Origin of the sequence: Paenibacillus sp. 32O-W, assembly GCF_007679495.1 — a bacterium.
Taxonomy (GTDB): domain Bacteria; phylum Bacillota; class Bacilli; order Paenibacillales; family NBRC-103111; genus Paenibacillus_L; species Paenibacillus_L residui.
Map to the genome: position 1 here is coordinate 1 of NZ_VEGP01000018.1, position 92,754 is coordinate 92,754.

Here is a 92,754-nt window from a genome sequence, read left to right on the forward strand (position 1 = left end):
GTCCCTGCTAGACCACCAAAGAAATCCACAACATACCAAATCAGCAACTCGGGTTAAAAAAAGGTCACGGATTCAGGTAGTAGTGAATATACCATATAATTCCTGATTCCAAAATGATTCTCATACGAATATACCTCGAAAAAATACAGTTAGATCGTCGGCAAACCTAATAGCTTACGAATAACGATAATATGTCTTTAAATTGACGGCTTGTCTTCCAAGTAATACACTCAAACCAAAATACAACTCATATACAAGTACTAAAGGAGGTGTCACCATTGAACGATATAACGAAAGCGCAGTACGAATATGTTGCGCAGCCCTGTAGGAACTTCAACATTCTGGGGCATACCTCGATAATCGATCCATGGGACGGCAGAGAAAAGTATGTTCTTTCGAACTTTGCTTTGGGGGCTACCGGAACTATTGTTTTTATCGATGTTTTGACGGGTGACGGGGAATCGTTTGTTTTGCCTGAAGGCAACGGGGCATGGGGCATTGTAAATTGGCATGATGAGAAGCTTGTGATCGGTACCTGCGTGGACCAAGCTTATTTGCACGTCTTTGATTTAAAAACAAGGCATTGGGCTGAACCGCTGCCGTCCGTCGGAGAATCGTATTTCTGGCAGCTGACAATCGGCTCCGACGACAAAGTATACGGTGGTACTTATCCCGGATGTTCCTTGATGCAGTACGACCCGGCTACCCATACGTTGGTTAACCTTGGCAGAGTATCCGATAACGCGAAAAACTTGTATACTCGTCCCGTTTACGGTGAAGCACCGGGCTATATCATCGTGAACTTCGGATTTGATACGAATGGGTTGAAAGCCTATCATATCGACAGCGGGACTTTTCTGCCATTTAGTACGCCAGGTGCAGCCGTTAGGGAAATTAATGAGAAGTTCATTTGTACGGAAGATAATGGAGTTTTAGCATTTTATGATCCAAAGTCGTTGTTGCCGATCGAAGACAATGGTTATACAGAACAGCTCAGACCGAAGGCCGTCACTTTGCCGAACGTGCAGAAGATTCCCTTTATCCCGTTGAACAATAACAGATTGGCCGGCTTCAGGGGACAGGATTATTTCATCATCGATGCCCCGCCTTCCAAATCCGATTATGAAAAGCCGCTTGACATTAAGTTAAAGCCTATTCCTGTTGAGGCTCCAGAGACGGAAGTGTTTGCGCTTGCGCCCGACAACGGGGGCCATATTTGGGGAGCCAGCGGCTTCGGCCAGACTATCTTTCGCTTCAATCCGACAACGGGGGAGTACTGGAATTCCTCTTCGGTATGCAACCATGGAGGCGAGGTGTACGGCATGGTGTTCGTTGGCGAACGTCTATTCATGACCTCATACGTCGGAGGGGATCATATCGTTTACGATCCGAGCCAGCCCTGGGACCAATTAAACAATGTCAATCCCAAGACGCTGCAATCGGTAGGACCGGATTTGATACGGCCGCACGGTCGAAGTGTCAGAGGTCCTGACGGTGGCATTTGGACGGGCTGGTGGGCCAAATACGGGATGTACGGCGGTGGACTTTCGCGGATAGATCCCGAAACAATGGAGGTCGATAGCTGGTACGACCCGATTCCCGGGCAGGCGATCTCCGGTTTGGCAGCGGACGGCAATTATATTTATTTTACGACAAATGGCCATGCCAACGGACTGGAAGCCCGCCGCGACATATGCTGTCATCTTGCGATATGGAAGCCGGGCTCGGGACTGATTCATACCGAGAAGCTGTCTCAAGGCGATGAACCGAATTCCGGCTTGTGCGCGATTAACGGCAGGGTTGCTGCAAGTATCGGCGGACAAATCCGAATTTACGATACGGACCTTCGCAAATTTGTTCTAGACATACCGGTTTCCGAAGAGTGCGAGTGGATTATAAAATTGGATGATCGGAAGGTCGGCGCCTTCTGCGGAACAACGTTATATGAAATCGATCTGCTAAGCGGGAAATCGTCCGTCCTGTCCGAACTGCCTGGCAAAATCCGGGCAGCGACGATTACAGATGCCGGCGATATCTACTTCTCTGTCCAAACGACTTTGTATGCTTTGAAACATTCGGTTTAAGTGTTAATGCATCAATTGTTCTGATGCCCTTGGATCATCATTAGACATTAGGATAGACATAACTTTATTTAAACACAAAAAAACGGAAAGAAGCGGGAAACCCTACTTTCCGTTTTTATATGGAGCGGCCTCTTCGTTCAATTGCGCCGCTAACTGTGCTCAAACGTCTTCAGGGCATTCTAGGACCACCCGTAGCAATGGGGAGGAGCTTGATCCAGTCTCTTCCCCCCTTCCCGGTTTCAAGATTGCCAACGGGCTAGAAAAAGGGGGACTCCTATTCCCTCTTTCTCCAATACATGCCTTACATTTGACGCGCACGCTGCAATGCCGAAGCCAACAGCCCGGCAAGGAGTCCCCAGATGGCATTGGTGATCAGAACACTGATCACGGCGAACGGGTTCGTTAAGGGGCCTTGCAGTTGACCTGTAAGGATCGGAGACAGAATGGCGCTAATGAGGATCGCGAACACTCCATAGGTAATCCCGGTTAACAGCAATACGACCAATGGCTGCCTGACACGCGTAAAGACAACTACCGAAATCCAAATAAGGGTAATAACGATAGTCACTACAATGCTGGCGGTAGGCTGGCCTATTCGTTCCAGCAACCCCAGCATACTCATGATCGGCCTTATGAGTGCCAAAGCCCCCATAGCGAGAATAAGCAGCCATGGCTTGCGGTATGAGTTTTTCATAAATTCACCTGCTCCTTGCTTTATTTGTACATTTCAACAAGAATTTAATGTTGTTCCCTTTTTCAGACTCATTGTGATTCCTTACGTTTAGCCCGACCGAAGATGATTCGCTTGGCCTGAATCGCCACATGAAGGGCTAACCAAAACATCACGGCGGCGATCACCGTATGAAATGCTCCGGCCCCGGTAAAATTGGCGGTAAAGAACTGGGCAAAGATCATCACAAATAGAGCAGCGCTTATCCAGCGCAATGATTGGGGCAGACGACCGGTAAAAGAGAAAATGAGCATCAAAAGCGGAATAAACTCAAATAAGTGAACAAACACTATATGATTATGCCAGTAGGACGGAGAAGTAAAGACGGCCATCCCGGCGATGAAAATCTGGATCACGACACAGGCAGCCAATAGCCAGGCCAAGCCCAGAAAAAAGAATCTCGATATTTTGCCACGATGTTCATTTGATTTCGTTTCAACAGACATTAGTAACAATCCTCCTCCTGTAGTGTGCGGCAATGAGCGAATGGGAGACCGTATCCGGTGCAGTCCTGAGTAGCCTGCATATAACAGTGCCATGGCTGCCGTTCCGATCAATGGCGGCCAGAAGGTTAACCAAGAAACAGGAAGCATCCCTCCCAAAGCCATCAGATTAATGCTTATCCCGATGCAAAATCCGCTTGGCGTTCCCGTTATGACAGACAGTTCCCTGAACATGACCGGAAGCATAACCAGCAGCGCGAGATAAGTACACCCGGTCCAGACCAAAGGCAGCATTTCTTCCTTTACTAACAATTGCCCGCAGGCCATCACAGCGGAACTGGTGGCCAGGATTAACAAGCTGGTGCATATACTGGTCTGCCACTTTCTCAAGGAACCATATCCTTGAACTCTCTGGTCTAATTGGATTTGCAGTGCGAAACAGCCGCCAAGAAATACATTCAATACCCACACCAGCACAAATACCCCTCCCCTTTCCAACCTGGCCCTCCGACTTTGATGGTGAAGTTTAAGGCTTTTGGTTTGTAGCCGCCGCTTTTTCACTCCTGAATATGGTTTTTATCTTACCAGCACAATGTTGTGAACTTGTGACGAACCTTTACGGGTTTGATGAAATTTGACAAATCTCCCCTAAATGTATAAACGACCTAGTATAATGACAATAAAATATGGTGGAAAAGGAAGTTGAACGGAATGTCATACAAGCTGCTGCTGGTGGACGACGAGGAAAAGGTTCTGGAATTTGTGGAGCCCTTCTTACGGGAGGAGGGGTTTACCATCGTGACAGCAAGAACAGGAAAGGAAGCGATTCATAAAGCCCGGGAAATGCAGCCTTCCTTAGTCGTGCTGGACTGGATGCTTCCGGAGATGAGCGGTCTCGAGGTTTGCCGCGAGCTGTGCAAAATGGGGCCGATGGGAATTATTATGGTTACAGCGAGAACGGAGGAAACCGATAAAATCATCGGGCTGGAGGTCGGAGCGGATGATTATATGACGAAGCCATTTTCCTTACGGGAGCTGGCTGCCCGGATTCGATCCGTCCTGCGGAGAATCGGCGGGCCCGAAATTCCGATGCAGACTCTGGATTATATGGATCTGATGATCTCCGAAGCCCAGTGCCGCGTATGGAAACGGGGGAAGGAAATCTCGCTGACTCCTACCGAATTCAAGCTTCTGCTGACGATCGCGGCGAAGCCGGGAATTGTATACAGCCGCCTTCAATTACTGCAAGCGGCGCTGGAGGACGATATTCTGAACGACGAACGAACCGTGGATGCTCATATCAGCCGTATCCGCAAAAAAATCGAGGATGACCCTTCACATCCTGTATACATTCATACGGTATATGGATTCGGGTATCGGTTCGGTGACCGGTCATGAAGGTCAGCCGCAAGTTATTTCTCGCTATGGCTTCCTTTATCGTCGCCATGAGTGCCGTCTTCGTTCTGGTGACGCATCTGGTCGTTCAGAAATCCACAGAAGCGGCGGTGGCGGCTACCCGGGGCGAGGAAATAGAATCGTTGGCCGAGCCGCTTGTCCGTTATTACCAAAACCACGGTCATTCCTGGGAAGGCGTTCGGCAGCTTGATTTCAACGAGTGGAGCCAAGCCCATAAAGCCAGCTTTCTTGTGCTCTCTACCGATAATAATGTGCTGCTGCGGGGAGGGGACGAAACCGATCCGCTGATCAAGAGACTGGGGATCACCAAGCCTGTTCGTCTGAACGGACAAACGATTGCCGTATTATATTATTACGACCCGCAGGTCGCCTATTTATCCAAAATGCGAATCGGCATTCCGATTTCCGTACTCTTTCTACTCACTGTTAGCGCCATCCTGTTTATCATTATTTCACTTGCGGTAGCTTATTGGCTCTCTAGGCGTTTAACTGCGCCCCTCAATCAATTAATACCGGCCATTGACCGTCTGGGGAGGGGGGAATTCGGCATACAAGCACCTGTTACCACCAAGGATGAATACGGGAAAGTGGCGCAGGCGTTCAACGACATGTCCCGGATGATTCAAAACGCCGAAGACGTCCGTCGCAGTCTCGTGGCCGATGTAGCCCACGAATTGAGAACACCGATTACAATCATTCGCGGCAAACTCGATCTGGCCCAGCAGAGCGGCCAACCGATGGATCAGGAAAGCTTGCTGTCCCTGCAGGATGAGCTGATTCGCCTCACTCGATTGGTGGATGACCTGCATTTGCTTTCATTGGCTGAAGCCAGGAAACTGCCGATGGAGCGTAAAGTAACGAGTCTGCCCACCCTCTTGAACCGGATTATCGATCATGTGACTCCCGATGCCGATCAGAAATCGATCCGGATCTTCTTGACGGGCGAGAGCGATGTCCCTGCTGTTGATGTCGATCCTAACCGGATTACCCAAGTTTTGCTCAATCTGATTGTGAACGCCATCCATTATACGCCTCAGGGAGGCTCAATCACGATCGGGATCGGACAAGAAACCATCGAAGGCAGTACGTCTGGAAATCTTCGCATCACCGTGACAGACACCGGACCGGGAATCCAACCGGAGCATCTGCCCCATCTCTTCGACCGGTTTTACCGGACGGATGAAGCACGCGCCCGGATAAGCGGCGGAATGGGACTCGGGCTTGCCATTGCCAAAGGATTCGTGACTGCACACGAAGGGACTATAGACGTGGAAAGCATTCCTGGAAAAGGAACCACCTTCATTGTCCGATTGCCGATAACCCGGGAACGCTATTATAAACCCTGACTCCATTTTCCTTCGCGAAAAGCCGTTCATTTTAAAATGCTTACATTTATTATGCTCTTGTCTTATAGAAGAGCTAAGGAATTAAGTTCCAATTTGTGATATGCTTAACTCGACTTAGATCGTTAAAGAGGCCAGTGAACTCGCTAAGCAAGGCTGAAAGAAGTCTCTGCTCGCAGATTCAGCTTCCTTCTATAGAAGCGGGGATTTCATCAATTAGAAATTATCGGATAAACAGCGGTCATGAACATGTAACAGGGGGGAGCTATGGTGGGAAATTCACGTTTGTTTTATGTCGATCATCTAAGAGTCCTTCTTACGGTTCTAGTTATCTTTCATCATACGGCGATTACTTATGGAGGAGAAGGCTCATGGTATTACATTGAATCTACAGAAACCGAGCTTACGCCGACTAAAGGGCTGTTGTCATTGTTCACCGGAGTGAACCAGGCTTTCTTCATGGGCTTTTTCTTCCTGATTTCGGGCTATTTCACTCCCCGTTCCTATGATCGAAAGGGAGCCTTACCGTTTCTGAAGGACCGGTTCATTCGGCTAGGTATTCCTCTTGCTGTCTACGTTTTTCTGATCGGTCCTTCCTTGATTTATGCAATGAAGCCGGAGGGGAAAGAACCGTTCTGGAGCTTCTATTCAAACGAAATTTTATCGTTCCGCATCATAAATTGGGGGCCGCTCTGGTTCGTGGAAGCCTTGCTCTATATGGCCATTGCTTATGTTTTGTTCCGCAAGTGGGATAACAGGAGGATAGAAGTCTCCGACGCTTCGCAAGCAGCGGCATTTCCCTCCCATCGGACCATATTCCTATCCGCGCTTCTTATCGGCTCCGCATCGTTCTTGATTCGGCTGGTGATGCCGACGGGTAAGGAAATTCTTGGCTTACAGCTCGGTTATTTCGCTTCGTATATCTTTCTGTTTATTGTAGGCGTTCTCGCATTCCGCCGAAATTGGTTTCAATTGCTTCCGGTCCAAACCGCCCGTACTTGGCTAATAGTTTCCCTCTGTACCCTTCCGGCTCTTCCCATTTCGGCAGTATTCGGCGATGTGTTGGGGCAGCCTGATGCTTCCATCAACGGTGGGCTAAGCTGGTTAGCGTTCATATACGCATTCTGGGAGCCGTTTGTTGCTTTCGGCATTATTATGTATCTTCTCGTTTGGTTCCGGGACCGTTTCAACACTTCCGTCCCTATGTGGCAACGTCTGGCGGCTTCCGCCTATACCGTCTATATCATTCACCCGCCTATCGTCGTCGCAATATGTTATATGTTGCGCGGAGCCGCTTTCCCGAACATCCTGAAATTTATCCTTGCCGGTTTGGCGGCCACGGCATGTTGTTTCGCCATTGCAAGTCTGCTGCGCAAGATTCCATTCGCCGACCGGGTGCTTTAAATGCGACTTGGGCAAGCATAAATTCCTGCGATAATACAGTTTTTTAGAGCGAATGCCGACGTCGGGAAGAAAAGCCTGCGAAAATACACGAATTCTCGTTCCCAACAGCCAAACCGGCGCTTTAACAAGCAAGAAAGATGTACTTTTGCAGGCTTGAACCCGACAGCTACCGAATGAGCCCAAAAAGATGTACTTTTGCAGGCTTTACCTTACCGCTATCGGCTATTGATTACGCTTCATGGACCAATACCCTTCAATTTAATCAGACAGATTTCTAGTTTCGGACTGCGGCAATGAGCAGGAACATAGGCCGGCGGGTTTCATCCCGCATTTCGGGAATCTGCGCCTGCATTTCAGCGGTCGGTTGAGGCTCGGACAGCTTAGTAATACTGAATCCCGATTCTGTTAACGCATTCACATAGGTAGCCACGGTCCGGTGATATTTGACTACGTTATGTTCTAGAAAATGAGTCTGCCGCAATCCTTCCTTCTGATAATCGTCCACCGGCCAATGCAGCCGCTCGCCTTGCGGGCCGTAATACCAATCCTGGGCGGCCAGCGCGGTAAAAATCGGATGTTCAACCGATAGAACGAAAGAACCTCCTGATACAAGACAATGATGAACCTTCCGGCAGACGATGTCGAAACGCTCAACATAATGGAGAGCAAGCGAGCTTATGACTACATCGAATTTCTCTTCAGGAAAGTCGATGTCTTCTATGGCAAGCCGGCGATATTCGATCGCCGAATCATTCGTATCTTCTCTGGCGCGTGCCAGCATTTTCTCGGAGAGATCTATTCCCACCACCGACCGTGCAAGCTCTTCTCGCGCATATCTACAGTGCCAGCCGAAGCCGCAGCCTAGATCAAGCACACGTTTATCGCGCAGTTCGGGAAGCAGCGCGCGGAAGGCATGCCATTCTCCCGCAGCCTTAAGCCCGCCAATCGAACGAGGCATTCGGCTGTATTTTTCGTAGAATTCAAGTTCGTCATATTTGTTCTGTTTCACTATTTCCATCTCCGCTTGGGTATTGTTTTCAAATTCTCACATACGACATACACCGTTTATTTGGAGGTAATTAGGATCATACCTTCACCGGATCAGTGAGTTCAGTCCAATTCATAAGGGGATTACCATCTGAATGGACGGTCATTACTCCAACATAGGATTTCATCGTTTCTCGACCAATCTCAAAGTAATGCTCAAACATTGTTTGAATACTCCACGGCATTTCCAGAGTATTAATCACATCTCTCCGAACCCAGTGTAAATCACCTTCGACTGTATCCATCACTTCTTCTTTATACGTCTTTCCAAAATAAACAAACTGCTCTCTTATCTCCGTGCCTTTCAGGCGTATTAAAATATACCTTAACTTGAGGTCTGCTAATTCCTCTTTTACAATTCCGGTTTCCTCATAAATCTCTCGGATGCAGGCTTGTTCGGGATTATTAATCTCCTCGGGCTCCAGGTGACCGCCTACTCCTGTCCATAACCCTGGGGCAATTTTTCTATTCGCGGCCCGTTTCAGCATCAGGATTCTGCCATCGTTAAAGAGAAATGCCGTGGTCATCAGTCGTGTATTCATTTAGTGCTCCTTCCTCAGCCTGTTATTTCCTTCTCGAAAACCAGTTCATCCTGCAGCCTGTAACCGGATTTTTCATAGGTTCTTATCCCTGCCCGATTGTTATTTCCCGTCAGAACCTTGATATTCGTTACTCCAAGACGGATAAGCTCCTCCTCCAGAAACCGGATCAATAAAGTGGCCAGCCCTTTCCCCCGGGCCTCTTCCTCTACGTACAATTCAGTAATCTCCCCCACAATCTCGGAGTAACAAAACGATTTGAAAAATTGCGCACAAGCAAATCCTGCCGGCGTCTCATCGAGCACGGCAATGGCCACTAATTCATTTGAATTTTGCAAACTTTGCTCAACTTCCGAAGCGGATACTCCCACTCCATTAAACTTATTATTTAAACGGACCAGCGCACTGGAATCCTCCGCCGACGCCCACCGTACATACATGTTATTCATTGTCCGATCTTCCTCCCCGAATACGGATTTTCGGATTTCCGCACTCTGAAATAAGAAAGCCGTACGTCAGATTCACTAAGCCTTCATATATCTGTCGGTATTATTCAGTAATACGTTCTCTCCGCGTTCAACGCTTATTCGAAGCTTCTCGAGTTCATCGACCGCCAACTGGTAATCGTTCTTATCCATTGTTCCTTCTTCCAATGCAGCGGTCAGTTCGTCTTCATCCAGTATGTAATATTCTTTATTCGGCAATACGACCAAATCCAAGTACAAATCCTCAATGACAGGTATTCCTTCATCCGTCAGCTTGATCGATTTCACGATATCGAAATACCACTGCATCACTTTGTTTTGCTCATTTATCATAACCGTCAAGCTATGATGCTCATTGTTCGGAAAAAACATCAGCCAGAAATACCCATCATCCGCTATACAGATCTCTTGACTGCCGTATTTCATTGTTAACGGCTCTTTGACCCTATCCAGAAACAGCCACGAAATATATCCTTCAAAACAATGATCCCGTACATACTTTTGGACATATCTTTTCTTGATAATCCGGGTCCAGTTCGGACGATCCGCGAATTTTAGTTTCATCATGCCTCCTTGTCCTGTTAAATGTCATTTTTCAGATAATAATGCGTGTGCCCGCCGGCGCTTTCATTTAAAATCGTTATTGTCATCTCCTTCCAGTTTACTGTATTCCCCCTGTTCCGGGATAGGACAGAATCAATATATTCTAACTTTTCAGGACAAGACGCCATGTAGATTTGAAGCGGACTCCCGTCTTATATCATTATCCCAACTTCAAATTTGCGTTTTTTAACTCCGCATGCATACCTTGCCACGAATAACGAATCCTATGGGAAAAGCAATTGATCATTATAGGAGCTATGTATGAAAACACGTTGGTTATTTTTGCTTATTCTGACCCTTTTCGCAAACGGTTGCGCTTCACCGGATACAACAAGAACTCAACAAGCAGATCCGCTGCAGCAGCCTGAACAACAAGTACAACCTTTAACCCAAACACCTGATTTGGCGGATGGGCCGGAAAACGGTACCCGAGATCCCCGGCCTCTGTCCCTTGGCGATCTGCGTGCTAAATACAGAAGCACCTTCATTCTTAACGGCCCCTCATCCAAACGGGAAGTGGCTTTAACCTTTGATGACGCGCCCGATGACCGATTTACTCCGCAAGTGCTGGACGTTTTGAAGAAAGAAGGGGTTAAGGCAACCTTTTTTGTAGTGGGCAATCGGGTGGAGAAGCATCCGGATATTGTCCAACGCATGGTCGATGAAGGACATGTGATCGGGAACCATTCGTATGATCACGCGAACCTTCCAAAGCTGACCGATGATAAATTCCGTGAGCAAATCACGAGAACGGACAGCCTTATCCGTAATTTTACCGGCTATACGCCGAGCTTGCTCAGGCCCCCGTACGGAAACATCAACGAGGGACAAATTCAATGGCTGGCCAGCCAGCAGAAAAGAATCATCAATTGGAATGTCGATTCATTGGATTGGAAAGGATTAAGCGCAGAACAAGTGGAGACGAATATTCTTGCCCATGTGTTTCCGGGGTCCATCATCTTGCAGCATTCCGCAGGAGGAACCGGAGAGGACTTGACCGGAACCGTTAACGCCCTGCCCAGAATTATTGCGAAATTAAGGGAGGATGGGGTTAAGCTAGTGACCATACCCGAATTGTTAAACATTTCGGCTGGGCAATAAATCGTGGCGGCACAGCTCGCTGAAACCAAGAAAGCAACCATACCGGGTCAGTATGGTTGCTTTCTAATGGTTAGAGCCGATGTATAGCGGCTCTTTATTTCTGAGCAAGCCAATCACTCGCGATCGTTGTTCTTCATCGTACAGAGGCCGGTAGCTAAACCGCCGGTGGCAATGGTTAGCATGGACAGAAAGAAGGTTTCCGCCGAAACAAGAATTCCGCCAAGAGAAATAACGATCCCATCCAATACAAATATGATTACTCCTACATTAATCATTAATCCTTTGGCAACGAATTGGGCCAGCAGATCGGTCCCTCCCGTGCTGGTTTCATATTTCAGCATGATTCCGATTCCGGTTCCTACCACGAACCCGCCCAGAATAGAGCTGCCTACAGGAGTTATGTCCAAATAATTAGCCATACGGTGTTGTAATGGGGTCGCCAAATCCATGATCAAAGATGAAAGTAACAGCCCGTGCAGGCTGCTGTAAAAATAGCTCCTCTGATAATACCAAGCTAAAATAAAGAGCGGTATGCTGCACAAAATCATTGCAAGCCCTATTGGGGCCCCGAATAAATAATTTACGATGAGAGCAATTCCCAATACTCCGCCGTCCAAAATTTGATTAGGAACAAGAAAACAGTGTGTTCCTGCCGCGATGAGTAAGCTCCCCGTTAGAATAGCTGCGAGCTTTTGGAAGGACAGCAATCGAACCATCTCCCGAACGAAAGGCATGTCTGATTTATATGCCGGTCCGACGCCAAGCATGAAACACGATTAAACATTTTTTGGAACCCGTTCTGAGTTATTGACCATGCCGTTCATTGGTTGCGGGTGTCCGTTTTTTTGCTATGAAAAAGGATTCCTCCATGCCAAAGTACTCATTTCCGATAATTTGGCTTGCTCCGGCAGTGCAAATATGGATATGCGAAGCTTCTGCGGCCAATTTGAGCTCAATGCGGTCTTTTTTGATCACAAGGTTGTAGAACGGCTGGTTCAGGATTTCTATACGGACCTTAGTGTAAGTAAGGAGGTTCTGTTATCGGAATTTTCAAAAAGGCCTACACTTCAACGGTTTAAAGAAGTATTCGCCCGGCTCCTCTCTCCTTTATTTTAAGGGGTATAGATCAGGTATTGTTGGAGCTCGCTTTCCTAATAACGGAAGCATAATAATCCCTCCAAAATTGTTTATATTTAAGATTTAGAATGCTAATGGATTATCCCAGCAAGCTACCAAAGGGGAGGCGTTACCTTTCTCTCCACGAACCGAAAAAAAAGAGGTTGAAGCCCCAGCAGGATTGTGCATCATGCCACGGCTCCAACCTTCTGTATTTTTCCCCCAACCCGCGTTCGACGTACTACTTAACCGAGTTGTAGTATTCCGCGAATACATCAGCGAGCGCTTCCGCCGTATGTAAGCTTTCCTGCAGAGTATTGTTCGTGCCTCCGATTTCCATTAACAAACTGCCGGGAGAGACTGACTGGTTGTATTCCCCGTCTCCCTGATGAGCGCTTTTGGTAAGAACACCCCGTGACAGTCCGGGATACTTCTTCTTCAACAACTTATTCAGTTCCTCGGCGAAGGCTTGATTTTCCTCGTACCCGGAATGCGCCGTGCCGATAACAAACAGAACACGCGCATATGTTTTCCCGTCGATGGTAACAGTAGTTTTCTCACGCGGAACGTCCGCATCCCGATGAATATCGAAGAAATAATAGAGGGAAGGATAAGTCTCCACTGCTTTGTCTACCGCTTGGCGCGATACCGAATAAGATTTGGAGTAGCTCAGCTTTTGCTGCTTCAATCTCTCCGCAATATCTTCCTCTCCGGTTAATGCCGGAATGTCTTTCTCTTGCAGAAGTTGCCCCAAGCGCTTGCCTACAAGCGTAATATTAACTTCCGGGTCATCGACAGAACTTCCTTTAGTATTGCGTGCGATATTTTTCCATGATTCCCGATTATGAGTATGATAAATATACAGGATTGGTGCCGATTCCACGTTGTTCGTGCTCTTCGGCGGATTCAGATTTGCATTGCGCTTCAAGAAATCCGTCTCTACGACCCAGCTTGCCACATAAGCGGTGCTATCGTCCGGCAGCGAAATCATGTACCATTCCCCATCGGTCTCAATGATCGGGAAGGTTTCGCCGGGCATCGCTTTGCCAATAATGTCATTGTCGATGTCCGGTCCACTGCGAAGATTCGTAATATCGATAATCTTGACAACGGTTGGCTCATTCAGACTTGCGGCCCAGACCTCATCGGTTCGTTTCTCTTCTGCCGGCTTGGCTTCGGGTTTGGCCGGTTCTTCCATATTTTCATATTCCGTAAATTCCTTGAATATCCAGCCTTCCCCTTCGTCCGGCAAACGGATTTTCACCCATTCTTCTTGCTCGTCCAAGACTTCATATCGGTTCGTTTGATCTATCTTGCGGATGACGGATGAGTTCAAATCAGGTCCTGTACGAACATTCAGCCGGTCTACTGTACTTCTAATATATTTCTTACCTTTCGTACCGGCTATGATTTGAATCATTTGAACTTCATCGGCTTGAGCAGTATTGCTCTGAACCTGAAGCTTGAACAACGATTCCCCGGATGCCTCCTGACCATGAACGATTTCTGCATTCAGCATCCCGACAAGCAAACATGAACTAACGGCCACTCCGATAATTTTGTAACGTAACAATTTTTTCACTCCTATGCCGAATATACAATCTAGTAAATTCGACATAGACTGGCAAATTCCTCCATCAACCCTTGGTTTTTTTCATAATGTCCTATAAAAATCGTTGAAACCCTTCAGGACCAAGGATAAACGGCGATCGCTGTCCTTAGGACAGGCGCGTTTACCGATGAAATATAACTATAAGGTGAACTTATACTTTCTATATTTTAAAAAAGTTGACTTCTCTGCTCGCATCCTTTATTGTTGTAGTAACTAAATACGGAAGGGTGAGCCAACGACAATGAAGTACTAATCCTATTTTTCGAAAGCTATCAATATGAAGGCAGTACAGGCAGATTTCTTCTGCTTTATTTCATAATGCCTTCGATTGACGTTTTCAGAATAGGATTGGTATTCCTAGTGTTGGGCCCTAAAGAGCGGTCTCTTCTTTGGCGTTCACCTATTGCCTCCTGTTCTGAATTCAGACGGGAGGCATTTTTTGTCTCCAGATCATAAAGAAATGGGGATGATAATATGTTGTTGGAAGCCAATCACTTGAAGCTCTATATTAAGGACCGTTTATTAATTGATGCCCGTCAATTGCAAATTCACAAACACGACAGGATCGGCTTAGTTGGTAAGAACGGAAGCGGAAAAACAACCTTACTGCAGGTTCTGGCCGGGAAGAAAGTTCCAGACGAAGGTACAGTAACGACTCGAGTCAAATGTGAACTTTTGCCGCAGCTTAAGAGAACGGACACAACGAAGAGCGGCGGAGAAGTAACTCAGCAATATATTAATGAAGCACTCGGGAAAGATCCGGAAATTTTATTTGCAGACGAACCGACAACGAACCTCGATGCCGCTCATCTCGATTGGCTGGAAAAGAAGCTGGTTCATTGGCAAGGCGCATTCGTCATAGTTTCCCATGACCGTGCATTTCTGGATGCCCTCTGTACAACGATATGGGAAATCCATGAAGGCCATGTGAAAGCATATAAAGGGAACTATTCCGATTACGCGGAACAGAAGAAATTGGAACGTCATCAACACGAAGCAGCCTACGAAACGTATGAGAAAAAGAAAAAGCAGCTGGAGGAGGCCTTGATCTTAAAGGAGCAAAAAGCGGCAAGAGCAACGAAAAAGCCCAAACAAACCAGCTTGTCGGAAGCCAAGATTACCGGCGCCAAGCCCTACTTTGCCAAGAAACAAAAAAAGCTGCAAAAAACAGCCAAAGCCATTGAAACGAGACTGGAGAAGTTGGATAAGGTGGAAAAACCAAGAGAAGACGCCCCCCTTAAAATGAATTTGCCTAATGAGGAAATGTTCATCGGGCGGATCGTTCTTCGTGCAGAAAATGTTCAGGGCACCGCGGGTCAACGAGTTCTGTGGAAATCGGCAAGCTTTAATGTTCGCGGCGGAGATAAGCTGGCCATCATCGGACCGAACGGGAGCGGGAAAACGACCCTTGTAAAAAAAATTATTAACCGGGAAGAGGGTATATCCATTTCTCCATCGATGAAGATCGGCTACTTTAGTCAAAATTTAAATATCCTGAATCCCGAACAGACGATTTTGGAAAACGTCAGCATTACCTCCAAGCAGAATGAAACCTTCATTCGCACCGTGCTTGCGAGACTTCACTTTTTCCGGGAGGACGTATATAAACGCATAGAAGTGTTGAGCGGCGGCGAACGGGTTAAGGTTGCCCTGGCCAAACTGTTTGTTAGTGATATTAATACGCTAGTGCTGGATGAACCGACGAACTTTCTGGATATTCAAGCGGTTGAGGCGCTGGAATCGCTTCTGGAAGAGTATGAGGGCACGATTATTTTTGTCTCGCATGACCGGCGCTTTATCGAAAAAATCGCCACCCGAATTTTATCGATAGAGCATGGGGAAATCCGACTATTTGAAGGACCCTACCATAAATATATCGAGCATGTTCCGAAGGAAGAGCGGGATCAGAAAGAAGATCAGCGTCTCATCCTGGAAACGAAAATAACGGAAGTGCTCAGCCGCCTCAGTATGGAGCCGTCCGAAGAGCTGGAAATGGAATTTCGCAGGCTCCTGGCGGAAAAGAGAAACTTGGACTCTCCGTAAGCTCCGTTACTTCGATGCGTCCCGCAGGAATCAAGCATACACTTAAGGAGGGTGCTTCGGGCATCCTCCTTTCCATTATGATCGTAGAGATGAATTAACGAATTCACATTTGACCTTTATAATGCAAACCGAAACTCAACCTTCTATCTTCGCCTCTATGTCCAGCTCCATAAAAATTTCAGCATGTTCATTATCGTTATACCTTTGTATTTCATAGAATCCATACTTCCTGAATATAGATAATGCCTTAATCGCTTGTCTCCCTGTATCAAGACGTATCTTTTTGAGGTTTCTCTCCCGGGCAAAGTTAATAGCAGTCCCCATTAATTCCCTGCCTAACCCTCTGCCATGATATTCACTCAAAACAAAGAATCGCTTGATCTCCCCTATTCTTTCATGGGAATCTAGTATTTTGACACCTACCGTACCAATTACCGCATCGTTATCAGCAATGATCCAAAATTGACCTCCTGGTTCTTGATACGTGCTTGGAATTCTTCTTAAATCAAGGTGTAAATGATCAGGATCAAATGTCAATCCTCTGAAAGCATACATAACCTCCATGAATTTCTCGAGTGCTTCTTGATCGGAATCATTGTATTGCCGAATTTTCATAGGTACCTCCTTCGAAAAATCAATGAGCTGCTGCTCTTTTAAAGTGAATTAATTGTTAAGCGGCTCCTTTGGAACGAATCTCTCTGTTGTTTTCTCACAAACGTGTTGCACCTTAGACTCGTTCAGCCAAAGCGGCTTCCAATAATTATGCATCCGTCTTTCCCGGTTGCCAGCCTACTTCCATGGACCAGGTATGGGCCTTCTGCAGGATGCTCCAGACTACAGGCCCTTTCCCCTCGACATATTTCGGACGATCATTTATATAGAGGGCCATCAATCGATGCTTCTCTTCCGCATACCTCAAACAATCTTCCGGATGCTCCCGCAAATAGTCTCTAAACAACAGTGTCATTTGTTCGGAAAAGCTTCCCGCTCTTCTGACATGAATATGAGTCCTTCTATTTCCGGGCACTTCACGAAAATATATTTTCGTTTTGTCCGAATTGTCACTGCGCCATTGGAATCCAAGACTTTCAATTTTGCCTTTATAATTGGATACATTTTCAAGGTCCACCACCGAAATTTGGATATCAATGATAGGCTTGGCATCTAGTCCGGGAACAGAAGTAGATCCTACATGATCAATCCGTACCACCAGTTCACCTAACGCTTCTCTTAACTTTATTCCCAGATCGAGAAACCTATCCCTCCACTCCGGATCATGAGGGGCTATCCTCCACTGATTCTCCATCCTAACACCTTCCGATTTTTATATGCCATCTATATGATTCTACACATCTACCTCACCGAGTGTTCAGAGCTATGCCTCTCAATGAATTGGCGCCTTAGGTTCTTAGCTTGCTGAAGATGTTTGCTTCCTATAGTTTTATAATAGTTTCTATTAATTCTACTCTCCGGAAATTCTTCCGCCATCAACGGCCAGAGATTGCCCCGTTACAAACGATGACTTATCCGAACAGAGCCAAATAATGGCTTCGGCCACTTCCTCCGGTTGAGCAAGTCTTCCCGTCAAATTCTCTCTTCATTCGATTCCTCCTAGGGTTCTCTGCTTGTTCTGCAACTGAACAAAATGAACCGGAACACGCTGGTTCCAACTCTCGTTTCCTGGAGATGACTCTAGGTTCTTAGCTTCCTTTCTTTACCTTCGAACAAATCGAAGCGTGCCGAAACGGGACGGGATATGATGCTTCTCTCAGTCATCCTCAACACTCCTATCCGGCATCGTTTCGCCCTCCATCCTTACAATCCGTCAGGGCAATTAGTACTCCTATTATCACTGAAAACCGCTATGGCGTCGACGGTCATTTGGATGGTCACACGAAGGACTCCATCTGATCCATCCCCGCCTTAACCTCTTCCAGCACCTCATCAAACCAGCGGCAGGCCTGCTCCATATGGATACTGAGATCGGAAACGGAGCAGTACTCATCTGACTCCGAATCCTTTACTGGGGCGGATGACATATGGATCATGGGCCGAAGCCCGAATCACTTCCCAGAAATAATCATATGCCAGAACTTCCGGATAGACCTCGGGTTGTTTCTTGATTTCTTCCTTACTCATATACTCCACATGTAATATGATTTGTTCATTTGCCTCCAACTCCGGGTCGATCCCGGTCACTTTCTCTCCACCTGTCCTTTCTCCTAAAAAATAATGAATATAGTCGACCTCGCCTTTATCATTTTTACTTTCCTCTACCCAAACCAGTCTCCTAATGGAGATGTCCAAACCGGTTTCTTCTTTCACTTCGCGGATGGCCGCCTCCCGGCTGTATTCGCCTTTCTCAATCATTCCGCCCGGGGCAATCCAGTAATAACCGCCCGTTTTTTTGTGGCGTGTTTTCACAAGCAGCACACGTTCTTCCGAATCCAACACAAATACTCTGACGACCGGCATCCGCACCATCCTTTTTCATATAGATTCGATTTCCAGGCTAATGGGCAGTTATCTCCTCCTTTAAATCGTTTGTTTTCGCTCCATAACGGTCCATTTCAGTTTTCTGCCCTCAGCGAACCACTTTACTTGAGCATTCAAAAATTCATTCTCATTCAGCATGATGCGCAAAAAATCTCTATGATAGGCGGGAACCTGTTGATTATCGTGACACCGGGGTTGTGCATAGTCCGCTGTTTTCGATTTCGAGCTTCAATAACATCCGCATAGACATTCCTGTAAGATTATGGTTACAATAAACCTATAGTCTTAACAGGAGGTACATTTTCTATGAATTTCTTCGAGCACGAAATATAACTTGGTCATTTATATATTAGGGGACCTCCAGAAGCTGCAGACAAATCTGCGAAAGACATACAGATAACAGGAGGTCGACAGATGACAATGGATAAGCAATTTCATGAAATTTTATCAGACACGCGACAAGATTTTTCCGGCTGGGACTTCTCATACATTACCAGAACCGGCCGAATGGGGAGCCAACTGCTCTCGTGGTCCTACGGCAGCATGGCCATCCCCCTTATTCGGAAAGCGAAGTCCATGCTGGATATGGGCACCGGCGGCGGGGAGTTCCTGTCCTTACTGTCCCCATTTCCCAAAGAGGCCTTCGCCACGGAAGGGTATCTTCCCAACGTTCCAATCGCCAGAAAGAGGCTGGAACCTCTGGGCGTAAAGGTCGTACAGATTGAGGATGATTTCAATCTGCCTTTTCAAAACCGTCAATTCGACTTGATTCTAAATCAGCACGAATCCTACTCTCCGGAAGAAGTAAGGAGGATTATTGCGGATGACGGGATTTTCCTTACCCAACAAGCCGGCGGACTCGATTGCCGCGAGATCAACGAAATGATGGGCGTTCCGTTAAATGAAGAGTTCGCGCATTGGAATCTGGAAACGGCGGTGATGGAGCTTGAAGCGAATGGCTTTGAGATTTCGACCCGCAAGGAAGAATTCCCTATTCAGCGATTCTATGATACGGCCAGCTTGATTTACTATTTACAAGCGATACCCTGGCAAATTCCCGACTTCGATCCGGAAAAATACGCCGATCCCTTGTATGAAATTCACCAAATCATCCGGGAGAACGGGTACTTCGATGTCAGTCAGCATCGCTTCATCATCCAATCGCGTCCTAAATAGAATTATAGGAGCCTTCTGCTGCGGGAGGCTCCTTTTTATCATGACGGATGCGGTTATGGATAGTGTAATAAATTCGTGCCCCGGTTCTATTACTAAACCTATTGGTCAGGTTGTTCTGATATGTTTAACATGACTGATGAAGTCCCTTTCCTGCTCCAGCAGCAGCTCTAACAAGCCGTCCGGCACCAGCTTTTCTTCTTGGTTATTTAGAAATCCTTCGAGCGGTTTCCAAACGGCTTTATATGGATTGTTTCCTTCCATTCCCTCTATTTCATCCTTGAAATATAAGGAATTGTCTACCAATTCCGCCCCATAAATAAAATCCACTTCATGCCCTACCTGATCCAGATACGGAAATATATTTTCAATGATAAAAAGCAATTTCGGCTCCGTAATGTCCGCATGAATTTCTTCCTTAACTTCCCTGATCACCGTCTGTTTGCTGTTCTCCCCGTATTCCACCGTCCCCCCAACCGGCCTGTAGAACGTCTTCTTCACGGCATCATCCCGCATCTCCTCAACCAGAATAAGATTGTCTTTTCTTATAATACATAGAGAAACCGTTCTTATGTTCAACGTTTTGCTCCCCCCAGCCCTAATTTGTTCGCCAACGCAAAAATGCCTTATCCATTCTTCGGATAAAATCCTAAGTCAGGGGGCTGCGGATAATGAGCCCGGTTGGTGAAAACTTTTAACGCATCTATTACTCATTCATCTAAAGATGAACAAGAATATTGACAAGCTTCCCGAAAGGATCTCTTACAAAAAAACGCCGTACCTCCCACGGTTCATCAACTGGTCCATACTCAATAGGAATCCCTGCCTTTTGTATACGAGTTAAAACATCGTCCAGGTCATCAACTTCAATGGACAAATCAGGCACAGGCGTCCCAGAACCTCCCTCCGAGAGAAAACTGATTTGAGTGTCCATTTTTTCATGTGAACCGTAGGTCGCAATAAATCCCATATCCATCAATTGATCAAGTCCAAGTATTTCTCCATAAAAGCACTTAGCTTTGGCAATATCCTGTGTCTCAATGTTGGCAATAATTCTCTTGACTTTCATTTTCACATTCTCCTCAAATTAAGCTGCCGAAACGTTTCGTTTAAATAGCAGACTATTATGACATTGCAATTGCAAAGATTGAACTTTAATCTTTAATCGGAATTAGAATTTCCACATCTTCTTCCTCTACATTATCCTCGAAATAATAGATTTCGATGGGGCATGAATTATCCAGAAACTTCTGTTTATATCCGTTAGCCCCCATCCATTCAAAAATTTTCGTATAGGCCTCTCCAATAGTTTTATTGGTACAATTAATCTTGGCGTAGTTCATAAGAGGAAGCTGAAAGCCGATCATCCCCTCGGGGATATGGGTCATTTCCCTAACTTCCAAACAAGCAAAGTAGGTAGCGAAAATTTCATTGCACATATAAGGCGAAATCATGACTTCAGGATCTACGACATTCGCTACTTCATGTCTTCTCCCTGCAAATTCTCTTTGGATCTTCACTGCCGCGTCCGGAAAACCGCTAGGAAAATTGGCTGTGATGCTTTGTCCGATCAGCTTGTATTCTCTGGTCGTGATCTCACATTTAAATTTCTCCAATCTCTGTCTCGTGGCCATAATCATTTCCTCCTCCAATGAAATCGTTTGCATTTTTGACACCGGTTACATGTTTAAATGTACGCCCCTTCAGAACTGTATGTCCCGGGCATGATGCGGTGGAGACAGGATGGTCTGACTAACCCTCTTTTTCAAAATAAGCGGTAAAATCGAGGGGCTCAACACAATCTATTATACGACAGCCTTCTCCCCCCACTCTACCTTATTTACAAAAATTTTCCAACTACTTTATCATCCCATATTTGGACTTCTATATATCGTTCAGGTCCTTTATTTCCGTCTCTGTTCCATTCCTGCGGCCATCCGAATTGTTCGATCAATTCCTTGATTTCGTCTTGTAAATAGATTTTTGGATCACCTGGCGCGCGGTGCGAATTTCCCTTCTTTTTGCTTATCCTAGAGAAGGCTCTTCCTTATAATGGCTAATATCTCCATGCAAAATGATTTTCGATTGGTCCCCATCTATCTCAACCTTGCATAAACAGGCCGGATGAATATACGGCGGATTCCAAAGCTCTTTCATCGGCCGTCCTTCAAAATAGGCCATGATTAATTTGACCACGACCGTATGAGTCACAATTAGTATAGACTTGCCTTGGTTGTCGTTGACCGTTTGGCGCATCATGTTTATTGCCCGGTCGGAAACCTGCCGGAAGGTTTCGCTGTTCTCTACTTTAAATTTCTCCGGGTTATCCCAAAAATCATTGAAGGCCTCCAGATAGAGCTCCTTAACCTCATCCTGGGTTCTGCCTTCCCAAATTCCCAGATTGATTTCTCTTAAATCATCACTTTCGATGATATCGATTTCCCGCGTGCCTCTTATGATCTCTGCCGTTCGACGGGCTCTCAAGCTTGAGCTTGAATAAATCATATCTATCTGCTCATTCCGAATAGCTTCCTCTAACCACTGGGCTTGCTTAATGCCCATATCTGTCAGCGGAGAATCCTGGTGGCCTTGGAACTTATGCTTGACATTCCATTCGGTCTGTCCGTGTCTGACTAAATAAATTTTCGTTTTGTTATCCATCATCGCACCCCTTTGTTTAAATCCGGCCTCCTTGCAATCCAGCTGCAGACTATTCCGTAGACGTACCTTCGGCCGTGGAATAGTTCATCGCTACGAATTCTATCTCTTGATCGCCTACCTTGCTCATGAAGCAAGGCCCTTTAATAAATCCGGCACGCTCATATACTTTCATTGCCCTTTCATTGAAGGCTGCAACAACCAGTTGAAAATGTTGAACTTTATAGCTTTTCTTAAGAAAGCCGATACCCTGAGTCAAAAATTCAAGCCCATTACCCTTGCCCGTAAAATCAGGCTTGAGGCCTAAACCAATGTCCAGATACTTGTTGTTGTTATAGAGGTTGATGGCATATCCCCCTGGAACACGGGCAGCATTCCCGCAGCAGAGATATCCTGTTAACTCTCCCCGGTCATCCAACGCATAAAAGTACTCTTCGTTCATGAGTTCCGAAATACATTCCTCACTGCCATCCATACTATAAATAGAATAGGGATGATCATACTTCCAACTGCAAATCATGGAAGCATACTCTTCAGTCATAGGATGAAAAGAATAAGTGGGCATAACGTTAAATCCTTTCTCTCAACCGATGACCATTACAACGTTTCCTTCGGTATCGGTAATATTCGTTTTTACAATTTGAAAGGCGACCCCTTGCAAAGAAGGGACTTCAAATTTACTTTCCTTCGGAATCAGCCTCTCGCTGAGCTCGGCGGCCGCCCGCTCATCCAGCACTATCCGGACTTCGCCCTCGCCCGAGGACCATCCCGGCTTCTCCCCCGGCTCCAAAGTCACCCGCAAATCCGGCCCAACGAGGAGCAGCCTATTGCCTTTGAGAATACGGCCACGAAGCAGCTTCGCGATGACTTCAGCTTGCTTAGCCCCGAGCTGGAGTATGGATGGGGTCTTATTTAACCAGCCATTCTTGCCCTGTTCCCAGCCTAACTGACTTACAAATAAAAAACCGGTGCTGGAGCCGTCTTGTTCCATCCCTCTATGGACGGCTTCGGATACGGCAGGAATGCGAAGAAGCGAGTCCCGTTCCAGGTCCGTTATGTAATACGGCATATACGGTAAACCGGTGGAGAGCACTCCCAGCGTATTCCATGCCTGCGTCGCTTCCAGTTCATCCCCCGTCATTCCGACCATCTGCAAAAATTCAACCCGCCCATTCGGAGTATCGATGGCGGGAAGCTCCGGATCTTCGACGAAAGCCAGTGCGGTCAATAGAGTATCGGCCCCCAGGCAAATGGGACCGTTCGCATCCAAATGATCACCCGCTCTGAACACATTGCCGCTGTTAAAAACGTATCTCCCCATGTTTTGCAGCAAATTCAATGCCCACGCCGGCGGTTCTTCCTCTTCTTCCTTGCGGGCCAGCCGGAAGGTCAATTCAAACCCGAAACCACTCTCCTCCGCATTGTCGGATTCCTTATCTTCAATTCCGAGAAACCATAGGTGACAAAATGCCAATGCGGCTCTGGCGTTTCCGCCTTGTAGGCGCTTATGCCATCCAACGGGTCCGGTCCACCCAACGCATAAGAAATGATCGTTCCGTAATGCTTCGGCTCCTGATCCCCGTAAATTCTCGACATCTTCCGATCGATGGCATCCCAGCCGCTAGAAGTTATCTCTTCACTCATTTACTGCGCCTCCTATGATTTACTTTTGTTTAAACAGATCCATATTACCCGTTGATAGATACTCGTAGCATAAGGGCCTAATGGCTTAGAACAAGTATAAAGAATGGGTGTCCTAATTATCAATTGTGATCATCCTAAATCTGTCAAAACACCTCTTTAGTCCTAATTTGATATGGAATTTCCTTGCCTCGTCCTTGTTAAGCTGCTTGCCCCCCTTCAGGCGTTAATACCGATAGCGCATACAGCAGAAACAGGCTTCATGTTTTTAGTTTCTAGACGAATTGGGTTGAACCCCGCCTCTTGGAGATACTGCACTAATTTTTCACCTTCCATGTGTGCCATTTCATCTGTAGCCCCTTTGGATCGGGGTTGGAGTGTAATGGCTATTCTTCCGTTCGGCTTCAACCAACTCCGTAACTCTTTTAACCGTTCGACGGGTTGTTCCCAGAATATAATTGAATTAATGGTATAGATTTTATCAAATGGGTGGTCAAATACGGGGAGATTCTCCACGGCCGTAAGTATGAGCTTCACCCGTCCTTCCTGTATGGCAGCTGCATTTCTTCTTTGGGCTTGGCTTAGCATGACCTCCGAAATGTCGACTCCCACCAACACTTCATCCTTAATGATCTTACTTGTCATCTCCACCGCTACCCCAGGACCAAATCCAACTTCCAGTACTCTATCATCAGGCTGTACTCCCAATAAGGATACAGTCCATTGGTTGATTTCTTTATTGGCTGATGCCAAAATCTTTCCACCGATGCTTCCTAACAAACCATTGGGCTGGCCGAATAAGTTCATTAAGAATTGCTTCGCTTTATTCCTCCCCTCTAGTTACTATCTATCTCGTATTCGTAAGTATTTTGATACAGGCGAATAAGCAAGGGAAACAGCAGAGCCCGTTCTTCCTGCGATAAACCCGAAAGCAGCTTTTCTTCCAATTCGTTAAAGATGGGCCGCATTTCCTCTTCGAGAAATTGAGTTCCTGATGGACTAAGGTAAATACGCTTTGTCCGTCCATCCTGCGAATCCGGCCGGCGCTCTATAAGAGCTTTTTTCTCAAGCTGGTCAAGTAAAGTAGTTAACGAGGGCGCCTTAATCTGGAGATGCTTCAACAGCTCGTTTTGCGACAGACCGTCTTCGCTGGAAAGGCAGAGCATCACAAACACCTGGGCATTCGTAATACCGTGCCGATCCAATTGCTTTTGCAGCATATTCATCAAAGACTGAGTAATCCGTTTCAAAAAATAACTTGCAGGCCATTGTTCTTTCCTTTGCAAACTGTTCCCATCCTTTCGCTTACTTGTCTGAATAATATTAGTTAGTCTAACTAAATAAAATATACAAAATCCTCCTGCCTCATTCAAGCGATATATCCACTATTTGTTTACCTTTTAAAAAAATACGTCATCAACTCCTCGTCATACCCTTGATGATTATAGATTAATGCATTTTTCTCCACACCGTAAGTTACAAATCCAACTTTCTTGTAAAGTTCAGCAGCCGGCCGGTTTGCCGTTACAACACTTAAATTGATTTGCTGCAACCCTTCTATTTCTCTTCCTCTATCCAATATTTCCTGAATAAGGGCTTTAGCAACCCCTTGTCCACGGTACTCGGGCGAGACATAAACTCCCCAAATCATTCCTTTATGGTTAAGTTTAATTCCTTGTTCCCTTCTGAATCCCGCCATGCCTGCCAGTTGTTCATCTTCCGTAAAAGCTCCCAGGATATAGTTATCCTTATCATTCTTTATTTTTTTCTTCACTTCGGCCAATGGGGTATGCACCGAGTCTTCATAAGAACTACCGAATGCTTCGGGATGCATTTTCAAGGCTTCCAGTCTTATTTTCCAAAATGCCTCAGTATGTTCTTGCTCTATGTTTTTGAAGGCTATCATCTTCCAAGCTCCCCTCTGCTGTTCCGCTCTGCATAGCTTTGACGAGACCGCTGTAATACCGGAAGGAGACATAGCATGTCTCTCCGTTGATCATATGCACCACCCGCTTAAGCTTGTCAATCTCCCGTATATTGTCCACATTGACGATATATGCCTTATGGCAGCGATAGAAGCGATCATCGAGCTGCTTCTCGAGTTCCTTCAAAGTCCCATAGAACTCGATCTGCCGGTTTCGCTCATGCAGCTTGATTTTATGCGGTGAGGACGAAGTTTCGAAGAAAAGCACATCCTCATATTTGACATTGATAATGGCTTCATCGGTCTCGATGGTCATTCTGCAGGAATCTCCGCCCTTCTTCAAATGGCGTTCATAAGCCTTACGAAGACACTCCTCCACCCGCATATGAAATTGCTCCGGATTGTCCTTGATAATAAAGTCGAAGGCTTCAACCTTGTACTGGAAGGTCAGATAGCTCAGCTCCGAATGAGTGGTTACGAACACAATGAAGCAATCCGGGTACCTGTCCCGCAGTATCCCGCCAAGCTGGATTCCGTTGATGTCCGCTTTGAGATCGATATCCAGCAAAAAAAGGGACGGAAGGCCGTCACACCGGGGCTGCTCCAAAATATCGAGATAGTCGCCGGAGGACAACGCCACCTTCATATCCAGCCTCTGTCTGATGATCGAATGCGTTACGATTCGTTCGAGCTGTTCCCGCTGCTGTTTATTATCCTCGCAAATGTAGACATTAAGCATCAGATAATCCCCTTCTCCTCCGAATTCCTATTTCCCGAATGAACATTCTTGACCACAAGCTGCTGCATAAATGTCCTTGCGGCAGTGTCCAGCTCCGTGTTCAGCATCGCATCGGGATATTTGCGGTCGAGCAGCTCCCTTACCGAGGACAAGCCGATTCCCCGGTTGTCTCCTTTGGTGGAAAATCCATACTCGAACATTTTATATATCGGCGGCGTCTGTTCGGAGCAGCTATTTTTAACAATGAAGAGGGTAGCCCCCTTCTTCGAGACGATGCCAAGCTCCACCTTCGGTTCCGGCGTCTCCAGCGCAGCCTCGATCGCATTGTCCAGGAGGATTCCCATTATTCGGCACAGGTCGAGCGGGGTCATCTCCACTTCATGAACATCCTCCGTAATATCGATAAAGACGTCGATTTGCTTCGCCATAGCCCTCAGCATTTTCGAGGAGACAATCCCTTTGAGCGGTGCAAGCTGGATATGTCCAAGCAAGGACAGTCTCGTATTCATCTGAAGCAGCTTCTCGGAATATGCACAAACTTCATCGTAGAAGTAACGCTTCAGTTCGGGAAATTTTTCTTCCTCCATGAACCCTTGAAGAGTGGACAAAATGTTGGCATAGTCATGCTTGAATGTCCTCATATCCTGCAGAACGTGTTCCAGGGAAGCCGCGTATTTCTCCAACTGCCCCAGCTCCTGCTCCAACTGCCGCTTCTCCATCTCCTTCCTGAAGGTGTATGTATATAACCGGTGGCTGACTACAATCACCGCGATATATACCGCGAGCAGCAGGGTGTGCAGGATTTTGTCCTGCATACCGGATGTCCCCCTGTAGAAAAGGAGGGAAAGATAGATCCCCCCCATAATCATGCACATATTGCCGAACGAGATGAAAATGCGCTGCCGCAAAGAAAATACCTGCTTCGCTTCAGGGCCGTCCCTTTTCGTTCTACCCGAAAACAAGTTTCCGATCAGGTATGCGACAATCCCGATGAAAACGAACAAAAATACCTGCTCGGCCGCCGGGTTCCGGATGTTCAGAATTTCCGCCCATACGATGTGGCTGATCTGCAGGGCAAACAGAAAATTCACATAGTTCAGTAGACCAAATAATAAGGAGGCCACCGCGTCTTTCGTCCGCATATATAAGAGCAGGAAAAATAATATGATTATCCACGCTGTGCTTAGCTCCATGTTACACCACCGGCTTCCGCATTTTTAAAATCGGTTGACTGCGGCGCCTCCCCTTCTTATGGCGTACAGGAAGCACCAAGTCACTACCCATTGCGCAGCGATTATTCCCAGTATAGCCACATATGAGTATAACATCCACGGCGCGGATACGGCTATGGACATGGCCCACAGCTTATACTTCCGCTTGTGCTCGAACATTTGGCGGGTATGACTCCATTCGAAGTTCGGCCGCTTAAAATCGTAATACAGCTTGATAAAGACGGTCAATCCAAGCGAGCACAGCATGAGTACGAGCAGCCCCGGCGTCCCGATAGCGGGTTGGTATATATGCACGATCGCGTAGGCCGACAGATATAGAGGCAATGTAATCGCGATACTGAATAAATATTTATTTACAAACAAGGTCTTCCCCGACACCGGCAGCGAAAGCAGCAGTGAACGGTAGGGCTTCTCGTAGGAAAATAACACACCGGGAGTCGAGGCTGTTGAGAGCAAAGTCAGCAGGAAAAGGACAAAACGGCTATCCACATGGGATACGGCAATGGCGTTAAAGAGAAAAAAGATCATAAACAGCGAATACCCGAGGTGATTCAGGAAGAGCACCTTATCGCTTGCGAACCGGACGAACTCCCTCTTCATCCAGTTGAACTTCATCGTCGACCGTCCTGTCCGGAACCGCAGGAGCCCTCGCTCATAAGCGAAGATGACGGCGCCCGTGCCGCATAAAGAAGTGGCCAATCCGGATACGGCACATCCCGCCCCTGTTAGAACTAATTGCAGGAGCGTCAGCTTTCCGTCATTAACGCTCACGGCAAGCACGGACATGACAACGGGCATCATCCGGAGTCCATAATTTTTTACCCATAGCACAAGAGCATAGAGGAATACGAACCTTCTTTTGTCCATCGGCATAGACAGCAGCAGTGTGTATTTAGGATCCCTTGCCTTGGAGATGGCTGACAGGACGGACAAATATAAGCCGGCGGCAATTGTCCCCTTAAGCAGATGGCCGAGCGATTGAACGCCGAGAGCTGTGTAGGAAGAAGGGATAATGAACAGGATGATTCCCATTATGACCGCAATGGCAGTTAATTCCCTGATCCATCGTTTACCCTTGGTCTCATCTAGCAGGAGGACTTGGAACACAGATGGAGCGCTACTCATGGCCAATCACCCGGAAGAAGGTTTCTTGCACTGAGTGATTCCTGCTAACCGTTACCGATTCTTGAATGGTTCCCCCATGAAGAATGAAGGCTTCATCGCATATCCGGTCCACGATCGGGAACAGATGGGTAGACAGCAGGACGGCATTCCCTTGCGTCACATAGGTTCGCAGCTCCCGGTAGAAGCTTTCGATGGCTACCGCGTCCAGACCGACCAACGGCTCGTCCAGAATGAGCAGCGGGCATCGCAGCAGCAGCGCATTGATCAATGCCGTCTTCTGTCTGTTGCCCAGCGACAAGGAACCGATTTTCTGATGAAGAAACTGGTCGAAGGAGAAGGTCCCGCAAAGCTCCGCCAGCCGGGCCGAATCCGGAGTTGTGCCATATAACCGATGCACAAATTCGATAAAACCAAGCGGCGACATCTCATCGAATAAATCGGGATGATCCGGGATAAAGCATCGATAACGCTTCAGCCGCATCTCATTGCCGGACGTCAGCTTCTCGCCGCAATAACGGATTTCCCCGCTGTATTGGCCGTGTATGGAGGTAAGGATGTGGAGCAGGGTCGTTTTGCCCGCACCGTTGGCGCCGAGCAAGGCATAAACCTTCCCTCCCTCAATCTGTAGATGTACTTCGTTGATAACCGGCTTATTTTTCGTATACCAGCCGGTCAGGCGATGGGTTTCCAGTATCATATGCATTCACCCGGCCTTACTTCTCCGATTTTTTCATTGTGCTATAGAGCTTGACCCCCATTCCTAGCACAACCGCAAACGCTGCGACAGACAACCATGGATTGCCCTTGGCTGCATAAACGACGCCTCCAGTCCCCCATATAATAATCATGATGACGGCGAATATGATTTTTTTGTTCTTCGTATCCAGCAGCATGGCTGCAGCCCCCTTCATAGTTGTTACTATTATTGTAACGGACTGCTGGGAGCATATAGCTTTATTGTCTTCAAAGGCCGCATATCCGTAGTGACTGCGGTTATGCGGCAGCCCGTAATGACGGTCAGGACCGGATCGGGCACGGTCAGGATGCGCCAAGGGGGCTTCGGGAGCTGATTGTTATCCGCCTAAACGGCGACACACCAGTGACATGGATGACTAACTGTCCTGAAAATTGCACGGCCAACCACTCACCTTGTCCTGATTGTTATCCCCCTGACGGCGACACACTAGTGACATGGATGACTAACTGTATTTTATACAGGCAAATTCCGGGCTTGCTTCAAAAGTGACTGAATTAACTGGAGAAACTACACTTAGATTTGAGGTTTTTGGCTGATATCGCCTTTTCTCCCCAAAATACCTGTAGTTTTTCCAGTTAGTATTTCTCTTTTCGCCTTAAGGGGGCAAAATAACTGTAGAAAATCCATTTAGACCCCCATGCCGCTGACCGCGACACCATCAGATGATGAAAATGGATGGATTATCAAGGTAGAATAGAGTTGAATTGCTTCAATAGTGTGAAATTTGAAAACTAAATGGATTTCATCCAGTAAGATTTCTATATTCGGAAGAAATATGGAAACTAACTGGAAAACCTACAGCTAGTTTGCGCCAAAACAGCCGTTTCGCCCAAAGTTGCCCATTTTAACTGTAGTTTATCCAGTTAGTTTGATCATTTTCGCCCATTCGCTTGAATCTACCTGTACAAAATACAGTTAGACGTGCCGCTCCGCTTGTAACGATGCCTGCAGACGGTAAATAGACGGATTTTCAAGGTAGTTAACCATACCCACGTTTGGTGAGCTGCCAGGCGATAGTTTATACCCCCTTCGAAGCAGCCGCCAGGCGAAGATAGCAAATATTTCGAGGTCGGTGCACGAAGGGGCCGTCTCAAAAATGAAGCAAAAAGGACCCTGAATCCCACTATGAGTAGGAACGGGGTCCTTCACGTGAAAAATTATAACCGACTTAGGGGACAGCCCTTCATTCACGCATGCAGATATTGAGCCTGATGAAGTCTGCTGTATATGCCGCCGGAAGCGACAAGCTCGGAATGCCGGCCCTGCTCTGCGATGCCGCTCTCGTCGATGACGATGATCCGGTCCGCGTTCTTGATCGTTGCCAGCCGGTGCGCGATGACCAGCGTCGTTCTTCCGACGGACAGCTCGGCCAGCGATTGCTGAATCGCCGCTTCGGTCTCGGTGTCAAGCGCCGACGTCGCTTCATCCAGAATCAGGATCGGAGGATTCTTCAAGAACATTCTGGCGATCGCCAGCCGCTGCTTCTGTCCTCCGGACAGCTTGACGCCCCGCTCCCCGATGACCGTATCCATTCCATCCGGCAATTGGCGGATCATCTCTTCCAACGACGCCCGCCTGGCCGCCTCCCAGATTTGCTCCTCCGTAGCTTTCAGATCTCCGTATGCGATGTTCTCCCGGATCGTTCCCGAGAAGAGGAATACATCCTGCTGAACAATGCCGATATTTCTCCGCAATGATTGCAGCGTCATGTCCCGGATATCCAGACCGTCTATCGTAATCCGGCCTCCGGTCACGTCATAGAACCTTGGAAGCAGGCTGCAAATCGTCGTTTTACCGGCACCGGAAGGGCCCACGAACGCAACCGTTTCTCCTGCGCGAATCGACAGGTGGATGCCGTTCAGAATACTCCGATCCGGCTCATAGCCGAACGTCACGTTCTCGAAGCGGATATCTCCCCGCAGCGAGTCAACGGCCACGGCATCCTTCGCATCGGCGATATCCGGTTCGGTGTCGATAATCTCCACATATCGCTTAAACCCTGCGATCCCTTTCGGATAACTCTCGATCACGGCGTTGATCTTCTCAATCGGACGGAAGAAGATATTCGACAGCAGAAGGAAAGCCATGAATTCTCCCAGCTCGATTCTGCCCTTGATATAAAACCACGCTCCGCACACCATCACAAAAATGGTGATCAACCGCATCAGCATGTAGCTGACGGAGATGCTCCGGGCCATTGTCTTGTAAGCCATCAGCTTCGTCTCGCGGAAGTTTCGGTTGTCGACCGCGAACAGCTCCTTCTCATGCTCTTCGTTAGCGAACGATTGCACGACGCGAATCCCGCCCACGTTCTCCTCGATCCGGGCGTTAAAGTTGCCGACGTTGGAGAACAACCGGCGGTAAGTGGTGGTCATTCTTCCCCCGAACAAAATAATTAGCCACGCCATAATCGGTACGATAATGAACGTCAGCAGGGCAAGCTCCAGATTAATGTAAGCCATCAGTGTAAAAGAGCCCGCGAGCGTCATGACGGCAATGAACACGTCTTCCGGCCCGTGATGGGCGAGCTCCCCGATTTCGTTCAGGTCGTTCGTCACCCTGCCTACCAGATGACCCGTCTTGTGATTGTCGAAGAACCGGAACGACAGCTTCTGGATGTGCTCGAACATTTTCCGCCGCATGTCCGTCTCGATATTGATGCCCAGCATATGCCCCCAATAGGTGACGATATAGTTCAGGACGGTATTAAGCGCGTAGACGCATAACAGCCCTAATGAAGCCAGCACGATCATCCCCCAGTTCCCCACCGGGAGCAGATCGTCGATAAATTTGCTAATCGCAAGCGGGAAAGCAAGCTCCAGGAGACCCGCGATGACCGCGCATCCAAAATCCAGCATAAACAAACCTTTATAAGGCCGGTAATACGAAAAAAATCGTCGCAACAACTGCCACATTGCCGTTATTTCTCCTCTCTGCCATCTGGGGGATCGCCATTATCCGGTTGGGGATCCTCCTCCTGTAGATCAAATAAGCGAATATATTCTTCTATAACGTGGTCGAGCGCCTTGAGCTCACCGGATATGACCGGTTTGATCGTTTCATATTCAGGCTCGCCAAGCTGTTTGGCCACCGTGGCACGCCTGGACTGCAAATGCTCCAGGAAAGCCAATATTCGCCCTCTTCTGAACGTTTGCGGGCCAGGCATCCCATAGCGAGAGCCATGCCGTCCGTGACGGTCTCCTCGATGTTCGCGACTTTCCACGCTTTCGCCACGATACCTTCCTTCAATTCGTTCTCGATATCCACCTCTCATTTTGCACCCTCCTTTTCGTATACATACGTATACACTATCATTTTGTATACAAATGTATACTAAAAGATGCGCCATGTCAATAGTTCAGCAGGGATTTTTTTACAAAAGGTTGCATCCTCCCTCCTTAAAATTCAGCCATGCTGCTGTGTAACGCAAAGAACCACTCCTTCTGTCCAGGTGTGGTTCTCTTAAGTTCATGATTATCTTACACAGGCTGTACTCCAACTAACGACGGTTCCTTTGATGTGTACTTTATTATTTATCTTGTAGTGCTCTAGTACTTTTTTACCGTTTGGGGCATTTCAATCTTTCCAGTCAGACGACCCACTTAAGACATCTCCGCTGCAGCTTTTAATCGCTGAATTAAGGTTGCTTTCAGCTTGGGATTTGACTCTAGATGGATATAAGATTGCGGCGCCGTAAAGCGATAGGTCTTTCTAAGCTCTTCTAGAGTTAGTGGTTCTATCTCACGAATCGATATGATGGGTATGGCAAATCCGGTTTCCAATCCGTTCATATACCTAGATATTCCTTCCATACTTCCGGACCCTTCCAGTTCGGCGATACGGCCAATATTCTCAACTTTATCAATAATCGGCTTGCCAAATTCGATGTAAGCTGTGATTTCTTTTATTGGAGAACTGACATAAATGAAAGCATTAACGGATGTACTAAGGAACTTTCTGCGAAATTCATGTTTTTTGGATCCTTCCAAAATCTCACGATAGGGATCAGGTTGTAGGCTCAAGATAATTATTCGTTTGTCTTCAGGGATTTCAAATTCCAACTGCTGCATACTGCCTGGCCTCCCATCTATTGTAAAAAGTCATAATGCAAAGCGGTTTCTTGCCGTCCATGCTCCAATTGTCACGTGCTGTTCCAATGATCCGTCCGCTTCATTTCCGTCGGCCCCAACCAGGGGTAAGGAATGAACAACTTCCGCATCCTCCTTCTCCCTACCTAAAAACCGCCCTGCCGCAAACAGTCGCCCCCCCTGTAACGTGAGAGGCTGCATTTTTCCATGCAGCCTCATCCCGAGTTCGAGAGGATTCCCGCATCAGCAAGCTCAAAATCCTCCATGTTCCTTCCGAAACGTCACCCGCATCAAAGTCACAGCAGCGAATCCAGAAATTCGGCAAAACTGTCTGAAATCAGGCGACGCTCGCCTGCGTCATGGTCAAGCACCCTCTTGCTTCCTGACTATGCATTTTTAGATGCCTATTATTCTATCAAATCCTTTTTCGTTCTTCCAAAGAAATATCTTGCAATCCCGCGGGCAAACCTTACAATTACCCTCCCCTTCCAGCACAGCAGCGGCGCCTCTTGCGGCGCGCGCTGCTCTGGTTATGGGCCGGATGGCCGTACGAGCGATCGACGACCGCCGTCATGCAGTGTAATATCCCGCATTGGGTGCTGCGCATCCTTACCTCCAAGCTCTTTTGCAAATCTTTCCTGCTCACTGAATGCGGTGAACCCCGATATAGTCATAAATCGATCCAATAATTCGGATGGGAACCTCCTCCTCCTTCACCACTCCATTGTCATATATAATCTTAAATCGGATGTGATGAAACCCCTTGGGAAGCCCTCCCTCCAAGGAACCGAGCCGCTCGTCATACAGCTCGCCATGGAAGAGCACGCCGCTTTCATCGGGTTCCAGACGGGCCGTAATGGAGATGGGGCTGCCGTCTCTGCCGTTGGCCTGCAAGGAAGCAGACGCTTCACGAACCGGAGCCGGCGAGCTTTCCGTCTGCACGACGAACACTTCCCCCGAGTAAAAATCTTTAGGCGGAACGGTCGTATTATGCTCCTTCTCCTCATGCCTGACCAGCCATTCAGGAGTATGATGAACCTCGGAGCGGATCGTCAGCTCCTGAACCTGGATCGTCTTGGTAATGGAATCCGAGGCCAGACCGTCGGATACGGTCAGCTTCACAACCACCCGCCCGGGCTGCAGCCAACGCTGGTTAAAGCGGGGGGTATCGAAGGTGCTTCGCTTCCCGTCAGGCCCTTCCACCTGCCATAGATAGGTCAGTGTATCGCCATCGGGATCGGTTGCCAAGGAAAACACTTCGGCCGGATCTCCTTCCCACACCGGTTTGGGCGACCAATCGAAATCCGCAACCGGCGGGCGGTTAATCATCATCCAGGCGACGGGAGACCAAGGCGACCAGATATGTCCATCATGAACACGAACATGCACCTGAAGCTTTTGCCTTGGCGGCAAATCCCTATCTACTGTCCATGAAGCTGATGTATTGGACGTATTTTGGCTCTTCTCGCCTGTATCCAGAATTACTTTCCCGGCTTCGTCCATAATCTGTAGCTGGTACGCTTTAAACACGGTTCCCGGATCCGGATCTGTCTGCTTCCATTGTAGTGTCGGCCGCAGCGTATCCATCATCGTCGGTTTTTCCTTCGTTCCGTTCGGCACCGTCATCTCTGCAGCAGGAGGACGATTCGTGATCATCCAGCCGACGTTGGACCATGGAGAATAGTCTTGGCCATCCGTGACTCTCACCTGCACCTCATACTTCTGCCCCTGCTCCAGAGGAACATCGAGCGTCCACTGATTAGAAGTAGCTGTCGTACTCTGAACTAATCCGGTCCTTTTGAGGAAAATTCGTCCCCATTCATCTTTAATTTGAACGTCAAACAGTTCAAAGACCGTGCCGGGATCCGGATCGCTTTGGTTCCATTTAATCGTTGGTGTCAACGTAGACACATAGGTCGGGTTTGCCTTGCTTCCGTTCGGATAGGTCAAGGTCACGCTGGGAGGACGGTTGGCCGCGACAGGCTGCTTTACAACGATATCCTGCTCGTACCAGTCGCTCCATGCCCGGTATTCATCCGCTACGGCCAACCCAAGGGTATAGACTCCTTCTTCCGTTGGCCTTTGCAGCTTTCCTTGGATAGTTTGGCCGCTAGGTGTGACGTAATAGTATTTCTTCTGGTAAATCCCGTTATTGCCTGCATAAGCCGCCTGACAGTTTCCGAAGCTGTAGCAGCGGTCCGGATCATAGCTGCGCTCATTCCAAACCACCAGGTTGTTATTGTTGATGCTGGCCGTGAAATTCGCTATCGGCCTCCGATGGACAATAAGCGTTTTGATATCAAAATCCGAGTACTTCCGGTATTGGCCGAACACGTTGCTCGGATAACGATAATTGGGATGCGGATCGTCCATTTCCCGATACGAAATCCGGTACATTCCCACCTTATCGAAAACCGGAACCGGCGTCTTCCTCACGGAATTATGAAACGCGGACAATCCACTCTTGCCATCCCCGATATTCAAGAACATTGTTGTATTAATATGTTCTGTCTTCCATTCCGTTTTGTCCGGAATTTTCGGGTCATTTTCAAAATCGCTGTAGGTCGTATCATAAGTCACTTGCGTATCGACAATGGCATAACCATTGACTTCGCTTTCGGATCCGGCAGGCATCATCCGGGAGGAAATCCCCTTAAAAGCAACCGTATCATGGACGGAATATGGTCCGAATGTGCCTCGGGTGAATGTGCTATCCGTGACTTCAATGACCGGAACCCCGTTTTCATACACCTTCAGACTGCTGCCGCGCATATCGACTTTGTAGCCGGTCCAAGTATTGTCCGGAATGAAATGAGTGACTTCCCGCAGCACCTGTTTCCTTCCATTGACGATTTTGATTAACTTTATCTTAGAGCTGGTCACTTCCACACGGTACATATTTTTATGGTCCTGTATCCGGAAGCTCATGCCGGTAGGTAGATAACCTTTTTCTTGATACGCGACCTTCTGGCTCCAAGCAATCGTGCCATTCGTCATCGGCGCCATTTGCGTGTGGATTAGCTGCCCATTGGTATGCCATTCGTTATGATCCGGCGGCTGCTCTCCTTCGTAGTTGTAAGTAAAGATTTTACTGTCATCAGCAAAGTAGATTTCTCCACCGATCAATTGAGCATACCCGTCTTCGTACCTTCCAGACCTAAATGGCAGCTCCCCTAAGGACCTTTTGGACTTGTTGTCGGCAAGCTCAAACGTATATCCCATCAGCTCGTCATCATAAGGGTCTCGGATTTCTTTCCGGAGAATACCGATACCGTTTACGGAGTTTCGATACAACCCAGGTGTATAAGGGATTCTTCGATCCCCTTTCAGCACATTTCCGGAAACTGCGTCGTAATACCAGTACTCCTTATTCCAAGAAGGGCCTACAGCTAGGTTTATATAACGACTGTCAGACTCGAACTCAATTTTTACCCAGTCATGATAATCCCCCATAAAAGTGTGAACAATTTCAGGTTTTCCGGTATTCCCATCCCAGCGAACCAAATAATCCGCATACTTGTTCGTAGACTGTAAATACTCCTCTATAATCTGATACTTGTTCCCTTTAAAATCCATACGGGACAGATCAGATGCTTTCAAATACTTCGGTCCGTAGTCAGGGTGATTGTCATAACCTTCCATCTCTCGGCTCTTCGCAGGGATCCCCGTGTAACTTTCCACTTTGTAAGGAGTTGTTAAATTGTCGTAACGGTAAGAATAAACTTTTCGATTGGTAAGGTCGATTTCTTTAATATCCGTATTGAATTTGACGAGCCGGGTATTTTTCCTGGGGTCAGACCCATCGGAGAAAGTTAAAGCCCGTCCGCTCACCGTATACTTCCAATCGTACCATCTGATGTCTTGCGTGGATGCATCTAAAGGTGTCGTATAGCCTCGTGCCAAATCGGAAATCTTATGAAGTTGATAAAAACGCCAATATAAATTTTCTCCGGTGGAAAGGTTCAGAAGCTGTTCGTAGTAAAACATCAGCTCTCCCAAATCTTCCCTGACATATAAGGCTACTCCCTCATTTTCGAAAAGCAATTCCGGTTTACTGCCGTTAGTGTCTACCAGATAGTATCGATAAGTTCTACCCGAACTTATATTACGGCCGATATACTTACCTCCACCCAAGGGATATTCCAAGCTAAAAGTATTTCCTGCCGGTTTTCGGAGGTCTTTGGACCCGGTTACTTTATTCGGTGAAACAGGCAGCGTTTCATAAGGATAATCAGGATAACGATCATAAATCGTATTTGGCGTGTTCCGTATCATAGGGACTGTAACCAAGGTTCCGTCAGGAGCTGCCGACCAATATTTCAGAAGGTTATTTTGGTCTAAAGAAGTATTCACCCATTTATTCGTCATAAAATCGCTTGCCGGATAAACGGTGGATTCAATTGGCTCCGGTTCCGTCGAAATGCCAACCGGCGTAAAACTGACCTCGGGTGCCTGGTTCACGATTTCAAAGGAAAAGTACCCGGTCGCATGTTTACCCCAATCTTCCTCGGCATACACCTTCAGACAATATTTCCCTACTTTATCTGCGGTGTAATTCACTACCCCACCGCCAGAGCCTATTTTCCGGAAGTCCGCTTCGTTACACTTGCCGTCATTGTTGGAATCATAGGCCACATACAGATCATTGACAACGATAGCGTCGCCATCCGGACTATATGTTTCGTTCTTAATCGGCAGCGGTGTATTCCGGAGTCCGATAGAGTTATAGGCCAGCTTGGGAACCGGCGGCAAATCTTCCTTCACCACAAGCTTATGAATGGCTTTATTTTCGGGTAAAGAACGCAATCCGGTATTGTCTTCCACTTCCAAGGTGATCGTTTCAATTCCCGGCTTCGGGTACACATCCCGTCTATTTTCCCAAAAGTGCTTGGATATGGTTCGCCCGGGAACATACGTAAAACTGTTCTCCCCATGGATCGGTGGCTTCACGGGACGTCCCTCCACCACGGAATCAGGTGCAGTTATGATGGGGATCGGGTTAGGCTCGACCACCGTAATCATCGCCTTACTGGTTGAAGAGGCTCCTTGGGGATCCGTTGCGGTCGCCATGATTTCATGCGTTCCCAGCTCTGTAGCTTTTAGATTGTTGAACTCCGTATTTCCGGGCCAGAGCCGGTAATAATCCGGCAATCCGCGAATCCATGAACTCTTACTATCTTCGAAGTGGAAATAGTATTCGATTGGGTCCCCGTCCGGATCATAAGGCTCGGGTGGATGGGTTGTCGGATTTTGGATAACCCGCAGGTTCACATAGGAATCCTTGACGACAATGGTGGCTGAAGGAATAAAACCATAATAATCCCCTTGCTGAAACCAACCGATACTGAACACAGGCGGCCGGTTATCCGGATTCGTTTCAATCTCCAACGGCTTCGGCCCGATCCAGTCGGAATTTCCGCAGGTCGTTTGTATCTGCATGTACACTTGAACCGTACCTACCTGAAGATTGTAAGGATAATTTTGCTTGAAGTCCTGGGTTTTCGAGAATACTTTAGGGGTGTCTCCTACACTCCATCCATTCTGGTAGTACCGGAATCGATGGCTGACATATTCACAGCCGGTTCCCTTCACCACAATATTTTTCGGTTTGAGTGTAAAGGAATCTCGGAACTGAATTTTGCCCGGAATAATATCGAAATCGCCGGTAATCTCTTTTTCTTCAATCGGATTGTCGTCACAATGCCGGCTGGCCGCATACAGTTTCTTGATCTCATTATTAGACTTCGTTTCTTCGACGATGCGGTTATCCGGATCGAGCTTGATGACAAATTCAGTGGACCGTTCATTCGTAAACTTGTACGTGAACTGCTCCTTAATCGTCTGATTGGATCCCATCTTCGAATAATTAAAAGTCTTATGGAGCTGGCCGGCGACCCACACTTCGACCGTAAATGGCGTATCGATGGCTTTTCCGCGATTGCTAAACGAGAATTCAAACGGCGTATCTACGTTCAAACCGATACAGTCCACCAAGGTTTTGAAGTCAAGGCTGCCTAAGTCGGGTTTGGCCAGATCATAAATGATTTCAATTTTCCCTTTGTAGAAATAGGAAGTCCCTTCCCACTCCGTATTTACGGCCATAAGGTAATTTCTCAGTTCCTGTTTTCCATCACGATAGTCTACAAGATAGTCATATCCTTCTTGTAACGTACTATCAAGCATCAAACGAATCTTTACCGCCCCATAACCCGGAATATGCGATTTCCCCCAGTAAAAGGGCTCTGCTGTTGGGTGTTTTTCTGACGGTCTTGCCTTCTTAATTTCAATGGAACTAGGCTCTATTTTTTCTTTTGTTATCATGAACGATTTTTTGTTATCTTTTTGAGAGTAAAATTCATCTGGAGGATCGGATTCCACTGAAAACGTAACCGCTGCGCCGACCATGTTATAGTTGGGTGCATAATCAGGGAGTCCATCATCCGTATAGTTGTACTGATATCTTAAGTTCGTTGGATATTTGTCGATCGGTTTCCCGTTGTCCTGCCAAACTCCAGTCGGAGGTATGATTCCGGGGTATTGAGAAACGCCGTTTTTAATGGTACTTTGATCCGGCTGGAATAAAATTGCCCGTTCGATTCCATGCCCCCACTGGATGCCATTCGGGTCCCGATAAATTTTATGGCCGGGGTTATTATCCCGATCCCCATAGAAGGTTTTTGCTACTCCTTTGGCATTAAAAGTAAGAACATCACCATTCCGGTTGACCTGAGAAGTGATTTCTACCTCTTTTCCGGTTCCGTCATCCATCCATACCTTAAAGCCTTTAATCGGAAGATCGCTCTTCAAATTCAGTTTCATCTCTCGCTCTTTAAACGGGAGATAGTATGCTTCTTCTGTGCCGACGATACTCCCTCGTTCAAAATCGATAAACATCGTTTCGGCATAGGTCGTTGAGGGACGATACAGGAAGGTCGTGACAAGAACAGTGATGAGCAGTAAGACGGAAAGTCCAACAACCGTTCTTTTCTTGTTCAAGAGAATTTGGTCCCCCTACTCTATTTTACTCGTTAATACAAATCCGCTCGTTCCCTTAGTGTAAAGACGCATGTGTAAATAATTATGACTCGATATGATGCCTTCCGATAATTCTTTATCTCTACTGAAACTGAGTGTTCCGTCCGTCGTGCCTGTCTGATCAAGGCTTACAGTTAATAAATTATCTTCCGAACGCACCACATGAAAATCATCCAAATCTATTAGAAACAATAATCCTTCGTTTCTATTTTCTCTAGCGACTTCATTAATAATGTCAAAATGAAATGTGAATACATAGTCGTCTGCAATCAGTTCACGATTAAGTTTACTTAAACCTTTATATTTCTCATAGAGAGGGCTGGTCGGATCGGTCATATCGGTGACAATAATTTCTTTTATCTTCATACGCAGACCGTTTCCAATCGGGATTTCATAAGGCAAGGGGACTGTAGCGGTTTGCAGCAGCGTCCTTGTATTGGCTCCATACAAGGCAATTTCGGCCGCACTTGCCGCATGTTTATCCACTTCGTTCGTCCCTCCTGCCAGGGCGTTTAGCACCCGTTGGATAATGGTGACGGCCTGAGCCCTTGTTGTGACGCCATCCAAGGCTAACTCTCCCGGGGCGACTCCGGTAATGAGTCCAGCCTTCGTGCTTTCGAAAATTAATTCAGCGTCCTTGACCTCACTATTCCCCCTATAGCTGTTCTCAACCGCCCGAATGGCCAACTTGGCCATCTCCAGCCGGGAAATGGGCTGGCCCAAATCTTCGGTGATATCTCCTTCGGTAACGATTCCAGACGTTTGAGCCGAAAGCATATAGGGAGCATACCATGGATTTCCGGAGTCGCTTTGATCAACTTTCTCCTTCATGGAGCTGATCAGCATTTTCACAAACTCCGCCCGCGTAACCTCCTTTTCCGGCCTAAACGTCCCATCCTCATAGCCGTCCACATAACCGGCTTCTATCGCTTGCTGAATCGACTGCTCCCCCCAGTGGCCTTTGATATCCGACAAAGATACTTGAACGGACGTCTTAGCCTTTACAGTGTCTGTCCTCTCTTCCTTCGGCTCCTCTTTGCCTGCGGCAAGCAAGGACGAGTGATTCGTGCACCCCGTCATCATTAATGCTGCGGCTACGCCAACGGTAATGAATTTGTTTTTGAATGGAATTGTTTTCATGGTTTAAACCTCCAAATATTATTGTTGAATGCTATAATACGGCCTAAAATAGGCTTCCAATAGAACCGCATAAAGGGCAGCCTGAGGCCTATTAGGCTTTTATACCTATACTTGTTTCTGCAAATAACTAGTTCATTCCTCCTAATTTTACAAAATTAACTAGTTAACCCGTCGAAGGAAATCCTCTATCAAAGAATTAGGCGGCCAAAAAAAACAACAAACCGCCCCTATGCTCGCATTCGAGAATAAGGGCGGTTCTTCCGCACGATCTATTGGGTTTGTCTCTACTATAAGCGATATTCCAATCTATGGCAAGACCTACTTTGACTTCACGTATCAAGTATTCCTTGCCAGATATACGCCCAATCCCCGGCTGGTTCCAGTAATTAATATGCTTTCCATTGCATCCCCATAATGTCGGCTCTAATTTTTAATTATAGTCCGCCATTAACCAATTATAATCGTTGCTTCTGCTATAATCAGTCTTTCTGACTAGTACCTATTCAACGGTGAACTCATAGAACTCGCTGGTTAGTGTTTGTTCATAAATTTCCTGGTTATGCTCGATCCGGAACTCTACATTTGTCCTGACTTTGTACCGCCCGGGTTTATCTATGACGAATGTATAATATTCTTCGCTTCTTTGTTCTTCTCCGTTGTTTTGCAGAACCTCATTCGGTTTTAGTTGCGTCAGATAGCCTATAGCGTTTTGAATAAGCAAGCCAGTGTTCCGGGTAACACGATTTCCCTCCATATCCACAATCTCATAGGTAAACATTCCGGCTCCGTGAGAGATCTCCCAAGAATGTTTCGAGTTGTTTTTCAGGTAACCGGTTATTATAAATGGCTCATTCGCTCGGATACCCTGTAGTTCCTCAATCCCCACCTCAAACATACTTGCATCGGGTTTAACGCTATTGGAACAGCCTATCAGTATGCTCATGAACATGAACGCAACTACTACTGCATTCGCAACCGCCTTCATAGCTTATCCTCCTGCTTTGCAATGATTTCCGAACAGTAATTCATTGCTCCTTGTTCTTCATGAAAAAACCGATCCCTACTAAAATGAATCCAAACACCCCTATGAAAAGCTCGCTTCCATAGAATTTAATTCCAGGCTCACCTTGTATGTATATACAAACTAGCATTAATTCTAATCCAAGTAACATGAATTAAATCGATCTTGTGTTCATCGTTATCAATCTAAGGTGAACGATTTCACCCTCAACATTGTTGCCCAAGGATACGAATAACCTCTGGAGGAAAAGCGTTTGATCTGAGACGCCATTCAAACCGATTAACCCGAAGCAAGCAGTTCGCAGTTCAAGACAACTACGAATAGGCCTGCCCCGGGCCAACGTCTACTATATATTTACAATTTTAACACAGATTCCGGCCGTTTACCGTTCCAAATTTAAAACGCGCCGTCAAAGGCACGTTCCATCAGATCAGCCTCGCGGGAGACCGCAAAAAGAATAAAAGGACCTCTCGTTTTCAAGACATGCTTTTCGATAAGATAGTATTCGTCCGGCCGATAGTCTTTGAATTTTACCGTTTGCGCTTCGATTCTTTGCCTTATTTTCTCTTTGACGCTTTCCACTTGATTCTCATCCTTTACTTTAATAACGGCCAGTTCGTCCGCCTTCACATTGGATGAGGCCGTATAAAGAATATAATCCTCCACCTCCGCGGCATCGATATGGTACAGCTTTTGCAGCTTGCTGTCGTCCCCCTGCTTCATATCATCAAAATTCACCGCCTGCCGGATTCGTTCCCCTACTTCAGCGGCCGATAGAGCTTCGGCGGTGCCGTTCTCCTTGCCGGAACATCCGGCCATAACGCCGACAGCCACAGCGAACGCCAGGATAGCGGCTAAAATTTTCCCAATCTCTTTCTTATCTCTTCTCATTCGATCCCCTCCGATAGCTTCTTAATAGATGGGTCTTCCAAAAAGGTTTGGATATTATAGAGCAGCAGCATGTCATGGATACCTTGTTCCTGCACGAGCTTCACCAAGTCTTCCTCGTAATACCGCAGGTCTGCGACGTATATCTCACTGAAGTGCTCCGTTAAGAAAGGAATCAGGCTGTTGGCGTACGAATCTTTGACCACCAGCAGCTTCTTTTCCCCCGGATGGCCCGTTGTTATATGGATAAGCGCGTGATTGCCGTTAAGAAACACCGTATACTTATCCTTCTTGTTGAGATTTTCCATCTCGTACAAGGAGTCCGACGTTTGTTGTTCTTCGACATACTCGACAGTGTAGCTCTGATCCTCCTTCGGCACATAAAGCTCGATGCTGTCCGGCTGCAGACGTCTGAACCCGCTCTTCGAATAGAGCGAACCGTAGAATTCATTCGTAACCTGGCGGATATGGAAATCTTCCTCCTCCTGCGGAATGATCCCCATTTGCCTGCAAAGCTCCCGATAGGCGTAATAGGCGCCCCGGGTCGTCCAATGATGGTCCGTTTTGTAGAAAACTGGATTCTCCCGCTCGGCATATAACGCAGGATAGACGTCAACAAATCGAATATCGCTATGGAGCGATTGCCGGACTTGGTCCAAATACTTCGGTTCATCGCCGGCCGGAGCATAAGCCGGGAGTTTATCCTTAAGCAGGGTGACCGCCGTGGGCACAAGCATCACATACTTCTGAAGGCCGGGCGTGACGCTGTCCAACGAATGAATGGCTGCTACCTTGTCTTCCAAATCTCCGGCCGTCAGCGCAGTGAATTTTTGAATGAGATATCCGTCAGCGCCCAAGTAAACTCCGTTGCTCTCCTTCTTCCCCATGAGCCGATCCGCATCGGATTTCACGCCGATCCATACATCCCTGAAAGCAAACTGGTCGGATACATACTTTTCGTAATTGGAAGCAAACCTTCCGGATACGAGAGCTTGCAGCGAAAAATGTGGAAGCCGCTCCAGCACCCGATTTTCCGATTCCGAGAAGGCTCTGTCGGGCGTCAGAAGATGAAGAGCGGCAATCATACCAATAAACAGCAGCAGCAGGGTGGCCATTAGATTTCTGTACATTTTGTCATACCTGTTCAGAGCCGCGGCCTCCTTCAAAATCGAAAGTATAAGAAAGGATTGTAGGTTTCATTGACCAAATAAGCCGTAGATAGAAACATAAATAGGAAATAAATAACCGGGACAGCGATTGCACCCGCCATGTTTCCTTTTTCTCTAAGGGAAGATAACACTCTCCGGGGAAGCGGCGTCGCGCATAACGCCAGCACGGTCAACAGGATGAAATTGGCCGACAGATCATAAAGGGCTTGATGATCCGCAAATCCGTGCACCCCGTATCCGAGCATCGTTCCGATGAACTGCCAAGCGGATGCCGGATTGTCGAATTCGAAGAATACCCATCCGATGATGACGATCAGAAGCGTGTAGACGTGTCCCATAAAGCCGGGGCAGCGCTGCAGCCATTTCAGCAGAAACAGCTTCTCGACCGTCACGAAGAAACCGAAGTACAAGCCCCATATAATAAAATTCCAGCTCGCCCCATGCCATAGACCGGTTAAAAACCATACCGCCAACAGATTGCGAAGCTGTTTGGGAAGACCTGATCGATTGCCGCCGAGCGGGATATAGACGTACTCCCGGAACCAGGAGCCCAACGAAATATGCCACCTGCGCCAAAACTCCGTAATGCTTTTGGAGATATAGGGATAATTGAAGTTTTCCATAAAATCGAACCCGAACATTTTACCCAGCCCCCGCGCCATATCCGAATACCCGCTAAAATCGAAATAGATCTGCAGGGTAAAAGCGATGATGCCAAGCCAGGCGGAAAGAACGCTCAGCTCTCCCATCGGCGTCGCCTTCACGCTCGCCCACAGCAATCCGATATTGTTGGCCAGCAGCACTTTCTTGGCCAGTCCCCGGATGAACCATTCCGCCCCTTCGCCGAACCGGTCCAGCGTCATCGTACGAGAAGCCAACTGCTCAGCGATATCGCCGTATTTAACGATTGGGCCCGCAACGAGCTGCGGAAACATCGTCACGTAAGCGCCGAAGGAGATCATATTTCTCTGCACGGGCACTTTGTTCCGGTATACATCCACCACATAGGACATCGTTTGGAACGTATAGAAGGATATGCCGATCGGCAGCGGAAGCTCCGCCGCCTGGAGCTGGAGATGGAATAGCTGATTGAGATTGTCTACTACAAACCCGGCATATTTGAAAAAACCGAGAATGCCCAAACTGCCGGCGATAGAGCCGATGAGAACCGCTTTGGCCACCGGCTGACGATGTCTATATCTTTCGATTAGCAGCCCGTTCGCATAGTCAAACAGGGTCGAGAAAATCATGATCAAGATATACAGCGGCTCGCCCCATGCATAGAAGATCAGGCTTGCAACTAGCAAGACGGCATTTCTCAGCTTCTTTGGCGATAAGTAGTAAACAAGAATGGTTACCGGCAGAAAGAGGAACAGAAAAATCAGGCTGCTAAAGACCAATTGCCGTCACCTCCGGTTACAGACCCGTTCGGCATATTACTTCACTTGATCCTTCAGCAAATCCAGCATCAACGGATAGAACTCGGCTTTAAAATGAATGCCGTCCGCATCGTACAGGTTGGGATGGTCTGCAATGATGGGTGCCAAATCGACAAATCCGGCTCGTTCCTTGGCGGCCAGTTCCTTCAACCCCTGATTGTAATCCGCGATATTGCGATAACGGGGCTCCTCTTTCTCCGCTTCCTCTGTTACCGGAGTAACCGATAGAATCGTTATGGCGGCGTCCGGCAGCTTTTCCTTGATCGTGTCGACCAATTGGGCGTAGTGCATCAGAGAGTATTCCTTCGGATTGTCGGTAGGCCACAGGATATCGTCCGATCCCAATTGAATAAAGATATGTTTCGGCCGGCGCTTAACCAAATCGTCGATATCTTCGAGCGCGAACTGGGCGGTTTTCCCGGCACCAGCAAGTACATTCGCCTCATCCAGCACATCGTGGAACGACAGCCCTTCCGTAATCGAATCCCCCAGAAATACGCTCTTTTGAAACAGGGTTGCGTATGACGCTTGTTCTGAAGCTGCGGGGTTCGCCCCTTTTTGTTGAGTCACAGCCCCGGGCTTCTGCCCGCCTTCCGGGTTCCCGCACGCCGCCAACGAGATTGCGACGATTCCGATCAGCAGGGTGATCATTCTTTTTTTGGTCATATTCATGGTCATGTTCATGTTCATGTATGTTCCTCTCCCGTTCTTAGTTTATTTTTAAATATTCCTTCATCCCGTCCAGAATGGAGGCGGCAATCCGATATTGAAAATCGTCCGTAAACATCTGAGCCTCGTCCTGCGGATTCGTGACATAACCGACTTCCAGCAGCACCGCCGGCATCTTCGTATCTTTCACAACGAAAAAGTCCTCTTTCTTCACCCCGCGGTCGCGAAATCCGGTCGCCCCAGCCACATGCTTGTGTATGATTTTAGCCAGCTTAAGCGATTCTTTGCGGTAATAATAAGTTTCCGTACCCGAAACATCGGGATCGGTATACGTGTTGCCATGAATGGATATAAATAAGTCCGCACCGATCTGATTGGCAAATTCGGGTCTAGCCCGATCTATGGAAGAAAGAAATCGGTCATCGGTTCGGGTCAAATAGACCTCGATTCGCGGTTCTTGCTGCGCCAGTTCCTTCACCTTCTGTGATAGCTGCAGCGTAAAATCCTTCTCGTCTTTGCCGCTGACGCCGGTAGCTCCCCGGTCCTTGCCCCCGTGTCCCGGGTCAATGACCACTTTATATACCGGGGCATCGTCGATATTCGCAGCCCCGCTCTCGCTCGCGCGGATTTCGCCGTCATAAAGCTTGTACACGGCAAAAATAAGAATGGCGGCCGCAAGCCATTTTAAGTACGGTCTCCTTCGCTTCATCGGTCTCCCCCCTTCCGTTAACCTTACATGCGATGAACTTGCTCCCGAAATTCAGGCGGATAGTTGGGCGTCCGTAAGACTTCTGCACCGCGGTCTCGCTCAAGACAGCTTTTACGGTCACGTGCCTTCCTCGCAAAATAGAATAATAGAGAGAGATAAAGATAAGATGCAGAAGATATAAAAGTAATTTAAAGAATACTAGAAGAAACGGCTGTCGCCGCCCTTGTCCAAGGACATACTATTTCTTGATGTAGGTAGATTGAAGCAATTACTCCATCGGCGGCTAGCGAGTACTCTAGGGGGATTTAGAAGAGGCCATGCAGCGATTTCAAGCTGTAAGAAATACTAAAAAGGCCGCCCCCAATAGTCGTTGCCTATTTTCAGCCCCGCTCAGCGCCGATTTTTTGCAATAAAAAGGACCTCACCATCCACCTTTACAGTGGAATGCGAGGTCGTTCTTTCGTACATATCGGGAGGTACTCGTTTTATACGATATTCTTCGGGACAGCTCCAATTCCCCCCCGGATAGTGTAAAAGACGGTCGTGGAGGATAGTATGGTTATTTTAGAAAAAGGGCTGCCACGTACCTGATTCTAAAGCGATACTGCAGGTCTTTTGGGGAAAAGGTGCCGGCATGCCTGATTCTAAAGCAATAATGCAGGTCTTTTCCGGGAAATGGTGCGACATGCCTGATTCTAAAGCAATAATGCAGGTCTTTTCCGGGAAATGGTGCGACATGCCCGATTCTAAAGCAATAATGCAGGTCTTTTTCGGGAAATGGTGCGACACGCCCGATTCTAAAGCAATAATGCAGGTCTTTCGAGGGATTTTTGCGAAATCGGCCCATTTTGCCAAAAAGACCTGCACATTTGATCGTCTTTCGCACTATTTGTGAAAAACGGCCGAATTTTAATGTATTTTTGCTTGTCTTTGCGTCGAACGTGCAGGAGCAGAGGGGCCGAATTTCTCCTTTGACGTCCTTGATGTCCCTGACTCCCTTGTTCATGGCGGAATAATGTATTTTTGCTCGTCCTTGCGTCGAACTTGCAGGAGCAGAGGGGCCGAACTTCTCCTTTGACGTCCTTGATGTCCCTGACTCCCTTGCCCATGGCGGAGCATTTCGTGCAGGCCGTTACTCAGTCGTTTGGAGCATTACGCACCACGTGCGAGACTCCCAGCGCGCGGTGTTTGGCGTTGCATGACGGGATCAACCACAGGCTACTTTGGAGAGTGGAGACAGCCCGCCTACACTTTTTTATTCAGATCGAAATAAAACATTACGCCTTCCGCTGTATTGGTGACGCCGTACCGCACCCCGTGCAGCTCCAAAATCTTCCTGGAAATCGCCAATCCGAGTCCGGTTCCTCCGGCCTTCCGATGGCGGGAACTATCGCCGCGATAGAAACGGTCCCATATCTTCTCCAGCTGCTCCGCCGGAATATGGGTTCCTTTATTTTCGATACTCACCCGGACGGTCTCCTGCTCTTCGACGGCCGAAAGGATGATCGATTCTTGTTCCGGCGTATAGCGGATAGCATTGGTGAGGAAATTGACCAGCACCTGCTCGATCCGATGCTGATTGCCTACAACCTCGACCGGGGCGAGACGGGTATACAGATGCAATGACTTGCTCTCCAAGTCCGAAGAGAATTTCGCACAAACCCGCTCTATAAGTGTATCGATATGGAACGAATCCATCTTCATCTTGTATGTGCCTGATTCGTATTTCGCCAGCTCCAACATATCCCCGATGAGCAGATCCATTCTCCTCACTTCATCTTCCATCGCCGCAAAATAATGATCCCGCTTATGGCTGGCAACCCCGTCCTTAAGAATGGACAGGCAGCTTTGAATGACGCTTAACGGAGTTTTTAATTCATGCGACACTCCGGATATAAACTCTTTTCGCGTATTTTCCAGCTGCTTCTCTTTCTCAATGTCCTGCCCCAGCCGGGTTATATGGGAATGCAGCCGTTCGGACAGCTCGTTAATATTGCGGGACAAGTCCCCGATCTCATCCTTGGTCGTTACCGGAATTTTCTCGGTGAAGTCTAGCCCGGCCATTCTCTGCGCCGTACGGTTGATACGCAGCAGCGGACGGGCAATCCGGCGGGAATAATAGAAGGAGGCGAGCAGTACGAGCAGAAGTGTGGCGATGACGATGTATACATAGTAATCCTGTATCACATCCGCGGCTTCACTCACCGGCTGCAGCGACACCATCGCGAACAGGTAGGCGGGATTCCCGTTCCGGTCATCGATGTGCTCCACGAACAATTTGTAATTCACCTGGTTTTCTTCAAAATCTATGATCTGGCTCTCATTCGTACCGCCATCATAATCTCCAAACAGAAGATCCGCTTGAAAGCTTTTGACCCGGTCCAGAAATAGATGGTTCGTATAGCGTGACACCTCCGTCCCTTCCGGAGTCCGGACTTTTATGATCGTTCCTTTGACAAAAAACGACGGATACAGATCACGATATCGGTTCAGATCCTCAAACCTGGTGACGACCTCATATTCCTTGTTTACCATCTGCTGATTTTCCAGACGGCCTTCCTCCCTCAGACGGCCTGGTTCCCTTGCCATCCGCTGCGGAACCGGCTGATGGTTCATCAGCAAGCCTTCTATAGCGATCCGCTCTCCCTCTTGAATCCATGTAGTGAGGAACGGATTGTCCTGACTGAAATCCTCCACATTCATGACGCTGTAAAGCGGGATGGTCATCGTTTGGCCGGAAAGGCCATCGTCAGAAAGCTCCACCCGAACCTCCATATAAAAATCGCCGAAATAATTAAGATTTCCCATGGCGTCCAATGTCGTGACCCAGGTGTTATGTCTTTGATAAAAGTCCTGCTCCAGCTTGGCTACGGCCTGCGGGTCCCCTGCACTATTGAAGTAGTCCTGTTTGTAAGCTTGAAGGGCCGCCTGCACCTTCTCTACCTTCTGATGCACATAAAATTGCTTGAAGAATACGGTCTGCCCGACAAAAAGAATCGCGAGAATGAACAGGCATAATGCGGTCGTTAATAGAAAAAGCTTGAGTACGATGCCTCTTCTCATGGCTGATCCTCGAATTTATATCCCGAACGGACGACGGTGACGATGCATCGGGCATGCTCCCCCAGCTTGGAGCGCAAATTGCGGATATGACTGTTGACTGTACGATCGTCGCCAACGAAATCATATCCCCACACTTTAGTAATTAACTGCTCCCTGGTAATGATCATCCCCTTGTTCTTCATAAGGCAGGCCAGGATTTCAAATTCCGTATGCGTCAAGCTGCAGTTCGTCCCGTCCAATGTAACGGTGCGAGAAGGAAAATGAATCGTAATCCCGCGGCCGGATAAAGTATCGCTCTCCTGCGCGTCAACCCGCCGGTTCTCAAGAAGCCGTTTGGCCCGTGCCAGCAAAATGGGAGGGCTGTACGGTTTGGTGACGTAATCGTCCGCACCCAGCTCGAAGCCGAGCAGCGTATCGTCCTCGTCCGAGCGGGCCGTCAGCATAATAATCGGAACGTCCGACGACTTCCGAATGCGCCGGCATACCGCCCACCCGTCCAATTCCGGGAGCATGATGTCCAATATGATTAAGTCCACTTCATGCTCCTGAAATAACGCCAGCGCCTGTTTTCCGTCCTCCGCTTCCAGCACTTCATAGCCATCCTCGAGCAAATAATCCTTCACGATTTCCCGCAGAATAGGTTCGTCTTCTACGATCAGTATTGTTTTAGACATAAGTTATGACCTCTCAAAACGTTTGTCGAAGCAGGCTCCTGCATTCGCCTTGCATGTGCCCTTGGCCAGGACACCTTGTCCCGTTGTCAATGCTTATTATTTCCTGCTATTGCGTTCAAATTCTGCCCGCCAACACCGCTGTATTAAGGGATTGTACACCGGCCTCTGACCCTTCAGGCTTCCGGAAAATTACAAATACCGGGCGATGATCCGAACCAATTTCGCAGGAAACTGTTGTAAATCTGTAATATCCAAAAACCTCTCCTACCCATAGATTTGGCTTATGACATCCTTATCCTGGCCGATGGCAGCGGCGAGGAAGGCAATTCCTTTCCGTTCATATTCGGCTATCGTCTGCTGCATGTCCAATGCCGCATAATTTCCGGTATAATCCTCCATCGCCTTGGGCTGCCCGTCACTTATGCTGATCAACAGCTTGGTCCGCTGCGGTGCGGCCGCTAACCGCTCCGCAATGATTCGGAGAGCCATGCCATCCCGATTATTGCTTCTCGCGCGAATCCCCATCAGCCTGAATCGGTCATCGGCATCGACCTGATCCAAATCGGTATAGGCATATACGGACATTTGCTCCAGCTTGGAAATATCGGCCGTATCGCCGTATATCAATATAGGAATATGGCAAATCCGGCAAAATTCATATACCGCAAGTACGGCGCGTTTGGCAGCCTCCAATCTTCCGAAAGCCGACATCGACGCGGATTCGTCCACTCGCAGAGCAACTGCAAGGGAGGGGGACTCCGTTGGAGGAAGCTTCTTCGCAAAATATCTGAAATCACGATAAGCGGTACGGTCCGCTTGAAATTTGCCGCCATAATAGTGATTCCCCGCAAATTCCAAAGAGACCTCATGCTCCAACAGCGGCATTACCTTACGCGCCGTTTCCCGCACGACAGGCATAAGCTCTTTGCTCAGACGGAAGTATTCCTGCTGAAGATCCCTATCGAATTCCGGACGATGTACAATGAGCCGGATTCCTTTATGAACAGAATCGGATATGGTCTTTCTTGCGTCTTGATTCAGCTTCTTTCGAAATTCCCGATTTTTACGCTTTGCATCGTCCGTCGACCTGTCATGATCGGTCTGATGATACACCGGAGGGCAGTCTTCTTCCAGCTCTGACCTCTCCGTAGAGGTCGGCTCATCCGACAGCGAAATTTCGGAGCTGCGATCGTCACTATCGGCGGCCTTTTTCAAAATAATTCCGTCTTCCGCCTGGCTGTCATGGTCAGCACCGTCATCGTCTGCTGTTCCTTCCGTCCTTATTTCTATTGCTTCAACATTTCGTTTTTTTTACTTCCAGCTCCACTTCCTCCAGGCTGGCCAACAAACCTTGGCTCGTCAGCGCTTCCTCCAACAGCCGGATTTCTTCGGAATCGGTAGTAATTTTGTAGATGACTTTATGATATAAGGATTCTCTTGCAGAAGCACCGGCAGCTACCGCATCCGCCCAATAAAAAAAGGAGCGCATACCCGCCACCCCTTTGATGGCGTTGGCCCGGGCCGTTTTGTCCAATACGATAATAATTTCCGCCAGAACGTCCAGCACCTCGCGATTGCGATAACCGGTTTTGGCAGCGGCACGCTCCATCATGACTTCTTTAGGCGGCAAATCCATCTTCTCCGTATGCTGAATCCTGTCGCGCAAAGCCTCGTTAAGCGGTCTGCAGCCCGCATAATTCCGGTTGGTGGTAATGACCGCTATGAAGTCCGGATGTCTGCGGATGATTTCCGTAGGCAGATTGATGCTGCCATCCAGCTCCAAGGCCGAGTTAAGCGCCATTAATACCGCGGCATCCCGAATGACGGTCGGTTCCTGTATTTCCAGAATGTATCCTTTCTGATAGGCCCTGACTATTTCCGAAGGGTAGAAACGATACTCCACGGCTTCTCCCTCCGTGTTCTCCGCAGCCAGCTTCAGCAATTTTTTCATTCTCAAGGCAGCCTGTTCCTGCGAAACCCCCAGCACATCCATCAATATTTCAGCCGCGCTTTGGAAACCGTCACTTTCATAGAGAGCTTTCAGCAGCTTCTGCTCCTCCGGCTCCATCTTCTCCAGGCTCTCCCGGGAAACAACCGGCAAAATGGCACCGATGACATCGGTTTTGTCCATGTCGGCAAAGCAGGTCACTTTTGTATACGGGAGGCCCAAGCGCGCCGATAAGGCTTTGGCAAGCTGCGTCTTGCCGGAACCGGCATCCCCCTCTAACAAAATGTTGGCAATCTTCATCTCTCCGCGGTTCCAGTTGCGTTTTATTTCTCTACAAATACGCAGTTCTTCCTCGCTTGCCTTATGAGACGGCGGCCTTCTCCAAATGAGCTCTTTCTCCGCATCGGTCAGTTGTCTGGCCGGGGACAATATAAATTGTTCTTCCATATTCATGGCTTTCTCCTTAAAATAGGTTGCTTAATACCCCATATCCTTCAAAATTCTCGATAAAGTGCGCAGCCGTTCCCCGATCATCTCATCGTCGTTACTCAGAGCCTGATTGAACAGCTTGATATCTTCGTTGATTTTCTCGTTGTCCGTGCAAACCGCTACCGTCATGGCATCACCCTGCAGGCCGACCCGGTCGATGACCGGATTCTCCGTATCGTACAAATGCTCATATCGGTAAGCTTCGCGAAAATGCGCGATCGTCCGGCAAATAAGAATGGATAGGTCAAGCACACGATGTAGCGGCATTTCCTCCGACTGTCTGGACCATTTCTCCCCCGTATATCTCCATACTTTGGCCGAAATATCGACGTTGCCCCTGTCATTCCACTGGGCCAATCCCAGGGACAGGCCCTTGGCATCCGTATTTCGGGCATACCGTCCGTCGATCTGCTCGTAATTTTCCGACACGACAACGGGTTTATGCTTTAGTGTAGTTGGTATTTTCATATGTGTACCTCTTTTCGTTTTAAATTATTTCGTTTCACCCAGTATAAGGATAACGAATATTTCATTTTACTGAATTACTGATTTACTAAATTACTGAATATTATATTTTTGAATTGAACCAAAGTCAACCGTCTCTAGCCAAAAATGGGCGCTGCTTTTATCGATGTGGTTTTTCCATAGTGACAAGCATAGCTGATCTTGATGCGAACGATGCGTTCTATATAATAAATCGAATAATCATACAATCGGCCGTATGTATGGCACGAAAGGTCCGCTTTTGTTATGAATAATCGTTCAAATGGACAGAACTAAAGCACTTCGCCCATTGTCCGCTTATATAAAGAAGCCCTTGCATCGCAAGGGCTTCTTCGCGTTATTCCCATTTGTTTTATGCTGCAGCTGCTTCTACAGGTCTGGCTGCTTCTTCTGCGACTGCCTCTACACAGGGCGGCCTTTCCGCAGGCTATCCGTAACCTGCTCATTCAAGCTTAACCGTTGATCCCGGTCGGGACAATGGTCGAATCCTTCTTCTTCCGGCGAAAGACTCGCTTGAACCAGCCGGCCATATCGTCAAACAAAGTATACATGACCGGGACCAGGAACAAAGTGAAGCAGGAGGATACCATCAATCCGAAGATGATGACAACCGCCAGCGGAGCCTGAGACTCGGCGCCTTCGCCTATTCCTAAAGCAAGCGGGACCATGGCGAGCACGGTGGTCAGCGTAGTCATCCAAATCGGACGAAGCCTTGTCGTACCCGCCTGCATAATAGCCTCGGTACGATCCACTCCCCGCCCGCGCAGCAGGTTGATGTAGTCAATGAGCACAATGGCATTGTTGACCACAATCCCCGCCAGCATAATGATTCCGATCAAGGCTGGGACGCTAAGCGGCTTGCCGGTTACGAACAGCCCCAGCATAACCCCTACGAACATGGTCGGCATGGCAAACATAATCACCAGCGGATGAAGCACCGACTCGAACTGGACGGCCATGACGATATATACAAGGAAGATGGAGAACACCAGTGCCATAGCCAAATCCTGGAACGACTCCATCATATCCTCCGCCTGGCCTCCCATGGAATAGGAGTAGCCTTCCGGAAAATTCATACTGCTTAGAGCGAGGTTAATGTCGGTAATGACTCCGCCAAGATCACGGCCAACGATATCGCTCGTCACATTAACCTGGCGCTCCTGATTCTGCCGCTGGATTTCCGAAGGTCCTTGGATCTGCTGCAAATCAGCCACTGCGGACAGCGGAATGAGCTGTCCGGTCGCCGTAGGCAGCATCATCATTTCCAGGTCGCTGATCGTCTTCCGTTCGCCTTCCGGCAGAAGAATTCGGACATCATACTCGTAGCCGTCTTCCCGATAGCGGGTAGCCACCCGGCCATTGAAGCCGGTCTCCGCCTCCTGAAGCACCTGCTGGTAGCTCAAGCCGTATTGAGCCGCCGCTTCGCGGTTGACGTGCACTTGGATTTCCGGACGCCCTGCAGAGATCGAGCTCTGGGCATTATGAATGCCGTCAATTTGGGAAATCGTCCAGACTACTTGGTCCGCCAGCTCGGAGAGAACGGCGTAATCCGGCCCGTTAATCTGAATCTGCACAGGGTTACCGGTTCCCAGTCCCGCCGATGCTTCGGTTACTACGATCTCGGCGCCGGGAATTGAAGCCGTCTTCTCCTGCAGTTCTACCATCATCTGACTGGTGGTCATGCTTCGTTCATTGGCGGGTATCAGTTGAATATTAAATGACGCGGTATTCGTCCCCGAGCCGCCGAAGCCGCCCCCGCTGCCTATCGATAAATAATTGGTTTCAATCAAATCCGCATAAGGCTTCAGCATTTCAGACACCTGGTCCGCTGCCTTCTCGGTTTCGTGCAGGTTCGATCCGGTATCGGTCTCAATATTGATCGTGATCTGTCCTTGATCCGAGGCAGGGAAGAACTCCATACCGATGAATGGAACTAGGGCCAGGCTGCCTACCAATATAACGATCGTCAGGGTAACGGTCGTTTTGCGATGAGAGATCGCCCATTTAAGCAACTTTTTATATACCTTTATTATTCCGCCAAACCAGGCAGTAAAGCGGCTGAACAATCCTTTTCCAACCTGCTTGCCGCCATTGCCGTTGCGAACTTCCTCATGCGTCTTGAGCTTGAGCATTTTCGAGGACAGCATCGGAACCAGAGTCAACGAAACGACCAGGGATGCGATCAGCGAGAAGGAAACGGTCAAGGCTAACGGAACAAACAGGTCCGAAGCGATTCCCTTAACGAAGACAATCGGCAGGAAAACTACCAGACTGGTAGTAGTGGATGCGATAACCGCCGATCCCAGCTCGGACGCTCCCTGCTTGGCCGCCTCGATTAACGTAGCACCGTTGCGGCGGTGCCTCGTAATATTTTCCAGAATAATAATCGAACAGTCGACCATCATCCCGATCCCGAGTGCCAATCCCCCCATGGACAATACATTGACCGTCTGTCCGGTGAAATACATCAATGAAAATGTGGAGATTACCGCAATCGGAATAGAGATCCCGATAACAAGCGTCGCCCGCAGGCTTCGCAGGAACAGCAGCAGGATGAAGACCGAGATGGCCCCTCCTAAAATCATGTTGTTAATAACCGAAGATATCGATTCTTTGATAAAAATCGAGGTATCCATGACGACGGACAATTTGGCCCGGTCGCCAAGCTCCTGATTGATCTTCACAATCGCCTTGTTCAATCCGTCCGCAACCTTGACGGTATTGGCATTGGAACGCTTCTGTACGGATAAGACAAGGGCTGATTCTCCATTGACCTTGGTCAACGAGTTTTGCTCCTTGTAAGTATCCTTCATCTCGGCTACATCCGATATCCGGATATATCCGCCTTGCGGAAGCATCAGCAAGGTGTTCGCAATATCGTCAAGGCTCGTATATTCTCCCTGGACCCTTATCTGCAGATCCTTATCCCCCTTGGCAATGACACCGGCCGACGCCGAGCGGTTCTCGCCGCTAAGCGCCTGAACAATCTGCCCGCTCGAGATTCCGTAACGTTTCATCTCCGCGCGGTTGAGCTCGAGTTGGATTTCCCGGGTCTTTCCTCCCTGCACCGACACGGAGCCCACCCCGTTCACCCGCTCCAGCATAGGAACGATCTGGTTCTCCGCGATATCCTGCAGCACCTCCGGCTTATCCCCGTTCAGGCCGATGGACATAACCGGAATTTGTTGAGGGTCGAAGCGCAGCACGGAGGGATCATTCGCATTGTCCGGCAAGAAGCTCTTCATCTGGTCGACCTTCTCCCGGACTTCGGCAACGGCCGTATCCAGATTGACGCCGGAATCGAACATCAGCACAACCAACGAGGAGTTAGGCTGGGAGGTCGACTGAATGGTGTTGACCCCCTGAACGGAGCTGACGGCGGATTCCACCGGCCGGCTGACCAAATTTTCCACTTCTTGCGGGCCTGCGCCCTGATAACTGGTTGCTACGACGACGATCGGCAAGTTGATGTTGGGAAACAGATCGACCGCCAAATTTTTAAGCGATACGAAGCCGAGCGCCAGGATGGCCAGAACGACCATGACGACACCGACGGGACGTTTGACCGATACGTCTACAAGCTTCAATTAACGTCCCCCTCCCCCATCACCTTCACTTTGCTGCCATCTGTCAAAGTAAACTGGCCTTTCGTTACGACTCGTTCCCCTGCGGTGATTTCTCCCTGTACCGCTGTTTCATTCGTTTGCGATTGAACTATCTGTACTTCCTGTTTGACCGCTTGGTCCCCACGGATAACATATACATAGGACTTTCCATTCTCCTCCAGAATGGAGGATGTAGGCAGGATGAGCACATTCTCGGCAAGGGTTTGCGGAACCAGAAGCTTGGTTGTCATTCCCGGCTTGATGCTGCCGTCCGCATTTCCTACCTTAACCTCTACAGTAAACAGCCCGGAATCCAGGGCTGCGGGAGACACATATTCCACCGTTCCGGTTACCGGCCCGCTATCCGAGTTTAACGCCAGTTCAACATTTTGCCCTTGCTGGAACAGCGGCAGCTGCTTCGGGCTGACGTTGGCCACTACCTTGATCGGATCCAGCGACACAATCACCATGAGAGGAGATTGTCCCACGAGCTCTCCAACTTCATTCTGAATGGACAGCACTTCACCGGAGATAGGCGAATAAATGACCGAGTCGGATAATCTTTGCTCCGCCTGCTTAATCCGCAGATTAGCCTGCTTTACTCCGATTTCCGCCTGTTCGACGGCCAATTGTGCCTGCCGCAAGTTTTCAGCCGCCTGCTCCTTCGCCACTTCGTCTCTCAGCGAATTTTTGGAAGCATCCAATCCTTGGCGCTCTCTCGACTTAGCGAGCTCAAGCTGGTTCAATGCATTGGCCAGCCCGGCTTTCTCCAGCTCCAGGGCCGTTACAAGATCACGATTATCCACAGTGGCCAGGGGGTCTCCCTGCTTGACGGCTTGTCCTTTGCTGACATGCAGCTCCGCCAGCGTCCCGGATACTTTAGGCACCACGGTAACTTGGCGAGATGCTTGCACTGTACCGGCTATTTCCAGATTAAGTGCCATATCCCCCTCGCGAACCGTCTCTACCTGGACAGGAGTCTGTTTCTCCTCTGCTTCCTGGCTCCCTCCAGTCGGATTCCCACTGCATCCCGCAGCGATCAGGACAAGAACAAGCAGCAGGACTATACTACTAGATCGGGTCCAATTTCTTCCGAGCATTCTCATTTCCCCTCTTCGCTAGTGTCTTTTTCTTTTCTAATGGTACTATTTACTGACTCATTGGTCAAAACAATTCGCTAAACATTTATTCCATATTCCCTGAGAAATAAAGGGGAATAATATTTTTTCAAAAGATTGTCACTTTTCGAAATGACCAACTGGTCAATTGGATAGTCTATCCACATATTGACAGGTTTTAGTGTTATGGCAGATAATGCAGGAGTTAACTTCTTCTTATCGAATTTGAACTCTATTGAGGTGATGATCATGGTGTTTGTTAATTGGGGGTTAATAGCTATTCTGGGAGGAGCGCTGCTGCTCCTCGTCATTATCGCCATCCTAATTGTCGTCCTGCTGAAGAAATAACGGAGTTCTGAACATCTGCCAATCATCTTGGTCCGTGAAGGCACAGGCCACATATCCGCGTCAAAATCCCCCGGCCATTGCTCAAGCACACCGGGGGATTCCTATAGTATTATTTAAAATTTGACGACAAGACTCAGGAAGGACTTCGTCAGGGAATCCCCGGCGACCCATAGATAGAAACACAGGACAAAGAAAACGGCAAACAGGCTGTATAACGGGTCGGCGCCAGTTCCTTCAGATTCCTTGTTGAAAGAATATATAGTAACGAGGACCGCAGCTATCCATCCCAACAAAATAAATATAAGCAAAAATAAAGCCAGCGATCTCAATCCGATCAGCGACATGAGAAAGAAGACAATTGTCAATCCGACGGGTACTACGGTCAGGGCGCTATAACGGGATAGTACTTCCGTAAATCCCTTGGATAACTTCATCAGATATTTGACCGCCACCCACAGCATACCTGTGGTAAGAAGCACCAGAACCGAGATGTGAAAGAAACTGACCATGAACGTTTTGAACACCGGAACCTGTGTGCCGATGCTTAAAATCCCCATCTTCAAGCTTCGCAATTGAATGACATTCGACAGGCTGAAGAATAACACGAACAGCCCGAGCGTGATCCAGCCGTTAATCCATTGGGACGGGGCAACCGCCACACCGTTGGTCAACGGGGATTTCAGCTTATCCGCCGCGTAGCTCCAATAGCCCTTGGCCACGAGCTTCCCCTTCTCCGCATAAGGCTCCCATTTCTCCCGGGACGAAGCGGATGCGGTCTGGTCATCCTTCCCTTCCGCCGTTTTCTCTCCCCTGCCCGTCAGCTCTGCGGCCGCGGCCGATTCCTCCTCTAGAAAGTACCCGCATTCGGTACACATTTTTTGATCATCTTTGTTCGGTTGATAACAGTTAGGGCAATGAATCATATCCTCTTCTCCTTCTGCTTAGCATTTGTTCTTGAAACTTCTGACTGGTGCCTTGTATTCGCAGGCCTCTCTATGTTCCGGATCCCGTCGCCTTCTAATACTTTATAGTAGTGAACCTCCCCCACTTATTTCGCTATCGCGAGTTGAAGTCGGGGCTTCTTACCACGGACAACTTCATGTACCTATTGTAGATAGGGATTTGCCCGATCTACTCCATATCCAAGTACGGGGTATCTGTGAAGTTGTCTTAGTAAGCAACCGATGTCTCTTGTAGACATCGGGGGCGGAACAGCCCATCTACTACTTCTTGCCTAAGCAATCCGTAGATACTTCCTCTTGCTTTCTACATCAAAATGCAGGAACTCGCCATATAAGGCTTGGCTCAGTATATTCCTGGCCCCGTGTAGATCTCGATGCTCCTTGTACCCGCACATACAGCGATAATTCCTGGAAGCTGGTTGATTGCGCTTCCTGCAGACAGGACATGTCTGACTCGTATACGATTCATCGACGAGATGGAGGGCGATCCCTTCTCGCTCCAGTTTATACGTCAAATACTGCTTCACCTTGCCCATCGACCAATTTGACAGCTTTTGTGCCTGCTTGCGGCTCACGCGGTTTTTCTTACGCGTATTCCGCTGCACCCCTTCGACATCGCCAAGATGAACATCCGATACCGACTGCTGTATACACCAATCCACAAACTGCTTTGTGGTCTTGTGTAGGGCATCTCTCAACTGCCGCTTCGACTTGGAACGTATGTATTGTTTCGCACGCTGATATTTCTTCCATTGCCGCGTGCCTTTCTTGCACTTGGACTGCAGCCGATGAATTTCTGCCAGCTTCTTATTGCGGAATCGATGGATCGAACGTACTTTCCTGCCCGTGATGATCAGGCTCTCTCCGTCCTCACGAAAGGCGGCAAGCGTATGAATTTCACCGGGGTCTACCCCGATCGCTTGTTGTTTCCGATAGCTCTTGTTCTTCCTCCCATCCTCGTAGGAGATGGCGAGGTATAGGCCGTGATCATAGCCGAGTTCTATTTCTTTGATCTGACCTGCCGGAAGAGACGCCACATGGACTACAATCGGCTTCTCTCTTTTCCGTTCGTGAATCCCCATCGACAATGCAATCTTGCCGTTATCGAACACCTTGAACCCGTCTTTGACCCATTTCGTGTTGTAGTGCTTCTTGATCTTATAGGGATATTTCGCAGATTTAATTCCCTTTCGTACCGCTTGGTGGGCAGCCTCTCGTGCGAACAAATACTTATGACAGACGGCCTGAATCGATTGACTGTGCAAGTGGAATTGGCGTTTGGTTTGCTTCTGAAGCGCTGACTGCGAAATCCATTTCCGATGCTCCGAATGGTAGTTCTTAGCGAGCTGCAAGCACATATTCCAAACCCGGGCAGATTCGCGATTACAGGCATACAGTCGCTCGATATCTCGTTTCGAGGCATGGAAACGTACAATTTGAGCACGAATCATGGAAACACCCCCTTACCAGAACACTTGTTCCAAATTCCCATTATATCACACATACGTTCCTTTTCGGGCATCAAAGTGACTAGAACAAACACATGCTTTTTCCAACATATCTCCAGCGAAGATGTTCGAGAAAGGCGTCATTCATCTCCCACCTGCTTCGCTGAGGAAGGAGACTTTTGACGCAAGTTGTTAAATAATACGAGGCTGAAAGGCTCCGGTTTCTCAATTTTTGTAAAGTTTTAATCTAATATATTCCATTCCTCTGAAGGGTAGTCCTTATTAAACCGCTTTTTGCAGCCGAAAATATCCTGGTTTGCTGTCTTCCTGCAATCCCCGTTTATAGTTGCATTCCTTTTTACAAAAATACCCAATCCAACAAAAAGGCACTTGCCTGTACTTCTCGCAAGTGCCTTTCAAATGAAGCATATGATGCGCAGAATCTCTGTCGGCATTTACCGTAAAGCGACCGGGTCTATCTTCGGTACCAGCCCTTCTTCCGCAGCCCGGCCAAGGAGGGCGTTGATTGCCGCATACCCGTCCTCGCCCAGCTCAGCGGTGAACTCGTTCACATACAAGTCAATATGCGCCTTGGCAACTTCGGGATCCATCTCTTGAGCATGGCTCAAGACATAATTCTGTGATGCCTCCGGGTGCGCCCAGGCATACTCCACCGACTCGCGCGTCCACTTGGCAATGGAAGCCAGGTTCAGAGAGCGCTTGGCGATGATCGCTCCCAGCGGAATGGGCAGGCCGGTATCCTCCTCCCACCACGATCCGAGATCGGCCAGCAGATTTAATCCATACGACGGATACGTGAAACGGGCCTCATGAATCACCAGGCCGGCATCGATCTTGCCGTCGCGCACCGCGGGCATAATCTCGTGAAACGGCATAATCACGATCTCGCCTACGCCGCCGGGCACGTTGCGTGCCGCCCACAGCCGAAACAGCAGATAAGCCGTGGAACGCTCACTCGGCACCGCCACCCGCCGGCCCGCCAATGCCGCAGCGTCCGCTCCCTCTGCAGAAGGGGCGGTCAGCACTAACGGGCCGCAGCCTCGGCCCAGCGCTCCCCCGCAGGGCAGCAAGGCATAATCGTTCAGTACCCACGGCAGAGCGGCGTACGAGATTTTCAGCACGTCCGGCCCATTGGCGGCAACCGCCAAATGGTTGGTCACATCAATATCGGCATAAGTGACATCGAGCTTCGGCGCTCCCGGAATAAGTCCGTGCACCCATGCATGGAAAACAAATGTATCGTTAGGACAAGGGGAAAAAGCTATCTTCATTCCAGCACCTCCTGCAGTACTGCGCCGGCGGCGGCCAGCGCGTCCAAGGCTTCTCCGATCCGCCATGCGGCCCGGTCTCGCGGCCCTACCGGATTGGAGATCGCGCGGAGCTCCAGCACTGGTAGGCCGAACTGGCGGGCGGCTGTCGCTACGCCGAAGCCTTCCATGCCTTCAGCCGCCGCCCCGGGCACCCGCGCAGCCAGCCGCGCGGCGGTCTCGGCCGTGCCTGTCACGGTTGAGACCGTGACGGCCGGGCCCACCGCGACCGCCAAGCCGGCTTCGCGCAGCGCCGCGGCCAGCCGGGCCGCCAAGCCGGCAGCGGCCGGGATGCGGGCAGCGCCGAAGCCCAGCTCGTCCACGCTACGGAAGCCCTCCGGGGTCTCGGCTCCCAGGTCGGCGGCGACGATCTCGTCCGCCACGACCAGCGAGCCGACCTCCGCCCGGCCGGTGAAGCCGCCGCCGATTCCGGCGCTGATCACCAGGCCGTACCCGGAGGCGGCCAGAGCCGCGGCCGTGCCCGCAGCGGCGGCAGCCGGCCCTACGCCCGCAGCTAAGACATCGAACCTGCCGGCGTCCTGCAGCCCGCGCAGCACGGCCTCCCGCTCGGCGGCAACGGCGGTTACGACGAGGATTCGCCCTCCGCGTCTATTCGATCCGGAACCCGAAGTCCCGGATAAATCTGTCTTCTGTTCAGCAACCATGTCCATTCTCCTCTAGCTGTAGTTACTATTAAGTGTAGCACATCACGAAAATATTGAAAAATGGACAGGTATGGTATAATAACTGATATCTATTTAATTGGGAATGTCTGGGATTCGTAAAAGATAGATTTCAGCTAATAAGCACAAGGAGGCTTGGAGCATGACCCTTACTTTTCGTGCAGAGCAGGAGTTCTTTACATTTCTCGATCCGGCCGGAAAACCGCTGGAGCGCAAAACGGAAGTCCGCTTCGATCCCCTGACCGGGGAAACCTCGCGACTGATTTATGATCCCGGGGCCGGAGCCCCCTTTACTCCTCCGAGCTACGAGGAGGCTGCCAAGGCCACCGAAGGAAGCAAGTGCCCCTTCTGCCCGGATAATGTTCACACGATGACCCCCACATTTTCTAACGAGATTGTAGAAGGCGGAAGGTTAGTCAAGGGAGAAGCGGTCGCCTTTCCCAACTTATTTCCTTACGGCAAGCATAACGCTGTCGTGCGAATGACCGATTCGCATTATGTCCGTCTGGAGGAGTTCAGCATTCCGGTCCTCGCAGACACACTGTCCGTCGCTCATGCCTATCTGTCCAAAGTGCTGCAGACCGACCCGAAGGCGACTCATGCGTCCATCAACTGGAATTACCTCCCCCCTTCGGGCGGAAGTATACTGCATCCGCATATTCATGTGCTTGCTTCCGAGCAGCAGACCCGTTATCAGGCGACGGTTTCCGAATACGGCCAGGCCTTCTATGAAAAATATAAACAACCCTACTATCAAGCATTGTTGGAAGAGGAAAGACGGCTTCAGCAGCGCTGGGTCGGGCAGCAGGACACCCTCGGATGGGTGCATGCCTATGCTCCAAGAAGCCATTATGACTTTGTTGGAATTTATGAGGACGCCCCTTCGTTCGCGGAGCTGGACGAGCGGCATTGGCTGGCCTTGGCCGAGAGCCTGCTGCGGTTCTTCCGTTTCTTCCGGGAGGCGGGCATCGCAAGCTTTAACCTGGCGGCCTTCATTCCCGTCCGTCGGACTGAGGCCAGCGGGGTGCATATCCGGTTAATCCCCCGTTTGACTACGGGACTATTGGCCACGAGCGATATGAACGTGTTCAACTTTGTACACGGCGAATACTTAAGCCTCCGGACTCCGGAGACCACCTCCAAGGAAGCGGCCGCCTTTTTCCTATAACTCCGTTTCCGGACATTCGTGCAAAATTCTCTATACCGCATAATACAAGGAGATCAGGTATGCAAGGATATAATGTTCTTATGGTATACAGCAAGGATATGGACCGGCTGCTTATGTGCAAACGATTAAAGGACCCTTATAAAGGATTAAGCAATCTGGTCGGCGGCAAAATCGAAAACGGAGAGTCCGGGCTCGACGCTGCTTATAGAGAGCTATATGAAGAAACAAACATCTCTAGAGAACATATTACTTTGCATCATCTAATGGATTTCAAATATTATTTTCAGAATTGCTATGTTGAAGTCTATGCCGGCAGATTGAAGGAAGATGTAGAGATCTCGGGGGATGAAAATGAATTGTACTGGTCTGATTTGAACCGGGATTTTTTTGACATGACCCTATTTGCAGGTGAAGGAAACATCGGGCATATGATTGAACAAGTGAAAATGAGTAAAAATCGATTTCTAGCGGATTAATCCATCCCATTCAACGAAAAACAGGATCGTCCCAAAATGAAGCCGAAAAGGACCTCAACTCCCACTATGGAGTGGAGACGGGGTCCTTTTTTACGACATCCGATTTATTCCGCTTGCCTCTCAACGGCCGGCCAGCGGAAGATAAACCGCCGTACAGTAGGCCGCTATCAGCAGCCCTGCCATCATCCCCGCGAACCATAAGTCGATTCGGGAATAACGGGTGGTATAATAATAGGTTCGCGACGCTCCCATCTGAAACCGCTTGGCCTCCATGGCCACGGCGATTCTCTGTGCCCGGCGGATGCTCTGGGCGAGCAGCGGCACCGCATAAGCGCTCAATCGCTCATACATCCCGCGAAAGCCCCGGGCAAACCGCGTCCCTCGCACCTTCAAGGCGTCCGTGCGAACCCGGTAATCATCCCAGACGGCAGGCAGCATCCGGATCGAAGCGATGAAGCTGTAGGCATACTTACCCGGCAGCCGAAACTGCTGCATTAACGCGTAGAAGAAAAGAATCGGCTTCGATGTCAACGCGAAGATCATTCCGAGCGCGCCGAAGCTTATCGTTTTGCATCCGATAAGCAGGCCGTGGTAGAAGCTCTCCTTCGAGATGCGGATCAGCCCCCACTGCCACCAAACCTCTTCCCCTTTGCCGAACAGAATCATCGTGGACGAGGAGGAGACAAAGATGAATAAGAACGGAGCCGTGAACAGCAGAAGCTTCCTTCCCGTGTAGCCGCTGAACAGCAGAAGCGGCAGCAGGTAGGCGATCATCTGATAAACCGCGAAATCGAACCGGCGATTGATCAAGGCGATAACCAACAGTACGAAGAACACGGCAAATTTCAAAGCCGGATTCACCCGGTAAAGCCAGGTTTCTCTATGGGGTGTGAACAAATTCATGCCTGACGCACCTCCACAGCTCCGGCGATTCCACGGCAACCAGCCGCCCCCGCTCTATTCGCCATATTTGGTCGGAGAAGTAACCGGCAATATTCGGGTCATGTGTCACCATAATAATCGTCGTTCCCTTCACACGCAGTTCTTCGAGCTTCTCCAATATGGCGAATGTGTTCCTCGCATCCTGACCGAAGGTCGGCTCATCCAGCAGCAGCACGGGCTTCTCTCCGATGACGGCGGAGGCGACGCTGAGCCGTCTCTTCTGACCGATCGATAACTGGTAAGGATGACGCCTCTCACTCATGTATAAGCCGAATGCCTCCAACGTCTGCCTAACCTTCTTATCCGCTTCCTCCTCGGAAAGCTTCAACGGCCGGAGTGAATATGCCAGTTCATCATATAACGAGTTCGTAATAAATTGCATCTCCGGATTTTGAAAGACAAAAGCGAGCTCCGGGGGAGGCGGAGATTTGACGCTTCGTTTCCTGCGTCCTCTGACCGTCTGCCGGACTTCTTCCCCGCACAGCCTGTACGTGCCGCTGGTCGGGAGAAGCTGCATGATGGACTGCAGCAGCGTGCTTTTGCCCGCGCCGTTCTCCCCTACGATGCAAATCCATTCACCGGGTTGTCCTTCCGCCTGCGGAACCTCAATCCTGACTTCCTCCTGACGGTAACCGGCGAAATCCCTCAGCTCCAGAACAGGACCCGGGCGGCCTTCGAGAGCTTGGCGCTCCTTCCGCCTCTGCTGCTCTATCTCCTGATACGCATCCGACCGGATATAATCCTCCCAGACCTGCGGATACCATATGCCGAAGCGGACAAGCTCTTCTTTATGACTGCGGAAAATTTCGTCCGGCGTGCCGTCGGCGAGGATGGCCCCTTCCGCATCGAACAGCACTATACGATCGACCCAGTCAATAACCTGCTCGATCTTATGCTCTACGATGACCAGAGTCTTGTTAGCGGATATTTCCTTGACCGCCGCCCATATCTGCTCTGTCCCTTCCGGATCGAGCATCGCCGAAGGCTCATCCAGATAAAGCACCTCCGGCTGAAGCAGCAGAACCGAAGCGAGGGCGAGCCTCTGCTTCATTCCTTGGGATAGGGTCTGAATGGGAGTATGGATATCCTCGAAGACGAGTCCGACCTTGCGCAAAACCCGCCCGATCTCTTCCTCCATCCGCTCCCTTGGAACGGACAGATTTTCCAGCACAAAGGCCAGCTCTTCATCAACGTACGGCATACAGAATTGGGTGTCCGGGTCTTGAAACACGAAGCCCCAGGAGTCCGGACGCCGAACCGAATCGCAGGTCAGAGGGACCTCGACGGAACCGGGAATAATTCCGCTAAGCACCTGCAGCAGCGTCGATTTGCCGCAGCCGCTCGGTCCGAGCAGCAGAACCTTCTGGCCTTGTGGAACAGCAAAGGAGAGGTCCTTGAACACCAAGGACGGCTCTCCCGGAAATTTCAGTCTCAAGTTCGAGACAGATAAAAATGATGCCGGATTGTCCTGCATTTGACCACCTCATTACCGGGCTCAACGGCCCGCTTGGGCTTCCCCTTGCTCCTCGTCCGACCACAGCCGTCCGATCGGGGAAGAATGTTCTTCCTGTTGTTGTCCCGGCAGGCTTTTAGAACTTACGTGTAGTTAGTAGAGATATCATGTCACTTCTGCAGCGACTCGTACTCTTCCCTCGCCACCGGCTGAATCTGCCGGGTCACGCCGGTTTTTTCCAGCGCACGGACGAGCCAATAAGCGAACACGCCGCAAAATACAAATGCGCTAACGGCACGTAAACCGTATTTAAGCGCCAGCATCCATGCTTCATAATTGGCGTAGCCGAGGAAGAGATCCACGATGAAGGAACCGAGTCCCGCCATTATGCCGGCCACACCGGCCGCAACCAGTCCCGCCTTGCGATAACGCAGACCTGCGAAGACCAATTCCGCACCCAGTCCTTGTACGAATCCGTAAAGAATCGTTTCCAGTCCCCATGCGGAGCCCAGCAATGAAGATACATTGGCCGCCGCCAGATTGGCGAGCAGCGCTACCCCCGGCTTGCGAACGATCAGATACGCGAAGGGTCCCGCCATAAACCACATGCCGTAAGTTAACTGGCCCGCCTGCAGAAATAACGGCTTAACCACTCCGTATACGCCGTCCCACAGCTTGAAAATGACTCCAAACACTAAAGAAATCATCACCGTGACCAAAATATCGGTAAACTTCAATCCTTTACTGCCGCTTGCTTGTTGTTTCAAGTGCTCCCTCTCCTTCAATCCATTATTTTCCAAACAAAAAAAACCGCCTGGATGCACAGACGGAGAAAGGGTCCCTAATCAACATATGTTCTCTACGCTGGCATTATCCAGTTCAGATTAACGGTCAGTAGCGGTATAACGGCTACACTCTCAGCCTGACTCCTCAAGCCCCCGGGATTATTCAATTGGAATCGCCCATATCATACACCATTCCCGCTATTCTGGCAATAGTGAAATCGATATTTAACCCTATGGATGATTACATCTTGAGGGGGTGTATACTCAACAATATGGTTGACCAAAATAGAGAAAATCCCGACTCTATTTTTCATGCTAAGGCTGCGAGATGACCTCACCCAACCATCGTCATGCCTCATGAAGATGGCTGCACCCGGTAAGACGTTGAGCAAACACTGACAGAATACAGGAGCGAATCGGATACGGCCGAGGATTAATGTTCAATGAGCTGAAAGAAAACATGGGAACTGCAAAATGAAGGAGGTTGATAACATGCAAAAAGTGACTCCATTTCTAATGTTCGAAGGACAGGCTGAAGAAGCTATGAATTTCTATACTTCTTTATTTGACCAGTCGGAAATTTTGAGCATTGCCCGTTACGGCCCGAACGAAGCCGGACGGGAAGGAAGCGTGTTTCAGGCAACATTCTCCCTGAAGGGACAGCAGTTCATGTGCATCGACAGCAGTGTCAAGCATAATTTCACTTTCACCCCTTCCATCTCCCTATTTATTAACTGCGAGACGGAAGAAGAGGTCGATCGACTCTTTAAGGAGCTCTCTCAGGGCGGCGCGGTTCTGATGCCCTTGGAAGCCTATCCGTTCAGTCCCAGGTTTGCCTGGGTTGCAGATAAATTCGGAGTTTCCTGGCAGCTCAACCTGGTCAGCTAAGGCTAAGGCTGGGAGAAAAAACACGTACAATCCCTTTATTGTGCGTGTTTTTTCTATGTTGAGTTAATGATTCTGTCATTACCTGCTCTCTCAACGTAATCCCTCACATTCAAGACGACCATTCTGCTCGATATGCTTGAGGTCCGCCCGGGTGAACTCGGCAGCTTCAACACACGTTCTGTCAGCAGCCAGCTTTGCAAAAACGATAATGTCATGGTTCCATGTAAAATCCCCTCGATTTTCTGTCGACTTTTCCCGGGAAATAATCGCAAAACTATGTATCAAATGACTGAGCAGGTATCTCGTCTTATATTGACGTATTTCAGCATAAACATTTATTAATACTAACAATTTCCAATTATGGTAGAATGGGTTGGATTGGAAATCTATTACTACTGCGAGGAGGGTTTGAATGAGCGGTTCAGCAGCAGGGATGTTGGCCATATGGCCTTTATTGGTGTTTTTAATTTACCTGGTTTTACTTGTGCTGGGGGTCTATTGCCTTATTTTATTTATCCAGCTTGCAAAGAGAGCAATTAAGGCTCTTGACCTGTATATTCAAGAAAAGTCCAACCAAGATTAGATAAAAATCGAGCCGGGTATTATCTAATGAGCGGATTTCTTAGTCGTCTCGTCTACCGTCAGCCTGATAGGCACACCCCCGGTTGTCAAATGGATGTACTGGTGGAAGATATTTGTCGGGCGCACCATGTTTTCAGCATCGCAACGCGCTCCGGGAGAGGGCACGTTGCGATGCGGTCAATCGACATCCTTCTCAATCAGAAGAACCCAGACTTGCGCATCCGAATGCAGGCCAACCATTGCTGACCGACTTCCATCGGATTCGGTCTGCCCGATCTTACCTGCGGTAAGAGGGCGCCTGCGATTCAACAGCACAACAGTAGGAACGGGCCTGAATGACCCCATCGTTGACTTTTGCCCAACGAGGAAATTCGCGCGATCATTACCGCCCTGGGACGGGAATTCAAGCTGATTTCCGGAGCCGGTCCTATGGCAAGTCCGCTAGTTTATTATCTTCGTTGTTCCTGTGTAGCCCTCCGGCAATTTCACTTCAATCTGCTATCCTTGCGGCACGCGAACCTCGATCTCCATCTGCCTGCGTTCTTCATCGGCCCTCCAGGAGACATCGACCCGGCCTGCTTCAGGAAGCGGAACACTTCCCCGGGCCCAGGATAATCCGCATGGATTCGGCTCCACCAGCACCTTCTCCCAACCGGGAGCCTGCGGTCTCACCCCAAGAATATAGGCCCCCAGGAAATAAGCCGGCGCAGCCGACCAAGCGTGGCAGTGGCTTCGGGTCAGAAAGTTCGGATTCGTCCGATTCTCCTTAAATCTCGGATACATCTCCCAGCAGGTTGTCGCTTCATACTCGATCATTTGTCCATAATTGCGGCGAATGTCGTCAAGCATATGTGTTAGCTTCCCGATCCGCGCCAAGGCCTCGTAATAGAAAAATGACATGAACGGACTGCCGATTTGCACAAAAGAACCCGGAGGATTAAGCAAATATCGTTCCAGCGTTTCCTTCCTCGGCCCATCCGCGATATCGCACAGAAAGGCGGCCACTTGCGTCTGCATGCTGAAAATCCCCGAACGGCGTCCATCTGCATGAATGCAGTCCAGATAGGCTTCTTTATCTTCTGACCACAGATGCTTGTTCATCGCCGTTTTCAGACGGTCTGCCCAATGCTTGAACGAATCCGCCTCTTCCGCATGACCGGCAATCTGAGCCAATTCCGCCGCGCTGTTCAGCGCCTTGACCAGAAAAGCATTCTGGTGGGTGACCACACCGCCATTCGGCTGATCGATCGGCGCCCAGTCGAGCAAATTCCACGCCTGGATATTGAAAAGCCCGTTATCGTCGATATGCTGCACGTAGTGATTAAGCGTATAGCGTATGGAAGGCCACATTTCCTTAGCAAATTTTGTTTGCCCGGTTTGCTCATAATGCTCCTTGCAGGCAATGACCCAGAAAAACGTCCAGTTCGGAATGACACTGTTCCAGCCGCTTGGCACCTGATCGGCATACAAGGGGGTCTGGTTCCGGGATCCGGGCACCAGACGCAAGCATCTTTCCGTTAGTGCCGGAGCGGAAAATAAATAATTCCCAATTAACGCTTCATTGCGGCTGTCCCCCACCCAAAACGCCTGCTCATATGCGGGACAATCGACGAACGTATCCTCCATGCAAAGCTTGGTCGTATCCCGGCTAATCTGCCAAATATCATTCAACAGGGCATCCGAACAGTGAAAACGGCCGATTTCCGCTACCGGGTAGATATTCTGAACAAGGCGAACGCTGTAGAAGTGAACGGGATACCGGGCATTCCTGACGGTGAGCATAAGATAGCGAAACCCCCGCCTAACCGGCGATTTATAGGTCTGCCTGCCTTTTTTCGCCACGTATCTTAAGGTGTTATCCAGACCGTACGTATGTTGAATGTACTCATCGCGCATATATTCATATCCGTAAAAATCAACTATCGTTCCTTCCCACAATCCAGCTCAAACTCAATATATCCGACTGTTTCCTTACCGAAATCAATGATTATCTCCGTATCGGCCCCTTCGTAAAAGGGCACGCGGACAGGAACCCCGTCAGCTGTCACCAGGTGTTGGAGCGCATGCGGAACCGCTTGCGATTCGCTTGCCTTCTTCCATACGTGATGGCCAAACACATCATCATCGCGATACAAGCCGAGAGGCACAGGGCTTAAACGATCGGCATACGGCGTTAATTCTGCCGCCTGCGAAACGGAACGAACCGCCAAATATTCCTCATGTTCCATATTTAATCGCCTGCCGGGCTGATGATCTATCACCTCTATCGTATCGAACGGTCCAATTCCGACGAACGGAGAGTACTTCGTCCCATCGATTCCGGACAATGGAGAAATTAGCTCTATCGGAGCCTCTCCATCGACGCCGATGCGGAATCCATGCCCGTGATCGATTCCACTTACATCGACCATTAATAAATGATCGCCCGCCTCAAGCTCAATATCCGCATATCTCTCCGGGGCTTCTCCGTAGAAGCGCTCCGCAGCCACCGCCTTGCCGTCCAGGATGACCGTGCCCACATTCACAAATGCCGCAGGAAAGCCTATCGTGAAATTCCCGCCGGCGGAGACCCGGACAACGGTCGCCAAATAACCGACAAAACCGACCGGATTCGCATGCTCCCGGCTATCGGGCACCATCTGGCTGCGAACATCTATGTAAGCATTCCAGGAAATCCGGCGTACCTTCTTCAATGCTTCTACCCTGATCGGATAGACCGTTTCCTCTGTCAGCGGAGGAATATCCCTGGGAACTAGAGAGGTCCATGGCTCCATCCCCGGAGCGCCCAATTCTTCGGCTAGCGGCCAGGCTTCATCGGAGTAGGATCGATCCTTCCATGCGTAGTCGAATAATCGGGCATCTATCCGTTCTGCGAAAGCCTGCTGGCAGGACATTCGAGGGGCTCTTCCGTCCTGGCCGGGATGCCGCAGCGTTCGCCAGCTTCCATCAGTAACGAGACAGCCCAAGCTTGTTCCCGTTTCGTCGGCCATACGAAGCTGGGCCAACAATCCTCCCCTCCCCTTCAAGTAGTAAAAGGTAGACAAACCGAAGTGCATCACCATAACGGCAATGGTATTGTCCTCACCCGGACGAATATAGGGGGATACGTCATACGTATCATAGGCCTGCTCTGCCGGCCACGATCTTACCGGCCCTCGACCCGCCTCCTGCCCATTGACGAACAGAACATATCGCGAATCGGCGGTAATATCAAGCCAGGCTTGTGTGTATTCCTTCTCTTGGATTGGGAACGTTTGGCGGAACAAACGCCATTCATTGCGGGGACTGCTTTCGTTACCTCCCCATATCCACTTCGCCCGCTCAGACCATACATTTGTCATGATTCTTCCCTCCTCGTTTCCTTCATTGTAGCGATAACGGCACAGAAGAAAGGGGTTGATCACGACATCCTTCAGGGGTAAAATGTCATCTAATCCAATTTATATTTTGAGATAACCGTTCGTAGAATGAAACATACAATTTCCTTTCTAAATGACGGTTCGTTATTGGGATATCATAGGAAAATCCATAAGAAACGAGGAGTAAAGCAACAAGCCGTCAGCAAGGGAAGTAAAATTTGGCCGTGGAGTGAGGGTAAAAGGGAGAGCACGAATGACTGTGAAGAAATAAACGAATCGACGAAATGAGAGCCAAGAGGCAAACCAAGGGAAAAGGAGCCAACGAAATGGCTGACCAAGCAAGGGATAAGAAAACCGGCGGAATGGCGGTCAAACGAACGGTGGAGCTGACCAGCGGCGAACTGTTCTTCCGGGAATCGCTGCCCATATATGTCAATCGGGTAAGCGAATCCTTTCAATTGGCGGAACATTTTCATGATTTCGCGGAAATTTGCTATGTCGCGGAAGGGCAGGGCTTTCATTACATCGACAACAAGACATTGTCGGTCACGGCCGGCGACGTCTTTTTTATCCCTATCGGTACCGCCCATGTCTTTCGACCCGTCAGCTTGCAGCAGGACCGTTCCTTGGTAGTCTACAACTGTATTTTTCAAACTGAACGGCTCCAACAATTAACCGTCTATCCGTTGGAAGAGGAAATCGTCGCCTTGTTAAGCGGGAATCTGCAGAACGGGAAACGATGGCTGCATATTCGTGAACAGGATGGAGAATTCAAATATGTAATGCATCGTCTGCTCACGGAATACGATACGAAGAAGCCCGGCTACCGCTCTCAAATGCTTGCTTGCCTTCTCGAGCTTCTGGTTCTTCTCCAGCGCCTGCAGCAGCCGGCCGGTAAGGCCACTTCTCCCGATATTATCGACAAAATTACGGCCATGAAACAATATATCTACCTACATTTTCAGCAGCCTATCACCATTTCAGATGTAGCTGCCGCTGCCAACATCAGCCCCCGCCAAGGACAACGCTTGTTCAAGCAGATCATGGGGACGACCATCCTGAGTTACATACAAGAACAGCGTATTCGTCATGCCTGCGAACTCTTAAGCCGCCCCAAAACGACGGTTCTGGAAGCGGCACTTCATTGCGGCTATGAAGATTTAAAGCATTTCGGCCAATTGTTTAAAAAGCACACCGGAGTCACCCCCCGCCAATACCGCTTGCTAAGGCAAAAGGATCGGGGTTCGTTCTCTCTTTAGGACTGATAGAGATAGCCTATCTCCGAACTATGATCTGCCGGACGCAATAAGATGCATAGGTTAAACCGCATGGTCACTTGTACAGCGTTACAAAAGAAACACTATGCAGCGTTTCAACACATGTCGGAGGGAGGGAACGATTGGCGAAACACTGTGTAGCTTGGCTAGGCATGCAACGGACACCAGCGCCGTTATTTTTGCCGATTGAGGCATTTTCCCCGTATAACGGACTGAGGGAGACTGTCGATTAATGGTATGCAACCAAAGATCATGCGAAAATCCTGCACGGTTTGGTTTTAACGGAACCAGATGACCTTATTCGCTCCAAAAGGGCCTTATGGTCATTTTAACGGAACCAGATGACCTTATTCCCAAGAAAAGCTCGCGAAAGTATGAGAATTCAATGAAATAAACGCGTATGGTTCCGTTAGCCTAAAAAAACCGCCTATTTTGACGAATTAGAGACTCCCAAGTCCGTTACGTTTTCGTGTTGGACTTATTTGCTAGAACAACATCCTGTTGAACGCCTATCCCACAATGAATCGACTACCACCTCATTACCGTTAGAATGCCAAAAGGGAGCAAATCGAGCCATTAACGGCTTCCATTTCCGTTACACCTGCGCATCGCATCCGCTTCTCGGAAGCCGCAAGGAAAATCGGACAGATAGCTAAAGTCCGCCCATTCTCATCCGACAGAACGACCATGAACCGCTTGACTTACTTGGAACAACGCCTTCAAAACACTCATGGTTTCTTATGCACGTTACATTGTAATAAGCCCAGCTAAGCCAGCGAGTCAGCAGGGAAGACCAGGCCGACTTGCCTTCTGGCCTCATCAGTAATCTCCATGACGGACAAAGAATTGGCATGCGAATTGACGGAGGATTCGAGCTCGCCGCTTTTTATCAAATGGACAAACTCCTGAACCTCGTACTTCATCGTGTTCCCTGTCTGCTCGCGGGTAATTTCCTCAACCGTCCCGTCCTTGTAGCGAATTTCCACTTTCCCCGGCTGATTGATCCGATCGATAACCATCGTCCCGTTTTCTCCCTGAATTTCGGCGGGCAGATACGAATTCGTTATTTTCGAATACATGATGACCGCGTCCATCTCTTTATATTTCAACAGCAAACTCCCTTCTCCGTCCACCCCCGACTCGAGCATGACGGCGTTCGCCCGGATCAGCTCGGGCCTTCCGAACAGAACGACCATCGGGTAAATGCAGTAGACCCCCAGGTCCATTAAAGAACCATTGGAAAACGCAGGGTTAAACGCATTGAGCACCGTTCCTTGTTTAAACGCATCATAGCGCGAAGAGTATTGGCAATAGCTTGCAAAATATCGCCGAATGGGCCCAAGCTTATGGAGATTGTCCTGAATGGCGCGAAAATTGGGGAGCAGGGTGGACTTTAAAGCCTCCATCAGGAGTACGTTATGTTTTGCCGCCGTCTCTATCATTTTTTTCATTTCCCGGGCGTGGGAGGCTATCGGTTTTTCGCACAAAACATGCTTGCCGTGTTCCATGCAAAGAATGGCCTGTTCCGCGTGACAAGAGGTCGGGCTCGCGATATAGACAGCGTCGAATTCATCGCTGGCGGCCATTTTTTCTAAATCGGTAAATCGATTCGGGATGCCGTGCTTGGCGGCATACTCTCGGGCCCGCTCTTCCGTCCGTGAATAGACGGCAGTCAAGTCCACCAGACCGGTCTCACGGGCGGCTTGGATGAAGCTGTCGGTAATCCAGTTGGTTCCAATCACTGCAAATCGGATCATAGCTATGTTGCCTCCTTAGAGCGTAAATCGAGAAAATGTATGAGCTGTAAACAAGGCAATACGTATATGGACAGCCCAAATTAAGAACGCGATGCCTCCCATTATTCAAAAAAATAGAGCGGGACAAACCGGCAAACGATCCGGGAGGATCCTGCCCATATGTCCCTTCCCCTTGTGAAAACAGATCGATTGGGTATCCTTATCCCCAGCGTCAATATGGACCCTTTCCCCGGACCAAGGACTACTCGCCGCTCTTCTCCTTCTTCGGTCAGCGTTATCAAGCGTGCCGGGGGGGGGAAGCGCATCCCGAATATTCGCTAATTCCCCTGATTCCGGGGGCGGGTGCGGTTAGTCGGGACGGCGCTGCGCGGGTCGTCGGGCCAATAGTGCTTCGGATAGCGGCCTTTGAGGTCTTTTTTCACCTCGAAGTATGCGTTTTGCCAGAAGCTGGCCAGATCCTGCGTCACCTGTACCGGGCGCTGAGCCGGCGATAACAGATGCAGCGTCAATGCGATTCTTCCCCGCATGATGCGAGGCGTCTCCGCAAGCCCGAACAGCTCCTGAAGCCGGACGGCCAGCACGGGGGAAGCGGGATCGCTGTAATCGACGGGAATGCGCGAACCGCTGGGAACGACGATATGGGTCGGGGCCAGCTCGTCCAATTCCCGGCGCCGCTCCCAGGAGAGCATCGCCTCCAGGATGGCCGCCAGGTCGAGCCGCTGCAGCTCCTCCCGGCTCTTCAGGCCGTACAAATGCGGGCCGAGCCAGCCGGCCAGGTCAGCGCCGAGCGCCGCGTCGCATACGTCCGGCCAGCCCGGGTCATGGCGCTGCACGAAGCACAGACGCTGCTGGAGCCGCCGGGCCGCCCTGGACCACGGCAGGATCGCCAGCCCTTCCGCGGCGATTCCCTGCAGCAGAGCCTGCAAGGCGGCCTCCGGGTCCGGGTCGGCCAGCGGCGTATCCTGCAGCACCAGCGCGCCCAGCCGCTCGCGCCGCCTCGCCCGCACCGCCTGCGCCGAACGGTCCCAAGCGACCGTTTCCTCCACAACGATCCGCTCGGCGAATCGTTGCTTCAGGTCGCTTGGCTCCACCGGCGCTGCCAGGCCGATGCGGCCATCCGCCCCCTGGTCGTCCAGCTCGGCCACGACCAGCCAGGGCTCCTGGCCGAGCGGCTGCGGGGCGGCAAAAGCGGCTCCGCGGCCGCTGGCGAGCAGGAAGCGGCCGCCTGCCTTCCGCTGCGCGATGCGGTCGGGATAGGCGAACGCCAGCAGCAAGCCGCTGGCATCGATATCGCTTCCCCGACCCGGCTCCGCAGCGTGTGGCCCGCCGGCGCTGCCTTCGCGCCCGGGCAGGCCGAGCGTGCGCTTCCAGCGGCCGGCCTCGGCGGCGATCCGCCGGCAAGCGGCCGGGTCCGCGCCGTAGCCGTGCGCCTGAGCGGCGCCTCGGCCATGCACCGCGGCCGCTTGGCCCGGTCGCCCGGGCCCGCCGGAGGCGTCGGCGGCGCGCAGCGCCTCCACCCTGAGGCGCACGTCCGCATCGGCCGCGGCTTGACGGCCGCGCAGCGGATCGCGCTCGCTCAGCAGCGCCGCCAGCTCGCAGGCCAGGTCCCCCAGGCCGAGCGGAATCGCTTGGAGGACCATATGCGCGAGCCGCGGGTGGAGCCCAAGCTCGGCCATTCGCTTCCCGTGCGGGGTGACGGCCCCGTCTTCGCTCAGCGCTCCAAGCTGGCCGAGCAGCTCCCGCGCCTGAGCCAGAGCCCCGGCGGGCGGGGCGTCCAGCCAGCGCAGCTCCTGCGGGTCGGCGCCCCACACGGCGAGCTCGAGCGCCAGCGGGGCGAGGTCCGCCTCGAGCATCTCCGGCAGGCTCTGCGGTGCCAGCCGCCGGTTGTTCTCTTCCGTCCACAGACGGTAGCACACTCCCGGCCCCTGACGGCCCGCACGCCCCCGGCGCTGGTCGGCGGACGCCCTCGACACCGGCACGGTCTCGAGCCTCGTCATTCCCGTGCGCGGCGAGAAGCGGGGAACGCGCATCAGCCCGCTGTCCACGACAACGCGCACTCCCTCGACCGTCAGACTGGTCTCGGCAATGGACGTCGCCAGCACGACCTTGCGCTCTCCCGGCGGACAAGGGGCGATCGCCCGGTCCTGCTCCTCCGCCGACAGCCCTCCGTATAGCGGAGCAATGCGGACAGTTCGCGCCATACCTTGCTCTTCCAGCCTCTCCGCCACTCGCCGAATTTCGCCGGCCCCCGGCAGAAACACAAGCAGATCGCCCGGTTCGTCCTGCAGCGCCTTAACTATACTTCTCGTCACAGCCGCTTCTATCGATCCTTCCGGCCGTTGCGGCAAATAACGGGTTTCCACGGGATAGGCCCTTCCTTCACTGGCCACTACCGGCGCATCCTCCAGCAGCCGGGCTATCGCTTCGGCATCCAGAGTTGCCGACATGACCAATATTTTCAAATCTTCGCGAAGGATCGCCTGCGATTGCAAACAGAGCGCGAGCCCCAAATCAGCGTGCAGGCTGCGCTCATGAAATTCATCGAAGATGACCAGCCCCACATCCTCCAGAGACGGATCTTCCTGGAGAAGACGGGTCAGAACCCCTTCCGTTATAACCTCTATCCTCGTCTCCGGGCCTACCCGCGTATCCAGTCTGACCCGATACCCTACCGTCAGGCCCACCGGCTCTCCAAGAGTGGCCGACATATATTGTGCAGCCGCCCGGGCAGCCAAGCGGCGCGGTTCCAGCATAAGAATACGGCGCCCCTTGAGCCAAGGCTCGTCCAATAAAGCCAAGGGAACGCGAGTCGTCTTCCCGGCCCCCGGATCGGCCAGGAGGACGGCATTGGGACCAAGCCGCAGCTTCTCCTTCAGCTCCGGCAGCACTTGTTCGATAGGCAATGATGATGTCGTCATGGCAGGCTACCTTTCCATGGTAATGATTGAATTCTACAATAAAAGATTAACGGAAGGTTGTCCAGCCGTCACCCGAAAGCCTTTGATCCTGGCCGCAGAACGGAATTTTTGGGAAGCCCGGCGCTCGAAAATTACGGATGCTTTACTAACCGTCAGGACCCGGGATCATTCTCCTCAAATGAGAGTTTGCAACGAGAGTCTCCATAATTTACCGGGCCGTCAACGAAGAAGTACCTAATTCTAGAGCGATAATGCACGTCTTTTTGGAGAAAAGTCGTCGCATACCTGATTCTAGAGCAATAGTGCACGTCTTTGGAGCGATTTTTAGCGAAATGGCCCCATTTTGTGAAAAAGACCTGCACATTTGACCGTCTTTCGCCTTCTTTTTGGAAAAAGGCACGATTTCAATGTATTTTTGCTCGTCTTTGGGTAGCGTCAAGAAGTTTGTGTAAGCTGGTAGGGTTATCCATCGGGACGGATGCCGGGCTGACAGATACCGGATTGGAGCAAGCCGACAAGCTCGCTGATTTTTTCTCCGATAAATCTATCGATTATATTATTTCCAGTCCGTATGAAAGAGCGTTCCGGACTATAGAGCCGTTTGCCGTCCGCCGGGGGCTGGAAATCAAGCTGGATTCACGTTTAACCGAAAGAGTGTTGTCGGGAAAGAATCATTCGGAGTGGCGTGATATGCTTCGCAAAACCTACGATGATCTGGACTTAAGCTACGAAGGCGGGGAGTCCGGTAACGAGGCGATAGGCCGTGCCGTTACCGTAATCAGGGAAATCCTTGATGGTCCATACAAAAATGCCGTGGTCGTTTCCCATGGGAATCTGCTGTCTCTGCTTCTGAAATCTTATGACAGCCGGATCGGCTATTCGGAATGGGAAGCCATGTCCAATCCGGATGTCTATCATCTGTCCTTTGCCGGCGAATCCGAAACTCCCGTTATCCGGCGGATTTGGGCGGATTCCCCCCTTTAATTTTCCTTATTATGAATGGGCCGCTGTCGCTGTCCGTTGAATCGCCTCTTTATTTTCCCACAGAAGTGTGCGTAAATTGGATTTCGAGCCCTGAATGATATAATGCGGAATGCGGCACTGCTTGGCAATCTCCACGCAGCTCCAGGTCGCTCGGTGGGAAGTCGCGGTAATCAGCATGAACAGGGCCTGGGCGCGGCGCAAATCGGCATGGATTCGCTCAGGACTGTCCCCATTATCATGAACGAGCTCGGCCCCGGTCTCCGATACGACCGATTCAAACCATTTGGCCTGTCCGCCAATAATGACAATTTTGCAGCCTGTCAGGAAAGGCTCCGGCTTGCTTTTATCCGTTTTCGCCGTCCATGAGGCCTGCTTCTGCCGATCCAGTTTTTTCTTTATCCCTTCGTCTCCTTGGGACGACTTTCGATAGAGCTTGGAAAGCCGGGCGTAATGCCCGTCCACAGCTACATTGAACAAACAGGGATCACCATCCGAAGGACCCTGTACTTCCACATCGCGATAGTGAATCGGGTAGCGGTTCTCCGGGTTGTTCATATCCACACAGTAGAATGTAAAATGCTCCCCCAGCTCCACATACCCGCTGAACTGGTTAATCGGAGCGTAGGTATCGTCCCCTTGCAGCAGCAGCTCGATTTCATAATGAATAACGCCGGATTCCTGTTCATATGGCCTGCATCTGACCTCCGCCTCATGCTCCAAACGATAATGATGAACCATGGATTCCGTAATATTAAACACTTCTCCATGCTCCAGCACAATATAACCGCCATGATCCCGCCTATAAAAGGTGCCGCCAAACCATGCTGCGGTTTCTTCCCGGGAAGGAGCCGACTCTTCCAGCGATAGGGCCTCTTCCTTTCCTTCTTCCGAAGCCGGGGAGTAAACCGCCGTAGGTACCGCATCCTTCTTCGGGTTCATAACGGCAGACTGGGAAGACATAGGGCCTTCTTCATGCAGGTATCGCTCCAGGGAGTCGATCATATCGAATAAAGAGCGAATATGACGGCGAATAGCCGCGCCGCTGCTCCGGTCCGGAAGGGGCTGTCCCAGCTTCCGGCACCATTGTTCCGCTTCCTGAGTGAGTCCGGCAGCCAGCCTTTCCGCCAGCTCGCGGGGGTCCGCCGACCGCTGCTTGAATTCCAGCAAACGATGCTTCGCCTGCTTCAGCTCCCGCTCCGCCGCCGCGGCACTTTCCTGATATTCCGCCAGCGAGCTTTCCAGCGCGCGAAGCCGGGAAAGAAGCTCCATTTTTTCGCTGCCCAGCACCTCGTTACGCAGCCTCTGCTCCGCCAGCAAAGCTTGCAGGCGCGACGCTTCCTCCTGCGAAGCGGAGGCTTCCGCCGATAATTTAAGTTTTTCTTCGCTAAGCCGCTCCACCCATCTTTCCTTCACGCGTAATTGTTTGCGCAAATGATCGGATTCCTGCTCGGCTTTAAGCCGGAGGTCCGATTCCCGCTTCAGCCTTCGTTCTACAGCGGCATGCTTGCCGGGATCGATGAAAGAGCGGCAAGCCTCATCATTAGCTGTATCAGGCTGTGGAGCCGGTTCCGTCCTCCCCGCTTGAACCTCCTTGACGGCGGCAAGCTGCTGCAGCCGTTCCTCCGCCTCCTCGGTACGGTCCGGGTGCAGACGCAGGGCCCAATAGTAATGCCAATGCCCGTACTGTGTTATTTTTTCTTCCTGGGCCTCAAGGAACTCCTCCACGGAATCCCCTGCTTCCTCGTAGAGGTCCATTACAGTAAGCAGAATGGCCGTCAACAGCTTTTGCTTCCCTGACGTTTGCCGCAATTTGGAAAGCAGAAGCTTGTAAAACACGGCATCCGGAAAAGCTCTTCTGGGGGAGGCGGTGAGCGGCAGCTCCAGCTGCCTGGCCATATTTCGCTTCTCCACCGGGGACAATTCCTGAACCAAGGAATGGAACGCTTCGGTGTTGAAAGGCTGAGCCGCTTCCTCCAGAATTCTCTGCCTGAAAGGCTGCGACTGCCCCGCCCATTCGTCGGCTTCCTGTGGAGGCACTCCTATCAAACGGGCCAATTTTTTCGTGTTCAAAGGCATCCCTCCTTTTCTGGACAATTGGTAAAATGGGTTCTCTGGTTAACAGCTATATCAATGCGGCATTCCGCCGAGGTGTTAACAAATTTTTCGGTTCCAATAAGTTCCACAAACAATATGACGTTGATATATTCGATATTTTGTCAGTAATCCCTTCTCCTCGATTTAATAAAATAATACAATAATCTCTGCCCTTCGGAACGGTGTGGTTACCGTGCAAAATGTTATTAAACAATAGGAAAACCGCCCAATCCTAGGCGGCTGAACACTTCAATCCTAATCTTGCTTTATCAATCGCTTTTTAAACGACTCACTTTCCTTTTTCCGTATGGTGGCCAAACCGAAAAGAAGAAGTCCCTCAGTCATTGACGATCTTGATGACTTCAGAGACCTCTTTATCCCTTTTACACCCTACTTCAGCACAATCCCGATTTTTCCGTCTTGAATTTCGATAGGGTAGCTTTTGGCGCGGATTTTATCGTCGATCAGGGATTTCCCGGTTTTGATCTCGAATTCCCAGCCGTGCCATGGACAGCGGACAATCTCGCCGGATTTGCCGAATTCGTATTGATAGACTCTTGACGGCATCGTCGTTCCGCACACGATTCCCCTGCACAGGGGCGCTCCCTGGTGGGGGCAGTAGTTGTACAATGCATAGTATTGACCGTCGATTAGATAAACGCCGATCTCGCGGCCCCCTATGTTAACGATGACATGCCCGCCCTCCGGCACATCTCCTTCGTTCAATACATAATGTACCGCCATTTTCCCCCTCCGTCCGGATAGAATCAAATCGGTTTTACCTCTGGTTGGAGCCAAGCTGGTCCATTGCATACCGTGAAACCGCTGCTGCTTGTCGTACAAAAGCTGCTGTCTCATGACAAGAAAATCTGTCTCCCAAGTCTCCCGAGTCTCCCAGACTGCTGCCGGTCCTTCGATCTTCCCGCTATACTAAAGCTTGTAAAGCTGCTTGGCATTTTCGTATAGTACCTTCCTTCTTGCATCCGGGCTTAACTTGCGGAGGACGGCGGAAGGCGGATCGAAATCCCAATGCGGATAATCGCTTGAGTAGAGAATCATATTCTCGGCGTCGACCATGTTCAGCAGGTCGACCAGATGCTGCGGATTATCCGGCTCTTCGATAGGCTGGGTCGTCAGATAGCAGTGCTCGCGAATATACTGGCTGGGCAGCTTCTTCAGCCACGGCACCTGGGAGCGCAATGCCTTGTAGTTTTTGTCCAGCCGCCACATGACATGCGGCAGCCAGGCCATTCCTCCTTCAATGAGGACAACCTTCAGGCCGGGAAATTTCTCGAATACTCCTTCGCACACCATGCTGACCAGATGGGCCATGAACATCTGCGACAAGCATGTATGCCATTCGATGTACCACGTCGGATACCCTGCAGCAGTCGGCGCGGTAGCCCCGCCCGCTCCTTCCGCACCCGGATGAAGGGCGACAGGCAGCCCGTTCCTCTCCGCCGCTTCGTAGATCGGGTGGTATTGCCGCTGTCCCAGAGGCGAGCGGGCCGCACTGGAAATGATGACTTCGACGATATCGGGATGCCCGCCGATCCGGTCGATCTCCCTGGCCGCAAGCTGCGGGTCCTGGGTAGCTACGGCTGCAGCCCCCTTGAAGGCTCGGTGCTTGCCCAGCCATTCCGCAATGAGGTAGTCGTTGTAAGCGGAGCATATAGCGGCGGCAAAATCCGGATCATGTGTGGTCGAGATATTATAGACCACGCCCGTCAAAATCGCATACTCGACATTGTAGGGCTCTATCAATTGCTTGATCATGAGCTCCGGATCCGAGCCCGCCTTGCCGCCGCCTGGAGGGATCGAGTCCCTCCGCATCACACCGACGGGAGAATAGTAGCCGGAGTACGAGTAGCCTACGCCGCTGCGGGCCACCCTGCTCTTCCACGGCTCCGGCAGATAAGGAACAAGATCGGCATCGTTCTGTTCATTATGGACATCGGCATCGATGACCTTGTAATTCTCCGCCATATGCTAAGCTCCTTTGCAAAATGATCTATTTTTGCCTAGGTCCCCAATAATAAAACGGTAACTGCGAGGTCCTCTCTCCACCTACCGGGCCATCACGCCGGTTGCTTACTTCGAGCCATAGGTGCGCTGGTATGCCGTATTGTACATTTCAAGCAGCTCGTCGGCGCCCAGCTTTTTGGCCTGATCGAGAAATTGCTGGTAGGTGTCGTCGTTAATCGGGGTTTTCCCGGTGACGAACTCCGTAATCTTCTGCTCCAAATATTTGTTCAGGTTGTTCAGCTTCGACTTCTCCAGCTCCATCTCTTCCTCCGTCTTGACAATCGCTTTAGGCGCCGGAATGATATATTTCTCGTATCTTGCGTTAATGGCTTTGCTCTTCTCGTTCAAGCCGCTCTCCCACGCCGCCCGGGCTTTGGCATTATTGAGGGAAATATGATCATACCAGACCCCGTAGTCACGGCGCAGAGGGACATACGGGCTGTTCCCGAATTCCTCCATGAACCTTGGTTTTCCGTCTTCAATCGTATACGTTTTGCCGAGAATCCCGAGTGAGAGATAATTGGAACCTTCTTCGCTTACCAGATAATCCAGGAACTTGACCGCCGCTTCCTTATCCTTGACTTTGTCGGATATCGCCCGGCCGCTGCCTCCCACGAGCGAACGCGAATATTGATAGTTCTTGATTCCGTCGGCGGCGAATTGCGGAATCGCATCGAGCTCATACTCCTGGCTTCCGCTGGCCGTGCGTCCTTTCTCGGTTAACGGATCAATATCCGCTTTCCAGAAATAAGTGACGAGAGATTTCCCGGACAGTATCCGCTCCTCCCACTGGGCCCCGGTCAGCAGCGAATACTCGGGATCCAGCAGCTTTTCGGCATACAGCTTATTCAAATAAATGAGGGCATCCTTATACCCTTCGTGGTATGGGGCGAAGGCGTATTTTTCCTCGTCCGGGAGGAGATTGAAGAAGCCTTGAATGCCGGTGAAGGCTCTGCCGAACACTGTGTACAGCCCGGTATCCCCGATCGGTGAGTTGGCCGTGAGCGGATAGGAATCCGGATGCTTCTCCTTCAACGCTTTCAGAAATTCGTAGAACTCATCCAGACTTTCGGGCGGCTTCAACCCATATTTGTCTATCAAATCCTTGCGGGCCATCCAGACGAAGTTGAAGCCTTTGCCCTCGGGGTCTCCCTCCAGCACCGGCACAGTATAAATTCCGCCATCCGGTCCGGTGGCCAACGCTTTCGCTTCCGGGAAATCGTCATAGAACTTTTTCAGATTGGGGGCAATATCCAGATAATCCTTCAAATTGAGGAACACCTTCTCCGGACCGTGCTCCCTGCCTTCCTGGGTGCTTACCTGAATAAAATCGGTGACGGAATTCGTCGCGATCATAATCTGTTTCTTTTCATTGATCCCCTCCTGACTGACAACCTGAAATTCGACCTTAACCCCGGTTTTGGCTTCAATTTCCTTGAAAATTTCCCAGTCGTCCCGGACCCGCCCCTCTGTCCGGTCATAGACCAGCCATGTGAAGGTGATCGGCTTCGGACCCGGGCCTTCCGCTCCGCCGGGCGTCTCGGCTGCCGTCCCTCCCTTGCCTCCACTGCAGCCTGCCGCCAGCCCGCCAAGCATAACGGTGGAGAGCGTAATCGCTAACGTTCTTTTGTTCACCTTGCTCGCCTCCTCTTTATTTAGGTTTTGGTCAGAAGGTCCGGTAAGTGATTATTCATACTTGAGACCGGACTTCCCGTCACCGCAGGCACAGAAGACTTCCTGTACTCTCGCGCTTCTGCTTACCGCTTGCCGAAGCGGTCACCCTTTGATCCCCCCGATCATGCTGCCTTGAATAAAGTATTTTTGGATAAACGGATAAATGCACAAGATCGGCAAAGTAGCGATAATGATCATGGCGTACTTCATCGTTTCCATATGGCTCATGTCTCCTTCGCCCTGCACGTTGGAGCCGGCGATCAGAATGTTGCGGAGCATGATTTGCAGAGGATACATGCTGCGGTCGTTGAGATAAATCAGCGCGTCAAAAAACGCGTTCCACTGGTTAACGGCGGTATATAACCCGATCGTGGCCAGCACCGGAAGCGACAGCGGGAGAACAATCCGCAGCAGCACCTGAATCGTCCCGCAGCCGTCGATCGTGGCGGCATCCTCCAGCTCTTCGGGAAGCGCTTCGAAGAAAGTCCGCATAATAAACAGATGCCAGGTGCTGATTAGCGAAGGAAGCACGATGGCCCAGATCGTATTCAGCAGGCCGAGCTTCTGAACGACGAGGAAGGTCGGAATGAGCCCTCCGCTGAAGAGCAGGGTGAAGGCCGCCATCAGCAGGATCACTCTGCGTCCGGGAAGCCATTTCTTGGCGAGCGGGTACGCCATGGCGGAAGTCGCCATCAACGTCAGCACCGTATGAACGAAGGTATAGCGAATCGTATTCCAATAGCTCACCCACAGATCCGGATTGAACACCACTCTTTCGTAAGCAGCCAAGGTCAAGGACTTGGGCCACAGCAGCACCTGTCCGCTCACCACCATGGCATTCTCGCTGATGGAGGCGGAGAATACAAAAATCATCGGATACACCATCACGATAACCAGGCCAATCATGATCACGGTATTGAAGGCGTCAAACAGCCTGGAGGCCAGGCTTTCCCTGATTTTCATCCCGTTCCCTCCCCGCTCGTTACCATAGACTGGTCTCCGAATGTTTTCTGGCTATCCGGTTTGCGAAGACGACCAGAACGAAGCCGATGGCCGACTGGAACAACCCGACCGCCGTAGCGAAGCTGAAGTCGGCGTCCAGAATCCCTCTGCGGTAGACAAAGGTATTGATAACATCCGAGGTTTCATAGTTCATCGGATTGTACAGCAGCAGAATTTTCTGAAATCCTACCTCCATGAAATGCCCGAGATTCAGAACGAACAGAATGATCATGACGGGGATCATCCCGACGAAGGTAACGTGGCGCATTTGCTGGAAGCGGTTGGCCCCATCGATCTTGGCCGCTTCATATAAGGTCGGGTCGACTCCGGCAATCGCCGCCAAATACAGGATCGTTCCCCAGCCGACCTTCTGCCAGATTTCCGAGCCGATATATACGGTACGAAACCATTCCGGCAAGCCCAGGAACATAATCGGTTCCATGCCGAACACCTTCACCAGAATAAAATTGATGATGCCCGTGGACGGGGACAGAAACATGACGATAATCCCCGCGATAACGACCGTGGACAGAAAATGCGGCATATAACTGACACTTTGCACGAACTTTTTGAACGCTTTATTTTTAATTTCATGGAACAGAAGGGCCAGCACAATCGGCGCCGGAAAATGGAACAGCAGATCGTAAATATTCAGCATGATCGTGTTGCGGATGAGCTTCCAGGAATCCGGGGTGTAGTAGAAGAACTCGATAAAATGCTTGAAACCGACAAATTTGCTGCCGAATATTCCCCGGCCTATCGAAAAATCCTGGAAAGCGATAATGATGCCGTACATGGGCAAGTATTTAAAAATGATGTAATACAGGATGCCGGGAAGCATCAGAAAATACAGTGCCTTGTGCTTCTTCAGCATCAGCCATAAATGCGGCGGCTTCTTGCCCTTCGCTCCAGGCAGTACTGCGGCATCGGCGGTTCCGCGGTTTTCTGCTTGATCTGCCAATCATCCCCACCTCCTTACGGGAACGTTTTCATTTTATAGGTTGCTGCGGCACCTCATTTCGCGGCACCGTCTGATCGTTGTTGTGGCTTTACTATACGGAGCGGGCAAGCCGTGCGTAAAGCGCTCAATTTTGCCGGGTCGCTTTTTTTTGCCGACAGGCCGCATAGAAAAAAGGAGACTCACGAAAAAACGGAGTCTCTTCTTTCGCACCTTTATTTTCGATGGATCGACCGGTATTTCGCCGGAGTAGTTCCTTCATATCTGCGGAAGATCCGAATGAACGAATTTCGCCCCCAATAGCCGACCTGCTCGGCAATCTCGTCGATTTTCATATCCGTCTCCAGCAAAAGCCGCTTCGCCTTGGCCAGGCGGACCTTGGCGATATACTCTACATATTTCTCGCCAACCTCTTCCTTGAACGTGCGGCTGAAGTGGCCGGCCGACATGCCCATTCGCTCGGCGAATCGTTCGATGGATAATTCCTCTCCGCAATGTTCATGAATATACTCAAGAATTTCCGCAAGCTGCCCTCTTCGGGCATCCGGCTTCTCGGCAAGGAACAACAGCGCGTGGATTTCCCGGAAGCAGTCCCGGATCTCTTCCCAGGTTACGCAGCGGTCCAGCTTGACAAATAATCCGGAGTAGAAAGGGATGCCGAACTCGTTGCGCTCCGTCTCGACCGCTCTTATCCACGTATTTAACACATCGGAGCACAAGTATTTTACCTGAAAAGCGGTAGCGTTCTTCCTAACGCCCTCCTCCAGCAGCTCGTATACCGCCTGCAGCAGTTCGGGGTAATCGCGTGTTTTGAACCGGTTAAAAATTTTGTTCACCTCCTGCACAGACAGGAAGCTGTCCCAAGCCGCACGATCATCCCGGGCATTGTCCGGGCTGTAAATTTCGACCTCGGAACGGAGTCCCTTATACCGGAGCATAGCCAGGGCATGAGCGTAGGAAATATGCAGCTCTTCTATCGTGTCGACCGTCTTGCCGATTCCGATGGTCGCTTTGTAATAGGGCTGTGCAAGAATCGTCTGCAGGATCTGAGCCGCTTCCTTCGGACCGAAGGGCTTCGCGGGCTCGATATGCACGACGCAGGCCAACAAGTCGGCCCGGGTTTGGCAGAGCCATACGGCAACGGGCATCCGCTTGCGGATGTTCTCTTTCAGCTCGGCCATCAGGAACGAACGGGACGTTTCCGACAACTGATCCAGAACGGAGGCGTAATACTGGATTTCGATACATAGCACGGTCCGGACGGCCTGCGACGGATAAGGGAAGTCAATCTCCCTGGCGTAATATTCAATGGACAATCCGTCCCGGTATTCTCCCAGCAGGATTTTGGTCATAAAGTGCTCCTGCACTATTGGGAACATTCCGCCCACCAGCCTGGACAGCTCTTTATTCTCGGAAATCAGCAATCCGGAGAACTGCTTGATGACATCGAGGTCATTCCCCTTCACCGGAAACCATGGTTTCGGTTCGGCAGCTTTATGGTGCGATTCGAGGCCGGTTTTGATCTCCAGGATCGGGGTATACAGCCTCCGGCTCAAATAATAGGATACAAGACTGCCCAATACGAGCACGAAACCGAGAAAGACGAAGCTGACCCTGCTGATCCAGCGCGCCGGCTGCAGCAGCGTCTGCAAATCGATGAGGCTGACGTAATACCAGTCATCCTTGAAATGCGACCTCATGACGGACACCGCCTGCCCGTCTTCGTTAACGAACAGGGAGCCTTCTTGGCTGGCTTGCAGGATGTCAGACCAAGAGTCTGCGTCCAGTCTCATGGAACCAGTCTGGCTAATCACCCGCCCTGAGCTGTCCAGAATAGCCGTGCCCGTTACCCATCTTTCGGTGATGCCAATATGCTCGCGCAGTTTGTCCTCATTCAAATTAACGACGAGATAGACCTCCGGGGAGCGGGTATTGAACGGATAGCTCATCAAGACGGAAATATGAGAGTACGAGGACAGGACTTGATTCGTAAACAGAGGCTTCTGGTACATCGTATGGGGTTCGGTGAAGAGCATCATTTGTTTATCGGAGAAATAGGAGAACAGAGCCGACTTCTCGGCAGGCTCCAGAGGATAATAATGTTGAAAATAAAACTCCTTGCCGGTGTATGTCTGGAAATCAATGACGAGGTCCTCATGGACAAAAAACAGATAGGCGCTGTACATCAACCCGCCCGAATCGATCTTGTTGAGCTGCTCCATCAAGGAATGGACGAGCTCGTTGCGCTGCTGGTTATCGGGGGAGTCGCCGGCTACCTGAAGAAAGCTGACCAGATTGGGGGTGCTGAGCAGATTGATCATATTTGTCTTCAACGAAGAAAATGTACGGTCCGTCTGGTCTGCAAAATTCCGCATAGTGACGTTATTCAGCTTCTCCGCATCGTCTTCGATCAGACGAACTATGAAGAAGTAGGTAAAGGTACACGCTACGATGGCGGGAATGAGGATCAAGATAAAATAGCTGGTGAAGAAACGCCAAAATAGGGCCATGTTAAAAGATCCCTGCTTGATCATACGCCTCACCCGAACAGCCCTCCTCTTCCCCCTCCTTTTCATCTGGAAGGAGCCCCACCCTAACTATACGGCTACAGTATTTTATTGTATGTGGCCATCTCATTCTCAAGACACCTATCGAACAATGCGCAAACATAATATTAAATTTTGTCGTTTTTTGAAACTTTTCTCATTATTTGTAAGTCTATGTATATATCTCATAGTTGTAGGAGGACAAGATGGGGAAAACAGCAATCAAGACAGTAATCTTGCTCGCTTTAGGTTGTGCAATTATTTTTGCAGGCATAAGCGCTAAGGAAAATACCGGAGCCCTATGGTATCGGGACCAGGTCGCCGTATTGATGTATCATCATGTCCACGATGTGGATCAAAGCCTTGCCACCATTCCAACAGAGCTATTTTCCAGCCATTTGGACTACTTAATAGGAAAGGGCTACAATTTTATCTCTTCGCAACAATTCAAACAGTTTTTAGAAGGCGGCTCCATACCCGACAATGCTGTATTAGTTACCGTTGATGATGGATACGAAAGCTTCTTCGACCATGTTTATCCTCTGCTTAAAGAAAAGAATATTCCCGCAATTAATTTTGTAATTACTGAATTTCTGGATAATCCGTCGGGCGGAAATATCCCGTATCTGAGTCATCGCCAAGTGGAAGACATCGCATCCGCAGCCGCAGACATTGACTTCCAATGCCATTCGCACGCCCTCCACCGCAAATCGGAATCGGGAGAAGCGTTGATGATTGCTAGAATAATAGGAAAGGATGGCGTTCAAGAGACGGAAGGCGAATATAAAGAGCGCATTAAGAAGGATACTCGAACCTGCATCGACTCGCTGAATCAGAGCTATCCCAAAACTATCGATTCCTTGGCTTATCCGTATGGAATCTATGATGAGCTTGCGATCCAATTAATCAAGGAGGAAGGAATCCGATACGCTTTTACCGTTGAAGAGGGCATGGTTACGCAGCAAACCGACCCATGGCAAATTCCGCGAATCAATGCGGGAGGGCCGTGGATTACGGCGGAATCGCTGCATCAGAACATTCTCAATCATGTTGTGGCAGCAATCAAATGAACGGTTCTAAAGTGAGCCCCTACTCAGAGGAACACATCTTGGGCCATTGGGCGAACCTAAATTGCTGCGATAATACATCAATTATGAAGCGAATGGAGATGTTCGAAAGAAAAGCCTGCGAAAATACATGAATTCTCTTTCCAAATCTCTAAATCTCTACTTTAACAGGCAAAAAGATGCACTATCGCAGGTTTTTAAACCAGCTACTGAAGTGAGCACTCAAAAAGATGTATTTCTGCAGGCTTTTACAAATTCGTCCACTAGATAGCCAAGAAGTAATATACAGCCGTACACTACCGACTTTTTCAGGAGTCATTCCCAATGCTTTTTCATACGAGGCTAAATTTACATGGGACCTTACCGGGAATGATGGCAAGAGCGTAACACCAGGGGATTATATTATTCAAGTGGTGCGTCCTGAGAATGTACTATACGAATCTCTGGAAAGCGGTGAAGAGAAAACGACTCCCATTTATAAAGGGGTGGGGGGTTGTAATTTGGGGTACTTCGGGACAACGTTAAAATGATTTCCAGGGATCACACCGGGATGGACGACGGAAAAGAAGTAGCACTCTGTGATTACATTCGCTCTTCTCTTTCATCGTTGCCCATTGAACCATTGGACCATTGGAGCAAATGATGGGCCAGGCGAGGATAAAGCCAACACGTCGCAAAGACGAGGTCGAGTAGGCGGGGCCTTTCCTTCGAGGATTGTGCCCCTTACCCCTCACAGATCCGTACGTGCGCAATTAACGCA

Annotated in this window: 80 protein-coding genes and 1 pseudogene; 16 read left to right on the forward strand and 65 right to left on the reverse strand. The window is 49.8% G+C overall.

Annotated features, from left to right (window positions below; genetic code table 11):
* The first annotated feature begins 278 nt into the window (after positions 1-278).
* Positions 279-2,084: a CPSF domain-containing protein gene (locus FS806_RS09370; RefSeq protein WP_144934971.1), complete on the forward strand. Its 1,806-nt coding sequence runs from the start codon at positions 279-281 to the stop codon at positions 2,082-2,084.
* Positions 2,085-2,385: 301 nt separating this feature from the next.
* On the opposite strand, the gene FS806_RS09375 is transcribed toward FS806_RS09370, so the two are convergent.
* Both FS806_RS09375 and FS806_RS26665 read right to left on the reverse strand, forming a co-directional pair.
* The gene (locus FS806_RS09375) at positions 2,386-2,778 is read right to left on the reverse strand and encodes a hypothetical protein (RefSeq protein WP_144934974.1); all 393 of its coding nucleotides are present in this window, start codon (positions 2,776-2,778) and stop codon (positions 2,386-2,388) included.
* 68 nt (positions 2,779-2,846) lie between these two features.
* Positions 2,847-3,734 (reverse strand): DUF6220 domain-containing protein, encoded by an 888-nt coding sequence (locus FS806_RS26665; protein ID WP_260982039.1) that lies wholly within the window; start codon positions 3,732-3,734, stop codon positions 2,847-2,849.
* A 234-nt stretch (positions 3,735-3,968) separates the two neighbouring features.
* Here FS806_RS26665 and FS806_RS09385 point away from each other — a divergent pair, with 234 nt between their 5' ends.
* From FS806_RS09385 to FS806_RS09395, 3 genes are all read left to right on the forward strand, one after another.
* On the forward strand, positions 3,969-4,655 hold the full coding sequence (locus tag FS806_RS09385; RefSeq protein ID WP_144934977.1) for a response regulator: 687 nt from the start codon (positions 3,969-3,971) through the stop codon (positions 4,653-4,655).
* Positions 4,652-6,019, forward strand: coding sequence for a sensor histidine kinase (locus tag FS806_RS09390; RefSeq protein WP_144934981.1), 1,368 nt, complete (start codon positions 4,652-4,654; stop codon positions 6,017-6,019). The genes FS806_RS09385 and FS806_RS09390 overlap by 4 nt, the downstream gene beginning before the upstream one ends.
* 264 nt (positions 6,020-6,283) lie before the next feature.
* Positions 6,284-7,420, forward strand: a complete 1,137-nt coding sequence (locus FS806_RS09395; protein ID WP_144934984.1) for an acyltransferase family protein — start codon at positions 6,284-6,286, stop codon at positions 7,418-7,420.
* 274 nt (positions 7,421-7,694) lie between these two features.
* On the opposite strand, the gene FS806_RS09400 is transcribed toward FS806_RS09395, so the two are convergent.
* The 4 genes from FS806_RS09400 to FS806_RS09415 form a co-directional block, all read right to left on the reverse strand.
* Entirely contained in the window at positions 7,695-8,429 is a 735-nt protein-coding gene (locus tag FS806_RS09400) for a class I SAM-dependent methyltransferase (RefSeq protein WP_144934987.1), read from the reverse strand.
* Between the two features lie 76 nt (positions 8,430-8,505).
* Positions 8,506-9,009, reverse strand: coding sequence for an NUDIX domain-containing protein (locus tag FS806_RS09405; protein WP_144934990.1), 504 nt, complete (start codon positions 9,007-9,009; stop codon positions 8,506-8,508).
* A 14-nt stretch (positions 9,010-9,023) separates the two neighbouring features.
* The gene (locus FS806_RS09410; RefSeq protein WP_144934993.1) at positions 9,024-9,455 is read right to left on the reverse strand and encodes a GNAT family N-acetyltransferase; all 432 of its coding nucleotides are present in this window, start codon (positions 9,453-9,455) and stop codon (positions 9,024-9,026) included.
* 75 nt (positions 9,456-9,530) lie between these two features.
* The gene (locus FS806_RS09415; protein WP_144934996.1) at positions 9,531-10,058 is read right to left on the reverse strand and encodes a ribonuclease FAU-1 family protein; all 528 of its coding nucleotides are present in this window, start codon (positions 10,056-10,058) and stop codon (positions 9,531-9,533) included.
* A 297-nt stretch (positions 10,059-10,355) separates the two neighbouring features.
* Between FS806_RS09415 and FS806_RS09420 the strand changes: the two genes are divergently transcribed.
* Entirely contained in the window at positions 10,356-11,195 is an 840-nt protein-coding gene (locus FS806_RS09420; protein ID WP_144934999.1) for a polysaccharide deacetylase family protein, read from the forward strand.
* Positions 11,196-11,308: 113 nt separating this feature from the next.
* Here FS806_RS09420 and FS806_RS09425 read toward each other — a convergent pair whose 3' ends face one another.
* A complete protein-coding gene (locus FS806_RS09425; RefSeq protein ID WP_313960574.1) occupies positions 11,309-11,962 on the reverse strand; it encodes a YitT family protein in 654 nt (217 codons plus the stop codon).
* 46 nt (positions 11,963-12,008) lie between these two features.
* Between FS806_RS09425 and FS806_RS09430 the strand changes: the two genes are divergently transcribed.
* Positions 12,009-12,311: a phospholipase D-like domain-containing protein gene (locus tag FS806_RS09430; protein ID WP_144935001.1), complete on the forward strand. Its 303-nt coding sequence runs from the start codon at positions 12,009-12,011 to the stop codon at positions 12,309-12,311.
* A gap of 241 nt (positions 12,312-12,552) precedes the next feature.
* Here FS806_RS09430 and spoIIP read toward each other — a convergent pair whose 3' ends face one another.
* The gene (spoIIP, locus tag FS806_RS09435; protein ID WP_186328296.1) at positions 12,553-13,884 is read right to left on the reverse strand and encodes a stage II sporulation protein P; all 1,332 of its coding nucleotides are present in this window, start codon (positions 13,882-13,884) and stop codon (positions 12,553-12,555) included.
* 513 nt (positions 13,885-14,397) lie between these two features.
* Between spoIIP and FS806_RS09440 the strand changes: the two genes are divergently transcribed.
* Complete coding sequence (locus FS806_RS09440) at positions 14,398-15,966, forward strand: Vga family ABC-F type ribosomal protection protein (RefSeq protein WP_144935007.1); 1,569 nt, start codon at positions 14,398-14,400, stop codon at positions 15,964-15,966.
* A gap of 135 nt (positions 15,967-16,101) precedes the next feature.
* On the opposite strand, the gene FS806_RS09445 is transcribed toward FS806_RS09440, so the two are convergent.
* The 5 genes from FS806_RS09445 to FS806_RS09460 form a co-directional block, all read right to left on the reverse strand.
* On the reverse strand, positions 16,102-16,581 hold the full coding sequence (locus tag FS806_RS09445) for a GNAT family N-acetyltransferase (RefSeq protein WP_144935009.1): 480 nt from the start codon (positions 16,579-16,581) through the stop codon (positions 16,102-16,104).
* Positions 16,582-16,726: 145 nt separating this feature from the next.
* Positions 16,727-17,272, reverse strand: coding sequence for a GrpB family protein (locus tag FS806_RS09450; protein WP_144935012.1), 546 nt, complete (start codon positions 17,270-17,272; stop codon positions 16,727-16,729).
* Between the two features lie 156 nt (positions 17,273-17,428).
* Complete coding sequence (locus FS806_RS09455; RefSeq protein ID WP_144935015.1) at positions 17,429-17,554, reverse strand: SDR family oxidoreductase; 126 nt, start codon at positions 17,552-17,554, stop codon at positions 17,429-17,431.
* A 301-nt stretch (positions 17,555-17,855) separates the two neighbouring features.
* Positions 17,856-18,005 (reverse strand): hypothetical protein, encoded by a 150-nt coding sequence (locus tag FS806_RS26125; protein WP_222126632.1) that lies wholly within the window; start codon positions 18,003-18,005, stop codon positions 17,856-17,858.
* Positions 17,968-18,441, reverse strand: coding sequence for an NUDIX domain-containing protein (locus FS806_RS09460; RefSeq protein WP_186328297.1), 474 nt, complete (start codon positions 18,439-18,441; stop codon positions 17,968-17,970). The genes FS806_RS26125 and FS806_RS09460 overlap by 38 nt, the downstream gene beginning before the upstream one ends.
* A 435-nt stretch (positions 18,442-18,876) precedes the next feature.
* Between FS806_RS09460 and FS806_RS09465 the strand changes: the two genes are divergently transcribed.
* Complete coding sequence (locus FS806_RS09465; RefSeq protein ID WP_144935022.1) at positions 18,877-19,638, forward strand: class I SAM-dependent methyltransferase; 762 nt, start codon at positions 18,877-18,879, stop codon at positions 19,636-19,638.
* Between the two features lie 105 nt (positions 19,639-19,743).
* On the opposite strand, the gene FS806_RS09470 is transcribed toward FS806_RS09465, so the two are convergent.
* From FS806_RS09470 to FS806_RS09630, 33 genes and pseudogenes are all read right to left on the reverse strand, one after another.
* On the reverse strand, positions 19,744-20,214 hold the full coding sequence (locus FS806_RS09470; protein ID WP_150960112.1) for an NUDIX hydrolase: 471 nt from the start codon (positions 20,212-20,214) through the stop codon (positions 19,744-19,746).
* A gap of 139 nt (positions 20,215-20,353) precedes the next feature.
* Complete coding sequence (locus tag FS806_RS09475) at positions 20,354-20,704, reverse strand: VOC family protein (protein ID WP_144935028.1); 351 nt, start codon at positions 20,702-20,704, stop codon at positions 20,354-20,356.
* 85 nt (positions 20,705-20,789) lie between these two features.
* Positions 20,790-21,269 carry a GyrI-like domain-containing protein gene (locus FS806_RS09480; RefSeq protein ID WP_144935031.1) on the reverse strand — a complete coding sequence of 160 codons (480 nt, stop codon included), beginning with the start codon at positions 21,267-21,269 and terminating at the stop codon, positions 20,790-20,792.
* 391 nt (positions 21,270-21,660) lie between these two features.
* Positions 21,661-22,299, reverse strand: a complete 639-nt coding sequence (locus FS806_RS09485) for a histidine phosphatase family protein (protein WP_313960575.1) — start codon at positions 22,297-22,299, stop codon at positions 21,661-21,663.
* A 46-nt stretch (positions 22,300-22,345) separates the two neighbouring features.
* Positions 22,346-22,834, reverse strand: a complete 489-nt coding sequence (locus FS806_RS09490) for a GNAT family N-acetyltransferase (RefSeq protein WP_260982040.1) — start codon at positions 22,832-22,834, stop codon at positions 22,346-22,348.
* A 42-nt stretch (positions 22,835-22,876) separates the two neighbouring features.
* Positions 22,877-23,937 (reverse strand): annotated as a pseudogene (locus tag FS806_RS09495) (suppressor of fused domain protein).
* Between the two features lie 216 nt (positions 23,938-24,153).
* Positions 24,154-24,741 (reverse strand): class I SAM-dependent methyltransferase, encoded by a 588-nt coding sequence (locus FS806_RS09500; RefSeq protein WP_144935039.1) that lies wholly within the window; start codon positions 24,739-24,741, stop codon positions 24,154-24,156.
* 29 nt (positions 24,742-24,770) lie between these two features.
* Positions 24,771-25,160, reverse strand: coding sequence for a MarR family winged helix-turn-helix transcriptional regulator (locus FS806_RS09505; protein WP_222126628.1), 390 nt, complete (start codon positions 25,158-25,160; stop codon positions 24,771-24,773).
* A 167-nt stretch (positions 25,161-25,327) separates the two neighbouring features.
* Positions 25,328-25,840 (reverse strand): GNAT family N-acetyltransferase, encoded by a 513-nt coding sequence (locus tag FS806_RS09510; RefSeq protein ID WP_144935044.1) that lies wholly within the window; start codon positions 25,838-25,840, stop codon positions 25,328-25,330.
* Positions 25,803-26,597: a LytR/AlgR family response regulator transcription factor gene (locus FS806_RS09515; RefSeq protein ID WP_144935047.1), complete on the reverse strand. Its 795-nt coding sequence runs from the start codon at positions 26,595-26,597 to the stop codon at positions 25,803-25,805. Before FS806_RS09515 ends, FS806_RS09510 begins: the two co-directional genes overlap by 38 nt.
* The gene (locus FS806_RS09520) at positions 26,597-27,790 is read right to left on the reverse strand and encodes a sensor histidine kinase (RefSeq protein ID WP_144935050.1); all 1,194 of its coding nucleotides are present in this window, start codon (positions 27,788-27,790) and stop codon (positions 26,597-26,599) included. The genes FS806_RS09515 and FS806_RS09520 overlap by 1 nt, the downstream gene beginning before the upstream one ends.
* Before the next feature lie 24 nt (positions 27,791-27,814).
* Positions 27,815-28,954 carry a hypothetical protein gene (locus FS806_RS09525; protein WP_144935053.1) on the reverse strand — a complete coding sequence of 380 codons (1,140 nt, stop codon included), beginning with the start codon at positions 28,952-28,954 and terminating at the stop codon, positions 27,815-27,817.
* Entirely contained in the window at positions 28,947-29,657 is a 711-nt protein-coding gene (locus FS806_RS09530; RefSeq protein WP_144935056.1) for an ATP-binding cassette domain-containing protein, read from the reverse strand. The genes FS806_RS09525 and FS806_RS09530 overlap by 8 nt, the downstream gene beginning before the upstream one ends.
* 10 nt (positions 29,658-29,667) lie before the next feature.
* A complete protein-coding gene (locus tag FS806_RS26130) occupies positions 29,668-30,006 on the reverse strand; it encodes a hypothetical protein (protein ID WP_222126629.1) in 339 nt (112 codons plus the stop codon).
* 892 nt (positions 30,007-30,898) lie between these two features.
* A complete protein-coding gene (locus FS806_RS09540) occupies positions 30,899-32,617 on the reverse strand; it encodes an ABC transporter ATP-binding protein (protein WP_144935171.1) in 1,719 nt (572 codons plus the stop codon).
* 14 nt (positions 32,618-32,631) lie between these two features.
* The gene (locus FS806_RS09545; protein ID WP_144935062.1) at positions 32,632-32,985 is read right to left on the reverse strand and encodes a hypothetical protein; all 354 of its coding nucleotides are present in this window, start codon (positions 32,983-32,985) and stop codon (positions 32,632-32,634) included.
* A 328-nt stretch (positions 32,986-33,313) separates the two neighbouring features.
* On the reverse strand, positions 33,314-33,781 hold the full coding sequence (locus FS806_RS09550; RefSeq protein WP_144935066.1) for a hypothetical protein: 468 nt from the start codon (positions 33,779-33,781) through the stop codon (positions 33,314-33,316).
* A gap of 660 nt (positions 33,782-34,441) precedes the next feature.
* Positions 34,442-40,795 (reverse strand): glycoside hydrolase family 78 protein, encoded by a 6,354-nt coding sequence (locus tag FS806_RS09555; RefSeq protein WP_144935069.1) that lies wholly within the window; start codon positions 40,793-40,795, stop codon positions 34,442-34,444.
* Positions 40,796-40,810: 15 nt separating this feature from the next.
* Positions 40,811-41,974, reverse strand: a complete 1,164-nt coding sequence (locus FS806_RS09560) for an S-layer homology domain-containing protein (protein WP_144935072.1) — start codon at positions 41,972-41,974, stop codon at positions 40,811-40,813.
* A gap of 499 nt (positions 41,975-42,473) precedes the next feature.
* The gene (locus FS806_RS09565) at positions 42,474-42,959 is read right to left on the reverse strand and encodes a hypothetical protein (protein WP_144935075.1); all 486 of its coding nucleotides are present in this window, start codon (positions 42,957-42,959) and stop codon (positions 42,474-42,476) included.
* Between the two features lie 432 nt (positions 42,960-43,391).
* On the reverse strand, positions 43,392-43,886 hold the full coding sequence (locus FS806_RS09570; RefSeq protein ID WP_144935078.1) for a DUF4358 domain-containing protein: 495 nt from the start codon (positions 43,884-43,886) through the stop codon (positions 43,392-43,394).
* Positions 43,883-45,013, reverse strand: a complete 1,131-nt coding sequence (locus FS806_RS09575) for a DHHW family protein (RefSeq protein WP_144935080.1) — start codon at positions 45,011-45,013, stop codon at positions 43,883-43,885. Before FS806_RS09575 ends, FS806_RS09570 begins: the two co-directional genes overlap by 4 nt.
* A gap of 32 nt (positions 45,014-45,045) precedes the next feature.
* Positions 45,046-46,452 (reverse strand): MBOAT family O-acyltransferase, encoded by a 1,407-nt coding sequence (locus FS806_RS09580; RefSeq protein ID WP_144935083.1) that lies wholly within the window; start codon positions 46,450-46,452, stop codon positions 45,046-45,048.
* Between the two features lie 36 nt (positions 46,453-46,488).
* A complete protein-coding gene (locus FS806_RS09585) occupies positions 46,489-47,163 on the reverse strand; it encodes a GDSL-type esterase/lipase family protein (RefSeq protein ID WP_144935174.1) in 675 nt (224 codons plus the stop codon).
* Between the two features lie 37 nt (positions 47,164-47,200).
* Entirely contained in the window at positions 47,201-47,869 is a 669-nt protein-coding gene (locus tag FS806_RS09590) for an N-acetylmuramoyl-L-alanine amidase family protein (protein WP_144935086.1), read from the reverse strand.
* Between the two features lie 564 nt (positions 47,870-48,433).
* Positions 48,434-48,724: a hypothetical protein gene (locus FS806_RS09595; RefSeq protein WP_144935089.1), complete on the reverse strand. Its 291-nt coding sequence runs from the start codon at positions 48,722-48,724 to the stop codon at positions 48,434-48,436.
* Between the two features lie 390 nt (positions 48,725-49,114).
* On the reverse strand, positions 49,115-50,932 hold the full coding sequence (locus FS806_RS09600) for a sensor histidine kinase (RefSeq protein WP_144935093.1): 1,818 nt from the start codon (positions 50,930-50,932) through the stop codon (positions 49,115-49,117).
* Positions 50,929-51,606, reverse strand: coding sequence for a response regulator transcription factor (locus FS806_RS09605; protein ID WP_144935096.1), 678 nt, complete (start codon positions 51,604-51,606; stop codon positions 50,929-50,931). Before FS806_RS09605 ends, FS806_RS09600 begins: the two co-directional genes overlap by 4 nt.
* A 264-nt stretch (positions 51,607-51,870) precedes the next feature.
* Complete coding sequence (locus tag FS806_RS09610; protein WP_260982041.1) at positions 51,871-52,821, reverse strand: vWA domain-containing protein; 951 nt, start codon at positions 52,819-52,821, stop codon at positions 51,871-51,873.
* Between the two features lie 79 nt (positions 52,822-52,900).
* On the reverse strand, positions 52,901-54,007 hold the full coding sequence (locus tag FS806_RS09615; RefSeq protein WP_144935099.1) for an AAA family ATPase: 1,107 nt from the start codon (positions 54,005-54,007) through the stop codon (positions 52,901-52,903).
* A 24-nt stretch (positions 54,008-54,031) separates the two neighbouring features.
* Positions 54,032-54,511, reverse strand: coding sequence for a DUF6530 family protein (locus FS806_RS09620; protein ID WP_144935102.1), 480 nt, complete (start codon positions 54,509-54,511; stop codon positions 54,032-54,034).
* A gap of 488 nt (positions 54,512-54,999) precedes the next feature.
* Entirely contained in the window at positions 55,000-58,134 is a 3,135-nt protein-coding gene (locus FS806_RS09625) for an efflux RND transporter permease subunit (RefSeq protein WP_144935104.1), read from the reverse strand.
* The gene (locus tag FS806_RS09630; protein WP_186328299.1) at positions 58,131-59,252 is read right to left on the reverse strand and encodes an efflux RND transporter periplasmic adaptor subunit; all 1,122 of its coding nucleotides are present in this window, start codon (positions 59,250-59,252) and stop codon (positions 58,131-58,133) included. The genes FS806_RS09625 and FS806_RS09630 overlap by 4 nt, the downstream gene beginning before the upstream one ends.
* 204 nt (positions 59,253-59,456) lie before the next feature.
* On the opposite strand from FS806_RS09630, the gene FS806_RS25705 reads away from it, so the two are divergent.
* Positions 59,457-59,618, forward strand: coding sequence for a hypothetical protein (locus tag FS806_RS25705; RefSeq protein ID WP_186328300.1), 162 nt, complete (start codon positions 59,457-59,459; stop codon positions 59,616-59,618).
* 113 nt (positions 59,619-59,731) lie between these two features.
* On the opposite strand, the gene FS806_RS09635 is transcribed toward FS806_RS25705, so the two are convergent.
* The 4 genes from FS806_RS09635 to FS806_RS09650 all read right to left on the reverse strand — a co-directional run bounded on the left by FS806_RS09635 (position 59,732) and on the right by FS806_RS09650 (position 64,021).
* The gene (locus tag FS806_RS09635; RefSeq protein WP_144935110.1) at positions 59,732-60,541 is read right to left on the reverse strand and encodes a zinc ribbon domain-containing protein; all 810 of its coding nucleotides are present in this window, start codon (positions 60,539-60,541) and stop codon (positions 59,732-59,734) included.
* 311 nt (positions 60,542-60,852) lie between these two features.
* On the reverse strand, positions 60,853-62,031 hold the full coding sequence (locus tag FS806_RS09640) for an RNA-guided endonuclease InsQ/TnpB family protein (protein ID WP_144935113.1): 1,179 nt from the start codon (positions 62,029-62,031) through the stop codon (positions 60,853-60,855).
* 452 nt (positions 62,032-62,483) lie between these two features.
* Entirely contained in the window at positions 62,484-63,320 is an 837-nt protein-coding gene (locus FS806_RS09645) for a 1,4-dihydroxy-6-naphtoate synthase (RefSeq protein WP_144935116.1), read from the reverse strand.
* The gene (locus FS806_RS09650; RefSeq protein WP_260982042.1) at positions 63,317-64,021 is read right to left on the reverse strand and encodes a futalosine hydrolase; all 705 of its coding nucleotides are present in this window, start codon (positions 64,019-64,021) and stop codon (positions 63,317-63,319) included. The genes FS806_RS09645 and FS806_RS09650 overlap by 4 nt, the downstream gene beginning before the upstream one ends.
* A 160-nt stretch (positions 64,022-64,181) precedes the next feature.
* On the opposite strand from FS806_RS09650, the gene FS806_RS09655 reads away from it, so the two are divergent.
* The gene (locus FS806_RS09655) at positions 64,182-65,207 is read left to right on the forward strand and encodes a hypothetical protein (RefSeq protein ID WP_144935121.1); all 1,026 of its coding nucleotides are present in this window, start codon (positions 64,182-64,184) and stop codon (positions 65,205-65,207) included.
* 59 nt (positions 65,208-65,266) lie between these two features.
* Complete coding sequence (locus tag FS806_RS09660; protein ID WP_144935124.1) at positions 65,267-65,683, forward strand: NUDIX hydrolase; 417 nt, start codon at positions 65,267-65,269, stop codon at positions 65,681-65,683.
* Positions 65,684-65,803: 120 nt separating this feature from the next.
* Here FS806_RS09660 and FS806_RS09665 read toward each other — a convergent pair whose 3' ends face one another.
* The 3 genes from FS806_RS09665 to FS806_RS09675 all read right to left on the reverse strand — a co-directional run bounded on the left by FS806_RS09665 (position 65,804) and on the right by FS806_RS09675 (position 68,845).
* Positions 65,804-66,586: an energy-coupling factor transporter transmembrane component T family protein gene (locus tag FS806_RS09665; RefSeq protein WP_144935127.1), complete on the reverse strand. Its 783-nt coding sequence runs from the start codon at positions 66,584-66,586 to the stop codon at positions 65,804-65,806.
* On the reverse strand, positions 66,564-68,060 hold the full coding sequence (locus FS806_RS09670; RefSeq protein ID WP_313960576.1) for an ABC transporter ATP-binding protein: 1,497 nt from the start codon (positions 68,058-68,060) through the stop codon (positions 66,564-66,566). Before FS806_RS09670 ends, FS806_RS09665 begins: the two co-directional genes overlap by 23 nt.
* A 188-nt stretch (positions 68,061-68,248) precedes the next feature.
* Entirely contained in the window at positions 68,249-68,845 is a 597-nt protein-coding gene (locus FS806_RS09675; protein WP_144935133.1) for an ECF transporter S component, read from the reverse strand.
* Positions 68,846-69,355: 510 nt separating this feature from the next.
* Between FS806_RS09675 and FS806_RS09680 the strand changes: the two genes are divergently transcribed.
* Together FS806_RS09680 and FS806_RS25710 are read left to right on the forward strand one after the other, a co-directional pair.
* The gene (locus tag FS806_RS09680) at positions 69,356-69,751 is read left to right on the forward strand and encodes a VOC family protein (RefSeq protein ID WP_379291122.1); all 396 of its coding nucleotides are present in this window, start codon (positions 69,356-69,358) and stop codon (positions 69,749-69,751) included.
* Between the two features lie 412 nt (positions 69,752-70,163).
* The gene (locus tag FS806_RS25710) at positions 70,164-70,334 is read left to right on the forward strand and encodes a hypothetical protein (protein ID WP_186328301.1); all 171 of its coding nucleotides are present in this window, start codon (positions 70,164-70,166) and stop codon (positions 70,332-70,334) included.
* Positions 70,335-70,510: 176 nt separating this feature from the next.
* On the opposite strand, the gene FS806_RS26135 is transcribed toward FS806_RS25710, so the two are convergent.
* From FS806_RS26135 to FS806_RS26675, 3 genes are all read right to left on the reverse strand, one after another.
* Complete coding sequence (locus FS806_RS26135; protein WP_222126630.1) at positions 70,511-70,678, reverse strand: hypothetical protein; 168 nt, start codon at positions 70,676-70,678, stop codon at positions 70,511-70,513.
* A 153-nt stretch (positions 70,679-70,831) separates the two neighbouring features.
* On the reverse strand, positions 70,832-72,229 hold the full coding sequence (locus FS806_RS26670) for an alpha-L-rhamnosidase-related protein (RefSeq protein ID WP_260982043.1): 1,398 nt from the start codon (positions 72,227-72,229) through the stop codon (positions 70,832-70,834).
* 23 nt (positions 72,230-72,252) lie between these two features.
* Positions 72,253-73,674, reverse strand: coding sequence for an alpha-L-rhamnosidase N-terminal domain-containing protein (locus FS806_RS26675; protein ID WP_260982044.1), 1,422 nt, complete (start codon positions 73,672-73,674; stop codon positions 72,253-72,255).
* Positions 73,675-74,018: 344 nt separating this feature from the next.
* Here FS806_RS26675 and FS806_RS09690 point away from each other — a divergent pair, with 344 nt between their 5' ends.
* The gene (locus FS806_RS09690; RefSeq protein ID WP_186328302.1) at positions 74,019-74,951 is read left to right on the forward strand and encodes an AraC family transcriptional regulator; all 933 of its coding nucleotides are present in this window, start codon (positions 74,019-74,021) and stop codon (positions 74,949-74,951) included.
* A gap of 785 nt (positions 74,952-75,736) precedes the next feature.
* On the opposite strand, the gene FS806_RS09695 is transcribed toward FS806_RS09690, so the two are convergent.
* Positions 75,737-76,726 carry a Gfo/Idh/MocA family protein gene (locus FS806_RS09695; protein ID WP_144935142.1) on the reverse strand — a complete coding sequence of 330 codons (990 nt, stop codon included), beginning with the start codon at positions 76,724-76,726 and terminating at the stop codon, positions 75,737-75,739.
* 317 nt (positions 76,727-77,043) lie between these two features.
* Entirely contained in the window at positions 77,044-79,644 is a 2,601-nt protein-coding gene (gene hrpB, locus FS806_RS09700) for an ATP-dependent helicase HrpB (protein WP_144935145.1), read from the reverse strand.
* Between the two features lie 444 nt (positions 79,645-80,088).
* Between hrpB and FS806_RS09705 the strand changes: the two genes are divergently transcribed.
* The gene (locus FS806_RS09705) at positions 80,089-80,628 is read left to right on the forward strand and encodes a histidine phosphatase family protein (RefSeq protein ID WP_144935148.1); all 540 of its coding nucleotides are present in this window, start codon (positions 80,089-80,091) and stop codon (positions 80,626-80,628) included.
* A 9-nt stretch (positions 80,629-80,637) separates the two neighbouring features.
* On the opposite strand, the gene FS806_RS09710 is transcribed toward FS806_RS09705, so the two are convergent.
* From FS806_RS09710 to FS806_RS09740, 7 genes are all read right to left on the reverse strand, one after another.
* Positions 80,638-82,698: a DUF2325 domain-containing protein gene (locus FS806_RS09710; protein WP_144935150.1), complete on the reverse strand. Its 2,061-nt coding sequence runs from the start codon at positions 82,696-82,698 to the stop codon at positions 80,638-80,640.
* A gap of 414 nt (positions 82,699-83,112) precedes the next feature.
* Positions 83,113-83,580 carry a Rieske (2Fe-2S) protein gene (locus tag FS806_RS09715; protein ID WP_313960577.1) on the reverse strand — a complete coding sequence of 156 codons (468 nt, stop codon included), beginning with the start codon at positions 83,578-83,580 and terminating at the stop codon, positions 83,113-83,115.
* 72 nt (positions 83,581-83,652) lie between these two features.
* On the reverse strand, positions 83,653-84,708 hold the full coding sequence (locus FS806_RS09720; protein WP_144935155.1) for an amidohydrolase family protein: 1,056 nt from the start codon (positions 84,706-84,708) through the stop codon (positions 83,653-83,655).
* A gap of 105 nt (positions 84,709-84,813) precedes the next feature.
* Complete coding sequence (locus tag FS806_RS09725; protein ID WP_144935157.1) at positions 84,814-86,382, reverse strand: extracellular solute-binding protein; 1,569 nt, start codon at positions 86,380-86,382, stop codon at positions 84,814-84,816.
* Positions 86,383-86,523: 141 nt separating this feature from the next.
* Positions 86,524-87,384, reverse strand: a complete 861-nt coding sequence (locus FS806_RS09730; RefSeq protein WP_144935159.1) for a carbohydrate ABC transporter permease — start codon at positions 87,382-87,384, stop codon at positions 86,524-86,526.
* Between the two features lie 19 nt (positions 87,385-87,403).
* On the reverse strand, positions 87,404-88,297 hold the full coding sequence (locus FS806_RS09735; protein ID WP_144935181.1) for an ABC transporter permease: 894 nt from the start codon (positions 88,295-88,297) through the stop codon (positions 87,404-87,406).
* 299 nt (positions 88,298-88,596) lie between these two features.
* The gene (locus FS806_RS09740; protein WP_144935184.1) at positions 88,597-90,915 is read right to left on the reverse strand and encodes a helix-turn-helix domain-containing protein; all 2,319 of its coding nucleotides are present in this window, start codon (positions 90,913-90,915) and stop codon (positions 88,597-88,599) included.
* A gap of 218 nt (positions 90,916-91,133) precedes the next feature.
* On the opposite strand from FS806_RS09740, the gene FS806_RS09745 reads away from it, so the two are divergent.
* A complete protein-coding gene (locus tag FS806_RS09745) occupies positions 91,134-91,997 on the forward strand; it encodes a polysaccharide deacetylase family protein (protein ID WP_144935162.1) in 864 nt (287 codons plus the stop codon).
* The last annotated feature ends 757 nt before the right edge of the window (positions 91,998-92,754 follow it).

Excerpts from the sequence above, each read along its gene's own strand:
- FS806_RS09485 (WP_313960575.1), bottom strand. The coding sequence starts at position 22,299 with ATGATGGATAACAAAACGAAAATTTATTTAGTCAGACACGGACAGACC.
- FS806_RS09415 (WP_144934996.1), bottom strand. The coding sequence starts at position 10,058 with ATGATGAAACTAAAATTCGCGGATCGTCCGAACTGGACCCGGATTATC.
- FS806_RS09600 (WP_144935093.1), bottom strand. The coding sequence starts at position 50,932 with ATGAGAAGAGGCATCGTACTCAAGCTTTTTCTATTAACGACCGCATTA.
- FS806_RS26675 (WP_260982044.1), bottom strand. The coding sequence starts at position 73,674 with ATGACAAATGTATGGTCTGAGCGGGCGAAGTGGATATGGGGAGGTAAC.
- FS806_RS09690 (WP_186328302.1), top strand. The coding sequence starts at position 74,019 with ATGGCTGACCAAGCAAGGGATAAGAAAACCGGCGGAATGGCGGTCAAA.
- FS806_RS09740 (WP_144935184.1), bottom strand. The coding sequence starts at position 90,915 with ATGATCAAGCAGGGATCTTTTAACATGGCCCTATTTTGGCGTTTCTTC.
- FS806_RS09665 (WP_144935127.1), bottom strand. The coding sequence starts at position 66,586 with ATGAATTTGTTCACACCCCATAGAGAAACCTGGCTTTACCGGGTGAAT.
- FS806_RS09730 (WP_144935159.1), bottom strand. The coding sequence starts at position 87,384 with ATGAAAATCAGGGAAAGCCTGGCCTCCAGGCTGTTTGACGCCTTCAAT.
- FS806_RS09425 (WP_313960574.1), bottom strand. The coding sequence starts at position 11,962 with ATGCTTGGCGTCGGACCGGCATATAAATCAGACATGCCTTTCGTTCGG.
- FS806_RS09390 (WP_144934981.1), top strand. The coding sequence starts at position 4,652 with ATGAAGGTCAGCCGCAAGTTATTTCTCGCTATGGCTTCCTTTATCGTC.
- FS806_RS09560 (WP_144935072.1), bottom strand. The coding sequence starts at position 41,974 with ATGAAAACAATTCCATTCAAAAACAAATTCATTACCGTTGGCGTAGCC.
- FS806_RS09605 (WP_144935096.1), bottom strand. The coding sequence starts at position 51,606 with ATGTCTAAAACAATACTGATCGTAGAAGACGAACCTATTCTGCGGGAA.
- FS806_RS09590 (WP_144935086.1), bottom strand. The coding sequence starts at position 47,869 with ATGAAGCGAAGGAGACCGTACTTAAAATGGCTTGCGGCCGCCATTCTT.
- FS806_RS09490 (WP_260982040.1), bottom strand. The coding sequence starts at position 22,834 with ATGACTGAAGAGTATGCTTCCATGATTTGCAGTTGGAAGTATGATCAT.
- FS806_RS09515 (WP_144935047.1), bottom strand. The coding sequence starts at position 26,597 with ATGCTTAATGTCTACATTTGCGAGGATAATAAACAGCAGCGGGAACAG.
- FS806_RS09645 (WP_144935116.1), bottom strand. The coding sequence starts at position 63,320 with ATGAAGATAGCTTTTTCCCCTTGTCCTAACGATACATTTGTTTTCCAT.
- FS806_RS09630 (WP_186328299.1), bottom strand. The coding sequence starts at position 59,252 with ATGCTCGGAAGAAATTGGACCCGATCTAGTAGTATAGTCCTGCTGCTT.
- FS806_RS09615 (WP_144935099.1), bottom strand. The coding sequence starts at position 54,007 with ATGAATATGGAAGAACAATTTATATTGTCCCCGGCCAGACAACTGACC.
- FS806_RS09650 (WP_260982042.1), bottom strand. The coding sequence starts at position 64,021 with ATGGTTGCTGAACAGAAGACAGATTTATCCGGGACTTCGGGTTCCGGA.
- FS806_RS09375 (WP_144934974.1), bottom strand. The coding sequence starts at position 2,778 with ATGAAAAACTCATACCGCAAGCCATGGCTGCTTATTCTCGCTATGGGG.
- FS806_RS09735 (WP_144935181.1), bottom strand. The coding sequence starts at position 88,297 with ATGCTGAAGAAGCACAAGGCACTGTATTTTCTGATGCTTCCCGGCATC.
- FS806_RS09405 (WP_144934990.1), bottom strand. The coding sequence starts at position 9,009 with ATGAATACACGACTGATGACCACGGCATTTCTCTTTAACGATGGCAGA.
- FS806_RS09420 (WP_144934999.1), top strand. The coding sequence starts at position 10,356 with ATGAAAACACGTTGGTTATTTTTGCTTATTCTGACCCTTTTCGCAAAC.
- FS806_RS09460 (WP_186328297.1), bottom strand. The coding sequence starts at position 18,441 with ATGCCGGTCGTCAGAGTATTTGTGTTGGATTCGGAAGAACGTGTGCTG.
- FS806_RS09715 (WP_313960577.1), bottom strand. The coding sequence starts at position 83,580 with ATGAGACAGCAGCTTTTGTACGACAAGCAGCAGCGGTTTCACGGTATG.
- FS806_RS26125 (WP_222126632.1), bottom strand. The coding sequence starts at position 18,005 with ATGTCATCCGCCCCAGTAAAGGATTCGGAGTCAGATGAGTACTGCTCC.
- FS806_RS09500 (WP_144935039.1), bottom strand. The coding sequence starts at position 24,741 with ATGAACTTATTCGGCCAGCCCAATGGTTTGTTAGGAAGCATCGGTGGA.
- FS806_RS09695 (WP_144935142.1), bottom strand. The coding sequence starts at position 76,726 with ATGATCCGATTTGCAGTGATTGGAACCAACTGGATTACCGACAGCTTC.
- FS806_RS09720 (WP_144935155.1), bottom strand. The coding sequence starts at position 84,708 with ATGGCGGAGAATTACAAGGTCATCGATGCCGATGTCCATAATGAACAG.
- FS806_RS09505 (WP_222126628.1), bottom strand. The coding sequence starts at position 25,160 with ATGAATATGCTGCAAAAGCAATTGGATCGGCACGGTATTACGAATGCC.
- FS806_RS09530 (WP_144935056.1), bottom strand. The coding sequence starts at position 29,657 with ATGCATATGATACTGGAAACCCATCGCCTGACCGGCTGGTATACGAAA.
- FS806_RS09660 (WP_144935124.1), top strand. The coding sequence starts at position 65,267 with ATGCAAGGATATAATGTTCTTATGGTATACAGCAAGGATATGGACCGG.
- FS806_RS09465 (WP_144935022.1), top strand. The coding sequence starts at position 18,877 with ATGACAATGGATAAGCAATTTCATGAAATTTTATCAGACACGCGACAA.
- FS806_RS09545 (WP_144935062.1), bottom strand. The coding sequence starts at position 32,985 with ATGAGAGGTGGATATCGAGAACGAATTGAAGGAAGGTATCGTGGCGAA.
- FS806_RS09565 (WP_144935075.1), bottom strand. The coding sequence starts at position 42,959 with ATGAAGGCGGTTGCGAATGCAGTAGTAGTTGCGTTCATGTTCATGAGC.
- FS806_RS09440 (WP_144935007.1), top strand. The coding sequence starts at position 14,398 with ATGTTGTTGGAAGCCAATCACTTGAAGCTCTATATTAAGGACCGTTTA.
- FS806_RS09585 (WP_144935174.1), bottom strand. The coding sequence starts at position 47,163 with ATGAATATGACCAAAAAAAGAATGATCACCCTGCTGATCGGAATCGTC.
- FS806_RS09640 (WP_144935113.1), bottom strand. The coding sequence starts at position 62,031 with ATGATTCGTGCTCAAATTGTACGTTTCCATGCCTCGAAACGAGATATC.
- FS806_RS09520 (WP_144935050.1), bottom strand. The coding sequence starts at position 27,790 with ATGGAGCTAAGCACAGCGTGGATAATCATATTATTTTTCCTGCTCTTA.
- FS806_RS09395 (WP_144934984.1), top strand. The coding sequence starts at position 6,284 with ATGGTGGGAAATTCACGTTTGTTTTATGTCGATCATCTAAGAGTCCTT.
- FS806_RS09410 (WP_144934993.1), bottom strand. The coding sequence starts at position 9,455 with ATGAATAACATGTATGTACGGTGGGCGTCGGCGGAGGATTCCAGTGCG.
- FS806_RS09445 (WP_144935009.1), bottom strand. The coding sequence starts at position 16,581 with ATGAAAATTCGGCAATACAATGATTCCGATCAAGAAGCACTCGAGAAA.
- FS806_RS09745 (WP_144935162.1), top strand. The coding sequence starts at position 91,134 with ATGGGGAAAACAGCAATCAAGACAGTAATCTTGCTCGCTTTAGGTTGT.
- FS806_RS09575 (WP_144935080.1), bottom strand. The coding sequence starts at position 45,013 with ATGTACAGAAATCTAATGGCCACCCTGCTGCTGCTGTTTATTGGTATG.
- FS806_RS09635 (WP_144935110.1), bottom strand. The coding sequence starts at position 60,541 with ATGATTCATTGCCCTAACTGTTATCAACCGAACAAAGATGATCAAAAA.
- FS806_RS09525 (WP_144935053.1), bottom strand. The coding sequence starts at position 28,954 with ATGAGTAGCGCTCCATCTGTGTTCCAAGTCCTCCTGCTAGATGAGACC.
- FS806_RS09655 (WP_144935121.1), top strand. The coding sequence starts at position 64,182 with ATGACCCTTACTTTTCGTGCAGAGCAGGAGTTCTTTACATTTCTCGAT.
- FS806_RS09510 (WP_144935044.1), bottom strand. The coding sequence starts at position 25,840 with ATGATAGCCTTCAAAAACATAGAGCAAGAACATACTGAGGCATTTTGG.
- FS806_RS09620 (WP_144935102.1), bottom strand. The coding sequence starts at position 54,511 with ATGAAAATACCAACTACACTAAAGCATAAACCCGTTGTCGTGTCGGAA.
- FS806_RS26135 (WP_222126630.1), bottom strand. The coding sequence starts at position 70,678 with ATGGGGTCATTCAGGCCCGTTCCTACTGTTGTGCTGTTGAATCGCAGG.
- FS806_RS09680 (WP_379291122.1), top strand. The coding sequence starts at position 69,356 with ATGCAAAAAGTGACTCCATTTCTAATGTTCGAAGGACAGGCTGAAGAA.
- FS806_RS09450 (WP_144935012.1), bottom strand. The coding sequence starts at position 17,272 with ATGGAGAATCAGTGGAGGATAGCCCCTCATGATCCGGAGTGGAGGGAT.
- FS806_RS09475 (WP_144935028.1), bottom strand. The coding sequence starts at position 20,704 with ATGAAAGTCAAGAGAATTATTGCCAACATTGAGACACAGGATATTGCC.
- FS806_RS09550 (WP_144935066.1), bottom strand. The coding sequence starts at position 33,781 with ATGCAGCAGTTGGAATTTGAAATCCCTGAAGACAAACGAATAATTATC.
- FS806_RS25705 (WP_186328300.1), top strand. The coding sequence starts at position 59,457 with ATGGCAGATAATGCAGGAGTTAACTTCTTCTTATCGAATTTGAACTCT.
- FS806_RS25710 (WP_186328301.1), top strand. The coding sequence starts at position 70,164 with ATGAGCGGTTCAGCAGCAGGGATGTTGGCCATATGGCCTTTATTGGTG.
- FS806_RS09570 (WP_144935078.1), bottom strand. The coding sequence starts at position 43,886 with ATGAGAAGAGATAAGAAAGAGATTGGGAAAATTTTAGCCGCTATCCTG.
- FS806_RS26670 (WP_260982043.1), bottom strand. The coding sequence starts at position 72,229 with ATGCGCGATGAGTACATTCAACATACGTACGGTCTGGATAACACCTTA.
- FS806_RS09480 (WP_144935031.1), bottom strand. The coding sequence starts at position 21,269 with ATGGCCACGAGACAGAGATTGGAGAAATTTAAATGTGAGATCACGACC.
- FS806_RS09385 (WP_144934977.1), top strand. The coding sequence starts at position 3,969 with ATGTCATACAAGCTGCTGCTGGTGGACGACGAGGAAAAGGTTCTGGAA.
- hrpB (WP_144935145.1), bottom strand. The coding sequence starts at position 79,644 with ATGACGACATCATCATTGCCTATCGAACAAGTGCTGCCGGAGCTGAAG.
- FS806_RS09430 (WP_144935001.1), top strand. The coding sequence starts at position 12,009 with ATGCCGTTCATTGGTTGCGGGTGTCCGTTTTTTTGCTATGAAAAAGGA.